At 42.2% G+C, this 115,343-nt stretch carries 95 protein-coding genes, 1 pseudogene and 4 CRISPR repeat arrays (1 of these 100 cut by a window edge); of the genes and pseudogenes, 31 read left to right on the top strand and 65 right to left on the bottom strand.

Annotated elements, in window-relative coordinates; translation table 11 throughout:
• The 34 genes and pseudogenes from BQ8014_RS02335 to BQ8014_RS02175 all read right to left on the bottom strand — a co-directional run.
• On the bottom strand, positions 1-2 hold a 2-nt sliver of the coding sequence (locus tag BQ8014_RS02335) for a hypothetical protein (RefSeq protein ID WP_139785053.1). The gene continues 625 nt to the left of window position 1, outside the view; a 2-nt sliver of its 627-nt coding sequence is all that appears in the window; the start codon is cut by the window's left edge — 2 of its three bases fall inside, at positions 1-2; its stop codon lies beyond the left edge, outside the window.
• Between the two features lie 37 nt (positions 3-39).
• Positions 40-321: a hypothetical protein gene (locus BQ8014_RS02330; protein WP_080902957.1), complete on the bottom strand. Its 282-nt coding sequence runs from the start codon at positions 319-321 to the stop codon at positions 40-42.
• Positions 293-592: a hypothetical protein gene (locus BQ8014_RS02325; protein WP_080902956.1), complete on the bottom strand. Its 300-nt coding sequence runs from the start codon at positions 590-592 to the stop codon at positions 293-295. Before BQ8014_RS02325 ends, BQ8014_RS02330 begins: the two co-directional genes overlap by 29 nt.
• A gap of 18 nt (positions 593-610) precedes the next feature.
• Positions 611-3,817 carry a hypothetical protein gene (locus BQ8014_RS02320; RefSeq protein ID WP_080902955.1) on the bottom strand — a complete coding sequence of 1,069 codons (3,207 nt, stop codon included), beginning with the start codon at positions 3,815-3,817 and terminating at the stop codon, positions 611-613.
• Positions 3,817-5,736 carry a hypothetical protein gene (locus BQ8014_RS02315; RefSeq protein ID WP_080902954.1) on the bottom strand — a complete coding sequence of 640 codons (1,920 nt, stop codon included), beginning with the start codon at positions 5,734-5,736 and terminating at the stop codon, positions 3,817-3,819. The genes BQ8014_RS02320 and BQ8014_RS02315 overlap by 1 nt, the downstream gene beginning before the upstream one ends.
• A gap of 125 nt (positions 5,737-5,861) precedes the next feature.
• Positions 5,862-8,246 carry a phage tail tape measure protein gene (locus BQ8014_RS02310; protein ID WP_080902953.1) on the bottom strand — a complete coding sequence of 795 codons (2,385 nt, stop codon included), beginning with the start codon at positions 8,244-8,246 and terminating at the stop codon, positions 5,862-5,864.
• The gene (locus BQ8014_RS02305; RefSeq protein ID WP_080902952.1) at positions 8,209-8,499 is read right to left on the bottom strand and encodes a hypothetical protein; all 291 of its coding nucleotides are present in this window, start codon (positions 8,497-8,499) and stop codon (positions 8,209-8,211) included. Before BQ8014_RS02305 ends, BQ8014_RS02310 begins: the two co-directional genes overlap by 38 nt.
• A gap of 41 nt (positions 8,500-8,540) precedes the next feature.
• Positions 8,541-8,846, bottom strand: a complete 306-nt coding sequence (locus tag BQ8014_RS02300; protein WP_080902951.1) for a hypothetical protein — start codon at positions 8,844-8,846, stop codon at positions 8,541-8,543.
• Entirely contained in the window at positions 8,846-9,286 is a 441-nt protein-coding gene (locus tag BQ8014_RS02295) for a phage major tail protein, TP901-1 family (protein ID WP_080902950.1), read from the bottom strand. Before BQ8014_RS02295 ends, BQ8014_RS02300 begins: the two co-directional genes overlap by 1 nt.
• 11 nt (positions 9,287-9,297) lie before the next feature.
• Positions 9,298-9,699: a tail completion protein gp17 gene (locus BQ8014_RS02290; protein WP_080902949.1), complete on the bottom strand. Its 402-nt coding sequence runs from the start codon at positions 9,697-9,699 to the stop codon at positions 9,298-9,300.
• A gap of 528 nt (positions 9,700-10,227) precedes the next feature.
• Entirely contained in the window at positions 10,228-10,551 is a 324-nt protein-coding gene (locus BQ8014_RS02280; RefSeq protein ID WP_080902947.1) for a phage head closure protein, read from the bottom strand.
• Positions 10,548-10,880, bottom strand: a complete 333-nt coding sequence (locus tag BQ8014_RS02275; protein ID WP_080902946.1) for a head-tail connector protein — start codon at positions 10,878-10,880, stop codon at positions 10,548-10,550. The genes BQ8014_RS02280 and BQ8014_RS02275 overlap by 4 nt, the downstream gene beginning before the upstream one ends.
• A gap of 5 nt (positions 10,881-10,885) precedes the next feature.
• The gene (locus BQ8014_RS02270; protein ID WP_080902945.1) at positions 10,886-12,115 is read right to left on the bottom strand and encodes a phage major capsid protein; all 1,230 of its coding nucleotides are present in this window, start codon (positions 12,113-12,115) and stop codon (positions 10,886-10,888) included.
• Between the two features lies 1 nt (position 12,116).
• Positions 12,117-12,704 carry an HK97 family phage prohead protease gene (locus BQ8014_RS02265; RefSeq protein ID WP_080905765.1) on the bottom strand — a complete coding sequence of 196 codons (588 nt, stop codon included), beginning with the start codon at positions 12,702-12,704 and terminating at the stop codon, positions 12,117-12,119.
• Positions 12,705-12,752: 48 nt separating this feature from the next.
• Complete coding sequence (locus tag BQ8014_RS02260; RefSeq protein WP_080902944.1) at positions 12,753-13,982, bottom strand: phage portal protein; 1,230 nt, start codon at positions 13,980-13,982, stop codon at positions 12,753-12,755.
• An 11-nt stretch (positions 13,983-13,993) separates the two neighbouring features.
• On the bottom strand, positions 13,994-15,610 hold the full coding sequence (locus BQ8014_RS02255; RefSeq protein WP_080902943.1) for a terminase large subunit: 1,617 nt from the start codon (positions 15,608-15,610) through the stop codon (positions 13,994-13,996).
• Positions 15,607-15,984: a phage terminase small subunit P27 family gene (locus tag BQ8014_RS02250; RefSeq protein ID WP_080902942.1), complete on the bottom strand. Its 378-nt coding sequence runs from the start codon at positions 15,982-15,984 to the stop codon at positions 15,607-15,609. Before BQ8014_RS02250 ends, BQ8014_RS02255 begins: the two co-directional genes overlap by 4 nt.
• A 474-nt stretch (positions 15,985-16,458) precedes the next feature.
• Positions 16,459-16,875: pseudogene (locus BQ8014_RS02245) on the bottom strand (hypothetical protein); the annotation flags it as partial.
• A 1-nt stretch (position 16,876) separates the two neighbouring features.
• Positions 16,877-17,104, bottom strand: a complete 228-nt coding sequence (locus tag BQ8014_RS02240; protein WP_080902941.1) for a hypothetical protein — start codon at positions 17,102-17,104, stop codon at positions 16,877-16,879.
• A 1-nt stretch (position 17,105) separates the two neighbouring features.
• Positions 17,106-17,282 carry a hypothetical protein gene (locus BQ8014_RS19485; RefSeq protein ID WP_200814334.1) on the bottom strand — a complete coding sequence of 59 codons (177 nt, stop codon included), beginning with the start codon at positions 17,280-17,282 and terminating at the stop codon, positions 17,106-17,108.
• 222 nt (positions 17,283-17,504) lie between these two features.
• On the bottom strand, positions 17,505-18,461 hold the full coding sequence (locus BQ8014_RS02230; protein ID WP_080902939.1) for a hypothetical protein: 957 nt from the start codon (positions 18,459-18,461) through the stop codon (positions 17,505-17,507).
• Between the two features lie 4 nt (positions 18,462-18,465).
• Complete coding sequence (locus BQ8014_RS02225) at positions 18,466-18,666, bottom strand: hypothetical protein (RefSeq protein WP_080902938.1); 201 nt, start codon at positions 18,664-18,666, stop codon at positions 18,466-18,468.
• A 111-nt stretch (positions 18,667-18,777) separates the two neighbouring features.
• Complete coding sequence (locus BQ8014_RS02220) at positions 18,778-19,062, bottom strand: helix-turn-helix domain-containing protein (protein WP_080902937.1); 285 nt, start codon at positions 19,060-19,062, stop codon at positions 18,778-18,780.
• Positions 19,063-19,068: 6 nt separating this feature from the next.
• Complete coding sequence (locus BQ8014_RS02215; protein ID WP_080902936.1) at positions 19,069-19,647, bottom strand: hypothetical protein; 579 nt, start codon at positions 19,645-19,647, stop codon at positions 19,069-19,071.
• A gap of 2 nt (positions 19,648-19,649) precedes the next feature.
• On the bottom strand, positions 19,650-22,175 hold the full coding sequence (locus BQ8014_RS02210) for a DNA methyltransferase (protein ID WP_234997959.1): 2,526 nt from the start codon (positions 22,173-22,175) through the stop codon (positions 19,650-19,652).
• Between the two features lie 226 nt (positions 22,176-22,401).
• Entirely contained in the window at positions 22,402-22,926 is a 525-nt protein-coding gene (locus tag BQ8014_RS02205; protein ID WP_080902934.1) for a DUF4494 domain-containing protein, read from the bottom strand.
• A gap of 7 nt (positions 22,927-22,933) precedes the next feature.
• Positions 22,934-23,137, bottom strand: coding sequence for a hypothetical protein (locus BQ8014_RS02200; RefSeq protein ID WP_080902933.1), 204 nt, complete (start codon positions 23,135-23,137; stop codon positions 22,934-22,936).
• Positions 23,138-23,400: 263 nt separating this feature from the next.
• Positions 23,401-23,571: a hypothetical protein gene (locus BQ8014_RS19295; protein ID WP_160150009.1), complete on the bottom strand. Its 171-nt coding sequence runs from the start codon at positions 23,569-23,571 to the stop codon at positions 23,401-23,403.
• Between the two features lie 10 nt (positions 23,572-23,581).
• Positions 23,582-23,752 carry a hypothetical protein gene (locus BQ8014_RS19290; RefSeq protein ID WP_160150008.1) on the bottom strand — a complete coding sequence of 57 codons (171 nt, stop codon included), beginning with the start codon at positions 23,750-23,752 and terminating at the stop codon, positions 23,582-23,584.
• A 10-nt stretch (positions 23,753-23,762) separates the two neighbouring features.
• Positions 23,763-24,227, bottom strand: coding sequence for a VRR-NUC domain-containing protein (locus BQ8014_RS02195; RefSeq protein WP_080902932.1), 465 nt, complete (start codon positions 24,225-24,227; stop codon positions 23,763-23,765).
• Positions 24,224-24,388: an HNH endonuclease gene (locus tag BQ8014_RS19610; RefSeq protein WP_234998104.1), complete on the bottom strand. Its 165-nt coding sequence runs from the start codon at positions 24,386-24,388 to the stop codon at positions 24,224-24,226. The genes BQ8014_RS02195 and BQ8014_RS19610 overlap by 4 nt, the downstream gene beginning before the upstream one ends.
• Positions 24,389-24,723: 335 nt before the next feature.
• On the bottom strand, positions 24,724-24,939 hold the full coding sequence (locus tag BQ8014_RS02185) for a hypothetical protein (protein WP_139785050.1): 216 nt from the start codon (positions 24,937-24,939) through the stop codon (positions 24,724-24,726).
• 44 nt (positions 24,940-24,983) lie between these two features.
• On the bottom strand, positions 24,984-25,232 hold the full coding sequence (locus BQ8014_RS02180) for a helix-turn-helix domain-containing protein (RefSeq protein ID WP_080902929.1): 249 nt from the start codon (positions 25,230-25,232) through the stop codon (positions 24,984-24,986).
• On the bottom strand, positions 25,229-25,534 hold the full coding sequence (locus BQ8014_RS02175; protein ID WP_080902928.1) for a hypothetical protein: 306 nt from the start codon (positions 25,532-25,534) through the stop codon (positions 25,229-25,231). The genes BQ8014_RS02180 and BQ8014_RS02175 overlap by 4 nt, the downstream gene beginning before the upstream one ends.
• A gap of 108 nt (positions 25,535-25,642) precedes the next feature.
• Here BQ8014_RS02175 and BQ8014_RS19605 point away from each other — a divergent pair, with 108 nt between their 5' ends.
• From BQ8014_RS19605 to BQ8014_RS02160, 3 genes are all read left to right on the top strand, one after another.
• Positions 25,643-25,924 (top strand): hypothetical protein, encoded by a 282-nt coding sequence (locus BQ8014_RS19605; RefSeq protein ID WP_080902927.1) that lies wholly within the window; start codon positions 25,643-25,645, stop codon positions 25,922-25,924.
• A gap of 143 nt (positions 25,925-26,067) precedes the next feature.
• Entirely contained in the window at positions 26,068-26,436 is a 369-nt protein-coding gene (locus tag BQ8014_RS02165) for a helix-turn-helix transcriptional regulator (protein ID WP_080902926.1), read from the top strand.
• 74 nt (positions 26,437-26,510) lie between these two features.
• Positions 26,511-26,894 (top strand): hypothetical protein, encoded by a 384-nt coding sequence (locus BQ8014_RS02160; protein ID WP_080902925.1) that lies wholly within the window; start codon positions 26,511-26,513, stop codon positions 26,892-26,894.
• Between the two features lie 87 nt (positions 26,895-26,981).
• Here the strand turns inward: BQ8014_RS02160 and BQ8014_RS02155 are convergent, their stop codons facing one another.
• Positions 26,982-28,199, bottom strand: a complete 1,218-nt coding sequence (locus tag BQ8014_RS02155; RefSeq protein WP_080902924.1) for a site-specific integrase — start codon at positions 28,197-28,199, stop codon at positions 26,982-26,984.
• 181 nt (positions 28,200-28,380) lie between these two features.
• Between BQ8014_RS02155 and BQ8014_RS19480 the strand changes: the two genes are divergently transcribed.
• From BQ8014_RS19480 to BQ8014_RS02145, 3 genes are read left to right on the top strand one after another with little or no spacing between them, the layout of a single operon-like run.
• A complete protein-coding gene (locus tag BQ8014_RS19480; RefSeq protein ID WP_200814332.1) occupies positions 28,381-28,542 on the top strand; it encodes a hypothetical protein in 162 nt (53 codons plus the stop codon).
• Positions 28,543-28,548: 6 nt separating this feature from the next.
• Positions 28,549-28,986 (top strand): D-Ala-D-Ala carboxypeptidase family metallohydrolase, encoded by a 438-nt coding sequence (locus BQ8014_RS02150; protein WP_080902923.1) that lies wholly within the window; start codon positions 28,549-28,551, stop codon positions 28,984-28,986.
• Complete coding sequence (locus BQ8014_RS02145) at positions 28,983-29,438, top strand: hypothetical protein (RefSeq protein ID WP_080902922.1); 456 nt, start codon at positions 28,983-28,985, stop codon at positions 29,436-29,438. The genes BQ8014_RS02150 and BQ8014_RS02145 overlap by 4 nt, the downstream gene beginning before the upstream one ends.
• Here the strand turns inward: BQ8014_RS02145 and BQ8014_RS19845 are convergent.
• The gene (locus tag BQ8014_RS19845; RefSeq protein WP_255376290.1) at positions 29,428-29,553 is read right to left on the bottom strand and encodes a hypothetical protein; all 126 of its coding nucleotides are present in this window, start codon (positions 29,551-29,553) and stop codon (positions 29,428-29,430) included. The two genes, BQ8014_RS02145 and BQ8014_RS19845, sit on opposite strands and share 11 nt — an antisense overlap.
• Before the next feature lie 141 nt (positions 29,554-29,694).
• On the opposite strand from BQ8014_RS19845, the gene BQ8014_RS02140 reads away from it, so the two are divergent.
• The 5 genes from BQ8014_RS02140 (at position 29,695) to BQ8014_RS02115 (ending at position 35,502) form a co-directional block, all read left to right on the top strand.
• Positions 29,695-29,928 (top strand): hypothetical protein, encoded by a 234-nt coding sequence (locus tag BQ8014_RS02140; protein ID WP_139785049.1) that lies wholly within the window; start codon positions 29,695-29,697, stop codon positions 29,926-29,928.
• 496 nt (positions 29,929-30,424) lie between these two features.
• Positions 30,425-32,104, top strand: a complete 1,680-nt coding sequence (locus tag BQ8014_RS02130; RefSeq protein WP_080902919.1) for a tetratricopeptide repeat protein — start codon at positions 30,425-30,427, stop codon at positions 32,102-32,104.
• 505 nt (positions 32,105-32,609) lie between these two features.
• Positions 32,610-33,434, top strand: coding sequence for a metallophosphoesterase family protein (locus BQ8014_RS02125; protein ID WP_087880534.1), 825 nt, complete (start codon positions 32,610-32,612; stop codon positions 33,432-33,434).
• Positions 33,415-34,041, top strand: coding sequence for a hypothetical protein (locus BQ8014_RS02120; protein ID WP_080902917.1), 627 nt, complete (start codon positions 33,415-33,417; stop codon positions 34,039-34,041). The genes BQ8014_RS02125 and BQ8014_RS02120 overlap by 20 nt, the downstream gene beginning before the upstream one ends.
• A 378-nt stretch (positions 34,042-34,419) precedes the next feature.
• Positions 34,420-35,502, top strand: a complete 1,083-nt coding sequence (locus tag BQ8014_RS02115) for a glycosyltransferase family protein (protein WP_080902916.1) — start codon at positions 34,420-34,422, stop codon at positions 35,500-35,502.
• A gap of 10 nt (positions 35,503-35,512) precedes the next feature.
• Here BQ8014_RS02115 and BQ8014_RS02110 read toward each other — a convergent pair whose 3' ends face one another.
• A complete protein-coding gene (locus tag BQ8014_RS02110; protein WP_080902915.1) occupies positions 35,513-36,748 on the bottom strand; it encodes a M16 family metallopeptidase in 1,236 nt (411 codons plus the stop codon).
• A gap of 135 nt (positions 36,749-36,883) precedes the next feature.
• On the opposite strand from BQ8014_RS02110, the gene BQ8014_RS02105 reads away from it, so the two are divergent.
• The 3 genes from BQ8014_RS02105 to BQ8014_RS02095 all read left to right on the top strand — a co-directional run bounded on the left by BQ8014_RS02105 (position 36,884) and on the right by BQ8014_RS02095 (position 40,427).
• A complete protein-coding gene (locus BQ8014_RS02105; protein ID WP_080905764.1) occupies positions 36,884-37,498 on the top strand; it encodes an SIS domain-containing protein in 615 nt (204 codons plus the stop codon).
• A 25-nt stretch (positions 37,499-37,523) separates the two neighbouring features.
• On the top strand, positions 37,524-38,447 hold the full coding sequence (locus BQ8014_RS02100; RefSeq protein ID WP_080902914.1) for a carbohydrate kinase family protein: 924 nt from the start codon (positions 37,524-37,526) through the stop codon (positions 38,445-38,447).
• Positions 38,448-38,654: 207 nt separating this feature from the next.
• Positions 38,655-40,427 carry a DEAD/DEAH box helicase gene (locus BQ8014_RS02095; protein WP_080905763.1) on the top strand — a complete coding sequence of 591 codons (1,773 nt, stop codon included), beginning with the start codon at positions 38,655-38,657 and terminating at the stop codon, positions 40,425-40,427.
• A gap of 96 nt (positions 40,428-40,523) precedes the next feature.
• Here BQ8014_RS02095 and BQ8014_RS02090 read toward each other — a convergent pair whose 3' ends face one another.
• Both BQ8014_RS02090 and BQ8014_RS02085 read right to left on the bottom strand, forming a co-directional pair.
• Positions 40,524-41,375, bottom strand: coding sequence for a glycoside hydrolase family 16 protein (locus BQ8014_RS02090; protein ID WP_080902913.1), 852 nt, complete (start codon positions 41,373-41,375; stop codon positions 40,524-40,526).
• A 157-nt stretch (positions 41,376-41,532) separates the two neighbouring features.
• Positions 41,533-42,705, bottom strand: coding sequence for an anaerobic sulfatase-maturation protein (locus tag BQ8014_RS02085; protein ID WP_080902912.1), 1,173 nt, complete (start codon positions 42,703-42,705; stop codon positions 41,533-41,535).
• Positions 42,706-42,975: 270 nt separating this feature from the next.
• Here BQ8014_RS02085 and BQ8014_RS02080 point away from each other — a divergent pair, with 270 nt between their 5' ends.
• From BQ8014_RS02080 to BQ8014_RS02065, 4 genes are all read left to right on the top strand, one after another.
• A complete protein-coding gene (locus BQ8014_RS02080) occupies positions 42,976-43,863 on the top strand; it encodes a Ppx/GppA phosphatase family protein (protein ID WP_080902911.1) in 888 nt (295 codons plus the stop codon).
• A gap of 110 nt (positions 43,864-43,973) precedes the next feature.
• A complete protein-coding gene (locus BQ8014_RS02075; protein ID WP_080902910.1) occupies positions 43,974-44,777 on the top strand; it encodes a UDP-2,3-diacylglucosamine diphosphatase in 804 nt (267 codons plus the stop codon).
• A gap of 75 nt (positions 44,778-44,852) precedes the next feature.
• Entirely contained in the window at positions 44,853-46,919 is a 2,067-nt protein-coding gene (ppk1, locus tag BQ8014_RS02070; protein ID WP_080902909.1) for a polyphosphate kinase 1, read from the top strand.
• Positions 46,891-47,775 carry a Ppx/GppA phosphatase family protein gene (locus BQ8014_RS02065; protein WP_080902908.1) on the top strand — a complete coding sequence of 295 codons (885 nt, stop codon included), beginning with the start codon at positions 46,891-46,893 and terminating at the stop codon, positions 47,773-47,775. The genes ppk1 and BQ8014_RS02065 overlap by 29 nt, the downstream gene beginning before the upstream one ends.
• Before the next feature lie 348 nt (positions 47,776-48,123).
• Here BQ8014_RS02065 and BQ8014_RS02060 read toward each other — a convergent pair whose 3' ends face one another.
• Positions 48,124-50,136 carry a glycoside hydrolase family 97 protein gene (locus BQ8014_RS02060; protein WP_080905762.1) on the bottom strand — a complete coding sequence of 671 codons (2,013 nt, stop codon included), beginning with the start codon at positions 50,134-50,136 and terminating at the stop codon, positions 48,124-48,126.
• 206 nt (positions 50,137-50,342) lie between these two features.
• Between BQ8014_RS02060 and BQ8014_RS02055 the strand changes: the two genes are divergently transcribed.
• The gene (locus BQ8014_RS02055) at positions 50,343-54,365 is read left to right on the top strand and encodes a hybrid sensor histidine kinase/response regulator transcription factor (protein WP_234997958.1); all 4,023 of its coding nucleotides are present in this window, start codon (positions 50,343-50,345) and stop codon (positions 54,363-54,365) included.
• Positions 54,366-54,450: 85 nt separating this feature from the next.
• On the opposite strand, the gene BQ8014_RS02050 is transcribed toward BQ8014_RS02055, so the two are convergent.
• The 8 genes from BQ8014_RS02050 to BQ8014_RS02015 all read right to left on the bottom strand — a co-directional run bounded on the left by BQ8014_RS02050 (position 54,451) and on the right by BQ8014_RS02015 (position 69,273).
• Complete coding sequence (locus BQ8014_RS02050; protein ID WP_080902906.1) at positions 54,451-55,551, bottom strand: PepSY-associated TM helix domain-containing protein; 1,101 nt, start codon at positions 55,549-55,551, stop codon at positions 54,451-54,453.
• A gap of 119 nt (positions 55,552-55,670) precedes the next feature.
• Positions 55,671-58,058 carry a TonB-dependent receptor gene (locus BQ8014_RS02045; RefSeq protein WP_080902905.1) on the bottom strand — a complete coding sequence of 796 codons (2,388 nt, stop codon included), beginning with the start codon at positions 58,056-58,058 and terminating at the stop codon, positions 55,671-55,673.
• 266 nt (positions 58,059-58,324) lie between these two features.
• Positions 58,325-59,521 (bottom strand): glycoside hydrolase family 88 protein, encoded by a 1,197-nt coding sequence (locus tag BQ8014_RS02040; RefSeq protein WP_234998103.1) that lies wholly within the window; start codon positions 59,519-59,521, stop codon positions 58,325-58,327.
• Positions 59,522-59,559: 38 nt separating this feature from the next.
• Positions 59,560-61,485 carry a heparinase II/III domain-containing protein gene (locus BQ8014_RS02035; protein ID WP_080902903.1) on the bottom strand — a complete coding sequence of 642 codons (1,926 nt, stop codon included), beginning with the start codon at positions 61,483-61,485 and terminating at the stop codon, positions 59,560-59,562.
• Complete coding sequence (locus BQ8014_RS02030) at positions 61,482-62,000, bottom strand: glycoside hydrolase family 20 zincin-like fold domain-containing protein (RefSeq protein ID WP_080902902.1); 519 nt, start codon at positions 61,998-62,000, stop codon at positions 61,482-61,484. Before BQ8014_RS02030 ends, BQ8014_RS02035 begins: the two co-directional genes overlap by 4 nt.
• Positions 62,001-62,161: 161 nt before the next feature.
• On the bottom strand, positions 62,162-63,883 hold the full coding sequence (locus BQ8014_RS02025; protein ID WP_080902901.1) for a RagB/SusD family nutrient uptake outer membrane protein: 1,722 nt from the start codon (positions 63,881-63,883) through the stop codon (positions 62,162-62,164).
• A 15-nt stretch (positions 63,884-63,898) separates the two neighbouring features.
• Positions 63,899-67,096: a SusC/RagA family TonB-linked outer membrane protein gene (locus BQ8014_RS02020; protein WP_080902900.1), complete on the bottom strand. Its 3,198-nt coding sequence runs from the start codon at positions 67,094-67,096 to the stop codon at positions 63,899-63,901.
• Positions 67,097-67,233: 137 nt separating this feature from the next.
• The gene (locus BQ8014_RS02015; protein ID WP_080902899.1) at positions 67,234-69,273 is read right to left on the bottom strand and encodes a beta-glucuronidase LacZ4; all 2,040 of its coding nucleotides are present in this window, start codon (positions 69,271-69,273) and stop codon (positions 67,234-67,236) included.
• A gap of 438 nt (positions 69,274-69,711) precedes the next feature.
• On the opposite strand from BQ8014_RS02015, the gene BQ8014_RS02010 reads away from it, so the two are divergent.
• Entirely contained in the window at positions 69,712-71,211 is a 1,500-nt protein-coding gene (locus BQ8014_RS02010) for a cobyric acid synthase (RefSeq protein ID WP_080902898.1), read from the top strand.
• A 6-nt stretch (positions 71,212-71,217) separates the two neighbouring features.
• Here BQ8014_RS02010 and BQ8014_RS02005 read toward each other — a convergent pair whose 3' ends face one another.
• From BQ8014_RS02005 to BQ8014_RS01985, 5 genes are all read right to left on the bottom strand, one after another.
• On the bottom strand, positions 71,218-72,561 hold the full coding sequence (locus BQ8014_RS02005) for a TolC family protein (RefSeq protein ID WP_080905761.1): 1,344 nt from the start codon (positions 72,559-72,561) through the stop codon (positions 71,218-71,220).
• Positions 72,558-75,605, bottom strand: coding sequence for an efflux RND transporter permease subunit (locus BQ8014_RS02000; RefSeq protein WP_080902897.1), 3,048 nt, complete (start codon positions 75,603-75,605; stop codon positions 72,558-72,560). The genes BQ8014_RS02005 and BQ8014_RS02000 overlap by 4 nt, the downstream gene beginning before the upstream one ends.
• 14 nt (positions 75,606-75,619) lie before the next feature.
• Entirely contained in the window at positions 75,620-76,717 is a 1,098-nt protein-coding gene (locus BQ8014_RS01995) for an efflux RND transporter periplasmic adaptor subunit (protein ID WP_080905760.1), read from the bottom strand.
• A gap of 256 nt (positions 76,718-76,973) precedes the next feature.
• Positions 76,974-77,870 carry a glutamate formimidoyltransferase gene (ftcD, locus tag BQ8014_RS01990; RefSeq protein WP_080902896.1) on the bottom strand — a complete coding sequence of 299 codons (897 nt, stop codon included), beginning with the start codon at positions 77,868-77,870 and terminating at the stop codon, positions 76,974-76,976.
• A gap of 37 nt (positions 77,871-77,907) precedes the next feature.
• Complete coding sequence (locus BQ8014_RS01985) at positions 77,908-79,434, bottom strand: DUF4301 family protein (RefSeq protein ID WP_080902895.1); 1,527 nt, start codon at positions 79,432-79,434, stop codon at positions 77,908-77,910.
• Between the two features lie 153 nt (positions 79,435-79,587).
• On the opposite strand from BQ8014_RS01985, the gene BQ8014_RS01980 reads away from it, so the two are divergent.
• A complete protein-coding gene (locus tag BQ8014_RS01980; RefSeq protein ID WP_080902894.1) occupies positions 79,588-81,813 on the top strand; it encodes a RelA/SpoT family protein in 2,226 nt (741 codons plus the stop codon).
• A 229-nt stretch (positions 81,814-82,042) separates the two neighbouring features.
• Here the strand turns inward: BQ8014_RS01980 and BQ8014_RS19475 are convergent, their stop codons facing one another.
• Both BQ8014_RS19475 and BQ8014_RS01975 read right to left on the bottom strand, forming a co-directional pair.
• On the bottom strand, positions 82,043-82,180 hold the full coding sequence (locus tag BQ8014_RS19475; protein ID WP_200814330.1) for a hypothetical protein: 138 nt from the start codon (positions 82,178-82,180) through the stop codon (positions 82,043-82,045).
• Positions 82,181-82,299: 119 nt separating this feature from the next.
• Entirely contained in the window at positions 82,300-84,933 is a 2,634-nt protein-coding gene (locus BQ8014_RS01975) for a BamA/TamA family outer membrane protein (RefSeq protein ID WP_234997957.1), read from the bottom strand.
• Between the two features lie 298 nt (positions 84,934-85,231).
• Between BQ8014_RS01975 and BQ8014_RS01970 the strand changes: the two genes are divergently transcribed.
• The 5 genes from BQ8014_RS01970 to BQ8014_RS01950 all read left to right on the top strand — a co-directional run bounded on the left by BQ8014_RS01970 (position 85,232) and on the right by BQ8014_RS01950 (position 87,519).
• Positions 85,232-85,492 carry a GlsB/YeaQ/YmgE family stress response membrane protein gene (locus tag BQ8014_RS01970; protein WP_080902893.1) on the top strand — a complete coding sequence of 87 codons (261 nt, stop codon included), beginning with the start codon at positions 85,232-85,234 and terminating at the stop codon, positions 85,490-85,492.
• Between the two features lie 42 nt (positions 85,493-85,534).
• On the top strand, positions 85,535-85,816 hold the full coding sequence (locus tag BQ8014_RS01965) for a hypothetical protein (protein WP_080902892.1): 282 nt from the start codon (positions 85,535-85,537) through the stop codon (positions 85,814-85,816).
• Between the two features lie 74 nt (positions 85,817-85,890).
• Positions 85,891-86,298, top strand: a complete 408-nt coding sequence (locus BQ8014_RS01960; RefSeq protein ID WP_080902891.1) for a hypothetical protein — start codon at positions 85,891-85,893, stop codon at positions 86,296-86,298.
• Positions 86,299-86,312: 14 nt separating this feature from the next.
• On the top strand, positions 86,313-87,293 hold the full coding sequence (locus BQ8014_RS01955; RefSeq protein WP_080902890.1) for an alpha/beta hydrolase: 981 nt from the start codon (positions 86,313-86,315) through the stop codon (positions 87,291-87,293).
• Between the two features lie 16 nt (positions 87,294-87,309).
• Positions 87,310-87,519, top strand: a complete 210-nt coding sequence (locus BQ8014_RS01950) for a hypothetical protein (protein ID WP_080902889.1) — start codon at positions 87,310-87,312, stop codon at positions 87,517-87,519.
• A 45-nt stretch (positions 87,520-87,564) separates the two neighbouring features.
• Here the strand turns inward: BQ8014_RS01950 and BQ8014_RS01945 are convergent, their stop codons facing one another.
• Positions 87,565-88,992, bottom strand: a complete 1,428-nt coding sequence (locus BQ8014_RS01945; RefSeq protein WP_080902888.1) for a CCA tRNA nucleotidyltransferase — start codon at positions 88,990-88,992, stop codon at positions 87,565-87,567.
• A gap of 177 nt (positions 88,993-89,169) precedes the next feature.
• On the opposite strand from BQ8014_RS01945, the gene BQ8014_RS01940 reads away from it, so the two are divergent.
• The gene (locus BQ8014_RS01940) at positions 89,170-90,021 is read left to right on the top strand and encodes a hypothetical protein (protein ID WP_080902887.1); all 852 of its coding nucleotides are present in this window, start codon (positions 89,170-89,172) and stop codon (positions 90,019-90,021) included.
• A gap of 64 nt (positions 90,022-90,085) precedes the next feature.
• On the opposite strand, the gene BQ8014_RS01935 is transcribed toward BQ8014_RS01940, so the two are convergent.
• Positions 90,086-92,242: an elongation factor G gene (locus BQ8014_RS01935; RefSeq protein WP_080905758.1), complete on the bottom strand. Its 2,157-nt coding sequence runs from the start codon at positions 92,240-92,242 to the stop codon at positions 90,086-90,088.
• A 156-nt stretch (positions 92,243-92,398) separates the two neighbouring features.
• On the opposite strand from BQ8014_RS01935, the gene hemW reads away from it, so the two are divergent.
• From hemW to BQ8014_RS19470, 3 genes are all read left to right on the top strand, one after another.
• On the top strand, positions 92,399-93,526 hold the full coding sequence (gene hemW / locus BQ8014_RS01930) for a radical SAM family heme chaperone HemW (RefSeq protein WP_080902886.1): 1,128 nt from the start codon (positions 92,399-92,401) through the stop codon (positions 93,524-93,526).
• Between the two features lie 134 nt (positions 93,527-93,660).
• A complete protein-coding gene (locus BQ8014_RS01925; protein WP_234998102.1) occupies positions 93,661-94,236 on the top strand; it encodes a zeta toxin family protein in 576 nt (191 codons plus the stop codon).
• Positions 94,229-94,399 carry a hypothetical protein gene (locus tag BQ8014_RS19470; protein WP_200814328.1) on the top strand — a complete coding sequence of 57 codons (171 nt, stop codon included), beginning with the start codon at positions 94,229-94,231 and terminating at the stop codon, positions 94,397-94,399. The genes BQ8014_RS01925 and BQ8014_RS19470 overlap by 8 nt, the downstream gene beginning before the upstream one ends.
• Positions 94,400-94,548: 149 nt before the next feature.
• Here the strand turns inward: BQ8014_RS19470 and BQ8014_RS01920 are convergent, their stop codons facing one another.
• The 3 genes from BQ8014_RS01920 to BQ8014_RS01910 are packed head-to-tail and all read right to left on the bottom strand — an operon-like array spanning position 94,549 to position 98,264.
• Positions 94,549-96,708, bottom strand: a complete 2,160-nt coding sequence (locus BQ8014_RS01920) for a S46 family peptidase (RefSeq protein WP_080902884.1) — start codon at positions 96,706-96,708, stop codon at positions 94,549-94,551.
• Between the two features lie 6 nt (positions 96,709-96,714).
• The gene (locus tag BQ8014_RS01915; protein ID WP_080902883.1) at positions 96,715-97,197 is read right to left on the bottom strand and encodes a CYTH domain-containing protein; all 483 of its coding nucleotides are present in this window, start codon (positions 97,195-97,197) and stop codon (positions 96,715-96,717) included.
• Between the two features lie 8 nt (positions 97,198-97,205).
• Positions 97,206-98,264 carry a DUF2027 domain-containing protein gene (locus BQ8014_RS01910; protein WP_080902882.1) on the bottom strand — a complete coding sequence of 353 codons (1,059 nt, stop codon included), beginning with the start codon at positions 98,262-98,264 and terminating at the stop codon, positions 97,206-97,208.
• 105 nt (positions 98,265-98,369) lie between these two features.
• Here BQ8014_RS01910 and BQ8014_RS01905 point away from each other — a divergent pair, with 105 nt between their 5' ends.
• A complete protein-coding gene (locus BQ8014_RS01905) occupies positions 98,370-99,593 on the top strand; it encodes an S-adenosylmethionine:tRNA ribosyltransferase-isomerase (RefSeq protein ID WP_080902881.1) in 1,224 nt (407 codons plus the stop codon).
• Positions 99,594-99,741: 148 nt separating this feature from the next.
• On the opposite strand, the gene BQ8014_RS01900 is transcribed toward BQ8014_RS01905, so the two are convergent.
• The 5 genes from BQ8014_RS01900 to BQ8014_RS01880 form a co-directional block, all read right to left on the bottom strand.
• Positions 99,742-100,626: a sugar phosphate isomerase/epimerase family protein gene (locus BQ8014_RS01900; protein ID WP_080902880.1), complete on the bottom strand. Its 885-nt coding sequence runs from the start codon at positions 100,624-100,626 to the stop codon at positions 99,742-99,744.
• Between the two features lie 95 nt (positions 100,627-100,721).
• Complete coding sequence (locus BQ8014_RS01895) at positions 100,722-102,485, bottom strand: RagB/SusD family nutrient uptake outer membrane protein (RefSeq protein ID WP_080905757.1); 1,764 nt, start codon at positions 102,483-102,485, stop codon at positions 100,722-100,724.
• 13 nt (positions 102,486-102,498) lie between these two features.
• Positions 102,499-105,996 (bottom strand): TonB-dependent receptor, encoded by a 3,498-nt coding sequence (locus tag BQ8014_RS01890; RefSeq protein WP_234997956.1) that lies wholly within the window; start codon positions 105,994-105,996, stop codon positions 102,499-102,501.
• A gap of 283 nt (positions 105,997-106,279) precedes the next feature.
• A complete protein-coding gene (locus BQ8014_RS01885; RefSeq protein ID WP_080902878.1) occupies positions 106,280-107,290 on the bottom strand; it encodes a FecR family protein in 1,011 nt (336 codons plus the stop codon).
• A 93-nt stretch (positions 107,291-107,383) separates the two neighbouring features.
• Complete coding sequence (locus BQ8014_RS01880; RefSeq protein ID WP_080902877.1) at positions 107,384-107,971, bottom strand: RNA polymerase sigma-70 factor; 588 nt, start codon at positions 107,969-107,971, stop codon at positions 107,384-107,386.
• 914 nt (positions 107,972-108,885) lie between these two features.
• Positions 108,886-109,240: a CRISPR direct-repeat array (repeat unit 47 nt; unit sequence GTTGTGATTTGCTTTCAAAAGTTTGTACCTTTGGCTTTAGTAACAGC).
• A gap of 183 nt (positions 109,241-109,423) precedes the next feature.
• A CRISPR array of direct repeats spans positions 109,424-110,775; the repeat unit is 47 nt; unit sequence GTTGTGATTTGCTTTCAAAAGTTTGTACCTTTGGCTTTAGTAACAGC.
• Between the two features lie 136 nt (positions 110,776-110,911).
• Positions 110,912-112,032: a CRISPR direct-repeat array (repeat unit 47 nt; unit sequence GTTGTGATTTGCTTTCAAAAGTTTGTACCTTTGGCTTTAGTAACAGC).
• A 2,109-nt stretch (positions 112,033-114,141) separates the two neighbouring features.
• A CRISPR array of direct repeats spans positions 114,142-115,343; the repeat unit is 47 nt; unit sequence GTTGTGATTTGCTTTCAAAAGTTTGTACCTTTGGCTTTAGTAACAGC.

Genomic DNA, 115,343 nt, shown 5'->3' with positions numbered 1-115,343 from the left:
ACCTCGGCGGCTAATTGTTGTAACTCTTCCTGTATCATCTTATTCGCTTAAAACTGTTTCCAGAATTTCAAAACCCTTGCTGAAAATAAGCCCTCGCTCTTCGGCCGTCAATTCCGATCCGACCGAGATGCTAATGCTGTGATTGAACTCTGATGTAGTACCAATAAAGCCGATTGGAGTCCGGGCATTGGCTTTCGTGATATTACCGGTAATGGACTTTTGTGCATTTTTCATATCCTTGCGGATATTGAGGGTAACCATTATCGCCTCATTAATGAGAGCCTGATATGAATCAGTCTGCGTTAGTTTCGTCAGTTCCATTTTCTTTTTTGTTTTCTGTTAGCAAATCAAGCAATGCTTTTTTCACCGGATAAATCCAGCTACTCTGTTGTATCAGTTCCCTCAAGGAGGAAAGCAGTTCCTTGGGTACTTCGACCGATCCTTTGTAATAAATCTTCTTTCCAAAATCACTCGTTGCCACATCTCCCGAGCGGGAATAGATTATATTCCCCGCTTCCTTTTGCAGGTCGACCACCTGAGGTTCCCCTTCGACGGTCATTTGTACTGCCACTTTTGAAAAATTCACTTTCATATTATTCTGTTTTAAAAATTAAACTCCTCTTAAGACCCCTCCACTATCGTTCGTTACACCAATAATAATTCCTTTCCGTATCCTAAACCGGATGTCGTCGAGATCGTAGTCCCCTGGATCAACATCAATGCCTGCATAATAACTATAGGCTCCCGTTTCAGCATTAAAGGATGTCACGACCCGATACTGTTGGGCGGCTACTATTCCGATCTGTGCCGTTCCGGTAGTTCGAATATTCCCACTGAAAAATCCGGCCCAAGCGGTAAATTGTCCCGGTACATTGGAGCCGTATCCGTCCGAAGAACCATAGATTCCTACTCCGAAAGCGCTGACAACTCCGGCAACGCACATTGAGCGTTCAGCCGTACTGCTTGCCGCGCCGATTATAGCCGAAACACCCGAAGTACTCATATTTAATAGATTTGTTCCGAGTGCCAAGGAAAAGGCGGTACCGCCGAAATAGTCGTAACCTTTCCATGTCAGGCCGTTGTAAGAGTTAATTTCGAAAGCCCCGATTTTTGCACCTTGTGTAACCGTTAACCGGCCGGTGGTTATATCTGTAGTTTGTATCCGATTAGCGACCAAAGCCCCTGTAACGATTGCATCTGCATTAATGAGGGTAGTAGCTATGAACCCTCCGATTATAATTGTCGAATCGAGCATAGCCTTTCCAACATAATCTCTATAAGCCATATCGCCTAAGTTCTGCTGCAAAGTATTGAGAGCCGTATTAATGCTTGTCACTGCAGAATTGTTCGCTTTATTATTTATTTCACTGACAACATCATTGCCAAGCATGTCGGAATAGACTTTGTCGTAATATGCGAGGTAACCGAGTGAAGAGCTGTTTGCCTTACCATTAACCGTGCTTTGTAAACTTGCATCGAATGCGCTGAATGTCACCGCTCCGGTCAGGTTTATATTCTTTGCTGCGATCTTAATCGAAGCAGGCTGAACATTAATATAACCTACGATTTTGTCCCCCGTTATCTCTCCTTTTTGTGCGAATATGTAAACGGCATCTGTTTCCGAGATCCATCCCGCATTCTCAATCGTCTGATTGACATTATCGACACGCGTGTTAACTGCGCTGATCTGTCCGGGTATGACGTTAATAATCGAATATTCCGTATCCGTAACCCTTCCCTCGACCTCCGTAACCCGGCTTGCCCAGATATTTATATCACCCGCCATCACGGAGATATTTCCTTCCGTTGTTGTCATCCGATTTCCGACTTCCTGTATCATCTCTGCATGAAGTAATATTTCCCTTTCAGTTTGAGATATCCGGGTTAGGAACTCCGCTTTGAAGTCTTCCAGCGGATTGGAAGCCATTGCGAGTGAATAAATTCGTATGTCACCGGTAAAAGAAAGGAAGAAGTCTCCCGTCCCATCCCAACGTCCGGAATATTCCTTGGTCTCATACGTCGTATTTTCCACGAGTTCCTCCGTATGATACAAACCCTGTCCGGAGAAACCGACCGTTAGCGTTCCTGATTTCAATACTTTATACCGGAATGAGATATAAAACGATGGCCATACCAGGCTTCCATCTTCCAACTCTATCTTTCCCGCCGGCTTATTCTTCAAGTTGGCATTAAGTTGCTTAATTGAATTACTCTTAAGCCTTAGCGCTCTCCGGCTGCCGTCAGCTACGATAACTCCCAACCGGTTTTTATCGGAATAAAAATTATTATTGAAATAAAGGAACTTATTGTTTACAGTAAAAAAAGAAACATCGTTCGATGTGTCCCATTTATCCAAATCGGAAGCGAAAGAAGCATTTGTCAAACAATTGTCTGTATCAGAAATCTCAGCCCGAAGAGCGGATATCTCACTATTCAATTTTCCTTCGACAATCTCGAAGCGTGTGGCAACGTCTTCACCCGTCTGCAGCATGAACTTCCCTTTCAGGTAAACATTGTCGGACATGATACCGTAATCTTGCAATCTCCCCCAGTAAGACGTAATCAATCCCTCCAGCTTTCCGACACGTGTCCGGGTTGCATTCTCCGGATCCGTTTTCATCCCGTATATAATATCCATGAAAGGACTGCCTATTTCTACTGAGGTTTGTTTGATGACGCCTTTCCGGTCGGGATTTGTAAGGTTATCTACCCGCACAAGCGTATCGCGCTCTATTATGCCATCTTCGTTACCGGAAAAATTCTTGTATTTGATCCAATCAACGCGGTTTCCCTCGCTATCCGTATCGCCTATATGGGTTTCTTCTACCGCCAGTTCATACTGCCGTGTAACGTAGTACCCGTTTTCAGTAGTCGGCATGCCGTTAAACCGTTGTACCATCAGGATGTCATCCGTCCAAAACGGATTATACAACGTCCCCTCTTCAGTATCAAGATAGATGATCTTATTTTCCTTGTCTACCGATTTGATTTTCATCATATCGGTAGTCAGGTGCGTACCGTTTTCACCAAGCAACTGCGATATGATCATTTCATACACACGTAGAATTCCACGTACGGTCAGGTCATCAATTTCAAGATGAGCCTTCTTAGCTGCTACTCCGGCTGCATTGACCACATCACGCCAGGTTAGCGCCCAACCGATTCCGGCCGGGAATCCGCTGACAAAAAACGGCGAAGAGAGATCACCCTGAACCATTACATCTTTCTTCACGAAGAGATCCTTCATCCAGGCGCCGCCATCGGCCCAGATTTTAAAACCGTTTTCATGCGCAAAACTATTTGCCCCTTCGTCCGAATAAATAGAGTCCCGGACGTGTAAATCTTTCATCCAACCGCGTCCCTGTTCGTTGATCTGCCATCCATTTACGCCAATCTCAAACCCAGTACTTTTAATTGATTTGTCGAAAGATATGATGCCAAATGCTTCATCATCGATATCCTTACGCAGGTATCGTTCGTCAAAGGCTTCACCCATATCGATACTTCCGATATCTGTCACGTGTCCGAACTGATCAAACGCTAAACTATTAATTACTTTCGTGCCGGCGGGGGCAACATTTTCTATATCAGAAGTATTTCCGTGTGAAATTATATAAGTAGACTTTGATGGAGTTACATTCTTTTCAATTAAAATACCCTCTCCCTGATTGATCGAAAGAGACGCATCGATAGATCCTCCGCCTGATCCTGTTCCGGTGGATGAAATCGATCCTGTTCCGGTTACGATTGTCGTACCGCTTTCTTTCCGATAGCGTGAGCGGGGCGTGGGTGATATTTTCTTCTTTAGAATGTCCATTATACCAACTCTATTAAACTAACTTTTGAACTTTCATACATATAATCTATTTCTTCGCCGATCATCAGGAACTCTTTACCGGGTTGAAACTGATCCGTTACAAGCTGGTATGGAATGATCCCCTGCTTTCTTGTAGTTGTCAGCTTTACTTTTGAATTGTAGTACTGATTAACTACCCGAACGATTATTAACTCCTCCGGCTTCAATTCCGAATCAGTGATCCGGTTATATAACTTATCCACCGAATTTGTCATACCTTTTATTACTTTCGAATATGACAGTCCGGAACCATTCGATGATGTTAGTTTTAATTCAATGTCGTCAAGGTCGTTTATATACTCTTCATTTACGATATTCGTATACAAAGTATCGTTTTTTGTTTTTTTGTTTTTTTCTGTCGATATCTTTACGCTTCTTAGACTTATGTCTTTAATTAAAATATACCTGTGCTCGTATACTGATTGCAGATTTTTAGGGCAATATAACGTCAACTCTAAATCTCCCATTATAGCTTGATTATTGAAATATATTATGTGCCCAGACTCATCGCCCAAATCGAGAATAAAATCATTATCGTTCTTCGTATTCAGCCAATCGTAGGTAAACCTTGTTTTACGGGTAATATCTGTATATAACTTGTAAGTTGTCGGAGTAGCATTCCATGTCGCCCCATTGTAATAATAATTACCGCAACGGAGCTGAATGGGGATATAAAACCATTTATCAAAGTTTTCCGTTCCTGAATCGTCATTTACCACGTCTCCTTTATTTTTTTGTATCCTGAATCCATCTTCCCTGTCTGAAAAGCAAAGAGACATACTCAAAAACAATACTTGCTCATTGTTAAATAGTAATGTTTTTGCCGGAATGGTAGTCTTAAGAATGGGAAAAGAACTATCGGCGAAACTATCAAGCAGTATGGATGTATCTGTGCCATCGTATAATTTCACCTGGACCCATGTTTCCCAGTTAAGAGAATTTGGCCGGTTGTCTTTTTCCCACTCAGTTGCTTTCACAAAGAAGGATCCGGCCCTCTTAGTCTGATAGTTTATATTAGCCCTTATAAATGTAGAGCCTGTTTTTTGATATTGAAATAATTCAAAGTCTGAATTTTGCCCATATTTCTTTTGATAGAATTTTCCATTTTCCTCTTTTATCTCTCCAAGTAGATTCTCCAAGTTAATATTTTCATCTATCGATGGGTATAAGCTCTCTTCGTCTACTTCATAGTCGGAGCAAACGACATTTACTTTGTTGAAGCCTGGTATGATGTCTAATGTGTGGTCAGATCCGGCGGAACCTAATACTTGTATATTCTGCTTTTCTGTCGAAAGAGTGACGATGCTCTCTGAAAAAGAAGGATCATAAAAGAAGTATTCCGTAAGTCCCTTTTTGATATAGTCCGGATCGATAAAATAGATATACCCGTCTTTCTCTGTCATTGTCCAACAAAAGAACTTGCATATCTCTTCAAGTATCTCTTTATAGGTCATGCTTTCACCGTCCTCATCGATAAAATTCCAGGATGAAACGGAAAGCTCTTTCAGAATATTGGATGTTGCCGAATATGTCGCCGGGATATACATACCTGAATAATCGCCTTTTGAAAGCAGCACCGCTTTTTTTATAAGGTCGAATAGGGTAACGACTTCGGCCTCTTTTACGAATTTGATATATTCAAGTGTCGATAGGGCGCAAACACATTCGATCTGAAAGATGAAATATACCTTATATTCCTGTGAATATACCTCCGGCGTGACAAATCCAGTCCAGACGATAACGCCCTCTTTTTTCAAATTAACCTTCACGCCTTGCTTTGTTGAAAAAAGGCTATTTAAACTATCATTCCCCTTAATTGAAATAGTCGATCCCGAAAACCGGAGAGGCGTATAGATAAAATCGTCATCCTTATATTTCACATTAAAAGGTGATCTCGATGGTTTTAATTCTTCTGACCCCCCAGAGTATCCATCTTGTAATACTTCAATAAGGTATTGAGTATTGTTCAAATCTTTAAAGGGAATTGTGTATATTAGTCCGTACATTAAATCCTCCCATTCTTTTTTTCGACATTCTTAATCATCAATACCAGATCCGTACCCTCAATACGGGAAACAAGTTCCTGGCGGCTTGGAGTGCGTAATACGCTTCCGCTCCCGTTCAGAATATTAAATAAGCGTGATTGCTGGCCCTTATTGAGAATCATCTCACCGCTATTTACACGAACCGCCAATTTGTCTCCAACGTAATACCCACCGCCTACCGTCCCGCCTTTCATTGCGTCCGGCATTCCTCCGGTAGCAAATTTCGGCATAGAAAGAAAAGCTGCAGATAAAGCCGCAACGGCCGCTATCGCATTTATCCATCCAACAAATGGAACTGCTGCCGCCGATTTAGCTGATTCAGCTACCGCAACTGCCGCTTGTGCTGCAAACAAAGACTTTAATGCCGGAATGGCAGCGGATACCGAAGACGCCAATGATGCCCCCCATGAGAGCCAACTAACGGCAGATGAATCCGTCACGTTCGATAGTGTCTGCATTGCGGACGTGATATTGCTTAATGATTCCTCATAATCATTATTCTTTGTTATTTCAGTTTTCGGGATAAACTTCGTTATATCCGATCCTCCCAGTTTATCCGAATCAATATCTTCTTTAACCCGTCCGCTTTTCTGTTTATCGATAAATTCTTTATATTGAGCCCAAAGGTTTACCATGTTTAATTGCGGAGTTATAATAAGCGGTACCCCCTCCTGCCTTGCACGAAACATCTTTAGTTCCGTCTCCATATCCTTAATCGTTTTCGATATTTGCGCCCGGCTTTGATCGCTCGTCGCTAAGCTTAATTTATTCCGCTGTATAGATATTTGTTTTTCTAATCTTTCCGTAGATCCTACAGGTAATAGATCTAATTCGAGAGTTAGTTTTTTATCATTTAGCTCCGTCTTTGCAGATAAGAACCCCGCTCGCAATCCTGCGTCCGCCGTGTTCTCAAATTTCTTTTGAAGCTTAGCGATCTCCTGATCATACCATTTCAATGAATTTTTAACCGCCCTCTCTTCACCTTCACCTTCTCCGCCTCCGGCAACAACTTTTTTTTCTGTTTTCACGCCCGGCGCCGGTGCGACATATGGTTGAGTTGAAAAAGGCAAGCTCATCCCTAAATTATTATAATCGAACCCCTTAAACAATGGTGAATTTTCAAGTCTTTGAGATTCTTTATTTATACCCTTCAAATACCTTTGTAGGTCATCATACTTATCTAATGCCGCATCTTTAATATCAAAGATAGATGAGTTAAAGGTCCAGTGAGCAATCTGCCCCAGTCCGGATGATATAAAATTCCAAGCCTTACTATCTGTTATTTCATCCAGTTTTGATATAAATTCCGTAGCTGAATCTATCGCGCCCCTGAATAGACTGTTATTCCCGCTTTTATGTAAGACGAAAGCATCCCATGTATTGCTCAGTTTTTTTAATGATGCATCAGCGTTATCATTAACGATAGCCTGTTGTTCAAGTGCCATGTTCGTACCTGTAACAGCCCCAATCATATCATGATACATGTTAATGTTTTGTAGCAAGGCGAGCGCACCTGTAACATTTTCCTTACCGAACATCTCTGTTAGCTTCGTAACATTCAGTTGTTTTGCCGCAAGGTTGTCAAGTGCTTTTGTGAATCCTACGACCGAAGGCCTTAGATTCTTATTGGTTGATCTTTCGAGCGTAAGAAATATATTTCTCAAATTAAGCCCGGCCGTGGATGCCTCTGTAATTTTAGGGGCCATTGTTTCGATCGCTGCAACCAACTCATTAAACTGTACGCCAGTTGCCGACGCCGTACCTCCCGCTTTAAATATCGCATCATTCAAGTAGGGTATTTCGGCGGCTCCATTACCAGCGCCCGCAGCAAGTATATTAACAAATTCGGCGGCCTTATCCGCACTCACCCCCATCTGATTTATAGACCCTATTAACGCTTGTGCGGCGGAAGGAACATCTATGCCGGCAGCTTCCGATAATATGATAGCCTGATTCGTTACATCTACCAATGCCTTCTTATTTTTCAACAGTTCATCGGAAGATCCTCCGATAAGCTGAAAGGCTTCGGCTATTTCGTTTGCCGACTTTGTGGATGTTTTTGACATTGAGATAGCAGAGTCTTTAAAGAATTCCATATCTTTCGCATTACTCTGCGTAAGCGCCTTTAAAGAGGATAGCGTCTTTTCGAATTTAATAGTCGTCTGAACGGCATCTCCCAGCGTCATCGATATACCGGCAAATGCCGCAAGTCCTCCGGTGAACTTCCCGACAGATGCTGCAATACCTGTAATATTCGACTTGAATTTGTCTATCTGGTAAGCGGTCTTTTTGATGTTTGAATCAAAATTACTGCTGTTTAATATCAGTCTTGTTACTAAATCCATTGATGTATTTTTTCATTTTATTAAATACCCTGTCTTTTTCTTTATCGGATACCACTTCGTCCGGATCTGGTTTATCCCAGGGAAATATCGCTATATCCGTCGGCTTTATTTTTTTCGTCGAGAATGACTGTACGATCGGCAAACTGGTAAATCTCGCACGCTCCCACATATCCTGCTTTTTTGAAAGTATTCTTTCTAATAAAGGACTTATTTCATAAGAAGACATTTCGTCAAGAACATAAGAGGGTGACATGCCACCCTCTATTACCAAAAGCGAATAAATATCTGATATTCTTACTTCGCTTTTTTTTTGCTGTCATCCGCAGGGAAGAGTTTATTAACCCGCTGAATTTCTGACGTAATCCATTTTGCGAATGTCGCATATAATGTCGGATCCTCATCGCAAACATCAATGAACGCATCGAAATCATCAAGCGGAAAGTTCTTATTGCTTGCCAGCAGATAGCTATAAAACAGCAGGAAATCATTTACAGAAGCATCACCTTCCTCATACCTCTTACCGGTTATCTGTTCATAGATGAATAAAGCCCGGAGGGAATACCGTAATTCGTATTCAACTCCCCTTATCTTTATTTTCATTACGCACCTCCAACTTTACTTAATTCCCCGGTTCCGGTAAAGGTCGCTGAATAGCTCGCTTTATCTCCATTCGGAGCATTAGCGTCTACCGCTGTAATATATGCCTTGCCAGTCCAGCCGCCTCCCTTTGGCGTCCATCCGCCCACAGGAACCTCACCGTCCGCCTCGGCTTTTAGATCAAATACAAGATCCAGCAATTCTCCCGAAATAAGAGCTTCCGTTAATTCGGCAAAATTATCCTCGGTAAAGAGGCATTCTGTTGTTATTGACCATTCTATGTCCCCAGGTTCGCCGCCCGGCCATTTCCCGCTGTCCTTACTCTTCGTGTCAAGGAGTGCCCGGGAAACACTTAAACTGTGACTCGTTGCTCCGGCGAACGCTTTTTTTGTCGCTCCTTCTGTGCGGAACACCATTAAATCTTTTCCTTTTATTGTTGCCATTTTTAAAAATATTAGTTGTCGATTTTAAATCCGTAATTTAGAATTTGTACATAAGAATTGTTAGAAGCATATTCTTCGGAAGCATTCTGCAAATGGGATTCTGAAACATTCTTCCCTTTAAAAACGCCCCTTTTCCCTTGCAATGATAGAAAAACGAGCTTCGCCAAATCAACGCTCTCTTCATAGGTTTTTGCATAGCAATCAAGTTGCACGGATGCTGTATATTCTCCCGTGTCTCCGTCTTTAGAATAGTCAGGCTCCAACGATCTCCTGCTATAAACAACGTAGGGTAGTGGAGTATTCTCCGGGGCGGCGATGGCGTAAATACGTTTATCTATCTTTGCCAAAACGCTCGCATTACCCGTGAGTATATTCTTTACGGCGATTCCTATGTCAAAAGCATCTGCGTTCATCTATATTTCCTCCAAACTCTCTGTATAGCCGAATTAATACGTTTATTCATATTATCGAAAATCTTTCTTTCCGTTAGTTGCTGCGCCGTCCTAAATGGATGCACCGGTCTAATGTACCCCCGATAACCACCCTTACCGGTTCGTTCTCTGTATTTTCTTCCTCCAGGCTTTAGCCTATAATACTTTCCCGTTAGTCTATGCCCCTTTGTGTATCTTTTATTGGTACCCATCTCGAAGAACTTCGCTCTAAAATCACCAAGGATATGAACCTTTGCGGAAGGCTCTCTCTTATCTACAACGACAGTTGCTATCTTTGCGCTTTTAGTGACAATTTCGCCCTTCCGGAGATCGAATAAATTACGCTTATATCCTTCTTTGAGATTCGCCTTTTCCGCAAATTGCCGAATAGTTTCGCGCCTCAAAATATTAGCGGATGAACGCAAGGCTGATATTTCTGCTTTTAACCGATCCTTTTTATTCAATTCGGATAAAGCGTGCTTTATCTGCCTGTCGTCTACTATTACAGTATTACTCATTGATAACCTCCGCCGTTATTGTAATTTGTTTTTGTGCTCTTTGCGGGTTAACGTCCATTATTTCGTACGTCTTACCATCATACACAATTTGCATATCGCTTTTTATACGATCCTTATACCAATATCCAATAACGAATACTACTTGATAGGAAGAGAATATTTCACCGGAGTCTATAACCTTATTTCCCGCTTTATGGAGAATATCGGCCCTGGCCTTAAAGGCTAATTCGTACGTTACCCGATCTCCCGAATAATCCGTATCAGTCTTAACCGGGCGGTTAACCTCTATAAACCCAAAAGCCCTTCTACCTATCATGCCTTATCCCCTCCGTAATAGTTTCTTTCCAAATCGATCAAGTATTTATAAGAAAGGGGAATCTCGGTTGCATTTGCAAATGCAACCGGTTCCCTATTCGTATAAAGATGTCCGATCATAAGCAGTATAGCCCGGCGAACGGGCCCTACTAACATTCCATTTCCATCCACAAAATCAGATAACGGGCGCCCCAAATCGGAAGAAACAATCAATTCCGCATCAATGATAATCCCCATAAGCAGACCATCATCCGCTGTATATTCGGGATCATTTGCAATCAAATGATCCTTTGCTTCTTCCAAAGTGGTATATACGGTATCCGCTGCCATGATTTTTATTTTACAGATGCAATTGCAAATGATTCGTTACGCACTCTCACAAAGTTGAAGTATGCATTTACAACGATACGGATAACTCCGTCGATGTCCTTTATATAAGGATTGATTGATAAATCCAAGGCTCCCCACTGGCATATAAAAAGATCAGCCCAATTACCGAATGCGATTCCATACTCATCTTCTCCTTCCTGCAACCCCGACGCTACGGCGTTCGATGCATACACATTGTATCCGTTTACCTTACCGTCCAATTCGGCAATAAAGCCCAATGCCCCAGCCGATTTTTTTACGGTAGTTTTCATTTTGCCGATAACCGCCGGATGTGTGATATATGCCAAATTGCCGTTCAAGGCATTCGATGTATCGACCGATGTTTCCAATCCTACTACGGAATCCCAAGAGACGGCGCCCAGCGAAGCCGGCAAGGTGGTAAATAATCCGTCCGGAACAGTCTCTGCATGCGCATGCTTGCCGAAAATCGTTTGTTCCAACTTAATGGCGACTGCATTCACAAGGCTATTTCGGATAAGGCTTTCAATGCCTACAGAATCCTGCGTAAGCAACAATTTACTTATTTCCACGAAAGCAGCAATGCGGAGCGGCTTCAAGGGGATTTGGCTTGTTGTACCCGCCCCGTCTTTCGCTGATATATTCTCTCCTTCCCAAAAAGCATTCGTTCCGCTATATTTCGGGACGGTGATATTATTAGTTAAGCCGGTAAGTACCGTTGCTCCCGCCTTGGCAGCGACAAGGCGATCCGTCAACGGAAGAAGGATGCCCAGTTGGTCTGTCTCTATTGTATTCCCTCCAGCAGCAGGAGTTCCGGCATTCAACAATGCCCGCTGTTCGGTAATAACAGGAATAGACAATTGTCCCTTCGGGCCATTTCCGATTGTGGCCAGAGATGCCTGTCCTCTTTTATTAGCTTTTTCTGTTACTTCATCAAAGCTTCTATTCTCTGCAACATCAAGGATAGCCTTTCTTACTGAAAACTTACTTATATTTTTCGGCTCTACTTTCGTGGGTTCCGTTACATTGAGTAAATTTCGCCTATTGATTTCAAGGATGATCTCGTTAGATCGCCGGACATTTTCGTCCAGTTCCTTTGTTTCTTCGTCGTTCAATTTTCTTGCTTCCTTTTGAACGTTAGTCTTAATCTCTTCTCGCCGTGTTTCGAGCTGTGCCAATTCACTACGCAATTCCTGCAAACTTGTTTCTTTTGCCATCTTAATACATTTTGTTTAACTGTGAAAAATAAATTCTTAACTCTTTTTCTGAATCTTCGCCCTCCTTTTTGATTTTATCAAGTGACCGGACGGCTACTGTCGTATCTTCGTATGCGGGCCGGTAAACCGGCGATACATCGTATAGCTCTTTTACCTTTTTGATATACCTGGTATAATTTTCACCTTCTCTTTTCCATTCCTCTACGTCCACAGAAAAACAGAAAGACGAACTGGATAAATCACCCCTTTTTATCATCTCAAGCACATCATTTCCTAATGTAGTATTTGGGGCCTCAAAGGAATATTTAAGACCTCTCTCGTCAATCGTAAGAGTAAGCGTACCCTTACCCTTTTTCGATCTTGCCAATACTCCATTATTCTCCCAATGATTAACCGTGCATAATACATCGGATCGTTCAATAACCCCATCCAGTGCAGCAGGCTCTATTATTTCTTTCCAGTCCCCGCTATATCCCAGCGGATTAGAAGGGGAATTGAAAAGGATAGCATATCCTTCTATCGTCCGGCTTTCGGGCCTCACCTCTACCGGACTGTCTATCGCCCTGACTTCTTTATTCGTTTCATTCATATCAATGCCTTTATATATATCCACCAAAAATGTATGACAAATTGAAAATTATTTTTGCGTGGCCTCTTTTTTCTTCCTGGTAGCCACTTCTTCCATCGTCGCCATATTGGATTGAATGAACGCATGATCACCAAAAGGAAGTGGTTCTTCATCCAATTCCCGTCTAACTTCGTTGGGTGTATACACTCCACTGCTTATTAAGAATCTATAATAATTCGCTTGCGCCGTTTTGTCGGCCCGAAGTATGGCAGCCGTATTGAACTTCAATTCTATCTGCGATTGCTCCGCATGCGTATAAAGTTTTATAGTAAATTCATTCTCTATCTTTTCAAGAATAGGGGCCAACGTGTCGGTAAGAAATGCTAACTGTGTAGCCTCGACGGTATTATAATTTGACTTCGATAGATCGAATGCTTTTACGGGCGATACGCCGAAGAACCGGCATATATCGATTACATTGTATTGCCTCGACTCCAGTAGCTGGCTTTCGACCGGGGAGACCTGCAATGGGTTATACTTTACTGATGATCCTAAAACGGGAATCTTTGACTGTACACCGTTCTCGCTATCTAATCCTTCCTTCCATGAATCCCGTATTTCATCCCTTTGTGTCGGTGACACTTTTGCAGCCTCTGTCGAAAGGTATCCCCTTATCGCCCCGCCATTTTTAAAAAATTGACTTGCATTCGATTCGGAATAATAAGCGAGTTCCATAGAATAAGCTGCGTGTTCCAACGTGCTGACTCCTCTTATTCCGTCATAAGTGAAATTTAAGACATGGATCATATCATGTGGCTCAACTAATTGCGATATCCCCGTCACACGGTATCTCTTCCTTTCTACACCTTGTTCGTCCTTTATCCAAGTTATATCTACACAATCCGGATTAAGTAGTATGATCTGATCCGCATCCCCGTCGGGACGACGTTCGATGAGTGCATATCCATTACCTTTTATCAATACACTTGTCATTAATGCTTTGAAAAAAGTAAAGCGGCTCATATCTTGACAAGGCTCCAGCCGTAAAAGATTATAGGTTGAATGTTGCCTGTATGGGGTTTTGTAACCCTTTGGATCAACTTTGTAAAGAATCAGAGGTAATTGTGCCACGCTATCACTAATTACATCAATACACCTATATACGGCACTAATTTTTAATGCCTTATTCATCGAGTAGGGAATGATCCTACTCCAATATGGAAGGGTTAACGACCATTGCACCATTTTGCGCCGAACAATACCCCTAACCCTATCTGCCATTCGTGATAAAATATTCATATCCTATATTTTTAAATTGATAAATCGTAATGTGGAGTAAGGAGATAAATACCCAAAGCCTGTAACATCGCTATAACCCCATCGATTTTATTGTCCCCACTCTCTTTAGATGGCTTGCAGTTACCGTTGTAATCATACTTCATTACCACATTTTTGAAACAAAAGCGGGTAATCTCATTATCATCAATGATCAGCTTGTTAGACAAGCATCGCCTTTCAAATTCTTTCGTCGGGCGATTGAATGATCCAAGGGCCTGCGAATACTCCTGCATCGGCATATAGGCATCCTGGGCGTTAACGACAAATTGCGTCGCATTCCAGCTATCATATCCTACACTTATGAGATTTAAATCTTTTGTTTTTGTGACTAAGTCTTTCAAAATATAATCGTAATCACAAACATTACCTGGAGTAATTGTGATGGATTTGTTATGGCGCCATCTGCCGTAAAGCGTCGCATATTTCTTTTCTTTCAGCGCTTCTTCCGGTAAATAATAGAATGTTTTGAAATATAAAAAACCACCTTTTATAAGCATTAGGGATAATGCCGTAAGGTCACTTGTTGAACTAAGATCGACTCCGCCATAGCAATCACAGCCTACGAACTCATCTAAGTTAACTTTCTTCGATGCATCCATAATGTAATGATCCGGTATCCATGTATCCGAACTGTCACACCACTGATTGATTGTTTTTGTTCTTACCGGAACTTCCTCAGAAGGGGCGTTTATCGCCTTCCTAACTTCGGACTTTATCTTTTCAATCCTTACGGTAATACCCAAGTTCGGATTGCTTTTTGCCCATGTCTTTTCATCTTTCCAGTCATCGTCTTCATCCAAACAATAGATAGCGGAGAATAACGTATCATCCTCCTTTAGCCCTTGCAATACTTCAATACACATCTGACGAAATTGATAACACGGGCCAAGCTTATCAAATCCGGCCGTAGTAATAATAATACCAAGCGGGTTTTCCCTCGATGTCTGTGAAGATTCTAATACGTTCTTAACCTCACTTGTTTTTGCCGCATGGTATTCATCAAGTAAATACAGATAGGCGTCCGGGCCATCGAGCTTAGTACTATCCGCCGCAAGTACCTTCAACCAACTGAATGTAGCGTCAAATTTTATCGTATCCCTGTAAATATCGAGGAATTTCCCTTTTGGATCTAACCCTTTTGCAAAATTCGAACAAAGGGGCCATGAACTCAATTTTACCTGATCCTTTGAATTGGCGGCCAAATATACTTCCGCTCCACTCTCCCCGTCCGCAATAAGAGCCTCCAAGCAGAGAGCAGCCGCCAAAGCAGACTTCCCATTCTTCCTGGCCATCTCAATATAGACCGTTTGAGTTAAGCGGTTACCGCTCTCTTTGTAATAGAATCCGTATATGTTTGCTATGATGAATTGTTGCCAAGGCTCCAGTACGAAAGATTTTCCACTGTGACGGCCCTTATAATGTTTCAATAAGGAAATAAAAGATATAACCCTATCGACCTTATCTCCCATGAACTCTAAATCATCCCGATCAAGAAAGTCAAAGAACCTATTAACGGACAACCTTATCAACTTACCGGTGACAATCTTTCCGTCCTGAACATCGTTTGCGTATTGTAAGTATGGTTTCATTTTACACTCTTAAAGAATTTGCCAAGGGGCGATTCGTCTTCCCCGTTACCTTCTTCCGGTTTTATGCCGTCCCTACTTTTTAATGTCAGTCCATATTCCTTAATGAAATTGAAACATTGTGAACTGGCATCCTTAGCTATTGATGTCGCCGGGTTACGAATAATGTCACCACGGTAATTTTTAAATGTTACCCCATTGTCCTCGATATCCTTAGTCGCAAGTACATACGAATTATACTGTGTCGCTAATATGTTAATGGCACCCAGGTCAATATCTTTCAGCTTATCTCTATTCCCTCGAATGATAATCTGTATCCATTCTTTCGTTTCCTGTTCGAACCATTCCGGTATATTGTATTTTAATCTTTTTGCCATACGTTAGACTTTTCTTATAATCCACCGATTTTGTATGACACTTTTCTGACTTATGCGAAATGTTAATATTTTAACTGTTCTGAAAGTTTGAAAAACCGCCGTGTGTGTGAAGTCGAGCGGTATGTGGTTTCAGAGCCTTCTATCCTAAAAAAATCCCCCCCCCTATCCCTAAATGTTAAACGGATTGTTAACTTTGTTTAATTACCGAATCTTTCCCCTTCTCTCTCCTATCCCTTAAGTTACAATTCATGCAAGTCCAGTTCATCGGAGATGACTCCACCATCCGGCATCTGCATACAGGACATCGGGGATCTCCTAAATATTTTGCAATCGCAGATCTTTTTCTATTCATTTCTTTAGCCTGCTCATTGATTCGTCGTCGAAATACTCACATGCTATTTCGTTTGCTTTTATGCCAGTTAAACCGCATTCGCAAAACGCATCACAATCTCCGCATCGCTTATCCCTCCCCTCTATCATCCCTTCTAATTCTTGAATGTCATCTGTTATTCCGTCGAATAACCTGTACATAAGTTCCGGCTCCTGTCGGATTGGAGAATAGACAAATACTTTCTTTCCTTTTCCTTTCATCCATCCGGCTTCCGCGTTCGCTGAGCGTCCGCAAGGCAGAACCATTACGCATATATCCGCATTATCCATCCCTTCAAAATCGGAACTGAATCCGGCTTTCGCTATCGGATGCTTAAGCGCCGCAACAAATTCTTTCGTACTCCAGCTTTGCCAATTATCATTTATGTCCGACCAGGCGAACCCTGATCTTTTCGGAGGGTTACGGAAGTCATACACTTCATGCCCATAAGATTTTAATGTCTGAACTACGGCCGGCTGGAATAAATTTCTCCAACTGCTCGCCACATAAATTTTAGCCATATTATTGTTGTTTAAGTGATTGTTTTATTCTTATTTCCTCATTGTGATCATATTCATAGCAATTAGGGCAGTAGCATTTCCCTATGTGTTTTATCCAGGAGTATTTTTCTGCCTCTTCCATCGGCGACTGATTATCTGCCCACAGTGAAAACCCAGTAATAGGATCCTCAAAAGTTTCTCCGCATCGGTCGCATTGTACGCCGTATGCTTTTTCTTCAAATATTGCCATATTAAAATTGTTCTGTTTCAAAATAATTTGTCTGTTTATTATCTCTTAATTCTTCATCCACATCTCTTTCGAGCCTTTTCGTAGTACTTAGAATATTCTTGTCTCTTGACTTAAAATATTCTTTCTGGTACTTCCTCATCTCACGTACTAAATTCCTAAATCCATAATCTTTTTCCATTGTATATTTTTATTGTTTAACATTTAAATGATTTCCTTTTTAAAAGCCTGTCGGCTTTCCCTCATCGGGAAATATACGACAAGCAACCTGGCTATGTATGGTAACTATATAGCTGCCCGGCAAAACGTTTTCTTTGTTCTTTTGTATTCATCCTTACGCATAATGTTTTGTAATTTGTTGATTATCAATCCTTCTTTATTCTCTGTCTACACGTTGTTTTCATCATATTTTCAATAGCTGGTAATACGACTGCAAGAGGCGTCTATATTCTTGTTCCTCACTGCTTTGTATAGCTGCAATCTGACTTTTCAAAACGGGCCAGTCACGCTGCACAAACTCTCTTGTGTTCCTATACTCCCAATCCTTCAGGGCACCGGCCCTATGACGCGCCCTTGCTTCCCTTAGTACATCTTCCACGGATGATGAAAGTATATGCAAGCAAATAGCCTGTTTTGCCCGTCCCGTCCCTGGCGGAGTTTGTATGTCTCTTATAAAATGTAACTGCCTCCAATCCCGGAAGAACGTCTCAACCAGCCGGGAAAGATTTGCTGCCGAGAAGAAAGATTCTATCGTTTGGTTCTCAACCCGTCGAAAGGCGGTTTCGATCCTTAGTATGGGATGATCCGGGACGTCCGTACGTCGCTTGTCTTCCGCCTCGAACACCTTATCGTAAACTTTAAAATATTTCCTTGTATGGCGGTGAAATACTGTTGTCTTTGCCCGCTCATCTTTATAATGAGGGTTGACATATATTTCCCTTTCGTCACCGGGAGGCCCTATGCTCCTTATTTTGTCGAGAAAGGTGCGGCAATTGGATGATATATTCAGGTTTAATCCTATTTCAAAGTTGTATACCCGCATATCACCAGGCAGCTTTTTGTCTTTCAAAAACAAACCTATGGCGGACATCGCGGCCGGCATAGTAAATAGGTCGTAGTTGTTTCGTAACCCAGAGCGTATTTCATTATAATACTTATGTAGGCTACATTCTACTTTTAGCTTCTGGCTTGTTTCGATCTGTATGAATACACCCTTCGATTGCTCGAGATTCTTTGTTTTTGCGTTGTCATAGCAAACCGCCCCATCTTTTGAGTTAAGCTGAAGTTTGTTATGAGACGCTATTCGATTAATCTCACTGGTCGATAGCCCCATTTTTTGAAAGGTGATCAGATCTATCATCACGTTATTGTATTTTCACAAACTTGCTGTTTATCGTATGCCCTATTTCGATCAAACCTTCCTTTTCCATTTCGTCGAGCTCTTTTGAAAGATCAGATTGCAGCTTTTCTTTTATTTCGTGCAGCATTGCGTGAGTAGGATGTAGCTTTCGCTCCTTCTTCTCATTCACAATGCATTTTATCAGTTCAATAATATAGTTTCTCATGACCTTTGCTTTAAAATGTTAATTATATCCTTCGTTTTAAAGGCCTACTGTATGAGCGCTTACGGATCCTGCTCCGCTCTTCCTTACATAGATCTATTAATTCTTCTTTCGTCATAACTCACCTTCCATTATAAGGTTTTCAATTTCAGATTTTAATATGTATGCCTTTCCGCCATTGCCAGCCGGATGATTCTCCTTTATTACCCCCTTTTGTACGTAGCGTTGGTAGGTTGACCTTCCGATGCGAAGCATGGCGCAGACTTCTTTAGGAGATAGCACCTCTTTCTTCTTTTCCTCAACTAATCCAGATACCATATCCCGCGTTTCTTTTGCGAGTGCTTTCAGTTCGTACCATTCCTCAATAGGTATAAGAATTTCTATATTTTTATTTTTCATATACGATCAGAATAATTCTAATTGAACACATGGATTTCTTAGCTTTTTAATCTCCCGGAGCGTATCGTTTATTAACTTACTGTTATAGTTTCCGCATGAATCCGTTTTGCCGGCTTCAATCCCATTAATCATAACAGACCTTAAGTACTCAAGCCCATATTCACAGGCCTCTTTTTCTGTATTATGTAGTTTGTCATATATGCTTGGATACCATCCGCCGCCGGCGTTCCCGGTACTGTGATCTACTCCGCAAACGAATTTGCCGGACGGCGTTTTTGCTATCCGTATACGCGACTTACATACTTCTATCTCTTTTACAATATCAAGACGATAACTCGCCCAATCGAATTCGTCATATATCGGCTCGGTGAATCCGCAAAGCTTCGCACGCTCAAATTCATATGTATTCTCAATTATTTGCCTAAAGTGCCCTCCCATATTTTCAAAGTACTCTAATGTCGTTATATCATTGTTCCTAAGTGCTATTAGATATCTCGCTTTTATGTTCCTATAGTGTCTCCATGCTCTGTAATTTAGAGCCTCGTCTATTTTTTCTTCCCTGGATAAGTCTTTAAACTTTTTCATCTTTACGCCTCTTCTAACAGGTCAAACAAAGTAGGAGACAAGACTCCCTCTTCCGCTTCAATCTGATATATCAAACCATCTTTCCAATAGTCGTAATTGAGCTCCATAGATAGCGCCTTTCTTCCCATTTTAATGGCACAATACGGAACCGTACCGATGCCACCGAACGGATCGAATATTACATCCCCCGTATGCGAGTACCGCTCGATCAACCTCTCAACAATATCGAGTTGAAGCGGGCAAATATGATTTTGACGGTTCTTTTGCGATTGCCTGGTATTGAGTGTGCGCATCCGGGTAACATCATCCCAAATCCAAGGCTTTTTTGAAACCGGATCGATGGCCATAAACTTTTTCGGTAGCTTGTCCTTACTTTCAAGAAACTCTGCGAATTCGACATGCCTTTCAAAATTGTATACATGCTCACGTTCAAAGTTTCTAAATAAATACCTTATTTGAGATATCTCCATAGCTGCAAAGTCGTATTTATCGAGTAATGTATCCCCAGATGATTTCCAATCCGCATGCGCATCGATCTGCCAGCGAGCAAGTGAATATTCTCCGTGTTTTTCGTGCGTTACGGGAATATCTGCATAAGCTTTCGACGTGCTCGACGGAAGCTTACGAAAGAGTAGAACGTATTCCGGGCAACCTACACCCATCTTTGAGCCGTCCTTACACATCTCAGTATATCCTAACCGGTAAGTCTGATTGTTCTCCCGGACGACATCCGTATCAACTGTGATCATTCCGAAAAATCGGAAATTATGTTTTATGCCGTGAAAGATGCAAAGTGCATGGAACGGATCGATCGTAGGCATCCCATCGCCGGTCGCATTCCCGAATAATACACGGTCTTTTACATGCACAGCCATCACACGGCCCGGTTGTAGCATCCGGTAGCATTCCCTTGTAAGGAAGTCCATTTGTTTGAAAAAATCGTCATTATCTAAGTTGTAGCCGAAATCGTTGAAAGTCGGAGTATATTCGTAGTGATTTGAAAATGGCCAGGATGTTACGATTAACCCTATTGAGTTATCCGGCCGATCAAGACATTCAAGCACATTGTCATTATTGACTGATTCGAAAAGTTTACCCTTCCGAACCTCGCGCCGCGCAAACATCCATCTCATCATCTTTTGCTCTGCATTAATAGATGTGAGTCCGTTTTCCCGGACGATCTTTGCTAAACTTTCTATCATTTCGTTATGTTGCGCCCATTTATTCATAAATCGCTGGAATATGACCGATTCGGATTCTGCATATACGAAATAGATTGTTACTTTATATTTCTGCATAAAGCGATAAATCCGGTGGATAGCTTGAAATTTATCATTGAACCGGTCATCGATAAACATTATCGCTTTATGGCAGTGATGCTGAAAATTGATTCCTTCTCCTAACATCACAGGCTTGGCAGCTAAGTACTTCAATTTTCCATGTCGGAATTCGTCTATAATAACATCCGCTTCGTTTTCATCCTGTGTACCATACACAGCCTTACATCCGGGTATCGCCCTGCAAAGTGCATGTCGTTCGGCTTCCTGGTCATGCCAGAAAATGAAGTGATCATCCTTATTTTCCGGACGATTGATAATCTCCAATATACGTTCTATCTTTTGAGAAAGACTATCCCGCCGCTCTTTTGCTGCATCGGATAATGATAAGGCCGATTCTCGATACATCTTAACCTGTCCGTCCCGGTCTATTCCTGCAGTCGAATTGTCTACATCTACGACCTCTTCCACGTATTCCAACTCCGGCAGACTAAAGCCTTCGTCTGAAAATCCGAGATCGGAAGGTTTTGTAATAACCAGCGCCCAGGTAGACATCCATATCCAGAACTGCGCTTCCTGGGATTTTTTCAGAGTCAAGTTATTAGCCTTTGTGCTATCCCTGTCAAAGAAACGCGTTAATGCCTGCCCGGTATCCATTACCCCCAGATAGCCGGCGTAGTGAATTAACTCCTTATACCTATTAGGTGCCGGCGTTGCGGTTGCGACAAACTTATACTCCACGTCTTTGAAGTAATCCAGAAACGTCTGATAGGTCTTTGTTCCATATCCACGCAAAACGGAAGCCTCATCCAATGAGGTTACTTTGAAATAAGAAGGATCTATTCGCACCCCGTCCGCACCATCCCGTACACGCTCGTAATTAGTGATCATAATATCCGTCGTGCAATTCATTACCTCTTGCATATTACGTACATAGGTGACATCAATTCCGATGTGTTTTTTTGCTTGTTGCTCAAATTCGGCTATCACCTTTTTGGGACAAACGATCAGGCCCTTGCCTCCTTTATTCTTCACGATAATCCTCTCTATTTCGAGCTGCGTATTTGTTTTATGCAATCCGAAAGACGAAAATACGGCCCGGCAACCTCCTTTTATAGCCCATTGCACAGACGCTTTTACATGCGGGTATAATCCCGGTGTCATTTCATCTATAGAGACGTCAAACCCAGTCTGCTGACTAATTGCCATTTTAGACTTAAGAAAATTAATATACTTCTCTTTTGTTGTCATTGAAATTGAGTTTTAACCGGCGCCGATTTGGTTAATACTAATTTGTGAGCGGGAGGGGATTCCAACCCCTATGCGCCTATGTGCGCTGGCTCTAATGTCTACCCGCCCATGTGCCGGTCTATTCCCGGCTGCCAATAATCTATCACTAATAAAATCGAACAGGGGCATTCTCCCTACAGGCGTCCTTTACGCCCGGCATTCTGGTTAATAAATAATTTATTTATAATTAGATCATTTCGCTCTCTTCCGCGTCACTCTCTTTGCTGTACGGAAATATGTCTATGATCTTTGTTTCATCGAGGTTTACGATCTCATAATCGGACATAGTTCCTTTCATGTATTCGACAAGTATATCATGCGCAGCATTTACCGAGCACGCCTGAATAAGATAATAGCTTGCTAATCTCTTCTCCCTTCCCGATTTCTCATCCAGGGTTATAAAATTTATTTTCGCCCTATAATATTTGTCCGGATCTCCGGATGCGTTACGGTTTATTCCAGATAGCTTTTGCGCTTCCGCATCTATTTGACTTATACCCATCTCATCATAAATTAGCTCGGATACATTGTATCGCCGGATTCCTTTCACCGTAAATTCTCCGGATATGTAAGGACGTATTGCCTCAATAATACGCGCCTCTGCTTCTGTGAAGGATAGAGCATCTACCAGGTAGGCTTCCGCCACTTTCTTTTGTGTCCCGTTTTCGATCATTTTTTCATACGAGATTCTGCATTCAAACCAATTCTGCATAACTTATTTAGTCTTTTTCGAGACCTTCCCAGTTTTCGCGTACCGGAATATCTAATTCCTCACAAGCATCCTCATAGCTTCGTACACGGTCAGTGATAGAAGAGGAGAATACATCCTCACCGCATAAGTTTCTTAACAATTTCCGCCCTTTTTCATCTGCTTCTTTAAAAGCCTTTCTTACGTTCTTTACAGTTAATTCGATTGTTTTCATACTGATGTAATTTATTTTGTTATTAGAAATGGTAATTTATTTTGTTGCCGGCGTCCAGGTTATTGTTATATGCGCAATGAGTTTACCGGTACCTTCACAATAGCCGCATGGGTTCCTTTTGTACTCCCCGGGGCCTATCTCATCCGGGAGGAATTCGCCACGGCCAAAGCATTTAGGACAGGTAGAAGGACCTGTTATGAAGCTCTCTTCTTTCGAATATGCAGACGGCTCTATGTTGATAATATTCCTTTGCCTGCTCATCGTTACCTCTTTGTTTCGTTCAACATCATCAGGCCCAACATAGATGCAGCTCCGCCGATAAACAATAGATGCATGAGCGATAAGTTGAATAGCCATGCGATAAGAATCACGATGCCAAATAAGTGCAGGAATCCTCCGAGTACCAACCATATTGTTTCTATGATATTTTTCATAATTTGGATTTTAGATTCTGAAACGAAATTCGTAGTCCGATGCCTGATCCTGCTTGACATTACCATCTGTCAACCGGTAGCCATTCGCTAATCTTTTTGTAAGAAGCAAATCTGCATCTCTTCTATTTGTGGCCTCGATCATCTTAATCCGGCCATCATTGATATTCTCAAATACGTACATAAGATTTAATTTATAGTTGTTTATTGTTTAAGTATCTTTCTAATACCTGAATGCCTTCGGCGGCGGAGCGGAAGAGGATGTATTTCCCGCCTACCCTTTCTATTTGCTCTTGGAATTCCCTTTGCGCATCCGATTGTGTGCCCGTCGGCGTTTTAGTTTCTAAACATAGACAGGTATATCCATCGCTCGGTAGTAGGCATATGATATCTGCTACGCCGGCTTTTACGCCAAGGCCGATCATCCGGGCCGCTTCAATCCGGTCCCTTTTTCCGCCATTCGGCACGGCGAACAACAGACGACCAAGACGTGGAAATAATGTACGCGCGGTGCGAAAGAACGCTTTCTGTATGTCGTCCTCTTCATGCCCGATGTGCCTTTTCCCTTTTCCCGACTTGGCGGCTGAAAGGAAGCATGTTAAACAAAGATCACGTCCATGCAGGGCCGGCTGGCCGCATATTTTACATTTATTGTTCATTTTGAATTGTGCATTTTTTGGTGACAGACTTTACATACAGACATTAAATTCTCATCATCAAAGGCAAGCTGTATTCTTACATCCTGGTTAGTCGTTTCCATGAATGATACTATATGATGCACCTCTTCCGCAGCCGTTGTCCGCCCTTCTTTCAAGCACATTTCGCAAAGAGGAGATATTCTAAGCTTGTAATCCCTTAACTTTCGCCAGTGAGCGGTATTATATATGGCCATGCGCTCTTTTCGTAGGCCGTCATTCGTCCTCTTCTTTGATTTTCTTAATATTGTCGGCATATTGTTCACTTTTAATTAATATGGAGTCTCTTATTTTACTCTTTCGATAGCTTCGATATTTCTTAATAAATTCATTAAGTAATTTCCTCTCGCCCATTTTTCTATATTTGCTATCTTGTATACAATGGAGTATTACATCATGAAATAGATCTTCATCGCTTTCTGATAGTATATTCCCGCAAGGCGTACATTCCAGTTTATTTTTAAGAAGGAGATAATTTCGAGATAAAATCTCCGCCACCTTTTTTGAGGCAGGTATTTTCTTGTTGGTGTTTAGCCTCTTCCGAGGCGTAGCGTTTTCCATCATTTGTCGTATATCCTTCTTTATCGGTTACCCTTTCGAGACCTAAACCGACCATCATCCTGATGACGGCCGATTTAGAGACTCCGGTTTCTTTTGATATTTCGTTTATTCTCATTGCAGAATAATCATCAATCCGAAACACTGCTCTATTACCCTTCTTCATGTCCTAAATCTCCCTTCATTAGCATCTATTGGTGAAGCCGCATAAAACCTGAAATTCTTTTCCATCAAAACATCAAGGTCTCTCTTTCGATATGTGATCGAACGTCCGTCTCTCTTTACTCCGAATGTAACCCGTCCGTTATACCTTAATCGCTGCAAGGCTTTAACGCTCATACCTGTGTATGTGGCGGCTTCTCTTTCGGAAAACCATTCTTTCACGGTAAGATTATTTATAGTTCGTTTCATGCCCTCTCCATTTTTACCTTATTGGCTGTGATTAATAACTGCTTCTTCTCGGGAAAATCCTTTGTAGTGAATTTGATTTTCCTTTTGTGGTACCGCCTTGCCACATACCGGCAAACAGCCCGGAACGTATACACTTCCCCGTCATCCTGATAAGTGAATAACTTCGATTCACCCGGCGACATTTTTTTTAATTCTTCTACCATATTATTTTTCGCTTTTTGTTTTGATATATAAAATGGCGTCACTATATTTGCCGTATGTAAAAAGGGTTTGATAATCACGGTTTTATACGCGACAGCCATTTTTATATCTTTATGTTTCGTTTATTACTGATGCAAATATTACAGAAATAATTCTGCAAAACAAATAAATGCAGAAATAATTCTGTGTTTTAACTATTATTAAACATTATGGGATATACTTCAAATGAGAGAGGGGATATTTTAGGCAGCGTTAAAAGCAGCCTCGATGCGTTCTATTCACACCAAGAGGAACTGCATAAAACAATGTGCAGTCCTGATTTAAGTAATATCCAGGAGCTAATCGAATCTAATAAAGATGAAAAGATAAGGGAACTTGAAATCTTATTACATAAATCAGAAAGGAGGGAGCTTACACGCACAATAATAGGAGCCATTGTCGGATCTGTGGCTACTATTATCGTACAATCTATAGTCAATTCTTTATTATGAAGCTATCATACAATACACTATTTGCCCAATTATAGAGATTCCTTTTTCTAACGTTTCTTTGAGTTCGTTATATTCTTTATCAGTCATAGCAATAATTTAAGTGATTAATCGAGTATAAATATACAGAATTAAATCTGTAAAATATGAGCGATAATATAAAATACAGGATTACAAGCTTTTTAAATTACCTAAAAATCGGCCAAGGCAAATTTGAAGAGATATGCGGTATAAGTAATGGGACCGTAAATAATATTAAAAGAGGCATTAGTTCTCCAAATCTCGCTAAAATATCTAATGCTTATCCCGATTTGAGTCTTGAATGGCTTATTACCGGTAAAGGGAACATGCTTAAGTCAGTAGATAAATATTCCGGCAAGGACGGAGACAAATCCTCAAATGAGGAAATTGAACAACTCAAAGCCGAAATCAACATGCTAAGGGGAGAAAATCGCATACTCAGGGAGCTTCACGGTCTCGGAGAAAGAAAAGGTAAGGACTCCGCAAGTGCGTAATCATTAATTTTAAAACGAAAATAAAATCATAGTTGTATCAAAAAAAATATTTTAACTCTTTAAAATATAAAAACATGGGACAGTTATCTGATAATAAAAAAACCGGCATAATCGCATTGGTTGGTCTTTCTCTTGTAATATTAGCTATCGTGTATAGTGGCGATGATAATAACGATCATAATAATGAGTTATCAAAATATACTGCTTATAATATTTCTCAAGATTTCGTGAAAAGATTCTTAAAAACTCCCGCTACAGCTAAATTTCCTTCATTTCAAGACATAACAGTACAAAACACATCCGAAAACACTTTTATCGTGAAGGCGTATGTTGATTCTCAAAATCTCTTCGGCGCATTGGTTAGAAATGATTACCTCGCTACAGTCTCACGGCAGTCACCTAATAGCGACACGTGGAATTTAGTATCCCTCGAAATTGATGATAATCGGGTTAAATGATACTGTTGAACAAAATCGTCGGTAAATTTCAATGTTTCCTCTTCCAACATCAGCGAATCCCCGATCTTTGTTTTTTGCCCTAATGGATTATTTATCTGATAACCCTAACGCATAGTCTATAACCCTCCGATTTGCCTCATCTACCTTCTTTCTATTAAAGTCGATATAAACGTCGGTAACGGTTGCATTTTGAGAGTGCCCAAGGGCGGCGGCGATGGTTTCTTTCGGTATATCCAATTCAGCCGCTAACGTAGCCCATGTGTGCCTAAATACGTAAGTGGTTAACATGGGAATTCCCATCTTTTTCCCGACCGAACGTAGGTATTTGTTGACCTTTTTAGAAAAAGATCCGTGCGCAAGGAAATCGTCTGAAAAACGAAACACTCTATTTTTCCCCTTATATTTTTCAATCATCCGGATCGCTTCCGGCTCTGTCTTAATATCATACATCCGGCCAGTTTTCGCCCGTTTGTAAAATATTCTTCCAGAATGATATTCTTCCAGGTAGTATAGATCTTTTATATTGATACCTATCAGAAAGAAAATGATCTTTGCCACATCAACAGCCCAATTTTCCTGAACGGATCCGGAGTAATCGAAAATGGACTGTATTTCTGGAAGTGATAATGCCCTCTTCCTGGTAAGTTCCCGGACTATTTTATACCTTCGGAAAGGGTACAATTCAAGCCCGATAAGTTCCTCATCGATCGCACTATTAAAGACGGACTGGATAACCTTTAAATGCACCGACCTGGCATTAGTACTTAATCCATCTCGAATTATATTACCATCCTTATCTCTTAGCTCTTCGTTTTTCATCTTTCTGTCAAACGAATCAAGCCACTTATAATTTATTTCATCGAAGAACACGCTTTTCCCAAAATAACGTTCAATTTTCTTCAGCGTCGATTGATACGATCTCTTTGTCCTTCCTGATTTCCTGGTTATAACTTCCCGACAATATGCGTTAAATGATCTGTTAGTCATTATGTCTCCGCCTTTATCCAACATCTTTTTGAACTTGACGGGTGATATATTATCCCGACCTTCAACTTGCAAGGATAATAGCAGGTTTTGCGCACGTGTCAAATCGTTTTTTATTCGTATGTTAGACCTCTGATTTTCCAATTTGGTGGCCTTATTAGATAGTAATAGCAGGTTGTTTGCCGGATCAAACTCATCCGGATCAACATAAATACCCAATGATGAAAGTGCCGTCTTCCCGTGATTAGAGAAACTCAATTTAACAGGATACAGACCATCTTTATTAGCTCTGCGAGCGTCTACAATTACTTTTATAGTCATAATTTTTGCAAGTTTTTTGCAAGTTCAATGACGCAAATATATCAGTTATGTACAGAATTTGCAAGTAATTGCAAGTATTTTAAAAGCATTCCATGGTGCTATATCGGGATATGATTAATCTTATATTTCTGTAAAACAGGTTAGTAAGTGCTTGTGGTTTTTATTTTTTAAGGGGTAAAACGTGCTACTCTGTGTAGCCGGCCTTACGTTGGTCTTTTTCGGATTCTGGGTTCCCCCGACGGGGGAGATCGACAGTAGCGTGCTGGTTGCATTCGGAGAGGTCTGCACCTTTTCCGGCGCATTGTTCGGCGTGGATTATTCTTACAAGATAAAAGTAAAATAAACGAAGATGGAGATTAAAAATAGAAAAGAAAGGATGAACCCGGAACAGCTCGGAAGCTATTTCATGTTAAGCGAGTTTACTTATAGCCGGGTAGCGATTGAGCATGGATTAGATAATACGCCGCCACCCCGTGCGGTCGAAGCGCTGAGACATCTGGTAAGCAAATTGCTCGACCCGTTGCGCCGGCTGTACGGCGGCCCGATCCAAGTCACCAGCGGCTACCGCTGCGAGGAGCTGAACCGGTTGGTCAAAGGTGTTGCCAACTCGCAGCACCGGCTCGGCGAGGCGGCCGATCTCTATGTGTTGCAGCCGAAAGCGTTGCTAGACTGTTTGCTGGATTCCTCCCTCCCATTCGACCAGGCGATCTATTACCGGAAGAGGCATTTCCTGCATCTTTCGCTGAAACAGGAAGGGAATAACCGCCGTCAAGTTTTATACCAATGAAACGGACGATGTTTTTTATCCTTTTAGGATTCCTGACTTACTTAGCTGTCTCTTGCTCGGGTAGCCGTAAAACGGTACGGCAGACGACCGCCTCCCGAACGGATTCCGTCAGGGTACAAAAGCGGGACAGCCTCCGGGAGACTACGCAGCGGCAAAAGGAGTATCGAACGGACCAGTGGACGGAGCAATTCGCCTTATCGCCTCCCGACAGCCTGGGCAAACAATACGTCCGGACCGTCACCCGGCGGATCACACGGGAACAAGGGAGTGAGCAGGCCGAGAGTCTCTTTACACGTATCGCCGATACGACCGGGGAAGCGGTCCGTCATTCGGAGGTACAGGAAAAGGTGAGCGAAAAGAAGCGGGAAGCCACTCCGTGGATTTGGTATGGAATCGGGCTGTGCCTCGTAGCGGCGGCAGCCACGGCCGTATGGTTCCGTTTCAGGCGGTAGCCCTCCGTCCGGAATAGTCCGGCAAGGCCCCCGGCCGGCAGCGATCCGAATCGTTGTCCGTCCGGGGGCCTTCTTTTTCCGGCGAGAGCCGAAGAAGGAATAAATGTTTCTTCATACTTGAAAATGTTTAATTAATAAATAAAATTGAAAATCGCTGTTTGTTTTTTATACATTATTCTATTCCGTTTGTTGTTCCCTTTTTAGTACCTTTGCTATTGGCACTTCTCGGAAGTGAAACTTTATAAAGATGATAAATATGGAACGCATTGTATTGGAAGTAGATAGTAGTACCGCCTCCGCCTGGCGAAAAGTGCCGGCTGAAATTAAACGGCAGTTTATCAAAGAAACAGAATTAAGGATGAAAGAGCATGTTCGGTTGGCAGAGCAAGATGAATTTAAACAAGCCTTGACAAATCTCCGCCGCCAAGCTGCCGAAAACGGTTTGACCAAAGAGATTCTCGAACAACTGCTTCATAATGAAGTGTATTGATTTGAAATAAGTCTTCAATACAATCAGCACTTTCAAGGGCTTCAATACGGAGTTTGTAGCTCTTTATTACCTCCGGTTGAAACCGGTGCTTTTTATCCGATGTTTTCCCTTTGTAATAAAGTCCAGACAAATATTCTTTCTCAAAAGTAATTTCCATATCATTTATTTATCCGATATAAAGATAGGGGTATTTCTCGATATACACAAAAAAAGTGTATTTTTTGCGGTATTGCAAACCAAAACGGATGCAACCCTTTGAATGTTAGTATTTATTAGCAACGGCGTAGCGGCAGCCGGTTGGTTCTGGCTCGGACGATAGAATAGTTGCGTGAGGAAACATGGAAAGAAAACTCGTTCGAATGACGATTCAAATTGTCCGGGCGAGTTTCTTTTTAATCAAAAACAAGCCAAAAACCTTCCATAAAACATTTTTACAGCAGAAAAGTTAACAACGGGATCTTTTTCTATCTTTGTGTATTCGCTCAAATACAATCTCATGCCACAATTAAAGTCTATACGGTTTTGCATTATCTGCATTTTATCAAGCGTATATCTGATTTCCTGTAACAAAGAAACCTCGCATACGGCCGGTTTATTGGATACGGCCGAAAGGCTGGTCGAACAAAATCCCGACAGCGCCCTGGCCTGCCTCGATTCCATCATGAATCCCTATGAATTAAGCAAACAACAATACAATAGATATTTGTTATTGCAAATTCAGGCAAAAGATAAAGCGAACAGGAATATCACTTCCGATACTCTCATCTTCCGGGTAAAGAATTATTATATAGCTAAAAAAGACAATAGAAATACAGCTTTGGCTTACTTTTATTGCGGGCGGGTATTGCAGGAGCAAAAGAAAGGGGAAGAAGCGATGTCTTGTTATTTAACGGCAGAAACGTATGCGAACCAAGCGGATGACACGAATCTAAAAGGACTGATACAAAGTGCGGTGGGGAGCATCTTATTCGACCAATTATTAAAGGACGAAGCTATCTACCGATTCAAAAGGGCCGTTGCATACTTTCAGAAAATCAAAAACCGGAAGAATGAGATTGGGATCTACACTCTCATTGGAAATTGCTATCTGTTAAAAGCAAAAATAGACAGTGCATCCCACTATTATACTAAAGGACTTGCATTGGCTGAAACCGTAAAAGACAGCATCCGGTCGGCAATGATTAATCAGAACATCGGAGTTCTTTACCGGGAAAAAGGCGATTATATCCAAGCGAAACAATCCTTCAAAAAAGCTATTCCTTATGCAATAAATGAAACGGAACAGGCGAGAATCTATCTCAATATAGCAAAGGTTTTTGAAAAAGAGAATCAAAAGGATTCGGCCCTGTTTTATGCACATAAAGTTCTTGCACTTCAAGGAAAAACAGAAGAAAACCATCTGCTGGCTAATACCTACTCTCTGTTGTCCAAGATAGAGGAAAGTCGGGCTAACTTTCAGAAAGCGTTGGAATATCATAAAAGCTATACCCGTTATCTGTCTTCCATCATAGACGAAAATAAGAATAAAGCGGTTCTGGATATCCAGAAGAAATATGATTTCGAACGGATACAGAATGAAAATAACCAATTGGCATTGCAAAAAGAGCGTACGCTTCTATTTGCTTCGGCCGCTTTTTCCATATGCATTTTAATTGTCTTCTTCTTTTACCTCAAAAGCATCCATGACAAAAAGAAGGTGGCAGAAACGGAACAAAAATTACATGCCCTGATGGATATGGCTGAAAATTATAGAGAACAAGAACGCTCTATCCATAACACTTTAGTCCGTCATTTCGAAATATTAAGAAAAGCGGCTCTTTTGGAGAGTAAGATCGCAGAGCAGGATAAAAAACAATCGCAGAAACTGATCAAGGAATTCAATGAGATCGTTTATGGGCAAGATTCTTTGGATTGGGATCTGCTGTATCAATCGATGAATGAGTTGGAACATGGATTTTTCGACCGCTTGCATGCAAAATATCCGCAATTGGACAAATCGGAATTTCGCATCTGCTGCTTGACGTATGCCCAATTCAGCCGAATGGAAATTGCAGTCGTCCTGAATCTGAGTACCAGTACTATCCAATCGAAAAGGGCTACTATACGGAAGAAATTAGGACTCGATTCTTTCGGAAACATTCAATTATATATAGACAACGAATTGCGTAAATCTTGATTTTATCGAATATCCGGAGTGTCCTTTTAAATAAAAGCGATATCCAACCGACATAAGCAATAGCGTAACCATGTTAATTTCAGAATATTATATTTTTCAAAAAACAAAAAAAGCGACACTCCACCAATAGCTTATTTCATAGTAAAATCAGATCATATAGATTTGAAGACCAAAATAATTATAAAACTGGTCTACAATGAAAAAAGCGGCTCCACTTTCTTGTTTCATGATTTGTGCAGCTATTTGCACACATGTTCTTGCGTATTCAACTCTCTTGACAATCGTTAATGGAATTGAAAGCGGTAGTGATATAGCTTATGCCATTAAGTTTTTTCAATAATACAATAAAAAGGAGGTGTGTCACTTTTATATATTTTCACGAATTATGCATTTACATTACTCCTTATTTCTCGGTTTTCTCTTATTATTGTATTTAGTGGTATTCTTGGGGAAAGAAAATGTTCCATCAAAGGCTAATATTCATATGTTAAAATATAAGACTTTTATGACATTATTCTTTTTTCCCTTTCTTTTAGCCTCATTCTTATACTCATGCGACAACTTTGAGTATCATCCATTGGATGGTAAAATAGATATTAAAAATGGGCCAAGAAATCCAATTGCAATATCAACTATTCAAAAAAAACATTCTAAGGATTCGCTTAAATTTGTTTTTATTGGTGATACCCATAGAGATGACGGTGACACCGAGGATTTTGTAAAACATATTAATAAAAGAAAAGATATAGATTTTGTAATTCATGTTGGAGATTTTACTGATTTTGGATTGAAAAAAGAGTACGAATTATCTGAAAAAATTCTATCCCGTCTAATTTATCCTTATATAGTGCTCATAGGAAATCATGACATAAGGAGTCGAGGGGACATTACCTATAAAAGCGTATATGGAGAAGAGGATTTCTCCTTCGTTGTTTCTAATGTAATGTTTATATTTTTAAATACCAATATGTTAGAATATGAAAAACCTGTTAATATACCGAATATTTCTTTTCTCAAAGAACAATTAGAATATATTAATGATCTGAGTTCCATAAACAAAGAAAAAATAAATAAGACAATAGTTATTATACATTCTCCACCTAAAGGTGAACAATTTTATGATAAAAAGCTATCAGAAGAGTTTCATGAAACGATAAAGAAATTTCCAAACTTACTTTGTTGCTTGCATGGGCATACTCATCGTTATTCAGATGTGGATCTGTTTGAAGATGGCATTAGATATTATGGTTGTGACAACATAGCAAAGCGAAGTTATTTGGTATTTACAATAACAAAAAAGGGTTATACACATGAATATGTTATATTTTAAACTGCCTCTGTTACTAATGCTATGTTCAACAAAGTTTAATGCCCAAGAGAAAAAAGAGTATAATATCCCTTCTCAATCAGCTTTCATAAAAGTGTTTGCACCTAAATACACTAAATTGCAATATGCAGGAGGTATGGGAATGTTTTATTTAGGGATGGGATGGGGTTATGGGAAAAATCACTGGGAAACAGAATTATTGTCTGGTTTTGCCCCAACCCCGGCAAATAGACCTACGCTATTTACAGTAACCCTAAAACAGAACTATCGCCCTTGGGAGATTATAATAAATAAACCATTTACATTTGATCCTTTAAATACAGGAATATACATTAATGCAATATTAAATGATAAAAAACTATTCTCTTTTAATCCAGATAGATTCCCTGATGGATATTACTGGCATTCCGAGAGATTCAGATTAAATATATTTATAGGAGAACGACTTAAGTATAAGTTGAAGAACCAAAACTGTATAATAAAATCGGTCGCATTTTTTTATGAAGTCAGTTCTTGTGACTTATATATAATGCAATCTTTCACCAATAGCAAGATGAGTTTAGAAGACAGACTGATTTTATCTGTTGGTTTAAATTTTAATTTTATCTAATGCCACTTCGTGTATTTTATAGGATATGTCATTGAAGAAATATTACAGAACAGGAAGCAGCTATAATACAATATATTCAATTTAAATATATGAGAATCAAAGGAAATTACTTTTCAGAAAGAATGAGTAAAACTGTATTTCTTTTAAGATGTTTTGGGTTCATGGGTGTATTTTTTATTATTCTTTTATTAACTGTTTCTTGTTCTGAAGATAATTCAAGTTCTAATTTAAAAATCATTGCGAAATCGGGAAGGTTTTGAATAAAGATCTTTCTGCAAAGAAAAAATTAGGTATACGGTATTTATGGAAGGCGGTTATTTCTTTTAACAAGAATGCCTATCTTAGCGGCAGCAAACAGGAAACCGAAAAAAATAGTCTATGAAATATCTATTTGTTGTACAGGGCGAGGGAAGAGGACATCTTACACAGGCAATCTCTTTGGCAGAAATGCTGCGCCGCCATGGGCATGAAGTGATCAATGTCTTAGTCGGCAAGAGCAGGGGAAGGGAATTACCCGCCTTCTTTGCAGAAAAGATAAAGGCTCCTATCACAACTTTCGAAACCCCTTCTTTTGTCTTCAAAAAAGACAAGAAGCATATCAATCTGCTCATGACCGTGCTTTATAATGTCAATCCTCCCAAACTAAGAAGATACAACCGGAGCATAGAACTGATTAACAAAGAAATTAAGAAGAATAAACCGGATGTCGTTATCAATTTCTATGAGATGCTGACCGGGATGTGTCATCTTCGCTTTCGCCAGGAGATCCCTTTTATCAGCATCGGACATCAATACTTGCTGAGGCATCCGGAATATAAATACGGCAAAGGAGATACTCAACAACTATTACTACTTCGCCTTCATGCTATTCTGAGCAGTATCAGCACGACCAAAACGCTTGCTCTTTCCTTTTATCCGCTCAAGGATTGCCTGTATGAACGTATTGCCGTAGTTCCTCCGCTATTGCGCCATGAAGTGCTTGAACTGAAACCGGAGGAAGGCGATTATATCCTGGGGTATATGCTGAATCAAGGCTATGAGGAAGAGGTGCGTAACTGGCATAAGAAACATCCGGAGACACCCCTCCATTTCTTCTGGGATAAGAAAGACGCTCCGAAAGAATTAAAAGTCGATGACACTTTTACACTCCACAAGATAGACGACGAACTTTTCCTGCATTATATGAAAAACTGCCGCGGATATATTACCACCTCCGGCTTCGAATCGGTTTGCGAAGCACTCTATTTAGGCAAACCGATCATGATGATTCCGGCCCATATCGAGCAAGAGGTTAATGCCGCCGATACGGTGTCTACCGGAGAGGGCATTATTGGTAAAAGTTTCGATATCTCGGCTTTACTTAGTTATATTGAATCCCGAAAACCGGCGGAGAACACATTCAAAGCATGGGTGGAATCAGCCGAAGAGATCTTTATCAAGCATTTGACGACCTTCGTCTAACCTGTCCGGGTTAATAATAGATCAATTGGGACAAAGCATCCGGGGCCAGGATTTCATTGGCGACTTCCAACAGGTCGGAAGCGGTAATCTGCTCTATCTGGGCGATAACTTCCGGCAGGCTGTCATAACGGTCGTAATGCAGGAAACTTTTTCCTAAAGCCAGAAATGTCCCCTCCTTATTATCACTGGATACACAAAACTGTCCGATCATTTGCTTCTTGACTGCCGCCAACTGCGTGGTTGTCAATTTTACCTCCCGCAATTTTTTCAGTTCTTTATGCACCAGCGATAAGGCTTTTTCCATCTGTCTCGGGTCCGTACCGAAGTAAATGGAAAAAACGCCGGTGTCGGTATAAGAGGTTACATTCGACTCGACCGTATAAACCAGCCCCTGCTTTTCCCGGAGCGATACGTTTAACCGGCTGTTCATCCCCGGCCCACCCAGGATGTTATTCAGCAAATAAAAGGGAACACGTTTAGCATCGTGTAAACCGTAGGATTGCCCCCCCAGCAAAATGTGTGTCTGGTGGGTCTCTTTTTTCTTCCGGAGGGAATGGGGAATAGAGGTCTGGGGCTTCTTCCGGTCAGGATGCCGGAAACCGTTCGAGGCCACACATAAATATTTTTCCGCTAAATTACTGATCCGCTGAAAAGGGGTTCGTCCCATAGAAAAGAAGACCAGATTTTCCGGACGGTAATAACGCTCCACAAAGGAACGTCCGGAAGAGGTGTCGAAGGTACGTAAGGATTCCTCGGTCCCCAGGATTGCATGTCCCAAAGAATGTCCGGCAAATAAAAGATTCTCAAATTCATCAAAAATCAACTCCGCCGGGTCGTCTTTATATGAATTCAACTCATCTAAAATAACCTCCCTCTCCTTATCGATCTCCGCCACCGGAAAATTAGAATGAAAAACCAGATCGCTCATTAACTCTAATGCCCGGTTAAAATGTTCTTCCATAAAAATGGAATAGACAAAGGTCTCTTCCTTCGTCGTATAAGCATTCAATTCACCGCCCACATTCTCCATCCGGTTTAAGATATGCCAGGATTTGCGCCGGGCTGTTCCTTTAAAAAGCATGTGTTCGACAAAATGAGCCAACCCGAATTCATGCTCACCTTCATCCCTAGTACCTGCCTGAACGACAAGCCCGGCATAAGATACCGGAGAATCAGTCTCCAAATGGACGATTCGAAGCCCGTTGGGGAGTATTGCCGAGTGAAATATCTCTTTTTCTTTTTTCATCGCACAAAAATACGACAAAAAGAGAGATTATCCTCTCTTTAGTTTTTAAGCCCGGATAGATTGTTTTCTCACCGAAAGATGTACTTTTGTAAATCTTATGATCTCATTAATATTAATACAAGGATCCGATCACACATGACAACTGAAGATATCACATCTATTCTGACCAAAGAGGCGGAAGCCGTACAAAACATCCCTATTACCGAAGGCTATGGACAAGCTGTCGAACTGATCGTCCGGCATGTACATGAATTAGGGGGAACCCTCATCGTCAGCGGCATGGGAAAAGCCGGACAAATAGCCATGAATGTCGCAACGACTTTTAGTTCGACCGGAACGCCGGCCTTCTTTCTACATCCCAGCGAAGCGCAGCACGGAGATTTGGGCATTGTCCGTCCGAATGACCTTATGTTGCTCATCTCCAATTCGGGGAAAACAAGGGAACTGGTGGAATTGACGGAATTGACACACGGGCTGGTGCCGGATATGAAGTTTGTCGTGATTACCGGCAATCCGGACAGTGAACTGGCCAAAGCGGCAACGGTTTGCCTCCCGACAGGAGCTCCGGAAGAGGTGTGCCCTTTAGGGCTGACTCCTACAACCTCCACAACGGTCATGACCGTGATCGGAGATATACTGGTGGTAGAGACGATGAAGAAGATCGGATATACGAGCAAGGACTACGCCAAGCGGCATCACGGCGGATATCTGGGCTCCAAAAGCCGGGAATTGAGCCGGAATGAAAAATGAAATACAAGTATAGCAATAAGGTAAAATGAGAAAAGTCATCGGAATCGGGGAAACCATCCTCGACATTATCTTCCAAGGAAGTAAACCAATTGAAGCCGTTCCAGGAGGATCCGTATTCAACGGGCTCGTTTCTTTGGGGCGGGCGGGCGTTCCGGTTACGTTTATCAGCGAGTTGGGAAATGACCGGGTCGGAGAGATCATCCGCCAATTTATGAAGGAGAACCAGATCTCCACCGATTTCGTCGATTGCTTCCCCGACGGGAAAAGCCCGGTCTCTTTAGCCTTTCTGGACAACGATCACAATGCCAGTTACCTTTTTTATAAAGACTACCCGAACCAGCGGTTGGAAGTTCCGCTTCCTCCCATCAATGAAGACGATATCTTTATCTTTGGTTCCTACTACGCCTTAAACCCGGTATTGAGGGATCCGGTAACGGAGTTCCTGCAATACGCAAAAGAACGGAAGGCTATTATTTATTACGATCCGAATTTTCGCAAATCACATGCCCATGAAGCTATCCGGCTGCGGCCGACAGTAATGGACAACCTCGAATTTGCCGATATCGTACGAGGTTCCAACGAGGATTTCTTCAATATTTACGGTGAGTCGGATATGGATTTCATTTACAAAGAACATATCCAGTTTTATTGCGACCGCTTTATCAGCACCCATGGAAACGAAGGGGTAGACCTTTACACCGGCCGGGGCAAGCATCATTATGATGTTCCTCCGATCGAAACGGTCAGTACGATTGGCGCCGGAGACAATTTCAATGCGGGCATTTTGCTGGGACTGCTGAAGTATGACATTCATCGCGAGGATCTTCCCAACCTTTCGGAAGAGCAGTGGGGAAAGATCATCCAATGCGGCATTGATTTCTCCGCGGAAGTTTGCCGAAGTTACAACAATTACGTATCACGGGATTTCGCGTCCTCCTATTTCCAATGAAAACCCTTTTTCCTGAAAAAACAAAATAGAAACGAAAGCATCCTCCATCCAAGCGGCTTTAAAAATATTTTTGCTCCAACTCATTAATATAAGGATTATTATACGTACCTTTGCAGGCGTATTTTTTATATACTTATCTTATAGTAAATTTTGAAAACATTTGAAGAATTAGGAATTGCTCCGGTTATACTTAAGGCAATTCAGGAAATGGGTTTTGAATCCCCAATGCCCGTGCAAGAGGAAGTGATTCCTTTGCTACTGGGCGAAGACAATGATGTAATTGCATTAGCACAAACAGGAACGGGCAAAACCGCCGCTTTCGGGCTTCCTATCTTACAGAAAATCGATATATCCCAGAGACAGCCGCAGGCTTTGATCCTGTGCCCGACACGCGAACTTTGTTTGCAGATTGCCGGAGATCTGAACGATTATTCCAAATATATGGAAAAGCTGAAGGTCCTTCCGGTTTACGGAGGTTCCAGCATCGAAAGCCAAATCAAAACGCTTCGCGGCGGGGTACATGTGGTCGTTGCTACGCCGGGGCGCCTTTTGGATTTAATGAACCGCAAGACAGTAGACTTGGGGACGGTTCGCAATGTGATTCTGGACGAAGCGGACGAGATGCTGAACATGGGCTTTACAGACAGTATCAATGCGATTCTGGCTGAAGTGCCGGAAAACCGCAACATGCTGCTTTTCTCCGCTACCATGCCGCAAGGCATCGCCGGCATCACCAAGAAATATATGCGCTCTCCGAAAGAGATCGTGATTGGAAAGAAAAACGAGGGCAACAAAAATATCCGCCACATCTATTATATGGTACATGCGCGCGATAAATACCTTGCCTTGAAACGGATTGTCGATTTCTATCCGAATATCTACGGCATCGTCTTTTGCCGGACGCGCAAAGAGACACAGGAAATTGCCGACAAACTGATACAGGACGGCTATAATGCTGATTCCCTACACGGGGAATTAAGCCAGGCCCAACGGGATTACGTAATGCAAAAGTTCCGCATCAAAAACCTGCAATTGCTGGTGGCGACCGACGTTGCCGCCCGCGGCTTGGATGTGGACGACCTGACACACGTCATCAACTACGGCCTGCCGGATGAAATCGAGTCCTATACCCATCGTAGCGGACGTACCGGACGCGCCGGCAAAACAGGAATTTCCATTTCCATCTGCCATATCAAGGAGAAAGGGAAAATCCGTGAAATCAGCCGGATTCTGAACAAGGAATTTGAAAAAGGAACAATACCCAGCGGGAAAGCGATCTGTGAAAAACAGCTGTTCAACCTGGCGGACCAAATAGAGAAAGTCAAGGTCAATGAAGATGAGATTGCATCAATTATCCCTTCTATCTTCCGCAAACTGGATTGGCTGGAAAAGGAAGACATTATCAAGCGTTTGATTTCATTGGAATTCAGCCGGATGCTTGAATATTACAAGGATGCCAACGAGATTGAAGCAGTGGACGAACGTTCCGGACGGAGTGACGAAGGGGATGGAAAAAAAGGACGCCGTTCCTTCGAATCGGAAAAAGGCTATGCCCGTTTCTTCCTGAATTTCGGAAAGGCGGACGGCTTATATCCGAACCAACTGATTGAATTGGTCAATAAATGTGTACCGGGCAAAGTACTGATCGGCAAGATCGATCTACGCGATAATTTCTCCTTCTTCGAAGTCGAGGAACGGGAAGCAAAGCGGGTCATGGACGGTATGAACGGATTCGAAGTCGACGGCCGCCGTATTTCGGTAGAGCCGGCGCAAGGTAAGAAAGAGGGAGGAGGCACCCGCTACGGAGGCAAAGACGGCGGCAGTGGCTTCCGGGGCCGTGGAGGCAACAGGGATAGCTATGAAAGCGACCGCTCTTCCAAATGGTCGGGCAAAGGCGGCAACAGTGATAAGCCCTGGCGTCGCGGAGCATCTTCCGACCGTTCTTTCCGTAAAGAAAGCCGTTCCAAGTCAAGAAGGTAATCCATAAACACTACCTAATAAAGAGCGCCGGTTCATCAAGAGCCGGCGCTTCTTCTTCATATCTATCTCTTTATTTTGATTTTATATACTCTCGCTCTATTTCTGATATACCCTTACGTAATCAATCTCATAACGAACGGGAAATATCCCCGGATCGATTCCCTGCAATCCTCCCCAATTTCCTCCTATCGCCAGATTGAGCTTGAGATAAAAAGGGACATTGAACGGCCAGGTTCTCTTATCCCCTTTCCTGTCATTCTCAAAAGTAAAATAAACAACACCGTCCACACTTCCTTCAATCTTATCTTCAGTCCATTCCACCGCATAGATATGAAACTCCGTTTCCGCATTTCCGATCGATTTCATAGCCGTCTTTTCTGTATGAGCGACATGATTGTAGGCATCGGTATGTACGGACGCCTGGACGATTTCCGGCCGGTAGCCAACATATTCCATGATATCAATCTCTCCATCCAATGGCCAGGAGCGAAAATCCTTCGGCAACATCCAAAAAGCAGGCCAGACACCCCGGCCGCCGGCCACTTTCGCACGCATTTCAAAATAGCCGTACTTCCATGACTTTGCCGTATTCATACGTGCGGAAATATAATCGGAACCCTGATAAGGAGTTACCAGTTTGAAAGCGGTAATGACCAGGGAGCCATTCTCTATCTTCGCTACTGTATCTTTCCCGAGTACTCTGTCGACATAATATTGAGGTTCATTGTTTCCCCAACCGTTGTTCCCGGTTTCGAACCACCACTCCTTACCAGGCAAAGGATAGGCCCCCGTACTGCCGGGCAACTCATCGAATTCATCGTTCCACACCAGGCGGTAGCCGGAAGGACCGCCATTCTCACTTTCGATCTCCGGGACAGGATCATCCGACCCGGCACAAACATTCATGGCAAGGAAGGAGAAAAGAAATACGATAACTATCTTATTCATATATTTTACATTAAAACAGGACCGCCCTGCGACAGTTCTATTATTTTATTATCTACTTTCATTCCGCAGAAGACACGCTCCCGGGGGATACATGCTCCGGGTTTGCGCCCCGCTGCCCAATTGGTCTTTGTTGAAATTTAATTTTTAAATGTTTGCCTTACTGATTCAGATATTCCATAATATTGGCAGGAGGGCGTTTATTTAATAACTCCTTTTTCATGTAATCCATATAGGGAGCTACATGGGTATAAAATTTATAATATCCTTCACAGAGATAGTTTAGTCCCGGCTCGCCGTCTTTCGTAGAGATGATGCGGTTTTTGGGACATTCCCCGTGGCAAGCGAACAGGACATCGCAGTTTTTGCACTGTTGCGGCAACTTTTCGTATTTATCCAGGCCGAATTGCTGTTGCTTTTCGGAATACATCATTTCCGTCAGGCTCTGCTGCCTGATGTTTCCCAGTTTATAGGCCGGATATACAAAATGGTCGCAACTGTACACGTCACCGTTGAATTCCATCACGCCGGCATGTCCGCAATATTTGGATAAGGTACAGACGCCCGGCTTTTCTCCGACCCAATTGGCCAGTGTCGAATCAAAATACTGGACATAATAGGTCCCGACATCATTCCGGACCCATTCGTCAAATATCGCAATCAGGAAATCTCCCCATTTGCCGGCAGGGACATTCCACGGGGCAGGTTTCCCGTCGATGCGCTCTACAATAGGGGAGAACTGGATAAACTGAGCGCCGATCGATTTGAAAAACCGGTAAAACTCCAACGGATAATCGACATTATAATCATTAACGACTCCCATCACGTTGAAATCGACCTCATGCTTTTTCAGTAACTCAACACCCTTCATTACCTTATAAAAAGTCGGCCCTTTATTTACATCCCTCCGATACTTGTCATGGCAATGTTGCGGCCCGTCGATGGAAATACCGACCAGGAAATTATTCTCTTTGAAAAAGCGGCACCAGCGATCGTCCAGCAACACGCCATTCGTCTGGATGCTATTTTCAACCTGCCGTCCCCGTCCGTAAATGCGCTGATAGTGTAAAGCCTTTTCATAGAAAGAGAGGTTCCGCATCAAGGTCTCCCCTCCGTGCCAGGTAAAATTGACGGCGGGAGAAGTCTGGGATTCAAAATATTCCTTTACAAATTGCTCCAACAATTCATCCGACATTGTAAAACGATTCACATCCGGATAAAGTCCCTTCTTTTCCAGGTAATAACAGTAGGCACACCTCAAATTACAAACAGCGCCGATAGGCTTCAGCATGACATAAAGAGGTCTTGCAAAAGGAGCATAGGTTGCATGCATTGATCTTTCTATTTTATTATATTATACCAAACCGCCATCCATTCCAAAGGCAAACCGGCAGGCGAATAAACAAAAGTACGGATTTGCATGAAGACATAAATACCCTTTTCATGGTATTTATGCTGCATTCTTTTATTATTCTCCCAAAGGAAGGAATTCTTTCACTCTCCGATTAATAAAAACGTCACCGAATATTCACAAAAATGTAATCCCCTCTTAATCATTTAGTAACATTTTGCCCTTAATTTCGTCTGAAAAATCAAACAAAGAATGGATACGAAACGTTTAGCCGCCATTGATATCGGTTCCAATTCTGTTAAGTTATTAATTACCGACGTCATAAGTTACGGCGGAAAGCTCTTTTTCAAAAAAGACCAATTGGTGCGGATTCCATTAAAGTTGGGGGAAGATACCTTCACAAACGGCTTCATCAGCGAAGAGAAGAAGGAAAAGTTGGCACTCCTGGTACAAGCACTTTGCTCGCTTATTAAAGTCTATGACATCGAAGACTGGAGAATTTGCGCCACCTCTGCCCTTAGGGAAGCAACCAACCGAATAGAAGTGATAGACTATATACGCAAACAGACAGGCGCCCCGGTTGAAGTCCTTGACCCAAAGGAAGAGTTCCGGTATATTCTCCTGAATAATGTAGAACACAACCTGGAACCGGATCGGGCCTATATTTTCACGGATGTAGGCGGAGGTTCGACAGACCAGATCATTTTTTTCCAGAACAAGGAGATCGCTTCCGAGTCTTTCAAGTTGGGTACCATCCGGACATTAAGCGAAGAAGACGAAGCGGCAGAATGGGATAAACTGAAAGGATGGTTGAATATGCATTGCAAAGAATTCCCCAAAGTTTCCCTTATCGGTTCGGGAGGAAATATCAACAAGCTGGATTCGCTTCTTCGCCGGTGCGGCCGTATCCGCCGGGAAGAACTGATCGCCTATGCGAGGAAATTGAGGGGGATGACGCCCGAAGAACGCGTGTTAAAACTTAATATGAACAGAAACAGGGCGGACGTAATTCTTCCGGCTATCAATATTTATCTGAGAATAATGAAAATGGTCCATGCGCTGGTTGTCGAAACCCCGATTATCGGGATCGCGGACGGAATCATAAAGGATCTGTATTTGAAAAAGAGCGCTATCCAGTAACCCGGAAAGAAAAAAAACAAGGAAGTTGCGAATTAACCGTAATTTAACAAGAAAGATATCATTCCTTCACAATCAAATAATTCCTTTGAATTGCAAAAGGGCGAAAAGTCATGAAAGAAACAAAACATCATAAGACGATTGTATTATCGGATATCCATTTGGGATCCAAGTGGTCGAAAGCAAAAGAGGTTACTCGCTTTTTAAAACATAATTCATGTGACACGCTTATTCTCTGTGGGGATATCATTGACGGATGGAACCTGATACGCGGCAGAAAAGCAAAATGGAAAAAGAAACACACCACTTTCATCAAGCTGCTCCTGGACCTCCAGCACGACACCCGGATTATCTATCTAAGAGGGAATCATGACGATTTCCTCGACAGGGTTCTTCCCATGCATTTCCAAAATATCCATATCGTTAAGGATTATATCCATACCAGTGGGGACAAACGTTTCTATGTCCTTCACGGAGATGTTTTCGACACGGTGACCAGCCGGTTCAGCTGGCTGTCCAAGATAGGAGACGTAGGCTACACGCTGCTTCTGCATATTAACAAGGCATACAATAACATGCGCATAAAGAAAGGGCTTCCCTACTATTCCCTGTCCCAAAAGATAAAAGACAAGGTGAAAGCATCTGTATCCTATATCAGCGATTTCGAGAACCATATCGTCAATATCGCCAAGGCGAAGAATTGCAACGGGGTAATCTGCGGCCATATCCATCATCCTGAAAAACGCTATTATGGCGACATCTTATATCTCAATTCGGGAGATTGGGTGGAGTCGCTATCGGCATTGACAGAGGACTATACCGGGAATTGGGAAGTCGTCTATTATGCCAAAGAAAATGAAAAAGAAACGGAGACCAGCGCCGAAAAGGAAAACAAATTGGTCCCTCTTGCCGTTTAAAGAATAAGAAGCATTTGTTTTCTCCCCTAAGAAAGCGGGATAAGGAATTTCAGAGAGACATCTAAGTATTTTAAAATGATAAATAACAGAGACTTAAGCTGGTTGAATTTTAATGAACGCGTACTGCAGGAGGCGCAGGATAGGAACGTGCCCCTCTTGCAAAGACTCCGTTTCTTAGGGATTTTCTCCAATAACCAGGATGAATTTATCAAAGTACGGGTCGCGAACGTGACCAGGATGGCCCAACTCAGAGGGAAGAAAACGCCTAAATTTTCAGGGAATTATACTGCTCAGGAATTATTGCCTCTTCTCAATGCCAGAGTACTGGAATGCCAGAATAAATTCGGCAAGGTCTATCAGGAGGTCGTCTCCGAGATGGAGGAAAAAGGAATTTACCTTGTTAGCGAGACACAATTGAACGAAGAGCAGAAGGCCTTTTGCCGGACTTATTTTTCCTCGGTCGTAAGCCCGAGGCTGGTTCCGCTAATCATCCGCAAGAGTACCAAGATGCCTTTCCTGATGGATAACTACATCTATCATGCCGTAAAACTAAGTTCCGACAAAAGGGCGACGGTACGTTACGCCGTCATTCAGATACCCGTAAGCCAGGCATGCCCCCGCTTTATCGAATTGCCATCTCTGCCGGGAAAGAGTGAAATCATCTTCTTGGACGACATCATCCGCCTTTGCCTGGACGACATCTTTTTCATGTTTAATCTGGAACATATCGCGGCTTACACATTTAAATTTACGAGAGACGCCTTACTTACCCTGGACGACGATATTTCGAAAAGTTTGTTGGAGAAAATGGAAGAAGGGTTGGAAAACCGGCTGCACGGGCAACCGGTGCGGCTAGTCTACGACCGGGAGATGCCGGAAGACCTATTGCAAATCATCACTTCGAAGCTGAACATAAAAGCGCATGACAGCATAGAGCCCGGAGGACGGTATCATCTGAAAAGGGATTTGATGAAATTTCCCTGGATCCGTCCGGATCTGGAATACCAAAACCCGCCTGCGTTGTTTCACCCGGACATCAAAGCCTTTTCCAGCGTCCTGAACGTCATCCGACGGAAAGATATTCTGTTGAATTATCCTTACCATACATTCAATCACTTCATCGACTTCCTCCGGGAAGCGGCTATCGATCCGAAAGTGGAAAGCATCTTCATCACGCTCTATCGTACGGCCGAACATTCAAAGGTAATTAACACCCTGATCAATGCCGCCAAAAACGGGAAGCAGGTAACGGTCTTACTCGAACTTTTCGCCCGTTTCGATGAAGAGCAGAACGTCGAAAACTCCGAACTTCTCCAGAAGGCCGGCGTCAAAATCATCCATGGCGTCGACGGGCTGAAGGTACATAGCAAATTAGTACTTGTAGAGCGGAAGGAACGAGCCTCTATCCGGGGCTATGTCTATGTCGGGACCGGAAATTTCAATGAATCGACGGCCAAAATCTATTCCGACTTCGGCCTGTTTACGGCCAATACCCAAGTCGTGGCAGACGCCCGGATCGTCTTTGACTTCCTGGTAAACCCACACAAACGGTTTACCTGTAAACGGCTGATGGTTTCTCCCTATTTCATGAGGAGCCAGTATAAGGACTTGATCGAAAATGAAATCAAGAACGCGCAGAAAGGGAAAAAGGCATTCATCTATGCAAAATTCAACAGCCTAACGGATGAAGAGATGATCAAGTTACGGTATAAGGCAAGCAATGCCGGCGTCAAAATCAGGCTCATTGTCCGGGGTTCCTGTTCCCTGCAACCCCAAAAAGAAGGGGAAAGCAAGAATATAGAGGCCATCAGCATTGTGGATAAATATCTGGAACATGCTCGGTTGGTTATTTTCTGCAACAATGGAAACAACCAGGCATTCATCTCGAGCGCAGACTGGATGACAAGAAATCTGGACCGGCGCGTAGAGGTAGGAATTCCTATCTTAGACGAATCGATAAAGAAGACACTCAAATCATTTTTCAGAATCCAATGGTCGGACAATATCAAGGCCCGCGATTTGAGCGAGTTCGGTAAAAACAATTACCGACAGAATGGAGAAACACCCTGTCGTTCGCAGGTTGTATTATACGATTTTTATAAAGACATAGCCCATGAAAACGGAAACGTATGCAGCGATTGATATCGGATCCAATGCGATCCGACTGTTGATTAACGATATAGACCAGAATGCGTCCACGACGGAGTTTAAGAAAACAGCCTTTCTCAGAGTCCCGATTCGTTTGGGGGAAGATGTGTTCGATGAAGGAAAGATCAGTGAAAAAAAACGGCAACGCCTGGAAGACGCCTTAACCGGCTTCATCCATATCATGCGAGCCTATGGTGTCAGCAAATACCGCGCTTGCGCCACCAGCGCCATGCGGGATGCCTCCAACGGGGCTGAAGTCGTCAGTAAGATCAAAGAGCTTTGCGGGATCGAGATCGAGATCATTAACGGCCGGGAAGAAGGAGACATCATCTATGAAGCCGGAAGACTAGACCAGATGATGGACCAGGAACGGAATTACCTTTATGTGGATGTAGGCGGGGGAAGCACGGAGATCATACTTTACAGCAACCATCAGAAAATTATGTCAGAGTCCTTCCAAATCGGAACGGTACGCATGCTGGCAGACAAGGTAGAGAAGATGGAAAAAAAACGTTTTAAGGAATGGCTGAAGGAAGTCTACAAAGGGTATTATCCGATGAGTATCATCGCTTCGGGAGGCAATATCAACAAAGTGCACAAGCTACTGGGCAAAAGGGAAAACGAACCGATCGGGTATACGGAGCTCAAGATCCTTTATCAGACATTGAAGGAAATGAGTTACGAAGAGCGGATCCTCAATTATCAACTGAAATACTACCGGGCGGATGTGATCGTTCCGGCGCTGAAAATCTTTTCCACGATCAGCAAGATTTGCAAAATAGACCGGATATATGTACCTAAAGTAGGCCTTGCCGACGGCATCATCCATCATTTATATTACGAAAAATAATAATTGGGATCTATTTAAAAAAACTCAAGATCAAGACAGTGACTTGTACGAAAAAAGCTTACACCCAGGGCAAACTCCTGTTATGTTCGGCGGAAGCGGGAGCTTTGCTTCCAACACGACGGAGTGAGGACACTCCACCGAACAAATAGGGAAATGCATTTCTCCTGAGGTTATACCTCTTTAATTTTAAGTTGTGTAAACTTTTTTCCTTACAAGTCAAACTCAATAAACCCAGGCAAAAAAATCAGTGCACTGAATCATTTTATTCAGTGCACTGATTGTAGAAAACGAGTATACTGATTAGAGAATTTCAGTTAACTCATTTTTTTCATCTATTTCAGACTCTTTTTACGAGTTTCCTTTTGTGATTTTAAGGACACAACCTCCGCCGGGAGCCAGTTTCACACTGAGCTTCCCGGACGCCGGAATGGAGATTTCCTCTTTCACGTAATCACGCGCTACACGGTCGGCATTGATGCCGTCACGGAAAATCTCCGCCCGGTAGGAACCTTCTCCCAGGAAGGAAAGATCCAGCTCCAACGTACGGGCATCCCAATTGGTCAAAGCGCCGACGTACCAGTCGTTGCCTTTCTTACGGGCAATGGCAATGTATTTGGACACTTCTCCGTCCAGCGAAACCGTTTGATCCCAAGTGGTCGGTACCGATGCGATGAACTCAAGGCATTCCTTCTCCGCCATATAATTGGAAGGGTTATCGCAAAGCATGTTCAATGGGGATTCGAAGACAATATATTCCGCCAGTTGGCGACAACGGGTTCCCTGACTCATCGGTTCCGAATTGCATGGATAGTAATTATTCTTCGTCGCATTCCGCATCGCGCCTTGCGTATAATCAAATGGGCCGGCAGCCATGCGGATGAAAGGAATTGTTACGTCATAGGTCACCTGATCCACGCTTCCAGGCGACCATTTCATAGTCTCCAGACCATGCACCCCTTCGTAATTGATTACATTGGGATAAGTACGGTGCAAGCCGGTCGGCTTATACGTTCCGTGGAAGTCGAGCATCAAATGATACTTGGCGGCTGTTTCGGCCGCCCGCCGGTGGAAATTCACCATCGCCTGGTCGTCGCGATCCATAAAGTCTACCTTAAAACCTTTGATCCCCATTTCGGAATAATGCTTGCAGACCTTTTCCAAGTCCCGGTCGAAAGCCAGGTACCCGGCCCAGAGGATTAGTCCGACTTTCTTACTGTCGGCATAACGAACCAGTTCCGGCAAGTTAATCTCAGGAACGACCTGCATCAGATCCGCCTGTAAGTTGACCGACCATCCTTCGTCCAGAATAACATACTCGATTCCATGTGCGGAGGCAAAGTCGATATAATATTTGTATGTCTCGTTATTGACTCCGGTGCGGAAATCAACGTGATACAGGTTCCAATCATTCCACCAGTCCCAGGCCACTTTCCCAGGTTTGATCCAGGCTATATCTGTAAATGTAGCGGGAGAAGCCAACTTATAAACCAGATCGTTATCCGCCAACTCCCGGTCTTTTTCAGAAACGACAATGACCCGCCAGGGGAAGGAGGTACCCTTGTCATATTTCGCAAGGTAAGCCTCCCGCGACTTTACCACGCCTTGCAAACGATTATGCCCGCCCTGCTCGATTTCCTTGGGATAAGGCGCGAAAACGCCCTGCAAACCGGGAGATCCATCCGGGTTATGCAGATACATACCCGGATAATTCAGCAGGTCGCTCTCGGTAATCAATACCTTTTTTCCATTAGGCCCTTCCACTAACAACGGAAGGAATGTCAGACGCTTGCTATCCCATTTTGACAGGGGAATATGCTCATACGTATTTTCGAACGAGTTAAAGAACTGGGCCTCAAACCCGGCATCCGTCCGTCCCTTCACATAAGGAACAAACGCCTGGGCGTCCGCCGGGAAACGGAAAGAAGCCTGTTCGCTTTGAACCTCGAAGCCCTTGGAGGAAGTCGACACAAAGCGGTAAGCCACCCCTTCGTTGTAGGCGCGGAAAATCAAAGTATAATCTCCCTTGAATTTCAAAGCCAACTCATTGAACTCGTCTTTGATCTCAGCCCGCTTATAGACAGGAGGTGCAATCGTCTGGTTCACGCTACGGGTCGATTTCTTCTGAAACTTCGGATCGATGCCGAAAGCCTGCCCGTTCGTCAGAGTCATCGAAATCGGCGATGGGCTTATTAGCAGATCGCTCCCTTGCGTAACGGAGTATTCGATCGTCTTATCGATCGTAATATCCACCTGCAACTGCCCGTCGGGAGCTTTTAAGGTAAACTTTTTCTCAGCGAAAGAAAAGGAGCAGACCATCATCGAGGCGGCCGCCAATAATAAAACACGGTATTCATTTCTCATAACCAATAAGTTTAACAGACTCATCATTTTGGACGATAAATATAGGCAAAAAGTTTGACTCGCACCCAACTCTATTCTCAAAAGCAATGAGAAAAGAGGAGCTCAGTAAATTAATTATTTTTTCGTATATTCGTAAGCTATTTTCGTACATCTTGACTACTATTAAGAGATATCGTTAAAACCGGCAACTCATATATCCGTCGATTATGAAACAGAGATACCTGATTCTTCTACTATATATCTGCGCATTTACTCCCAATATATATTCCATTTACTTCAAACATATCGGGATGAAAGAGGGATTGGCCCAATTAGCCGTCATGTCAATCTATCAGGATGAGTTTGGTCGCATGTGGTTCGGAACAGAAGAAGGATTAAGCATGTATGACGGGAACGTTACAATCTCATTCAAACCGACAAATAGCCCAAAGGTCCTGTCTCCTGGAAATGAAACATACCCTCTCACCGGAGATAAAAACGGTAATTTATACTTTATTTCCGATTATTCCGCTTTACTCCGATATGATTTCAGAACCGAACGCTTTGAGAAACTGATTCCCAATAATATAAAAGCCCTCCTTTTTCATGACAATCGACTTTGGTTTGGAATAAATGACTCTATCTGCATTTGGAATCCGAAGGAACAATCATATGATTTTATAGTAAAAGTCGAAAACTTCTCCATTCAGAAAATATTTATCGATTCCAATAAGCAACTGTGGATTGGTACCAAAAACGGTTTGCTCCTCAAGCAGGGGAAAGAAATTCAAACAGTCATTCCCAAAGAAGATATTTACGAACTGTTTGAAGATACCCAAAAAAATATATGGATTGCCACTCGTGAAAACGGAATGTATAAACGGGATAAAGAAGGAAGGATTAAGAAATTCATGCATGATTCCCACAATTCCAACAGCATTTCAAGCAACCATATCCGTTGTTTTGCCGAAGACAGCAATGGACAAATATGGATAGGAACCTTTCTCGGACTTAATGTTTTTAATCCGAAGACGGGAGTATTCAAGGTCTATTCAAAAGATGTAATCCCCGGTAGTCTGGTCCATTCTTCCATATTCTCTATCTATAAAGATAAACAGGGAAGCCTGTGGATCGGTACTTATTATGGAGGCGTAAACTATTTTAATCCGGTTGCGGATGTATTTACCTACTATTATGCCGATACTTCGCGTACCGATTGTATAAGCAATCCCTTTGTCGGACATATGGCGGAAGATAAGGATCATAATCTTTGGATTTGTACCGAAGGAGGAGGATTGAATTTTTTTGACAGAAAGAAGCGTAAATTTACTCATTTCATCGCTGGAGAATCGGGCAATTCAATATCACACAACAATTTAAAATCCATCTGTTACAGTCCCGAACGAAATAAATTATATATTGGTACCCATATCGGAGGATTATCTATTTATGATATTTCAAGAAAGAAGTTCCATAACATAAAAACAATTTACCCATCGGATACACCTGAACTAGCAGATGATGTTATAAATCAAGTGGGGATTTATAAAAACGAATTCCTGATTTTCTATACTCGGAAAGGGCTCTTTAAAATGTCTCTCGATGACGGGAAAATTTCCAAATTATTTAAGAAAAACTATACTCCGAATTCTTTTTTAATAGATTCTAAAAATAACATCTGGCTTGGGATAGGTTCCGGTATAATCCGCATTTATCTGGAAAATGAAAACGATCAGACACAATATAGCCTGCCGGGCAACGGCATAAAGAATTATTCGGTTATTAAGATATTCGAAGATAATCAAAACCGTATTTTCTTTGGAACAAGAGGATCCGGGTTGTTCGAAATAAGAAAGGAAACGAATTCATTTGTGAAATACAGTGCCGAACAGAATTTATTACAAAGTAATTATTGCTATGATATTGTACAAACGAAAAAAGGATCTTTACTTATATCGGGAGATAAAGGCATTAGTATTCTCTCACCTGACAAACAGAAACTTGAGGTGATAGAGTTGGGAATAGCGCTCCCTATCTCCGGCATTAATTACGGATGTGGAATGTTTGTCTGTCAAGATGGAGAAATCTTCATCGGAGGAGTAGACGGACTTACCTCTTTCCATGAAGAATCTCTTTTCTTGTCTAAAAAGAAATATAAATTATACTTCTCTTCTTTATCCGTCAACAACGAGTTGGTACATCCGGGACCTTCCTCAAAAGTATTGAAAGAAGCCTTACCCTATACAGAGAAAATAACTTTAAAGTATAATCAGAACAACTTGATTTTCACGTTCACGACCAACAACTATGTAAGCTCACTCGAAACACCTGTATATGAATACAAAATGGAAGGCTTTGATGAAAAATGGATATTAAATACAGATAAAAAGATATCATATACGAATTTAAGCCCCGGAAAATACAAGCTATCGGTTCGGCAAAAACAAAATTCAAACATGCCGCAAGTAGAACCTATCCAACTGGAGGTTATTGTTCAATCACCGTTTTATGCCACCCCTCTGTCTTATGCGTTGTATATTCTTGTATTTTTAGGAATAGTCTATACTTTTATCCGTTTTAAACATGCCGAAATCCTTTTAAGTACTTCTCTTGAGTTTGAAAGAAAGGAGAAAGAGAGAATAGAAGAACTTAATCAAGAGAAGTTACAATTCTTCTCCAACATTTCCCATGAATTCCGAACTCCATTGACTCTCATTATATCACAGATAGAACTACTTTTGCAAAACAACCGTTTGGCGCCTTCTCTATACAACAAGCTATTAAAAGTCTACAAGAATTCGTATCAGATGCGTAATCTGATTAGTGAATTATTAGACTTCCGAAAGCTGGAACAAGGCCATACAAAATTGAAAATAGCAGAAAGGAACATGGTTCCTTTTATCAAAGAGATCTATCTTTCTTTTCTTGAAATTGCTAAGAATAAAAATATCAGTTATCACTTCCAAACCTCACAAGAAAGCGTTTTATGCTGGATTGATTCGAAACAAATGCAAAAGGTAATCTTGAACTTACTATCGAATGCATTCAAATATACCGGATCCAACGGAATGATCGATATCATCCTTGAAGAAACGACGGACGAAGTAGTCATAAAGATTATCGATAATGGCATCGGTATAAAGAAAGAGGAATTGGATAAAATTTTCAATCATTTCTATCAAAGTGAAAATGAAATAAACAGCTCGACACAAACTATCGGAAGCGGTATCGGCCTCTCTCTTTCTAAAAATATCATAGAACTGCACAAAGGGGTTCTTCAGGTAGAAAGTAAACCCGGATACGGAAGCATTTTTTCCGTACGATTAAAAAAAGGAAAAACACATTTCGAGCGGGGGGAAGCTGTATTTGAAAAAGAAAATTCTTCTGTGATAGATATGGAACCCATCTTAACCGAATCATACGATAACGGAGAAACGGTAGAACCGGAGATGGAAAATTATATCCTGACAAATGAAAAAGATGCATCTTACAGTATCCTTATTATTGAAGATAATGAAGAACTCCTTCAAATATTAGTCTCTCTATTTCTTCCTGTATATAAGGTATGTATAGCTAAAAACGGGAAGGAAGGACTGACAAAGGCGGTAGAAATCATGCCGGATATTATCCTGAGTGACATCATGATGCCTGAAATGTCCGGCACGGAAATGTGTTTGCGAATAAAAAGCGATCTTAATCTTTCCCATATTCCGGTTGTACTCCTTACGGCGCTCACTTCACCGGAGCAAAACCTCGAAGGCTTCAAGCACGGGGCAGACGCCTATATCACCAAACCTTTTAATTCAAAAGTACTGCTTGCTTGTTGCAATAATATTGTGCGTAACCGCCTTATCATCAAACAGAAATTCAGTCAACAGGAAAACTTCGAGACAAGCCTGCTGGCTGATAATCCCATGGACCGGGACTTCCTTCGGTCGGTTGAGAAGATCATCCAAAAAAATTTAAATAATACGGTATTCGACATGAATCTAATGGCCCAACAACTTGGAGTCAGCCGAAGTTCATTCTATGCGAAATTCAAGTCTTTGACAGGTATGACGCCCAATGATTTCGTATTGAATTACAAACTTAAGTTGGCTGCCAGATGGCTAAAGGAGAAACCGCAAATGCAGATCATCGAAATAGCAGAGCAGGTGGGATTTGAATCCGCCCGCTATTTCAGTCGTTGCTTCAAAGAACAATTTCACATGCCTCCCAATGAGTACAGAAAAAAAGGCAATGAAAACTGAATGTAGCATTCCTTTTTCATAAAGAGGTATAGAAGCTATGGAAGCAAGATTATACATTCCGCCTGCAAACCGGGGTATTTTCCAATCACCCCTTTCCCTTTTTTCTCCTTCCCCACCAGATATAGAAACCTGTTAAGGAAAGGCTTGAGGCAATCAGGCCTCCTAAGAATGTGACAAATTTGCCAACAGGCCCCATCCAATTCCCCATATGCAAAACCCAAATCGTATTCTCAATCTTTTCGTGCTTCAAGGCAGGCTCCGGTATCTCGATTTCTTCTCCTGAAAAGCGGTTATATACTTTAAAGACGGGACGTTGTGCACTTTTTAAGCCGATCCGATCGGCTACTCTGAGAGAATAATATCCACTGGAATCTAATTTGTAGGTTGCCACCTGCACTTCACTCTTTTGAGGATACCGGTCAAATGTATTTTTGATTAACCGGTTTAAATCGTATGCTTGTTTATCCGGCTGAAATCCGGGCAATTGCTTTTCCCATTGATGAGAGGTATCCGCTCCGGCGGATTTCAGCACCAAAGCCGATAACGGATTAAAGGCTATAAGTAATCCTGTGATGGATAATAAGAGAATGACACCCAGGGCATAAAAGCCTAATACCTTATGGAGATCGTAGTTAAGACGTTTGGCGTTTGATTTCCATTTGATCTTAAACGAACTATTCCTCGAAGAGCGGTTCCATCTCTTCGGCCACCATAAAATAAGCCCGGTGATTAATTCCAGAATTAATATAATCGTTGCTATATCGATAATCCACTGCCCTGTTTTACCCAAAAGTAATGAATTATGTAAATGTGCCGTGATATAAAAAAAGTAAATGGTTCCGTCGTCTTTCAGGATTTTCCCGGTATAAGGATCCATATAGACCATCCGCAAGCCGTCTTCTTTTCCATACGTATTAAACCGGACACTACGTTTCGGATCTTTATATGCAACCATATAACTGACCGCTTTACGCTGTGGGTATTCCTTTTTTATAATATTTATCAATCGGTCAACTGGTAACCTTTCTTCTTTTATCTCCGAGACATAGCAAGCTTTGCCTGCTGAGAGATCCATGATTTCATCACTATACACTATGATTGTACCGGTAATGCAAACAAAAAACACAAGTAGGGAAGAAATAAGGCCCGGATATAAATGGAGCCATGAGATTAGTTTCTTATTCATTCTAAATCTTATTATTTATTCTTCTTTTGACATTCATACTGCCCGGATTAACCGGCCTTATAAAATAAAGTTGTTCCGGCGGAATATATCGCCGGAATAACTTCAGGAAAATTTCTTCATTAAAACTTATAAGAGATATTTGCCATAAACTGGCGCGGGTTTTGAGGTTGTCCATAAACGCTCCAATAAGTAACATCCGTCAAATTATTGACTTTTAAAGTTACTTTATATTTCGGTTGGTCATAAAACAAACTGGCACTCAATAAGGTATAGTCCGGGACATAAAAATCGTTTACCATATTCAGATTAGCTTTACCCACATAATTCACACCGGCGCCAAAACCTAATCCCTCGACTTTTCCATCCAGAATTTTATAACTTGTCCATAGACTAAAGATATTATCAGGAATAAAGTACATTTTTTTATTCTGGTAAGACTCGTTGTATCGGGTATATTTATTTTTATTCGTCCCGAATCCGGCAACAATATTCAGCCCCCTCACCGGATTAGCAATCACTTCAGCTTCAAAGCCTCTGCTATATTGGGTACCGTCTTGTTCCGATGTCCCGTCATCCAACGTTCTTACCAAATTCTTTACTTTGATATCGTAATAGCTGATCGTACTGGTTATTTTTCCATCTAATAATTCAAACTTAAATCCGCCTTCTGCCTGATAAGATTGTTGAGGATCCCATTTCCTTATCTCCCCATTCGAACCCATAGACGGCGCGACATTCGTAAATCCATTGGAATAATTACCGAAAAGAGAAATCTTATCTTTCCATAATTTGGCGACAATTCCAAATTTAGGAGAGACTTGTACCTGATGGTAATCGTCATCCCCCTTCACGCCGTTGGTCACGGTTTTCTGATTTTTATATCTGTCTACACGCACACTCGCCATGGCAACTAACCAATCCGTAAAATCGATAACATCGGAAGCATAAGCGCTTATCGAATAATCACTGTTTTTAATGCCTGTCGTTGAAATTCTTTCCAACTTATTCACTTCCGTACGCGTAATCGGTTGCCAAGGTGTAGTATCATCCAGCGTCACATCATCGTAAAAAACAAAGACCCTGGAATATGTATTATCCTTAAACGTTCCATATTGATAGAATGTGCTCCGAGCCAGTATATCAAAACCTCCTACAAACCGGTTGCGTATCTTACCCAGATTGAATTCGCCGATAAAATTCTGCTGGAAATTATCCGTCTTCATTTCGTATACATCAAAAGGCCTTATGTAACGGGAGACTTTGGTATTATCCGTGTTGTACATCAAGACGAGAAAAATCGATTCTTTTTCACCCGATTCACCATGTTGGTAAGATGTTCTTGAAGTCCAGTTGTTCGATATACGGTGCTCTACTTCGGCTAAGGCATAGTATGAAGTACGTTTGGTTCCGATATCATTACTCGTAAAGGCACGTCCGTGTGAAGACTTAAGATCCTTCATGGATTCGTAATTCAGCAATTGGGAATTCCGTACATAAGCGTTCAGCGTTTTATCCGGGGTGTAAATATCGGCATCAAAACGAACGGTCGTACGTTCGCTCGTCTTAAAAGCCAAACTTGCCGCAAAAGCCAAACTTTTCATATAACCCGCATCCTGGAAACTATTCTGCGTATGCGCTACCCCGTTGAAACGGGCCAATGCCGTACGGTCTTTATTCAACGGAGTGTTCAGGTCTACCGTAAACCGATTTAATCCCCAGCTTCCGGTCGTATAATTAACATCACCTCTAAAGCTTTCATAGGGACGCTTTGTTACGGTATTAACAACTCCTCCATAAGTCGACATCAGCCCTCCGAATAATGTCCCGGCAGGCCCTTTCAGTATTTCGATGCGCTCTACGTTTGCAATCTCGGTTTGGGTCCGTGGATTTACAATCAATCCGTTCCTAAAGGTTGCATTACCGGTGAAACCTCTCAAGGTAAAGTCATTACCGCTATCATTTACTCCGTTGTTAGCAATAACTCCAGGTACATTAGATACGGCCGAATTCAAATCCGTCGCCACTATTTCCTGCATAAAATCTTTTGAAACGACACTATAAGCGCTTGGGTTTTCCATATCCGCAAGCGGCATACGGGCGACTGTTGCGGTCATCTTTTTCGAAAACTTATTTTTTTGTATATCCGCCACCACGACTTCCCTGAGCCTTTTCGAATCTGCATTAATGATAAGGGTACCCACATCTAAACTTTGACCGGACACTACCACAACCTCCTTCTCTATCGTAATATATCCTGTATAAGTAACGATCAATGTATATTTTCCCGCAGGAGCTTGAAAAGAAAAACGACCGTCATCTGCTGCCATATCCCCGTATTTCGTATCCTGCAAAAGTACCGAAGCGTAGGAGAGAGGTTCATTATCACTTGTCTTAACATAACCCATAATGCGCCCATTCCTGCTTTGAGAAAATAACGACGAAGAGAAAAACATTAAAATGGAAAAGAAGAGAATAACTATTCTTAAATCTTTAAAACCTATTTTCATTTTGATTTGATTAAATTAATACACTTTTACGCCCACAAAAGTAGAATTAGCTTCTTCTTTCCACAATCACCATTCATTGCTATTTTTCATATGAATACAAGAGGAAAATACCTATTGCATGCGATTGCTGAAAAAATGATAGTTATGACTGCGCGCAGTCATAACTATGAAACGAAAAATTCATAACTGTGAACGCGTTCATTCACAGTTATGAATTTTTACAGGATTTCCGTCTCCTTTCGGCAATCGGTTCTAAGTTAGTAATTCTAATTTTTTACGGTCTCCTCCAAGTCACGTTTACGTTTAAGGGCTTCCAAAAAATAATAATCGGCATAGTTGAGAGGAACATCCACCTCTGCCTGGTGAGGAATGCTTCCGACCGAGTGCATCAATATGAAATTACCGTTTTCCCCTAATTTAGCCCGGTAATCCGGCGAAGATAAGGAGACAAGGATACGATCCGCATAATTTCTATAAGAAGAAGCATTTACCGTATCTAATGTACTCATCATATATAAAGCGGAAGCAATGCATGAAGCCGAGGAAACATCCCTCAAGGCATCCGGAATGTCCGGAGCATCCATATCCCAATAGGGAACAAGGTCTTCAGGCATCACAGGATGATTCTTCATAAATTGAAAAGTTTTGCCCGCCTGATCCAGGTATTTCTTTTCTCCTGTTTCCCGATAACAAAGGGCAAAGCCATAAATCGCCCATGCTTGCCCCCGGCTCCAGGCAGATTCATGCGAATAGCCTTGCGCCGTATGGCGATTTCGTACTTTACCGGTTTTCAAATCATAATCCACCACATGATAACAGCTCCCATCCGGACGGAATTGTTCAGCCAGGGTACGGTCGGCATGTGAAACGGCTATCTTATAAAAAGAAGAATCTCCGGTCAGCCTGGTCGCATTGAACAGCAATTCCAAATTCATCATATTATCAATGATTACCGGACATTCCCATCCGCGCTCCGACTGCCAGCCCTTGTCTACATTCCAGGATTGGATGATACCCGGTACCGGACGGAAACGGGTGGACAACGAGCGGGCGGCATCGACAATCACGTCTTTGTATTTCTCATTTTTTGTCAACCGTAGTCCGTTTCCGAAACTGCATTCAATAATAAAACCGACATCATGATGCCAATTCAGATCTTTTGCTCCTTTGATCGCTTCAGTATATTTATCGGCAAGAGGCAACAGGGCAGAATCTCCGGTCAGTTCATACAAATACCAAACGGAACCGGGGAAAAATCCGCTGCGCCAATCGGTCATATCGCAATAGAAAACCGATCCGTCCGGTTTAAGAGTCACCGGATTTAATATTTTCCCGCTGGCTTCAATCGTTTTTATCGCATTTCCCAGTTGCTCCTGCGCAAAACTGATATTTTCCTGAATAAAAGGATCCTGCTCCTCGACTTGCTTATGGGTATGGCAAGCTGTCAACAGAATGGCACACATGAAAGTGGTCAAATTCTTCATCTTTTTCTTTGATTTAATTATTTTATTTGCTGAACGGTATATTTATATTTTCCGATTGTACTTACTTTCTTAGCCGTTAATGATACCCTATAGACCTCATTGCCCCAAACATTGGACAATCGCGGGTCTTCTATGGAAATCGTCTCAATAGAAACATCGAACGCCTTTTCGTCATAGGAAAGCATCGCTTTCTGGTCTTTAACCGCAATTTTAATTTTTCCTTTCTCGGAGAGATCGACCTTTCCCCAAGTCAGGAAATTGATTCGGTTCGGTTGAGCGGCTTGCTCCAATGCGTAATTATCTTCAATCAATAAACTATTTTTAGAAAGCGTATACGAACGAATCCATTTTTTCACACGGGCCTCGGCCGGATATGCCTGAGCTATATTGGCTGAAAAACTCATTTGCTTTGCTTCGAATTCCACATCAGTCGCCTTATACTGAGATCCGAACGCTTGGGGAATTCCGTTAATCATCGGCAGATTATGATAATTACTCTGCATAGTCCAGATCGTATACCGCTCGCTACTGAATGTCTGCCGGGTATAAGTACCTACACCGGCATCGATAAAGACAGGTATTGTGTTCAGATAAAGAGAAAAAGTACCTACGTCATTATGGTTATGGCTCTCATTGTTATAGCCTCCTTTCGTTGCCAAAAAGAACCCGGATGAATTCGTCATATAACAAAATTCCGTCTCCGGGTACCAGGAATAAGGAGCCTGCTGAGGCTTTCCCTGCATCTTATTCAGTTCATCGGCATATAGTATATTCTGCAGGGAACGGAAGATATCGCGGCTCGTTGACAATTGCTCTTTCTTTTGGTTTAAATAAGCAGCCTGTTGCATCATCCTGTCGCTCTTAACGGCTTTCCCGTATCGATAGATCAAAGGAGCATCCCCTCCCCCTCTGGCGGAAGCGTCTGCAAAATTGACAACCCACCCGTTTCCCACGTACGAACGTACGATATACTCTCCCATATTTTTAATCATGGGTTGGTCGAAAACGGAGACTTTCCCTCCGGTTCCGTCGGAAAGGATTTGTAAATAATCATACATCTTACCGGCAGCATGTCCCCAATAAGAAGGACCTTCTTCACAACCGCCGTCTTCATGGGTATAATTGATAAATTTATCGACCGAGGCCATGGTCCGGTAAACAGCTTTAGCTAAAGTCTCCCGGTCATTCTCAAGTAACAAAAAGCACTGCAACACATTGAAATTACACCACGGATTCCAGTTGTTCACCATAACACCCGGTTTCCAATCGAAAGCCATCCACCAAAAACGATCCTCCTGCATATAAGGATCCAAAATGCGCTTTTGCAACTCGTATCGTAACCGTTCCGAAATAACCGGGTTTACTTTGTCAAACTCTTTGTGGAAGAAATAATAAGTCCATGCAAACAGGGATCCCATATCTCCTGACATAAGATCAATAACATTTTCTTTATAATCCGGTAAAGAACGTTTGGAGTGTTGAGCAGTTAAATGAGCTGAAAGTACCCAGGAAGTCATTTCACACGAAGTAAAAACACCATTAATCAATTGATCCATAAACCGGCCTTTTCCTTCGGCCAATTCAGCAAAGAAAAGGTCGGTTACTGCCGTTACATTGCTGCCCAACGGATCCTCCATAATCCGGCGGTCTCCGCTTCTCTCAAATTCAAGATAATCGGTAGCCTTCACGACTTTCCACTCGTAAGTAAGGGCTTTCTCTCCTCTTTGTATAAGAGTCTCCTTATTGGAAGCGCCTAATAATTGCTCCCAACCGTTCCGATCAGAATATACGGGATAAGGTACCCATTTCTGATCCATTATCAGAGCAGACTGAACCTGCTCTAAAGTCGCTGCCTTTTGTAATAGATTCTTTTCCGTATAAGCATGTGTCGAAAAAGAGCAAAGGAACAAAAACAGGAAGATTGTATAAAAAGATATTTTCATGTTTTAATGGTATTAGTTTCTATTTTCATTCTGTTACAGTATAAATAGCACTCTTTCTGCCTGAAGGTAAAACGAGGCTCGTCATTGATAACGACTTGTGGAAGTGATAACTTACCGGATTCATTCCTGGAAATTAATTGCAGAAGCGTTTGGACTCCGTAAAAGACTCCGGTTTCTCCTCCTTGAATACGAACTCCATCTTTATCTATTTGTAATTGATAGGACTCTGATTTCATGGAGTCGTCAACAATCAATCGAATTGAGTTTTTACTTGCCGATCCTTTTTTTAATTGTACCCCATAATTAGCAGACAAGAAATCTGTCAAAAGAGAAGCTGTCTTATCCAGTTTCGAGGGATAATGCAAACGAATAGCTGATGAAAGAACAAATTCGCCGGAAAGTACCTCTGCTTCCTTAGGATCAGGGATTAAAGATAGTCTATGTTGCTGTAACTGCGATAAACACACAAAATTAGATATTATCACGGTGAGTAAAAGGACAAGATATTTCTTCATTATTTAATTTGTATTTGAAATGTTCTTACTCGTATTATCCGTTTATATCATTTCCAAGAAGATAACGAGCAGATCTGTTGGGTTCTTTAATTGATTCTCGCCAACAACAAAAGGAAAAAGTCAGAAGAAGAGGTATGACAACCTCTTCTTCTGATAAAAGATTAATACCAACCAGGATTTTGAGTCAACAAATCATTTGTTTCAATTTCCTGTCCGGGTATCGGCCATAAATAATCACGGTCGTCAAATTTACGAGTATAAAGATTCGCTCCGATCAGAGACTTCTCAACCACATTGTTCAACATGGATTTTGCCAACCCCCATCTTTTTAGATCGCTAAAACGATGTCCTTCGCAAGCCAGTTCAACCGCTCTTTCATGCATGATACGTTCAAACATTTCTTCTTTTGTCGTTACCTTTAACCATTCGGAACCACTATTCAGGGCCGGCATGTTGGTAGAAGAACGTTGTCTAACTTTATTTAACTCGACCACCGCTTTGTCCAATTGCCCTAATTCATTATAGGCTTCCGATAACATAAGCAGTACATCAGCCAAACGAATAATCGGAAAATTAAAAGGAGTATGTTCCCGGTTGGTTAACTCTCCATTCAGATCTCCTTCCGGAACAAACTTCCTCCAAAGATAGGTATACCATCCCTTATTATTTCTGATTTGTCCGAAATTTTCATTTGTTCCCGGAGCAACGACAAACAACATTTGCCGTTCTTTATTTGCATTCCAACCTAAATAAGTAGAATAAGGAACGATTAAAGTTTGCAACATCCGTGGATCGCGTTTCGCATAAATAGAAGCCAATAGCGCCGTATCAGGAACAGAAGTCAATACCCCATTTGTATGAGTAGCAAGGAAAGCTTTACTCTTTACCGCATTATCTTCATTAAACCGTGGAATAAAGTCATTCCAATTGAATTTTTTCCCGTCTTTCAGTTCATACATATCCGCTAATGCGGCAGAAGGCATTCCATTATTCCAACAACTCCCGTATGTACTGCGAGTTCCAATATAAAAGGCAAACGGCATTCCATTATCAATTCCTACCCCTCCTTTATTTTGAATAGCAAATATCATTTCAGAACTGGCATGACCTTTTTGATTAAATAAATCTGCATAATTGTCATATAATTGATATCCGTAGGAATTCGTTTTATTATAAACTATTTCCTCAAAATCAGCAACCGCCTTTTGCCATTCTTTATGGTATAAGTAAACTTTGCCACGTAAGGCATAAGCCGCACCCTTTGTAGCACGTCCGTAATTATCAGTAGACCAGGAAACGGGTAGCCCTTGGATCGCTGCATCCAAATCCTTTAGAATAAAAGCACGTACATCGTCTTCCGAACTTCTCAGATTTAACAGGTTATTGAAATCAGCATTCAAATCAACCGACTCATCATATAAGGGGACTCCTCCAAAAAAATCAAGCAAATGGAAGTAATAGAGAGCCCGCATGAATTTAGCCTCTGCAATGACTTGTGTTTTTACTTCTTCGGAAATCGTCATGGTCGCAACATTCCGGATCACCGTATTTGCCCGTTGAACGCCGTCATAAGTCATTTTCCAATGATTAACCACAATTACTGAACGGTCATTGTAAGATCCGAGAAAAGCCTCCTGATAGGATTGAGCATCATAACCGATGCCGATATCTCCCATATTGTCAAACATAAAAGCTGTACCGAAGACATATTGTTGTTTTGCCTGTCTATAGACGCCCATAATCGCCTGTTTAGCATGCTCCTCAGTCTTCCAAAACGTTGAGGAACTGATTTGTTCGTAGGGAGCCGTGTCCAAATCATAACAACTGTTCAAAGAAAGGACTCCCGCAAACAGAAATAGATATTTTATTATAGTTCTTTTCATGATAATTTTTTTTTATTAGAATGATACACTCAATCCAAAAGTAGTCTGTTTCATAATAGGATAATTTATACCACTAATCTCCGGATCAAATCCTTTATATTTAGTAAAAGTGAAATAGTTCTCCAAATTAGCATATACCCGGATATTATCAATTCCGAAAGGCTGAATTAGCTTCTTCGGTAACATATAACTTAATTGGATGTTTTTCACACGTAAATACGATTTGTCTGTCACCCAGAAATCACTGTACTGCGTATTCAATGTTTTTGAAGATTGTAACAATCTCGGATAAGTCGCATCTGTTCGTCCTTCATACCAACGGCCTTCCGCAATCTCTTTATTAATATGGTTACCGTAAACAACGACAGGTCTGTAATAATTATCTAACCAAAAGACCTTATAACCACTTACCCCTTGCAACAATACGGATAAATCAAAACCATTCCACTCTGCGCCCAGTGACAAACCATAATTAACGCGTGGTGCCGTTCCATGACCGAATGTATATTTATCATCATTGTCTACTATTCCATCACCATTCAGATCTTTATATAATAGATCACCCTTGGAAGGTGTCCCGAATGTAGCAAATGGATTTTTCTTTATTCCTGTTGCCTCATCAATAGGAGCTTCATCTATCATTTTCTGGACCAGAGCTAAGTCTTCATCTGTTTGAATAATACGATCTACCGCCAATACATATTGCACATTGATTGGTAATCCCTCTTGTATTACATTTGCACCACTGATCGTTTTTTCCTTACCCTTAAATTTTGTGACCTTATTATCCACAAAGCTAAAGTTTCCGTTGATACGGTATTTAACATTTCCAATTTTGTCATTCCATCCCAAGGTCACTTCAATACCTCTATTCCTTACCTCTGCCGCATTTTGTTTGGGGATGGAAGCATTTCCGACAACCAAAGGAGCAGGTAGATTAATCAAAATGTTCTTCGTGTTTTTATTAAAGAAATCGATTGTTCCGGATAATCTAGTTGAAAGTGCATCAAAATCAAACCCTAGATTGGTAACATAGGTACTTTCCCAGGTTAATATAGCATTAGATAAAGCTGTCTGCGCAAAACCGACATTCAAGGTATTATTTAATATATAGTTGGATGCAGCATAAACGGCCTGGTAATCATAGTTTCCTACCGAATTATAGTTTTCCACGGAATATTCATTTCCACTCGAACTAAGAGTACCAACTGAATTATTACCTAAAGAACCATAGGAAGCGCGTACTTTCAAATTATCCAACCATTGAATATCTTTCATAAAACCTTCCTCCTTTATCCTCCATGCAGCAGAAAAAGAAGGGAATGCTCCCCAACGGTCACTTCCAGTACGGAAACGGGAAGAAGCGTCATATCTTAAATTTGCTTCAAATAAATATTTATCCTCCCAATTTAAATTTAGGCGTCCGAAGAAAGAGCGCATAGCCCAGTCTGTAGCCGTACCTGTAGCTGTAGCATCCAACGTGGCGGCATTTAATACCGTAAGACTCGGGTCTGTAAGATCATATTTCTGAGCTTGGAACCATGACTGTTTATAATATTCCTGACTAGCTCCTACCATTACATTGTATGAGAGTTTATCAAACAATTTATTTTCATAACGGGCCGTTCCATCCATAAAATAACGGTAATACTTCTCATTACGATTTAAGACATAAGTACGCCCGGTTCCACTTACAGCAATTGCGTTTGTTAGAAAATTCCAACGATCAATGAATACCGGCTGTTGTTCCCGTATCTTATCTCTAAAATCATAATTATAAGAACCTTCGATAGTAAGGCCTTTTAGCGGAGTCATTTTTCCGAAAAAACGTGCTTGTATCCGATTCTGTCGAACATCTCCTTTTACAGAATTTACTTGAGCAAGTACGTTATTAGATTGTGGATCATCTTCTGAATTATTAGGAGCCCCATATCTTCCATCCGGAGAACGAAGAACCATGCCTGGTGTACTGGCGGCCGCATATGTGAAAACATTAGAATCTAATAATTCCGTTCCTATATCAGAAGAAGACACAAATCCGCTCACATTCATGCCTAAAGTAAGCCAAGGTTTTACGGCAGCATCTGCATTGATTCTCGCCGTATATCTTTCAAAGCCTGAATTTTCGATAATTCCCGGATTATCCAAATATCCGAAAGAACCGAATAAATGCAATTTATCTGTTCCTCCGCTAATAGAAAGATTATGATTTTGCGATAAATTGGAAGAAAAAATTTCTTTCGTCCAATCTGTATTCGGATATAACAATTGATCTCCATTTTCATTGGCTCTCCATAGGTCAATCGAGGTCTGCGAAAATTGTAATTGTGCATTCGGATCCGTATTTCGGGTTGCTTCATTATATAATTCCATATAATCTGCGTAATTACTAATCGATTCTATCAGATGAGCCGCTTTCTGAGTGCTCAATTGTCCATTATAATTAACCTTGATAGAGCCTTCTTTACCTTTCTTGGTTGTAATAAGAATAACGCCATTTGCTGCCCGTGAACCATAGATAGCGGAGGAGGCTGCATCTTTCAAAATAGAAATACTTTCCACATCCTGGGCATTGATATCGTTCATGCTTCCTTCTACTCCATCGATAATAACCAATGGATTCGAATTATTCAACGTGCCCTGTCCACGAATTCGTAAGGTGGCTCCATCTGCTCCGGGACGGGCATTACCCTGATTAACGGAAAGTCCGGCTGCTAATCCATGTAAGCTAGAAGACAAAGAAGTAATAGGTCGAGTCTCTGAGAGTTCACTCATATTAACTGCTGCCACAGAACCCGTCAGGTTTACCTTCTTCTGTGTACCGTAACCAACGACGATCACTTCTTCCAGGGTTTGCAAATTCTCTTTTAATTGAATACTAAACGTCCGTTGACTACCCACTGTGATCTGTTGCTCCACATATCCGATATAAGAAACGACAATGACGGCATCAGGAGAGACTTCCAAAGAAAACCGTCCGTCTATATCCGTAAGGGTCCCTCTCGTAGTCCCTTTTTGCACCACATTGGCTCCAATAATAGGTTCTCCCGATGCATCGGTAATCGTTCCGCCAATTTTAATATTAGATTGTTGCCCCACTGATAATATACCGGAATCTTCCGGATTTGGTCTTTCGGGACTTGCCCCTGCCATTCCCAGCGGATAAAGAAGAGCAATGACACAAACCAGTAACATTTTAATGCATTCTTTCATAAATGAATAATTTAATGGTTAATAGTTATAAAAAAACAAAAACAAATGTAGCCCGGAGGACAAGTAAGCATAGACATTATTTGTCCTATTAACAGGCGTTATTTGTCCAAAAACGACTTTTTAACTACTTTGTAGAATCATCTACACCACCATACGACCTTATCCTGTAATTTTATTTTAGAAATGGAACTACGTATTTCGATCTCATTCTTCCCTTTAGACAAATCAACATTCTTCCATTGGAAAGTGGCATAAGCATCCGGAAATTGACGTTCAATAAAAATACCATTCACATAGAGATCCAGAGAGAGCAAATTGGAAAAAACCATAATGTCCGTCTTTCCTTGGGGACGTTCGCGGTGACGGCGGCCGGAGATGTATATGAATTTATCTTCGTTGTTCCAATTGGCTTTATAAAAGTAATAAGCGTCCTTTTTTACTTTGCGGTCAGCCGTAACCAAGCCTTTATCATTGACTCCCGGCCGGTCTCCTTCCGTCCGGTGGGCTGCTCCGAAATCAAACATCACCCAGATAAAAGAGCCCCAAATATAAGGCCGTTCGGATATAACCTTCCAATTTTCCCTATGATAATAGGTCTGCCAGTTTTCGGGATGCCACCAGCCGGAAGCCTGTCCCTGTTTAACCGAATCCTGTTGATGATAAATACTGGCTCCTGCTCCGTATTCACTGATCGCTATCCGGAACTCAGGGTAAGCGGCATGCACTTTATCCGCCCACTGTCCCAAAAGCTCCGGTGAGCCTCCGTACCATCCATAATATTTGTTCCAGGCAATTAAATCACTAATCCGATTAATAGGATTTTCATCTTCCAGAAAAGAAGCAGAGGTGGTCAAACGGCTCGGATCTTCCTCATGCGCCAAAGCATTCAACTCTTTTATATATTCAACCGGGTTATCTCCCACCGTTTTCAACTCGTTAAATAAACCCCAGAAACAAATGGAAGGATGGTTGAAATGTTGCCGTATAAGCTCTTTGAGTTGCTCTTTCCCGTTCGAGCGGAAAGAAGCTTGATTCACATATCCTTGGTCAGCATATCCGCCGGGACCGACAAGAGGTATTTCCGACCAGACGACAATGCCGTATCGATCCATCAATTCATAAAAATAGGATGCTTGTGGATAATGGGACAAGCGTACGGCATTGACACCCATTTCTGCCATAATCGCCGCATCTTCTTCATGATGTTCTTTCCAAAGGGCGTTGCCCCGTTCCGCCCGGTCTTGATGACGGCATACGCCCCGAAGTTTTAAAGGTTCGCCGTTTAAAAAGAAGCCTTTGTTTTCATCGACATGGTAAAAACGAAGTCCCAAGGGCTGAACGATTCGGTCAACTTCCTTTCCTCCCGATAAAAGAGAGACTTCCACCTTATATAGAAACGGATCTTTACGCCCATTCCACAAATGGGGATTTTTTAGGGTAAAAGGTATTTCGACCGACTGATTATCTCCCCTGCTTATATCCTTCCGAATAGATTGTTCCTGGATTACTTTCTGATTATCACTTACCTTTACTCTTATTTCTACCGGTTGAGAGGATTCGATTGCACTCGACAGTACAACTTTCGCTTGTATCTCCGCCAATTCTTTCGTTATCTTCTTCTGGGTCAAATAGACTCCCGGCGAAGCATAATCGGTAAGCGAAATAGAAATCGGATCAGTGACAATCAGATGCAGGTCCCGGTAAATTCCGCCGTACATATTGAAGTCTCCAACCAATGGTATGACATCCAAAGTCAAAGCATTACTTACTTTTACCAAAAGATTGTTGTTTTCACCATATTTCAGAAAACGGGTAATTTCAAAGACGAAAGCGCCGTATCCCCCGCGATGCTCTCCCACATGGGCCCCATTCACAAAAAGATCGGTAACGGTATTGGCTCCTTCGAAACGGAGATAAATACGTTTATCCTTCCATTCCGGCCGGGCGAACAATTGCTTTTCATAATTTCCCATACCCCGATAGTAATCCTGTTTGCCGGAAAGCGCATCCATCGCATTCCACGTATGAGGCAAGTCTACCCGTTGCCCGCTATTCGGCTGTACCTGATAAGAAAAACGGAACGTCCAGTTCTCATTGATTAAAATATCCTCTCTTGAAGCCTTCGTCATAAAGGCAATATTCAGAACTAACAGTAGTATCAAACAGGTTCTCTTCATAACAAACGATTTTCAACAAAAATAGAAATCCTTCTCCGCTGTCAATAGATCAATTGTCCAAACTAAGGTATATGATTGTCTGATCCCGCCTTTTTAACATAGATGCAAGGATAAGCAACGATTATTTCTACCCGGGATATTTATAAATCACCTTTTTTATGTAGGTTTGTACAAGCGATCAAAATTACCGGACAGAGCCGGATATAAAGGAAGAACGGGCAGGAAAGGAACAAATGATGTATTCGTATAATGAAATGAGTATACCCGATGGGAAGATCCGCCGTACTGAATGATTGCAATCAGCATACTCAATCGTTTTTTTGACAAATGTCAAAAAATAATTTAGCAGGTGTCAAAAATATAAATGGGTCTGCTGAAACAAGAACTTGGCACAAGTGATTTAGGAAAAGGAACGTACTCATCCGAAATAGAGATTAGATGGGAAAAAAGAAATTAAGGCCGTTAATGCTGGTAGGCACCGGGAGCGATGTGGGAAAGAGCGTCATAGCGACCGCCTTTTGCCGGATTTTCCTGCAGGATGGCTACCAACCGGCACCCTTTAAGGCGCAAAATATGGCGCTTAATTCGTATGCCACGCCTGAGGGGTTGGAAATCGGACGCGCCCAGGCGACACAAGCCGAAGCCGCCGGCATCCCCTGCCATACGGATATGAATCCGTTGTTGCTGAAACCAACTTCCGACAAGGTATGCCAGGTTGTACTCAACGGTAAACCGGTGGGAAACCAGAGCGCCCAAAGCTATTTCCGGAAAGAAGGACGTGAGATCTTCCGGCAAGCGGTTCATGACGCTTTCGACCGATTAGTCAGCCGCTATAATCCGATTGTGATGGAAGGCGCCGGAAGCATCTCTGAAATCAATCTTCGCGACGTAGACTTGGTTAATCTTCCGATGGCACGCCATGCAGGAGCCGCCGTGATCCTGGTGGCGGATATCGACCGGGGCGGCGTTTTCGCTTCGGTTTACGGTTCCATCCAATTATTGACGCCGGAGGAACGTCCGCTGATCCGGGGAATTCTGATCAATAAATTCCGGGGAGATATCCGCCTCTTTGAATCCGGTGTCCGGATGCTGGAAGAGTTATGCGGCATCCCGGTAGTAGGTATAGTCCCTTATTATAAAGATATTTATATCGAGGAAGAAGACTCCGTTTCTTTAGAGACCAAACAGGTACAGGCCGCACACGGAAAAGTGAATATTGCGGTCGTCTTATTGCGCCATCTCTCCAATTTCACCGATTTTCAGGCGTTGGAACAAGACCCGCGTGTTCACCTCTATTATACAAATAACACGAAAGAGATAGAAAAAGCCGATATTGTTCTTCTTCCGGGAAGTAAAAATACGATCGGCGACCTCTATGAGCTGCGGCACAATGGCGTAGCGCAAAGCATTGTCCGCGCGCATAAGGCCGGGGCTACCGTTGTTGGTATTTGTGGAGGATACCAGATGATGGGACGGGAAGTCTGCGATCCGAAACAAGTGGAAGGAAATATCGAACGTCTGCCGGGACTTGGATTGCTGCCGGTTACAACCGAAATGGAAGGTGAGAAAGTCACGAGACAAGTCCGTTTCCGGTTTTTACCCGCTCTTGAGGAACAGTTCTGCTCCGGTTATGAGATTCACATGGGAAATACGGTTCCTCTCCCCGATGTTTCCGTCTCACCCCTCAACCAAAGGAGCGACGGAGAAGCGGATGGATATTTTGCCTCCCCGAAATGTTTCGGCACGTATATCCACGGCATCCTGGATAACGCCGCTGTTATCAATTACCTGCTTCGCCCCTATGTGGATAAGCTGACGGATGTTCCTTTCGACTTTCAATCTTTCAAGGAGGAGCAGTACGACAAGTTGGCCGATCACGTCCGCTCCCATGTCGACATGCCCCTTATTTACGGGATGATGCAACCGGCAGTGAAATGAAAAAAATTATTCCGGAGAAGGATCTGCTGGATTTAAGAAATCAAGGATTTGCCCGCTAAGTTGAAGAAGAGAGATTTCACAGATCTTAGTCGAATATTCTGCAATGGACTGCCGCTCTTCGGCCTCAAGCAAGCTGTTCTGTGCTTCCCGAAGCTCGATTCCGGACAGGTCTCCCAATTTATAACGGTCGATGGCAATTGAGAAATTCTCCTGCGCCGCGACTAAATTCTCTTTCTCCAGACTCCAGAGATTCAGGTTGTTCTGATAGGCCATCCAGAGGTTACTCATATCGGCGCGGATTCCAAGTTCCATTTCCTGTCGACGAAGCTCCTGGTTTTTAATTTGAATCCGGGCGTTACGCTGCTCCCTTCGCCGATTGAAACCATCGAAGAGATTGAAGCCAATCGTTACTCCGTAATTCAGCCCCAATCGTTGTTGCCAATCATAGTTTCCTATTTCATACCAGTTATTGGTGAAACCATAGCCTCCGCTGAGTTTAACAGTCGGATAGTTACGGCTCTTCGCTTTTTTATAATCCAGTTCGGAGAGTTGTTCCTCTTTCCGAGACAGCAGCAGTGAGACATTGTTCTCTTGTGTCTTTTTCCAGAGATCCACTTCGTCCAGAAAAGGATTGGGACTAATTAAAGTATCGCTGAATTGAATATTTTCTTCCACATTATCAAGTGCCATCAACTGATTCATTCGAATACGGGAAGTATGTACAACCGCCAATTGATTGATCACATCCGAACTGTCGGCATTAAAGTCTACCTGTGCCTGCTGCAATTCCAAACGGGAGCCAGCCCCGATATTATAGCGTTCTTCTACGATACGAAGACGCTCTCTCGAGAGTCGCAAGGTAGAACGAAGATTATGCAATCGTATTTTTTGCCGGATCAAGTTATAATATTCACTGGAAAGGTCGGCGACAAAATCCTCTATCGTCAGACGGGTATTCAGCTCGCCTTTCCGTTGAAGTTCTTTCAACTTATCATAAGTCGCCTGAATGCCGAAACCGTCAAAAACAGTCCAGTTAAGATTCAAACCGACATCCGCCGTCTCCGAATTTACACCGGAAGCCTTTTCGGTTGTTCCGTTGGTCAGCCGATCCCGGTTTTGGGTGGAACTACCGGAAAAACCACTACTGAGGTCAATCATAGGTAATGCACCGGCATTGCCCAGCGTGGCATCATTTGCACTGATCTGTTGTTCATTACGGATAATGCGGATCGAGTAATTAGATTCCAACCCCTTTTCGATACAGTCTTTAAGTGTATACACTTTCTGTGCACCAACAGAAGTCGCAATCAAAAGAAATTCTATAAAAAATAATATCCGGAAGCCTTTCATAACATCATTTCTTTCTTCTTTTTCTGTTGTAAATTCGTAGAAATAAAGCAATACATTGCAGGAACAATATAAAGCGTCATAAAAGTAGAGATAATCATCCCGCCGACAACGGCAATTCCCATGGCGATTCGTCCCTGTGCACCTTCACCCGAGGCATAGACCAAGGGTAATAAACCTAAGATCGTACAAAAGCTGGTCATCAGGATCGGTCGTAAACGTTGCGCGGAAGCTTCCCGGATCGCATTGTCGAAAGGATGTCCTTCATGTTGTCGCTGATTGGCAAATTCAACGATCAGAATTCCGTTCTTAGCCACTAATCCAATCAACATAATGATTCCTATCTGACTGAAAATGTTCATTGTTACTCCTGAAAAACTCATAAAGGCCAACGCCCCGGCAATAGCCAGCGGAACTGTAAACATGACGACCAACGGATCTTTGAAACTCTCGAACTGGGCCGCCAATACGAGGAAGATCATAATCAAGGCCAATACCATGGCAAACATCAAGCTGGAGGAACTCTCCCGGAATTCTTTCGATTCCCCGGAAAGAGCCGTCCGAAAACTGGAGTCCAGCGTCTTGGCTGCAATCCGATCCATCTCATCCAAGCCATCCCCAATCGTGTAACCCTTATTGAGCCCGCTGGAAACGGTTGCGGAAACAAACCGGTTGTAACGGTACAACTGTGGAGGCGCTACATCTTCTTTCAGTGTGACCAGATTATCAAGTTGGATCATGTCATCAGTATTACTCCGTACATAAATTGACTTTAAATCCAGAGGTTGATTACGTTGCTGACGGTTGATATCCCCCAATATCTGATATTGTTTTCCATTGAGATAAAAGTATCCCATACGTTGTCCGCTCAATGCATATTGCAAAGTCTCGGCAATCTGCTGTGTACTGACTCCCAGCAGGGAGGCCTTGTCCCTATCAATCTCCACCCGTATTTCCGGTTTCGTAAACTTCAAGTCTACATCTGCCATCTGAAAAACAGGACTTGCATTCACCTCTTGCATAAAAGCGGGTAAAAATTCCTGCAACTTTGCCAATGAGGGTGCCTGCAAAACATATTGCACCGGCATACCACCCCTCCGGTCACCAAAGGTCGATTGTTGTTGCACAAAAGCGCGGGCCTCGGTCTCCTTTCGTACTGCCTGCGAAAGCGTTTCGGCAATTTCCATCTGCGTACGTTCCCGCTCCTTGATGCCGGTTAAGGCTAAAGTTACATTTCCGCTTCCTTCCCGGGAACGAGTCGTAATAGATTCCCGTTCAGGCACCAAAGAATCAGCCAACGCTTCAATTTTATCGGTATAATCGCGTATAAATTCATAGGTAACTCCTTCGGGTCCCCGTGTATTGATAATAACCTGCGAACGATCCTCCAAAGGAGATAATTCAGAAGGAATTTTCTTCCAAAAATATACGATGGCAAACAATAGTATCAAAACAATCGGCAACGCCCAAATCTTCTTTTTCAGAAAAGCATCCAATGTGAGTGAATAATAATGATTCATTCCGTCAAAGAACGGGGATGTTTTCTCATAAAACCAATTTTTCTTCTTTTTCTGCTTTAACAATTTCGTGGCCAACATAGGAGTAAAGGTCAAAGCGACAAAAGCGGAGATAGCGACCGAACCGGCAATAACAATACTAAATTCCTTAAATAGGCGTCCGGTCATTCCTTCCATAAAAACAATCGGAAGAAAAACGGAAATCAACGTAATCGTTGTAGAAACGACGGCAAAAAAGATTTCGGTCGATCCCTTTACTCCGGCTGCTTTCGGACTCATCCCTTCCTCTATACGTACGAAAATATTCTCGGTCACGACAATCGCATCATCAACCACCAACCCAACAGCCAATACGACCGCAAGCATGGTCAAGACATTAATGGAAAATCCGGCGACATACATGACAAAGAAAGCTCCGACCAAAGAAACCGGAATCACAATGATCGGCACAAGCGTCACACGCCATTCCCGAAGGAAAAGAAAAATGATTAATACAACCAATGCAAAAGCGATATAGATTGTTTCTTCTACCTCTGCAATAGAAGCGCGTATAAAACGGGTATTATCGATAACCATCTCGATGGTCACATCTTCGGGAAGGTCTTTCTTCAGTTGTTCGATACGTTTGTAAGCTTCATTGGCTATTTCAATATGATTTGCTCCCGGCTGCGGGATGATGACGTCCATCACGACGGGCACTCCGTTCTTTTTCATTATACTCCGGAGATCTTCCGGAGCCAGTTCAGCACGCCCGACGTCACTAAACCGTACAATATTATTTCCGTTTTTCTTAATGATCAAATCGTTAAATTCCTTTGCCGTGTGCATTAATCCCAACGTCCGGATAGATAAAGACATCGTATTTCCCTCGATACTTCCCGAAGGAAGTTCTATATTTTCTTTATCAACGGCATTCTTTACATCCAACGGGGTCACGCCGTATCCGGCCATCCGAATCGGATCAAGCCAAAGACGCATGGAATAACGCTTCTGTCCCCAAATATCAACGGCGCTTACATTCGGGATCGTTTGCAACCGTTCTTTTACCGTCAATTCAGCGATTTCACTCAACTCCATTAGGGAACGTCTATCACTCTGTACGGCAACCCGGAGAATCGGATTGGCATCCGCATCCGCCTTGGAGACAACCGGCGGATCACAATCCCGAGGCAAATATCGTTGCGCCCGTGATACTTTATCGCGGACATCGTTGGCAGCCGTTTCCATATCGACGGACAATTCAAATTCCACCGTGATCCGGCTACTTCCCTGACTGCTGACACTGCTTAACGAACGAATCCCCGGAATCCCGTTGATGTTTTGTTCCAAGGGTTCGGTAATCTGATTCATAATTACGTCCGCATTCGCTCCGGGATAGGTTACATTAACAGATATAATCGGTTGATCCACACTCGGATATTCCCGAACGCCCAGAAAACGGTAACCGATCATCCCAAATAACAAAATAATCAACACCAAAACGGTGGAGAGCACAGGACGGTTAATACTCGTTACAGATATATTGCTCATCGTTTTCTTTCCCTTTATTTCATATTCTCAATCGAGACAGGCATACCGGTACGCAATTGCATGACTCCCGACGTAATCAACGTATCACCCGGAGAAACTCCCTGAAGAACTTGTAGCCGGCTTTCGGTACGCAAACCGATGATAATTTCAACCGGCTGCGCCACTCCGTTTCGATAAAGATACACAATATCTTTTCCCATTTCCGGGATCAACGCTTCGCTCGGAATCGTAAGCGCATCCTTAATCTCGCGCTTCATAATTTCGATGGAGGCATAGCGACCGGGCAATATATGTTCTCCGGGATTCGGATAACGGGCGCGAACTTTCAGGCTGCGGGTACTTTCTTCGATAATACTTTCTACCGCATAGATTGTTGCCTTATATTCATTCATCAGTCCGCCGGAAGTCAACATCCGGAAAATAATGGACGTTCCTTCTTTCACTTCGGAAGCATAACTTTCGGGAACGGAAAACTCTATTTTCAGCGGGGATATTTTGGTCAGCTTGGCAATCACAGTCGTGGGGGAGGTATAAGCTCCTTCACTAACAAAACGCAATCCGATGACGCCATCGAAAGGAGCACGTAATTCGGTCTGGGCTATATTGGCTTTCACCAAATCAATATCGGCCATCAGTTTCTCATATTCGGTACTGACCTGTTCGAAGGCCTCCTGGCTGACCGCATCCCTCTCCAAAAGAGTGCGCTGGCGGAACATCCGGTCTTTTGCCAACGGAAGTTGAGCTTCCAACTTCTTTAATTGGGCTTGCAGCGGAGCATCATTGATCTTTGCCAGCAATTCGCCTTTATGTACATGAGTGCCTTCCTTAAAATGAATTGCAACAATCTTGCCGGAAGCTTCGAATGAAAGATCAACCTCTTCGTCCGGAATCGTGCTGCCGGTGCTGATAATCTTGTCTGTTAATGTCTGATGCCTTAGTACTTCCGCATTGATATTCAAAGTTCTTTGATTCGTAGCCGCTTTGGAAGAAGGAGCGATGGTCAAGCCTTCTTGCTTCGCCTTCATCATTCTCCTCACATACGGATAAGCTATCATTCCGACAATCAGTAATAGAATCGCCCCTATTATAACCCATTTTGTTCGATGTGCCATCTTTTTTCTTGTATAAGATAAAACTAAGGTATTTTGGGCTGTTCGCAAACAGCATTCACGTTTAGATCAAAAATTTCCTAAAAGGTTTAACCGCCCTCTTCCTTAAAAAACGTAAAGACGCTCTATCCTTAAGGGAGGCAACAAAAACCTCATCCCGATAATCCTCCGTGCAAAAGCCTTCTTGAATGCAAGTTTTATGGTTAAAAACGAATGGGCGGCTATCCATGAAAATCGGACAGAGAATCGTATTGTTCGATTACTCCATCAGATGGGATTCGAGAACCTGGCGGACGGAAAAGTTTTCCAGCCCCAGATAGTAGGCAGCGGTATCCACCAAGGCTGCCAGTGGAAGCAGCCCGATGAGCTCTCCACCGATTACGCTAACTCCATAGCGTTTGGCCTCCAGGCGGACCAGTTCGTGAGCTTGGTAGAGGGAAGTCCGGGTGTAGTCAGTTAAGTTCATAGAGACCTGCACGATATGCCTTTCCTTCAATTCAACGCCCATCGCTTTGCAAAAGCGCAAGCCGCCTCCGATATAACGGACTTTCTTTGCGATCTGCTTCGCAATCTCCAGGCAGTCGGTATTCAGGTTTATATTGTAGGCGATCAGAGGCATCCTTGCGCCGATCACCGTAGCACCAGCCGTAGGATGCGGTATGTCCGGCCCGAAATCCGGCTTCCATTCCGGTTGTTTCATCTTTTCGGCCAGCCCTTCGAATTCGTTCCGGCGGACTTCGGCCAGGTTCTCGCGATGCGGAGCAGAAGCCGACTTTTCATAAAGGAACATCGGAATGCCGTAGCGTTCCGCCGCCTCTTGGGCAACGGTTTTCGATAAAGCGACAACTTCCTCCATTGTTGCATTTTTAATCGGGATGAAGGGGACGACGTCGGTCGCTCCCAAGCGAGGATGTTCCCCCCGGTGGCGAGTCAGGTCAATCAATCGGGCGGCCGTTCCGATCGCTTCAATGACGGCTTGCTTCAAGGGTTCCGGTTCGCCGACCACGGTTACTACCATGCGGTTATGGTCTCGGTCTGCACTATAGTCCAATAGTTTTACGCCTTCTTTCGCGCGAAAGGCCTGCACGATCCGGTCGATCTTTTCCGGATCGCATCCTTCGCTGAAGTTCGGTACGCATTCAATAATCTTATTCATCTTTCTTTTATTAATCCGTCCGACGGACAGCGGAAGGCTAAGATACTTGGTGTTCCGGGCGAAGCAGATCGTTCACCGCCTTTACCGGATTGAACGTCCCGATGGGGACTTCTACGAAAATCGTATTCCAATCGCTCATCGCCCCGTTCCAAAGCCCCGGAAGCTCCAGCGCTTTCAGTTCCCGGCCGTCTTTGCTTTTATGGGAAATAAAACCGGTATTCTTATCCACGAAGTCCGGCAAATGGTAGGAGTTACCCTCCGGGTCTTTCAAAGCGCAGACTAGATCCACCGGATTGAAGTGGGTACCTTGTTCAAACAAGGCTTTCTTTTCCGGATCGCGCATGTCAATCTGATTGCTTTCCAGTATTTGCAAGGAGACGGTTCCGTCCGGATTAACGGCAAAGAAAGGGCCGCCTCCCGGTTCACCTATATTCTTCACCATCCCGCAGACGCGGATCGGTCGGAGGAGTTTGCGCCGGATATAAAGGATCAATTCGGCATCCTCCAGCAATTTCGTCTCCGGATTCCGGATATTCAGTTCGTCCTGAAGGAAATGAATCATTTCTTCCACCTGCTTATGCGAATACTTTCCACTTTTTATCAGGCGCAGGTAGTCGAATATCTTTCGCTGTATGGCTATCAGGACACCGGCCAACACTTTTTTGTAAATCACGGTCGATCCCTTCAGATTGTCGGGAACCACATTATCTATGTTCTTTATGAATACCACATCGGCATCCAGTTCATTCAGGTTGCTGATCAAGGCGCCATGGCCTCCCGGGCGGAAGAACAGGTTTCCTTTGGCATCCCGGAAGGGATGGTTCTGCAGATCTACGGCAATCGTATCAGTACTGTTTTTTTGTGTACTGAAGGAAATGGAATAGACCACCGAAAACTTCTCTTCATAAAATTTCTGCTTTTTTTTCACCAATGCCTCGAAAAACTTGAGATGTTCCGGTGAAACGGTAAAATGAATGTAAACTTGTCCGGTTTCGTTCTTAGCGTACATGGCTCCCTCCGCCAGATGCTCTTCCATGGCTGTCCGCGGCCCCGTTTGGTAAGAGTGGAAAAGGAGCAGGCCTTTGGGTAACTGGCCGTAACCCAGTCCGTCTTCTTCCAATAAATTCCGTACGATATCCTTATAGCGTCCCTGCTCCATCAGGCTAAGAACATCGCTTTCTTCATTCTTGAGGCAAACTTCATTCAACGCCTTATAAAAGGCAAAACGGCTGATTCCTTCAAAAAAAGTTTTCTCAAACTCTGTTTCAGGAGCCTCTTTCTTTGAAGAAAGGAATTCAAACAGCCCCTTAAACATCCGGCTGGCGGCTCCGGAAGCCGGAACGAACTTTTCTATTTTCCGGCGCTGCGTCAGGTATTCATCCCATACTTGCAGATAAGCGGACTTGTCTTCATTGGATAAAACCCGTATTCCTTTTCCAGAAGAGGCGGACGATATAATTTCAAGAAAAGGGAATCCTTTCTCAAAACAGGACAACTGCTCTTTGATTTGTTCTTCTGAGATATTCTTCTCTTTCAAGAGATTCAGATCGCTTTCGGTTAGCATGATAATTTGTATTTAATTTACCTATAGATTCCAACGAATTTATTGAATGATAACTTTTTGTACAAATGTATAAAATACTGCAATAAATACGGCTTTATTCAGGGAAAAAAGATACTTTTACATTAGAATAATCTCAGTTATTATCCTATATCTATGAATACCGAAAGCGTAAAAGATTTTTTTACCCCGGAAGAGAAAAAGGTCTTTTTCTCCAAATACCGGCTTTTGCTCAGGCATCTATATTCCTGCTTGGAGCCTGAAGATATTCGTAAAATGCGGAAGTTGACGCAGCATATGGTTTCGCTGGATTTTTACGGACGGGACCGAAACGGCATCAACGGACTCCTGCGCAATATCGAAACGGCGTTGATCGCGACGGTCGATATCGGCCTGAAGAGGACTTCCGTCCTGGCTGTCCTCCTTTACCGCCCGGTCCTGAAAAAAGCGATTACCCTGGAAGATGTCGAAAAGACTTTCAATGAAGATGTGGCTTTAATTATCAGCCGGCTGTTGAAGACTTCCAGCTTGTATGCCCGCAATACGGCGATCGACTCGGAGAACTTTCCCCATCTGCTTTTCTCATTCGCAGAAGATGTCCGCGTGATATTGATCATGATTGCCGACCGCCTCTGTATGATGCGCCTGGGGAAACAGATAAAGGATGAAAAAGACCGGATACGCATGGCAACGGAGGTATCTTTTCTGTATGCTCCGCTGGCTCACCGCCTGGGGCTGTATCAAATCAAGAGCGAACTCGAAGACCTGACGCTGAAGTATACCGACCCGAAGCAATATAATTATATAAAGAAAAAACTGAACCAGACGAAACGCTCGCGGGATGCATATATCGCTCTCTTCATCGATCCGATTCGGAAGAAGCTGCAGGAGAGTGGCTTGACATTTGACATCAAGGGGCGTACAAAGTCTATCTATTCGATCAACAATAAGCTGAAAAAACAGAATATCGATTTCGAAAACATCTACGATCTCTTTGCGATCCGCATTGTGCTGGACGCTCCTCCGGAAAAGGAACGTTCGGAATGCTGGCAGGTCTATTCCATCGTTACGGATATGTACCAGCCGAATCCAAAACGAATGAAAGACTGGATATCGATCCCGAAAAGCAACGGGTACGAAAGCCTGCATATCACCGTCATGGGGCCTGAAAACCGTTGGGTGGAGGTGCAAATCCGGACGCAACGGATGGACGAGATTGCCGAACGGGGCCTGGCCGCCCATTGGAAATACAAGGGCATCCGGGAGGAACGCGGATTGGATGAATTCCTTAATGATGTCCGGGGTATGCTGGAAACACAAAGCTCCAATCCGATGGAGGTGATGAAGGAGTTTAAAATGGATCTCTATCAGGATGAAATCTATGTCTTCACACCGACCGGCGAACTGATCAAGTTGGCAAAAGGAGCGACCGTATTGGACTTCGCCTTTTGCATCCATTCGAAATTAGGCAGCAAATGTGTATCCGGAAAAGTAAACGGGAAGAATGTCCCCATTAAATATGTGCTGACGAACGGGGATACCGTGGAAGTCGTCACCTCTCCTACCCAGTCGCCAAAACAGGACTGGCTTTCGTTCGTCGTCACCTCCAAGGCCCGCTCCAAGATAAAGCAAGCGCTGCGGGAAGAGCTCGCAAAAACGGCCGAGTTTGCCAAAGAGACGCTCCAAAGGCGTTTCAAAAATCGGAAAATCGATTTTGAAGAACCCATCCTGATGCGCCTGATCAAAAAGAAGGGTTACCGTACCGTTACCGACTTCTATATGGAAATCGCAGAAGAAAGGCTGGATGTGAACCATGTGATCGATGAGTTTCTGGAACTGGAACGCAAGGAGAAAGAGATCAATGAACGCATCGAAATACGTAGCGCCGAACAGTTCATCGCCAAAACGGAAGCGGAAGAGATCACGTCGCAGCAGGATGTACTGGTGATTGACAAGAACCTGACCGGCATAGAATATAAGCTGGCCAAATGCTGTAATCCGATTTACGGGGACGAAGTATTCGGCTTTGTGTCTACCCAGGGCATCAAGATTCACCGGATGGACTGCCCCAATGCACAAAGCATGTTCAACCGCTTCAGCTACCGTATCATTCAGGCAAAATGGAGCGGCAAAGGCGAAAACGGATACAGTATCACGCTCCGCGTCGTCGGGCATGACGATATCGGTATCGTTACCAATATCACTTCGGTCATCAGCAAGGAGAACGGCGCTTCCCTCCGTTCCCTGAAGATTGATTCGACGGACGGGCTTTTCCAGGGAAATTTTACTGTTACCGTGAAAGACACCTCTGCATTGAACGTCCTGACCAAAAAGATCCGGACAGTGAGAGGCGTAAAGACCGTCGAGCGTCTGAATACCTGATATAGTCATGGAACAAGTAGAATTACAGAGATATTACGTGTTTATCTAATCAGTTTAAGAAGATAACAAGTATTACTCTATCATCTTTATAATACATGACAATACATGGACAGAAAAGAACAGTCAATATTGAAAATCTGTAAATTGTGCGATATTCAATTGTAAAAATGTAACACTCGAACACTCTGTAGAAATGTGGATTGAATAAAGAAGATCGAAAAAATCCTCCTTATTTGATCTTCAAATCATCTAATCCCTTTTTGTTTTTATCTGCCCGTTTACTGGCTTTCTCCGCCCGCTTTTCTTTCAAGTTCTTTTGAGGAGCTTTTTTATCCGCTCGGTCTTTTCCTCTATCTTCTTTTGACATAATTATTAAAAGTATGAATTAAACTCAAAGATGAGAATTAATGAATTAGATTGTATTACACAAAAAGCAAAATAAGTTACATCTTTTACTGATGTATTATAGTACGTACCCTAATTCCGTTAAAATCCCATTCCCAATTGCAACATAAAACGCTGATCGTCGTTGGATGCGAAGAATGATAGTTTACCGGTATATTCCCGGAACAATGTCAACCAGAATCCACCTCCATAGGAAGAATGCCATTTATTTGAATCTTCACCAGGATACCACACACGCCCATAATCAACCCCTGAGAACAAACCGTATTCGACCGGTGTGAAATTATTATTCAATTCACCCATATCCCATCTGAATTCGGAAAACTGATAAAACGATTGTTTGCCGATGAAACGATTATTACGGAAACCTCTTAATTCAGTAGTTGCGGATTGAAAGAAATCGTATTTATCAGAAAATAGCGCCTTGGCATTCACTTCTGTAGCAAAGGACAAATGACTTATTAAGTGAACGTTTACACTTAAATTAGCTTTTGCGTACGGAACAAAACGACTCATATCTCCTAAATTTAATGTTCCTCCGGTAGATAGGTCTACTTTGTATTTTGAGATGACATATCTTGTTTTCTTATCCAACACATACCGTGCGTTCAGGTCAACGAAGAATTTGGTATCAAAAATATCATCGTCGTCATTATATATTTGATTAATATAACGGTCTCTGCTTTTGGGATTATCTACTTTATCAATCTCGAACGAACCTGCGATATTAAATAATTGGTCTTGATCGATTTGATAATAAAATGCCGGTGTAACTGCATATTTTTCCAGATGCACCCTGTTAAATTTATTTTTCTCGTCTTTATTCCTTGTCGTTAAATTTCCATAACCAAAAAAGTTTGAGAAATAAGCGGGACTGCCTATAAATGCCGACAGATGGAAACTTCTTTTCCCATCGTAATCCGGAAAAATCCCCTGATAAGTAAAACCGTTGATATAATCAAAACCAAGTTGATGCCATTGGGTATAGGGAGCTCTTTTAAAGCCGTATATAGCATAAGCAATCGATGTTCCGAGATTAATACCCAAATCAGAGTCATAAAGTCCGATCGGAGTAACAGACAGTTTTTTATAGCTCAGTTTTTTATAATCATACTTCAATGCATTTTCTTCATTACTGGGATATACCATTTTTATAGACAATGAATCGGCCAATCTTTCTTTTTGAGATCGGGATTCATAAACCGTGATTTTCTCCTTATGGGCAAAATCATATTCATTTATCCCTTTTCCTCCAATCACCAATAGTTTTATCCGGTTGGTAGGACGGTTTCCCTCAAACAGATCATTCCCGTCTAAACCGTAAAGCCATATTTCCTTTGTATATTTAGAAGAATAGTGCCGATCAAAATACGGCCGGTCTGAATTTGAATTATAAATTTGCAGATGCAAATTGCCCGTCTCATCTTCACCGAATACAAATCTGTCATCATTATTCGTTCCTGTAATCACAGGTGTTTCCTGCAATGAGAGATAATACCGATGTGCGATATCTTCTATCTGGTTGCGGCGGTTGATTAATTTTCTTTTTATTTCTTGAATGCCTCCATCCTGAATCTCTTTAGGTAATGCCGAAAAGGCGCTGTTTATCAACTGATCTGTCAAATGAATCTTCAGATATCTGGCTTGCTCCAACCAGACATCCTCTCCACTCTTTTGAGTAAGAGCCACATCCAATGCATAGCCAAGCGTATTGAATTTCTTTACATTATCCAGTGTTTCATCATAATTCGTGATAAAGCCCAACCCTAACATACCCAACAATGGCTTAAATAAAAGTCCTTCTATTTTCGGATAAGCATGGTTCCGGTCAAGCACCATCGGTCTAAATATAACGGAGTCATTTTTCAATGAAGTAATCCAACCCCATGATTCGGGGATTTTATTCCAGTCGCCAATCAACATATCAAATAATCGTGTGCGGATGTAAAGTTGCTGATCGACATCATAAGTGTCTCCTTTATGTAATTCTTCAAGAAGTTTTTCCACATTAGCAAACACCTTTTCCTGTTCCGTGAAAGGTAAACGTGTAATTGTTACCAAATTTCCTCTAATATTGCTGCCGTCCGCAATCGTATCTGTCGCTTCACCTGTTGAAATATATGCAATATCATATCGGTTGGAAATCAAGTTAATATCTTTAGCCATACGATTGGAGGCAATGAACCCATACGGATGGACAATCGTAAATGCTTCCGTAATGAAATCGCCAATGTAAGTATCCTCTAAATCGTCGATATCATAAATACTTTTAAAGAAACTTGAGTTCAAGAAACTGGTAGACCCTCCAAGTGGACGCAGTAAATACAAACGTTCATTCTTATCCTTCAATACTAAGGTATGTAAATCCTTAAATTCTCTGAGAATCGATAATCCTCCATATAAAGAATTCAAACTAATTGCTTTTACACTTACCGGTTTATAATATAATGGTTCGTAATGCGTACCCCATAACCGATGATAGAGAGAACCATGTTCCTTTCTTTCTTGTCCGTATATCGGTTTCTTTACAATGTCACCTAACCGAATAGGAATGGAATCTTCTTCATTCTGCGCATTTAATGTCGTTACAGAGAAAATAGATATAATGACTAAAGCGCAAACTCTAATTTTTTTACATAAAATAATTCTATGATGAACTATTAAATAGTAAAAGGTAATTAATGATATATTTTTAGATATATTTAAAGGCTTCATCTTATCGTTTTTTATAAATTCTATTTGGGAGAAGTAATTAATAAATTATTAAAGACCCGATTTCCTTCCGCGATCGATGCAGTCTCCTTTTTTGATCCGGTAATCTAATTCTTATTCTTTTACTCATGCCGATATCTATTAACCAAACTACCAAAGGAAATAATTTATTTGTAATTTTTGTTATATATTTCTGATTATTATTTGCATAATTCACAGATAAATAAGTCATATATGATTATAGATTGTTTTTACTATAAGAGTTATAGATTTTTACTATTAGAATTTAAAAATAAAAAAAATGGGATTAAGTATTATTGGTTCAATCATTATTGGAATTCTCGCCGGTTTTATAGCCGGTCAGATTACAAAGGGACGGGGTTTCGGTTTAATCGTAAACCTGATAGTCGGTCTAATCGGAGCCGTATTGGGTAGATTTATCTTCAGTTTGCTGGATGTAGATTTCGGTGGAATTATAGGAGTTTTGATTGTGTCGGTTGTCGGTGCGGTTGTCTTCTTATGGATACTCTCTTTATTTAGCAGAAGAGGTAACCGAGTTTAACTAAACAAGTAAGCTATATAGCTTAAATATAAAAAATAAATCATGAAAAAGATTTTAAGTATACTGTTTATCTCCGGATTTGTACTGCTGTTACCTTCATGCAATACAAAGTCTGGTGCTGATAAAGATTTTAAAAATGCGAAAGAATCGGTAAATAAATCTGTTGATAAAGCCGCTGATAAAACAAAAGATGGTGTGGAAGATATGAAAGATTCATGGAATGACACAAAAGAAGCTGTTGACAAAAAAGCAGATACTATCAGAACCGACATCAAAAAAGATATCAAGGATATAAAGAAGGATGTTAAGAAGAAATTAGATTAATATCCGGACTATGTGAAAATGCCAACCAATCACGATAAACAAAATGGTTGGCTCATTTTATTAAAAAACATGATATGAACAAGTTACTATTTTGCAGCATAATGCTATTAACTACCATCGGTCTTACGTCTTGCGGAGACGATGATGACGACGCTCCGGCATTAGGAGCTAATGTACAGGTTACAGTAAAGAATATAATCGGCACTGTTCAACCTAATACGACAGTTTACCTATATAAAGATAAGGAAATAGACGAATCTACAAAAAGTTCCGATGCCGACAAACATGCTGTAACCGATGAGAATGGTGTTGCTACATTTAGCTTAAACTTTACCGAATTAAACATCTTTGAGTCTAAAACAACATTGTCTTTTGCCGTCTTTTATGAATTCGGAGGTGTTGAAATTATTGCACCGGGAAGTGAAAGCATGACGGTAAAAAGGAATGACGAGAAGACATTAGATCTTACAATTCCAATTTGAAAAATAAGAAGTATATGGAAAAGCAAGCAGGAACAGCACCGGATTATCTGGAAGACAAGCATTTGAGCGTCGGAATAAAAAAGTATTTAAAAGTATTGAATGCCGGCGGAGCTGTTGAAACATTGTCGAAAGAGGATGCACGTGATGTTCTTATAACGGTTCAGGCAGGAGTAAAAGTTGATTTATCAGGGATTGAAGAATCTGAAAAAATAATTACAGATAAAGATTACCCGGTGAAGTTAACCATTGTTCGTCCGATAGGAATAATAGAAAAACTGCCCGCTTTCATTTTCATACACGGAGGAGGATGGATACTGGGAGACTATATCACCCATAAACGGATGGTGCGCGATTTGGTAGTAGAATCGGGATATGCTGCAGTTTTTGTAAATTACAGTCCTTCGCCTGAAGCCAAATATCCACAGGCTATCAATGAAGTTTATGCCGCCACAAAATGGATTGCAAAACATGGAGACGAAATAAATATAGACGGCAAACGTTTAGCTTTGGTCGGTAATAGCGCTGGAGGCAATATGGCCATTGCTACCAGTTTATTAGCAAAGAAAAATAATGAATCACTTATTAAAGTCCAAATTTTATTATGGCCTGTGACAGATACCTATTTTGATACGGACTCGTATAAAATGTATGCCGAACAAAGATTCTTAACTACATCGATGATGCAATGGATGTTCGATCAGTATGCAAACGATCCGAAACAACGCAAAGAAATTTACTTTTCACCTCTTCTGGCTTCCATCGATGAATTGAAAGGATTGCCTCCAACGATTATATTAGTGGCCGAAAACGATATACTGAGAGATGAAGGGGAAGAGCTTGGGCGTAAGTTAGACGAAGCTGAAGTCGATGTTACGACTATCCGTTACAACGGCGTAATTCATGACTTTGGATTACTAAATGGATTAGCGGCTTTACCTCAAACACGTTCGATGTTCATATATTCAGCAGGAGCGTTAAAATATTATCTCAAATAAATTAATAAGAATAAACATGAAAAAAGCAATATTGATCTTAATGGTTGGCTCTCTAACAGGGTATTTAATTCGTAAAATGCAAGATGATGGACAGTTTGACTGTATTTGCGATAATGTCAACAATTTTTTCAGGAAATCAAAGAGAGATTTAAAGGATATAGCAGATACTACTAAGAATGAAGCAGGATATTTGAAAGATCGTGTGGAAGATAAAATTAGAGAATAAAATTCCAATAACTCCTTCCTTCCGAAAGGAAGGAGTACAGATAGGTTAAACCGGTTTTAATCCCAACCTGGCCGCCCGTTCAAACATAAATTGACGGGCGGCTTCGTATTCATTCGGAATGACGCCGTCGAGTATGGCTTCTTTGATGGCTTCTTTGATGACTCCGACCGGGCGGGAAGGTTGTAAGCCGAATGTCTTCATGATTTCCTCCCCGCTGACCGGAGGTTGGAAGTTGCGTATCCGGTCTTTTTCTTCGATCACGGCCAGTTTTTCGCGTACCAGACGGAAATTATTCAGGAAACGGCGCACTTTCTCCGGGTTCTTACTGGTAATATCGGCCTCGCAAAGCGTCATCAAGTCGTCTATATCATCTCCCGCGTCAAACAGCAGGCGGCGGACAGCCGAATCGGCCACTTCGTCATCGGCAAGGGCTATCGGACGCATGTGAAGCCGTACCATCTTCTGCACGTATTTCATTTTCTCGTTCATTGGCAGCTTCATCTTCCGGAAGATGCCCGGGATCATCCGCTCGCCTATAAAGTCATGGTTATGGAATGTCCAACCGAGCCGTTTTTCGAAACGCTTGACTGCAGGCTTACCGATATCATGGAGCAAGGCGCTCCAGCGCAGCCAAAGATTGTCGGAATTCTTGCTCAAACGATCCAGCACCATCAGCGTATGGGCAAAGTTGTCTTTGTGCCCGATTCCCTCTTTGGTCTCCGCTCCTCTGAGGGCGCAGAGTTCGGGAAAAATCAGCGGCAGTAACCCGCATTGATCCAGAAGTTCGAATCCTACGGAAGGTTTGGGGGAAAGTATGATCTTATCCAATTCGTCGATGACCCTCTCTTTCGAAACAATCTCTATACGGGAAACATTTCGTTCAATCGCTTCAAAGGTCTCCGGATCGATCGAAAAACCCAATTGGGAGGCAAACCGTACGGCCCGCATCATACGTAAAGGATCATCGCTGAAGGTAATATCGGGGTCGCAAGGCGTACGGATAATCAGGCGCTCCATATCCTCCAACCCGCCGAAAGGGTCGACTAATTCGCCATACCGCTCCCCGTTCAGGCAGAGGGCAAGCGCGTTGATCGTAAAATCCCTCCGGTTCTGGTCGTCTTCCAACGTCCCGTCTTCGACTACCGGCTTCCGGCTGTCATGGCTATAGGATTCCTTCCGGGCGCCGACAAACTCGATTTCAAAATCGCCGGACTTTACCTGTGCGGTTCCGAATGTCTTAAATACGGAAAGTCGGGCGCCGCGTCCCAGGCGGGAGGCGACTGCTTTTGCAAACTCGATTCCGCTACCTATGACAACGATATCGATATCTTTCGACGGGCGCCGTAGGAAAAGATCCCGTACATATCCTCCGATGACGTACGTCTCCGTCCCCAAATGCTCCGCTACTTCGGAAATCAGCCGAAACGGCCTCTTTTCCAGATGCTCCTTTATCTTATCCTCATCAATGTACATCCATGCTCTCTTTAATCCAGTGCAAAGATAGGTAAAATATTTACTTCAACCTGTTAGAACTCCTCTACGGGACGGATCCGGGAGGCGGAACGATTTGGTAAACAGAATAGAATATATTTGCGGCTTTTTTCCTAAGTTTGTCTCGTCAATCGTGCCAAAAAGAAAGAAAAAGATATTATGAAGCAATTATTGTATTATATCCTCCCCCTTGCCTTGCTATTGGCGGGCTGCGGGAATGGCGGAAAAGAAGCGAGGGCCAGACTGGAAAGAGCAAAAGCCATGTATGAAAACAACGAGTTGTATGCGGCTAAAAGCGAAATTGACTCGATCCGCACGCTCTATCCGAAGGAGATCGGTGTCCTGAAAGAGAGCCTCGCTCTGATGCGGCAGGTAGACCTCAAAGAGTGCCAGCGCAACATTGCCTTTTGCGATAGTATGCTTCCGATCAAGACGGAAGAGGCCGAGAAATTGAAAAATGGTTTTACCTTCGAAAAAGAAGAGCAATACGAAGAAATCGGCAATTATATCTGGAAGCAGCAGACCATTGAGCGGAATGTACAGCGCAGTTATGTCCGTTGCGGCGTGAACGAAAAGGGAGAAATGTATCTGGCCAGCGCATTCTACGGGAATAGCCCCCTGAACCATACGGGATTGCGGGTCAGCACTCCGGACGGTCTTTTCGCCGAAACAGCCGCCGTCCCTTATGACGGAGGACGGAATTATCGCTTCAAGGATATGGGAATGACCTCCGAAATCGTCACCTATAAAGGACCGGAATGTGAGGAAGCCGTCAAATTTATTTATGCCAATCAGAAGCAACGCATCAAAGCGGAATATATCGGCGGGAAAAAATTCTTTCTTTATATTGCCGAAGGCGATAAAAAAGCTATCGTCGCGACATTCGAGTTAGCTGCCGTCCTCAGCGACATCGAGTCGATGCACCAGGAGAAGGAGAAGGCGGCCAAAAAGATCGCTTACCTTACCCGGAAACTAGAGGGGAAAAGCACAGAGGACAAGCCGGAAAAGTAAAAAGGCGGAGGCTGCGACCGTACAACGGTGGCAGCCTCCTCATCTTTAATAAAAGTGTGTCTTATCAATCATCCTCCTGTGAGGCTTCATATTCTTTTAAGAGCTTCTCCTGAACATCCGCCGGAACCAATTCGTAGGAGGCGAACTTCATCGTGAAGGATGCGCGGCCGCCGGTCAGCGAACTGAGGGTAGTGGAATAGTTGCCCATTTCTTTCAACGGAACTTTCGCCTGCAGCTTCTCATAGCCCTTCTCACTGCTCATCCCCATGATCAGCGCACGGCGGCCTTGCAGATCACTCATCACGTCCCCCAGATAGTCGGCCGGAACAGATACCGTCACGTCATAGACCGGCTCCAGTATCTTCGGCCCGGCTTCCTTAAACGCATGGCTGAAGGCATTCCGCCCCGCCAGCATGAACGAGATTTCATTGCTGTCCACCGGGTGCATCTTTCCGTCATAAACGATGATGCGTACGTCCCGGGCATACGAGCCGGTCAACGGCCCCTGCTCCATACGCGCCATAATCCCCTTCAGGATAGCCGGAAGAAAGCGGGCGTCGATCGCACCGCCGACAATACTATTCACAAATACAAGTTTGCCGCCCCAATCCAGGTCATACGTCTGCGTATCCCGGGCGTTCACTTTGAATTCCTGTCCGCCGAAGCGGTAGGTATCCGGCATCGGCATGCCTTCGTAATAAGGTTCTATGATTAGATGCACTTCACCGAACTGCCCGGCGCCGCCAGATTGCTTCTTGTGCCGGTAATCCGCACGCGCAGCCTTGGTAATCGTCTCCCGGTAAGGAATCTTCGGCTCACTGTATGTGATTTCTATCTTATCATTGTTTTCAATACGCCATTTAAGAGTACGCAAATGAAACTCCCCCTGCCCCGAAACGATCGTTTGCTTCAGCTCTTTGGATTGTTCCACCAGCCAAGTCGGGTCTTCCTCATGCATCCGGGTCAGCACTTCGCTCAGCTTCTCCGCTTCGGATTCATTCACCGGCTTGATGGCACGGCGATATTTCGGTTCCGGATACTTAATGAAATCAAAACGGAAATCGCATCCCTTTTCATTCAGCGTATTTCCACGGCGTACGTCTTTCAGTTTGACCGTAGCGCCGATATCACCGGCTACCATTTCCGGCACCTGATGACGGATCTGCCCGTCAACGGAAAAGAGCTGCGAGATGCGCTCCTTCGAACTGCGGTCGGCGTTAATCAAATCGTCTCCCTCTTTCACTTTTCCAGAGAGAACTTTAAAATAAGAAACCTGTCCGATATGAGGTTCCAACGTCGTCTTAAAAAAGAACAGGCTGGTCGGGCCTTCCGGATCCGGATCGACTTCCACGCCGTCAACCGTCACCAGCCGGGGCATCTTGTCGGTACATGGCACTACATTGCCGAGGAATTCCAGCGTCCGCCGGACACACATATCCTTGCCTGAGCTGACACAGAAGACCGGGAACATTCCGCGCGTAACCAATCCTGCCCGGATCCCGGCGCGCATTTCGTCTTCCGTCAGAGATCCCTCCTCAAAGAATTTCTCCAACAAGACATCGTCATGCTCCGCAGCGGCTTCGACCAAGGCTTTATGCAACTCCATCGCCTTACCCATCTCTTCAGCCGGAATATCCAATACATCCGGGACGCCTCCCTCCGGCTTCCACTGATAAAGTTTCATCTTCAGCACATCGACTACGGCGTTAAAGGAAGGTCCGCAGACAAGTGGATATTGGATCTGCACGATCTTGCTTCCATACGTATCCTTCAACTGCGCCACCGTATTATCATAATCCGCCTTTTCATGATCCAACTGATTCACTACAAAGATCACAGGTTTATGGAAATCTTCCGTATAACGGAATTGGTTGATCGTACCGACCTCCACCCCATATTGGGCATTCAGCACCATCAATGCCGTATCGGTCACATTCAGCGCTGAGACAGCGCCCCCGATAAAGTCATCCGAGCCGGGACAATCGATAAAATTCAACTTTAGATCATTCCATTCCACACTAAAAACGGTTGAGAAAACAGAGTATCCGTACTCTTTCTCAACCGGGAAAAAGTCGCAAACCGTATTTCCTGCGTCCACACTGCCGCGACGTTTTATAACCCCACCCTCGTAAAGCATTGCTTCAGCGAGAGTGGTTTTCCCCGAGCCGGAACTTCCCAAGATGGAAATGTTCTTGATTTCATTTGTTTGATATACTTTCATGATACTGCGAATAAGTTTAACAATAAGTTTGATCTCTAAAATTTCCACATCCCGCAAAATATGAATTGTTAACGGAATAATCAATCCATAGCCCAGTGTTTGACAACTATGTTATGCAGCAAGAAATAAAGAAAATAGATTTTGTACTTTTGCAATATGGCAGGATTATATATACATATTCCTTTTTGTGAGAAGCGTTGCCTGTATTGCGACTTCTTCTCCCAAACGGACTCGTCCTCTAAGGAGGCGTTCCTGCAGGCATTGCTCAGGGAAATGGAGCTGAGGAGCGACTATCTAAAGGGAGAAGAGCTGGAAACCGTATATCTTGGCGGGGGAACGCCATCGCAACTCCTTCCCGGCGAATTGGAAAGGATCTTTCGGCAGATCGACCGGTTATATAAAGTATCCGCCACAGCCGAAATTACACTGGAGGCGAATCCCGACGATCTGACACCCGCCTATATCCAGTCGCTCCGCAAGCTGCCGGTCAACCGGATCAGCATGGGAATACAGAGTTTTAATGACACCGACCTGACGTTCCTGAACCGTCGGCACACTGCCCGGCAGGCCGTCGAGGCCGTAGAACAATGCCGATCCGCCGGCTTCGACAACCTTAGCATCGACCTGATCTACGGCCTTCCCGGACAAACGCCCGAGGCTTGGGAGAGCAATCTGGCACAGGCGCTCCGGCTGGACATCCCGCATTTATCGGCTTACCATCTGATCTATGAGGAAGGCACGCCGCTCTACCGGCAATGGCAGGCTGGGAAAGTCCGGGCCGTCGGGGAAGAAACCAGCCTCCGGCTCTTTACCCTGCTGATCGATCGTATGAAAGAAAACGGATACCTACATTATGAGATCTCCAACTTCTGCCGCCCGGATGCCTATTCCCGTCACAATAGTTCATATTGGACGGGCAAGCCTTACCTCGGGCTGGGCCCTTCGGCACATTCCTATAACGGCGAATCACGCCAATGGAACGTCTCCTCCCTGCCGGACTATATCCGGAGCGTTGGTGCCGGGGAGCCGAAGATAGAGGTCGAAAGGTTGGATGACCGAATGAAATACAACGATTACATCATCACCGGGCTGCGCACCCAATGGGGTATCGATCTAAAAGTGATCGGCGAACGTTTCGGAGCCGGGCAATCCACCTATTGCATCGAGCAGGCGCGCCCTTACTTAAGTAACGGAACCCTGAAAAAAACGGGAGAAATACTGCAGCTTTCCCCCCAGGGAATCTTTATTTCTGATGGGATTATGAGCGATTTGTTGTGGGTCTGATTCGTTTTTGTACAAAACACCCCGTTTGAATGACGTAACCCCGCGCAAAACAAACATTTTATATTTTATTACATCATAAAATGTTGCGTATATTAAACAAATATGCATATATTTGCCGTGATAAAATAAGAGTAGTGCCGTACTTATACATTATATCGGGATGTAATGGGGCAGGAAAGACAACAGCCTCATACACTATCTTGCCAGAAATGCTGAAGTGTAAAGAGTTTGTCAATTCCGATGAGATCGCTAAGGGATTGTCCCCATTCAACTCAGACAGCATAGCGGTTGCAGTGGAAGCGAGCCGTATCATGTATAAGCGGATAAGAGAGTTGATCTCGGGAGGTAAAACCTTTGCATTGGAAACGACGCTGGCCACTCGGTCGGTAGCGAATCTTGCCAAGGAAGCACAAAAAAAGGGATATTACGTCACACTGCTGTATTTCTGGTTGAATACGCCGGAATTAGCAGTTGAACGCGTAAAAATGCGAGTAGCCGAGGGAGGGCACAATATCGGGGAAGCCACCATTCGTCGGCGCTATAAAGCAGGAATCCGTAACTTATTCGAGCTTTATTTACCCGTATGCGACTATTGGATGATTACGGACAACTCTTTATCACCGATGGAAGTGATAGCAAAAGGATTTAAAAATGAAAAAAAAGAAATCTATAACCCTGTAATTTATAATAAACTCGAGCATTATGAATGATCAAGAGCTAAGAGAATTTGAAGAGAGTATAGTGAAGGGAGCTAGCATTGCTTTTCAACGTCTGGTAAAAGAAAAGAAAAAAGACAACGGAGAACTCGTATTTTCACGTAACGGACAGATCTTTAAGGTAAAGGCTAAAGACTTAGACAAGGGCTCCTATTGAAAACGACTCAATGACACCACTGTAGGGGCGAATAGGCATTCGCCCGCACAGGTATAACCAAGCCATTTCTCTCCTTTTCATTCCATCTCTCTATATGCGGACGGAACTCCCGCTTTGCAGAAGAACAATCTTTTATTCCCAGTAATTTATTAATCGATGATGTCCAGTTCCTTCAAGAGATAGTCCGCCCCGGCATATTTATCAATAACAAAAAGGACATAGCGGATGTCGACAATGATGCTTCGCTGGTAGTCGGGAAGATATTGGATGTCTCCGCCGACCCCTTCCCAGTTACGGTCGAAATTGATGCCGATCAGTTCCCCCTTTGCATTCAGTACCGGACTGCCGGAGTTGCCACCTGTCGTATGGGTGGTCGCACAGAATGCCACCGGCATACGTCCGTCCGATATCGCATAATGTCCGAAATCCCTGTCCGCATAAAGCTCCTTCAAGCGGGGAGGAACCACAAACTCCCAATTGGTCGAGTCTTCTTTCTCCATCACGCCATCCAATGTCGTCTGGCAGGTATAATAGACCGCATCACTTGGAGAATATCCTTTCACTTGCCCGTAAGTCAGACGTAACGAAAAATTGGCATCCGGAAAATTAGCCCGGTCGCCATACATCGCCAACAGCCCTTCTACATATTGCCGATGTGCCAATGCATAACCCGTTTCAAACTCATCCAACGCAGCCGCAAGCCTTGCTTTTTCTTCCTTTACGGAATGGGCGAAAAGAATCATAGGATCCTTCTCCAAAGCCTTGGCGGAAGGATTAGCGTAAAATCGATTAAAGTTCTCTTCACTACCGAAGATAGATTCTTTGAAAAGAAAATCTACAAAACGGTCGACATCTCCTTTGAACTTCTTATGAATGACCGTAAAATAACCGGGTTGACTGACTTCGGGAATCAAATGGAGATATTCTTTCAAAAGCACTTTTGCAATCTTCTTATCTACACCAGGATTATAATTCTGGTTGGCGAACCGGTGATAAGCCTGCTCCAGAAGACGCATCTGCTGCTGTTGATTTGCCTTGTCCTTTCCTCCCAACGCTTTGATGACCCGGTCACAGTCGGTCGGCACATTCATAAACTCGATGCCTCTCACTAACGCCTCGTCCAGCATCCAGGAACGGTACCTAAGGTCGGTCCGGTCGGAAACCACCTGCCGGATATAATCCAGCGCCATAGCGTATTCCGGTCGGTTCTCTTTTCTCGCCCAGGCCAACAGAGCGTCTTGTTCCGCCTGCTTTACCTGTTCGAAATTCCGTTTCCGGATGGCCCAGTTTGTTCCGATGGCATTTTTATATGCATTCGTGGAACCGGCGTATTTACTGGCATATTGTATACGGACGGACGGATCTTTCAACATCTCTTCCAACATCGCCTCCTGCCGCAATTCGCGCACCCGGATACGGACGGCATTATCGATATCCCGCCGTTCGGCGACTTCCCAGGAAGTATAGTACTTGTTGGTACGACCGGGAAACCCCATCATCATGGCAAAATCATTTTCCTGAACTCCCTTCAGGGAGATCCTGAACCAACGCTTCGGACGCAGCGGCACATTCTTTTCCGAATACTCCGCAGGATTGCCGTTGGCGTCGGCATAAACCCGGAAGACGGAGAAATCGCCCGTATGCCGCGGCCACATCCAGTTATCGGTATCCGCGCCGAACTTCCCGATGGAAGAAGGCGGCGCACCGACCAGCCGGACGTCCGTATAAATCTTCTTCGTAAACATGAAATACTGGTTGCCTCCGTAAAAAGCTTTGATCTCTACCTCCGTTCCCGGATGGTCGCTCAGGAAAGCGTTCCCCACTTTGGCTTTAGCCAGGGCATTCAGGTAGTGAGGGGAAAGGAAATTCATGCTGTTTTCGACCGTATCCTTTTTCAGTTCGGCCTTTACATAGTCGGTCACATCTTCTATATTATCGATGAAAGTAACCGTCAGCCCCGGATTCGGCAACTCCTTTTCCCGGGAGCCGGCCCAAAAACCGTCGCTCAGATAGTCGTGCTCCAGAGAACTGTGACGCTGGATCTGGCTGTATCCGCAATGATGGTTCGTCAGCAATAGGCCGTCGGGCGAAACAATCTCGCCGGTACATCCTCCGCCGAAGATTACGACGGCGTCTTTCAGCGAAGAAGAATCCGGGTTGTAAATATCATAATCCTGCAATTTCAAACCCAAGGCCTGCATATCCGCAAACTTCTGCTGCTTTAGAAGAGGGAGCAGCCACATGCCTTCCTCACTCTTCGCCGGAAGGACAAACAGGATCGTACATAGGAATAAAATCAGTCTTTTCATCGGATTTCATTTTAGTTCATGACTCCATAGCCGGTAAGGCTCTTTGCTTAACATAGCATTATAATAGCGCCGGTCTCCGGTCACTTCCTTCCCGAGCCAAGCCGGGCGCTCAAAATCCTCGTTGCGGGAAGCAAGTTCAATCTCCGCCATCACCAACCCCTCGTTCTCCCCGTGGAAGATATCGACCTCCCACAGATGTCCGCCGTAGTTTACCAAATGCCGTACCTTATCGATCACTCCCGGCTCACAAAGCCGGAGCATCTCTTCGGCATCGGAAAGGGGAATCTCCTGTTCGAATTCATAGCGGCTCCATCCGTAGGCGTCCGAAGGTCCTTTGACTGTCAGGTACCCTTTCTCGCCACGGATGCGTACCCGTACGGTACGATCCGGATACGAACAGAGATAGCCTTGTACGATCCGGTCGCTTTGATACACATCCGGAAGGAAATCGCCTTCCACCCGGAACTTTCGCTCTATCTCCAACGCCATTATCCGTTTTATTTAATTGTCACCATCGTCGCCCCGAATCCGTATTCGCGGAAGGAAGCGTCCTGATAGGTATATTGTTTATACTTCGTTTTCAACTCCTTCTCTACCGCCGCACGCAAGACGCCGTTGCCTTTGCCGTGGATAAAAACGATCTTCTGGCCCTTGTTCCCGGCTTGTTGCCGCAGGACTTCATGAAATCTGTCCAGTTGGAAATTCAGGATATCCCCGTTACTCATGCCGGCGGTCGAATCGAGCAGGGAAGTAATATGCAGATCCACCTCCAGTACAGGTTCCGCCTCTTTTTTCTTCCGGACGATCACCTGCGGCGCCCGTCGGTCCTCCCGCGCCTTTTGCGTCATGGCCTCCTGCAATTCGGCAGCCGAAACGAGCAGTTCCCGTTCGGGCACGTCGTTACGCACCACCGGATAAACCAGGGCGCCCTCCTCAAAGAAATCATTGTCAAGGAAGCAATGCAATTTGTAGAACTTAACGGTATCCGGATGCAGCTCCACCGACACGGCATTCTTCAATGTAAAAGGCTTATCTTTCTTATAGGCGATAAATTGCAGGCAAACCCGTTCCAGATCATTCAGATCCTCTTTCGGAAACTCTTCGAGGAAGATTTTCGTATTCGGCTCGATCTCTCCGTGATACCGGCTGGACCAACTGCCGTTCTGGCGATTCATATAAGTAAAGGAGAGGTAATAGTTGCTTTCGTTGATCAGGTAAGCCTCGTACCCGCTTTCCGCCAGACGCTTCGCGTCGACCGGCAGGTAAGCCAGAAAAACATTCAGCCGTTCCCCTTCGGGTGTCTCTTCAATCTTCACCTCTTCCGGCTTCGGACGCGATGCCGGAGCAGGCGTCTGAGCCGCCGGAGCGGGCGCCTTCGGTTTGTTGGAGGAATGCACTTGCATATCGCTATCCCCTACAACCACACATTCGGATAGAAACACAGGAAACTCGAACCCGCTTTCATCCTCCACCATCACCATGTTTTTGTCCTTGAAGCCACGTACGACTCCGCCTCCGACACTATTCAGAAACCGGACTTTATCTCCAATTTTCATCTTTTCTTTCTTTTTTGTCTTCTACTGCTCCTCCCCCCGATAAAACCGGAAGCGGGAAGCGGCTATGTGGACAAAGTTCATTAATTTTGCGCAGAAATTAAAATAATGACTACAAAAACTCAAGAGATACGCATCGAGGAATTCAATTATCCGCTGCCGGAGGAACGAATCGCCAAATTTCCTCTCTCCAAACGGGACGAATCCAAATTGCTTCTATATAAGAATGGGGAAATCCGGGAAGATGTCTTCAAACACATCAGCCGCTACCTGCCGGAAAAATCGCTGATCGTCTTCAATAATACGAAAGTGATCCAAGCGCGTCTCCGCTTCCGTAAAGAGACCGGCGCCCTGATCGAAATCTTCTGTCTCGAGCCGGCCGTACCACACGACTACGCCCTGATTTTCCAGCAAACCGCCCAATGCAGTTGGACCTGCCTGGTCGGGAACCTAAAGAAATGGAAGGAAGGAAAACTCTCCCAGACGATCCGGTTCGGCACCGACGAAGTCGTCCTGCAGGCCAAAAAGATCAAAAGCGTAGGTGACAGCCATCTCATCACCTTCTCATGGAACGATTCGCGGTATACCTTTGCAGACCTTCTGGAAAGGGGAGGCATCCTTCCCATTCCCCCTTATCTGCACCGGGAGACGGAGCCGAGCGATTTGCAGACCTACCAGACCGTCTATTCCAAGATCAAAGGCTCAGTAGCCGCCCCCACTGCCGGGCTCCATTTCACCGAAGAGGTGCTGGACGACCTCGACACCCGGGGATTCGAACGGGAGGAACTCACGCTACACGTCGGTGCCGGCACCTTCAAGCCCGTCAAATCCGAAACGATCGCCGGCCATGAGATGCATGAAGAATATATTTCCGTCCGCCGGGAAAGCATTGAACATCTTCTCCGCAAAATAGACTCCGTCATCGCTGTCGGCACGACTTCCGTCCGCACACTCGAAAGCCTCTATTACATCGGCTGTATTTTATCACGCAATCCGGAAGCCACTGCCGAAGAATTGGTCGTTCCCCAATGGCTACCCTACCAGAAAGATAGCGATTTTCTCACCACACAGGAATCCCTCCGGGAGATTCTCGCCTACCTGGACCGCCACCAGACCGACCGCCTCGTTACCGCTACCCGGATCATTATTGCCCCGGGCTACCGTTACAAACTCGTCCGGGGCATCATCACCAACTTCCATCAGCCGCAAAGTACGCTTCTGCTACTGGTTTCCGCCTTTGTCGACGGCAACTGGAGAGCGATCTACGATTATGCCCTCTCCCACAATTTCCGTTTCCTCAGCTACGGCGACAGTTCCCTACTGTTGAAATAGGAAAAGGAGGCTTTCCTATCTCTACTTTCGGCCTCCTCTCCATATTACAACCATATATCGATTATCTGGTTTCTGAAAACGAAAAGCGTAATGTGCTATTTCCAATGATATAATATTCTTCCGTCTTTATCAAGTCCGACCAACGTGATTATTTATCTAATAGATCTTGTAAATACTTTCTGGTTTCTATAAGATAGTTCCGGTGACTCCCGGTTAATTCGCATTCTATCGTTAATGCTCCCTGAAAATTCTGCTTTTTTAACTCCGCAATTACTGCGGGGAAGTTTACTTCCCCTTCAGGTATATTAACTTCCTTTCCTAACTCATAAGGATTGTCTGGATCCGGGTAATGTCCATCTTTTGCATGAAATTCTTTGATTAAGCCACCAAATAATCTTACCGCATCCAGGGAATTGGCCTTTCCATACATCAATAAATTCGCCAAATCACAATTTATGAAAACATTGCCTGTCCCTATATCTTTTATGGCTCGTATCAATGTGATTGGAGTCTCTTGCCCCGTTTCAAAATAAATTAGAATATTACGCTCTTTCGCATATTCCGCCAATCCTTTCATCACCTCAATAAAGTCTTTGTATTGAGAAGAAGATAGGTCTTCAGGGATAAAACCAAAATGAGAATGCATAGCTGGAACTCCGGCCATTACACAAAAGTCTATCATTTGATGATATGTTTCTATTTTTTCTTCTCTACCATCCACCGGTACTAAACCAATCGTCGCCGGTCCTTCTCTGAAGTTCCAAACGCTATGGCCCGGAACGCCTACCACTGTTGTTACCTTTATTTTATATTTCAAAGAAGCTGCTTTCAACTTTTCCGCAAAGGCTCTATCCATCTTTTTATTATAGTTTAACTGACAAGATCCAAATCCTAAGTCATGAAGCTCCTTAAAACTCTTATCAATATCAGTCCAATCATACTGAATTACACCTACGGTTATTTTATTTTGCGCTTCAATCACAGAAGACATCAAAATCCCGACGAAGACCAACAATGCAAATTTTGTTTTCATATATAACGATTTTAAATACAGTACTAACTTGATATAAGAGGCAGAATTGGAATATCCAATGCCTCCCTCTTATAGCAATAGACAAAAATAATATTTTATTCTAAGGCAGGATTAAAGTTACCACCCCAGTCAACGTTTTGTTCCAGTTTATTATTCCTATCAATCGAATTCTTACTAATAGGAAAGAAATAATAAGTATTGGGAACAGAGGATACTTTCACTCCGCTAAAAGGAACCTGATGAATTACATAACGGAAATTCTCTTCTTTCAATTCGTTTTTATCCGCTCTACTTTTTGCTTCTGAAATAGGCATATCCGTTCCGTCCGAATTAATTGCAATAGATTCGATGCCGTGTTTTGTAGTACCATCCAATCGATCCAACATTCTCAATCGGCGTAAATCCCAGAAACGATGTCCCTCAAAACAAAATTCAATATTACGCTCTGCTAAAATGGCTTCACGTATTTCTTCACGTGTTTTTGCTTCGATGCCGTAATTCTCATCATCACCAGCTTCAATACCTGCCCGTTTTCTAATTTGTTTCAAAATATCCAAAGCAATAGATGATTTGCCGGTTTCGTTTGCCGCTTCGGCATAATTTATCATCACTTCAGTAAAACGCATTACGATATAATCTATATCATACTGTTGAACCTGGGATTGAAGTAAAGACAAATTACTTGCTTTCCGAATAAAGAAACCAGTATAAGAATTCAGGTTCGTACTATTAACATTTGCTTTGGGATTCGTTCCAAAATCGTCCAATTCATGGGCAATTCCCAAAGCTGTATATTGACGATGTCCCTTTTTACCGGAAACTTCATAAATACTCCCATTCCAAACGACTGATTCGTCAAAACGAGGATCACGATTTTTCCAGTAATTATTCAAAAATTCCTCTTCTGTCATTTTATATTTACAAGTAGGATCGGTATACGATTTACCGTCTTTCATAGGGAACTCCTTAACAAACTCCCACGTTGGGCACGCCCAGGCATTACCGCGGCTTTCAGAACCCGGACGTACTCCATAATCCCAGTTCGCCATTTTATTTGGATACTGATTAATTACAGCAAAAACCACCTCAGGCCCCTTTTCCACTAAAAAGATATTTTCATATTTATCGGTTAAAGCATACCCATACTCCGATAATGTTTCATAAGCATCTTCATTCGCTGTAAAAGCCTCTTGCCAATAAGAATTATTCCACGGATTCTTAGGATTAAACTGAGGCGAAGCTTTATAAAGTAAAATCTTCGCTTTTAGCGCTTTTACAAAACAACCGTCTACACGTCCATAATCTGACGATGTTTTAGCAATCGATTCCGGAAGCAGTTTTGAAGCATCATCTAAATCCTTTATTATTAATTCGAAACATTCTTTTGTAGAGTTACGCGTGACGTACAAATCATCAATATCCTTATCTTGCGCTTTCGTCAGGTAAGGAACTCCTCCGTGATATTTAACCATTCCAAAATAGAGATAGGCTCGCAGAACTAAGGCTTGACCGATAAGCTTATCTTTGACATCTTGGGATAGACTTCCTGAGTTCGTATATTCGATGGCTTCATTAATTTGACGAATGGTTGTGTAATCCCAATTCTTATAATTGTCATTCGTCGTCGTAATCATATCCGGATAAAAAGGAATATAATTTAGTTGCTGCGAGGTGATATCGGCAGATGGATTCCAATTGCCGAACACATTCGCATACAGGTTCGTTAAATAAGCATCCGCCAACTTTTCATCATTCCATACTTTATCGGCATCGTAACTGTAAATATTTTCTATATCCAGCGTATTACAACTTTGCAAAAAGCAAACTGCCCAGAATATTGTATAAACTATCTTTTTCATCTTTTTCATCTTATCAGAATTTAACATTCAAGCCAAAAGTAAACGATTTCATCAGAGGATAAGAGTCATAACAATCCTGTTCAGGATCATGAAACTCGGTCATGGGAGAAATTACAAATAAGTTTGACCCGTTAAAGAAAAGTTGTGCCGATATTAATCCGAACATCGAAACAATATTTTTGGGTAAATCATAGCCAATATTCAAATTCTTTAAACGTAAATAAGCCCCACTCCTTATCCAGAAGGATTGAACGCCGGTGCCCGATTCATACCAGTTTTGACCTACGGGGCGAGGGTATTTAGCGTTAGGATTTTCTGGAGTCCATACATCGTCCGCCCATATCGGATAATAAGGACGAATAGCACCTCCATGCTGGCGAAAACCGCCTCCTTCCAAATTGCTAACGATACGATCATAATCCCCTACACCCTGAAAGTGAACGTCTACAGATATACCTTTCCAACTAACATTCCCTCCGAAACCATAATTGATACGGGGAGAAGCTTTATCTGATAATAATTGGATATCATTCCCATCAATTTTTCCGTCAGCTCCTTTGGAATATCCTTCACTACGTATATCTTCAAAAATCAACCCGCCTAAATAAGGAGAACGTCCGTATTGCGTAAAACCTTTAGCCAACAACTCATCCAATTGTTCCTGCGTACGCACCATTCCGACCGTTTTTAACCCGATGATCCGATTCAAAGGATGTCCAATGGCATCTAAATCTTCCAAATTACCTCCTTCTTTATATAAAGCGGTTTGATCCAAGACATCCCATTGATCATGAGAATAACCTAAATTTCCATAAACACTGTATTGTATGCGCCCGTCAAGCATACGATCTCTCCATTGAGCGTTTATTTCAAAACCTCGCCAAGACCGTTCGGCATAATTTTCCGGAGCTAAAGACTGTCCATAGGTATCAGGGAGGGTAACAATACGTGTTCCTAAGATATCCGATTCTTTTTTATAGAAAACATCTAACGAACCATTCAAGCGGTTTTTGAATACGGAGAAATCCAAACCGCCATTCAGCGTTTTAGAAGTAGCCCATGTTATATAAGGATTGGGAGTATCTCCGGGTTTAATGCCGAGATTCAAGCTGCTGCCAAATATATAGGGACTTCCGGAGACGTAAGTGGGAATATAGGAAAAGGGAGTTATCTTTACATTTTGTTTTTGAGCCAATGTCTTCTCCAAATCCAAGTCATTACCTGCAGTACCATAAGACGCGCGAAGCTTTAAATCATTCAACCAATCAGAAGTTCCTTCCATAAATGATTCCGAACTAATACGCCATGCTGCAGAAATCGAAGGGAAAAAGCCCCATCTCTTTTCTTCAGGGAAAAGACTGTTTCCATCATAGCGGAATGAAAATTCGGTAATATATTTTTTATCATATGTATAATTAAAACGTCCGATCCAAGAAAGGCGGCCTCCATTCACTTCATTTCCGTCTCCATACCTCCTTTCCGAATCAGTAGAATAAACAAAGAGTTGATCGAAATAGGTTAAAGGAGACTCTGCCGTCACATAAATCTTCTCACCTCTGTTCGAAGCTTGTTCCCAGATCAGAGATCCTGACACATCATGCTTACCAAAACTTTGATTATAATTTAAAAACCAGTTCAGTTGTTCACTCCATAATGAATGAAGACCGTATTGTAAGTTTTCCTGATTTTGGGAGAACGTGAATATATTAATCTTATCTGGATTAGGAGGAGCCGGTATAAAGCGATTCTCATCTGCATTTTTTGGTGTCCACACATAATTTTTTTGATATGTCATATATTTCTTACGTGAATAATCATTGCCTATATAGTTTGCACTAAATTTTGTGCTTAGTCCTTTCAATATAAAGTCCAAATTCACATCAAAAGAAAGGATTGTATTCATTTCACGTTGACGGGTTTTAATATAACGCTCATCACTTATTACCTGATCTATTACACTCCATGCCTGCCAACTACCCATTGGCGTTTGTACGGGGTATTCCGTTATTTCATTGGCCGGAGTACCATCCGCATATAGATAAAAAGGATACGTTTTAGGCCAGTTAAAAGTACAACGGTATAAATCTCCAACGGTTTGTTCATCATCTCCGGAAAAGGGCCAATAAAAACGGCGTTGGTTTTGTTGATTTGCGGCTATATTTAAATTCATTTTTATATAGTCTGTGATCTTAGCAGTAACATTTGAGCGTAAGTTGAATTTTTCATTTTCAAGATGCTTGTAAGAACCCTCTTCCCCGATATAACTTGCTAAAGCATAGTAGGAAATTTTATCACTTGCCCCGCTCACATTTAGTGAATGTTTGGTATTCCACGGGGTTTGCCAGATATAATCATTAACGTTATAATTTTTATCTGCAAAATAAGCAAATTCGACATCTCCGTTAGGAGCTTTATTCCCCTGAAATTCCGCAACCCGATTCTGATAAATTAACTCATCAATTGCAGTTGTTTTATCTGAAAGCAGTTCCATCGTAGGTGCTGAGAAAGTATAGGAACCTTGGTAATTAAAAATAGGCTTTTGAACGGTCGTTCCTCCCGATTTTGTCGTAACCAAAACAACCCCGTTTCCAGCTTGCGAACCATAGATAGAAGCTGTCGCGGCGTCTTTCAGGAAACTCATTTGATCTACCTCGTTGGCTTCCAACGCATCAAAAGCCGCTTTGTCGCGTATGATTCCGTCAATAACAAAAAGAGGGTCTCCAAATCCGCCACGAAAACGAATCTCTGATGAAGAACCCATCAATCCGGAATTTCCCGTAATGTTTATGCCTGGCGCCCTTCCGGCCAAGGTATTAGAGAGATTGGGCGTCGCAATCGTGCTCAAATCATCTGCCTTAATCGCAGTAATAGAACCGGTCATATTTACTTTTTTCTGCGTTCCGTAACCAACAACGATCACTTCATCCAACGTTTTTGTATTTTCTCGTAAAACAATATCAAAGGTCGTCTTCCCTCCTATACTTATATCTTGTTCTAAATAACCTATATAAGAAACACGGATCTTAGCATTCATTGCAACATTCAGAGAAAAATTACCGTCAACGTCCGTTACAGTGCCATTTGAATTATTACCTACTTCCAAGATATTAGCGCCAATAATCGGTTCCCCGCCTTCATCCGTAACTTTACCCTTTATAACTCTACGTTGCTCTTGCATTACCCCAAATTCTGGAGTTGTATTCCCCATATTTTTCGGAGAAAGGATAATCTGAGATTCTTTTACTTCATATTTCACATTCTCCCCATTAAATAACTTATCTAACACGGATGCAATCGTCTCATTTTTAACATGAATATTGACTTTGCGGTCTACATTTATTAGTTTACTGTTATACAGAAAATAGTAGTCTGATTTCTCTTCTATGGTCTGCAGTACTTTTTCAAGAGATGAATTTTGTATATCCAATGAAACTTTTGTCTGCTGGGAATACATATGCTCTGCCTTCATTTGAAAAACAAAAGCGCATAATAACACAATTATTATCCTCATAGTGATTGGGATTTTATTTAGCAAGGAATAAAAAAATAGTCTTTTTTGGACAATTGATAATTTATTCATAAATTTCACATCGTTATTAGATTAATACTGATTTAATAGCCCTGTTTGCTTATTGGTCAGGTGAGATTTTCCAAAAAGCGAACAATTTTCGGGAGGGTGTTCCGCATTCTCCCGTTTTATATAAATTATATATACACTTTATTTTATCTTCATTGATCTCCTCCTTTCCTTTGAATGATACTATTGCTACACGGTTTCTGAATACAAAGTTTTTCTATTTATGCTTAATTTTCACGATTGGCTGACTGAAAGTATTATTACTTAGCTGTTCTCGTTTCGTTATTGAGTAGGTGATCGGAGCTGAGCGCATCAACAAATCCAGTATCTCTTCCAATGTTTCATTCGCGAATGTTGCCGTATATTCATAATCATTTACGGTTTCCCCACTAAGTTGGATGGATGCCCCATATTTACGAGATAGTTTTTTAACTATCGTGCTGAGTTTTTCGCGACGAAAAACCAATTTTCCATCTTTCCATGCTGTTTCCACATAAACATCAGCCGGTATTATTTTCATTTTATCTGTTTGAGAGGATAAAATAATTTTTTGTCCTTCCTGAAGCATCTCTTTTTGTCCTGAATTAGACGCAACCACTTCAATTTTTCCGCGAGCTAAAGTTATCTGGGAATCCTCCTCTTCCGGATAAGCATTTACATTAAACTCCGTTCCAAAAGCGCTTATCATCGTGTTATAAGGCGTAAGTACATTAAAACGATTTTTTCGATCAGAGACTACCTTGAAATAAGCTTCACCGGAAAGTTTTACCGTACGCTCTTTCCCAATAAATTCGCGTGGATATGATAATTCACTTTGTGCATTCAACCATACTTCACTACCGTCCGGAAGCATCGTCTTTGTTATCACTCCCGGGGCTGAAAAAAGGGTTATAAGTTCATCATTTTTCGGTTCTGATACGGGCCTTAAAACATATTGATAAAGTAGAAACAGAGGCAAAACAATCGCTGCAACGGTCTGTATCCCACTCTTTGTTCTCTGTATAAAAGAAAAAAACATCATTTTCCGATGCAATTTTTCCCATGCAGACAAAGTATCAATATTCCTTTGTTTATCCAGGTCTTCGGACAAAGAATAAAAAGATCGGATTTCCTCTACTTTCATACGAAATTCAGGTGATGTTTGTAGAAGTTCATCATATTCTTTTTGAGCATCTTCGGAAAGTTCTCCTTTTATATAAGCTAAAATATGCGCCTCGTTGAATTCCATACAAAAAAGTTTATACAATTACCGCATCTCGTATTTTTTCATTTTTTATATTAACTTGACGTAGATTAAAAAGAACCCCCGAGTTAATATTTGTTAATTATTAAAGAATCCAGGATAAAGAAGAAGGAGAAGAAGGAAATAGTCTTTCAATTCTACTCTTAATATAGTTAAGGCCTTGCTGATATAAGATTCAACTGTTCTTGGAGATACGGCCATCTCCTGGGCAATCTGGGTATAACTCATATTTTTCAGTCTACTCATTTCGAATGCGACTCGCACATTTTCCGGCATCTTTTCCAAAGCAATACGAAGTAATTCTTCCAATTCTCTAACAGTATAAATTTCTTCCGGCGTATCATCATTTAACGAAGAGGCTGCTTGCTTCCTAACATAATTCTGTTGTACCGACTCTCTACGAAGATAATCCGTACAATTATTCTTCACTGTAGTTATCAAGAAATTACGAAAAGAAGAGGTTATTTCAATGGTTTTCCGGTTTTTCCAGAGTTTGAAAAACGTATCCTGAACAATATCTTCACATGTTTCAGGGGAGAATATATATCTGCCCGCAAAGACACAAAGAGAAGGATAAAAGCTGAAAAACAGCTCTTTAAACGCCAGATCATCATCTCTAAAGGCTATTCTTCTAAAAAGATCGTCTATCGAATTATTCTTTTCCATCTATCTGTGAAGATAAGATTGTTCTCAATATTTATTTTCATGAGAATTAGCGCAAAGATGTAAAAAAATCTTTAATAACAAAATAAATATATGAAATATATTCCGCCTAACTACTTTCTTTATGCAACCAATTTACCAAAATATAAATCAAAAAGATTATCACAATGCCATGCTTTGCCATCAAGATTATTTATCTAAGGCAGTTAACATTCATTTTTACGATGAGATATATTCTTTCCTTGTTCCCCATACTGATATGTCTGGATTTCGCGCTTCTCGGCTTAATTTTTTCCAGTGGGTAAAAGATCTTTTCCTAGCGGGTCGAAGATCTTCGACTCACCATGAAAAGATCTTCGACTGGCCGGAGAAAATTAACTTGTCACTGTCGAAAAACCAATTTGAGTATTTCCGGATGCAAAAAGGATTTATGTGAAATAAATAAACGAAAGCGTTCAAAAAAGCATCCTTATTCGGAATCTGATAAATTCAAAACAAGTAGAATGATAGCAACAGAAGCTTCACACCTATTTCTATAGGCATAAGGGCTATTGTATATATACTTGCTGGGCTTACCAGAGCTTCAAAATATACTGGAGCAGAAACAGATAACACCTCATTTTTCCGTTGCTTTGTACCTTTGGCTTTAGTAACAGCATACAAGTATATTCATAATCGTGTTTATTAGTTGTGATTTGCTTTCAAAAGTTCGTACCTTTGGCTTTAGTAACAGCTCGCACCAAATAATATCGAACATATCTTTGGTTGTGATTTGCTTTCAAAAGTTGTACCTTTGGCTTTAGCAACAGCATAGCTGGATAGTGGTTGCTGCCAATAAGGGTTGTGATTTGCTTTCAAAAGTTTGTACCTTTGGCTTTAGTAACAGCTCTATTGGTTTAGTTCTTGCTACAATCGGTGTTGTGATTTGCTTTCAAAAGTTTGTACCTTTGGCTTTAGTAACAGCCTTATTATGCCCTAAGAGGCTACTGGCATAGTTGTGATTTGCTTTCAAAAGTTTGTACCTTTGGCTTTAGTAACAGCAAGCTGCAACATAGCTCCGATTGATTCTGTGTTGTGATTTGCTTTCAAAAGTTTGTACCTTTGGCTTTAGTAACAGCCTCCCAACACTTTTGCGCCACGACCTTTGCGTTGTGATTTGCTTTCAAAAGTTTGTACCTTTGGCTTTAGTAACAGCAACCACCTCCAAGCGTCTTTGGGAATATGTGTTGTGATTTGCTTTCAAAAGTTTGTACCTTTGGCTTTAGTAACAGCAACCACCTCCAAGCGTCTTTGGGAATATGTGTTGTGATTTGCTTTCAAAAGTTTGTACCTTTGGCTTTAGTAACAGCATATAATTGTAAGGATATCGGTAAACATACGTTGTGATTTGCTTTCAAAAGTTTGTACCTTTGGCTTTAGTAACAGCATCAGAAGAAACCGAGATTGGCGATAATGGTTGTGATTTGCTTTCAAAAGTTTGTACCTTTGGCTTTAGTAACAGCATAAAATTGTAAGGATATCGGTAAACATACGTTGTGATTTGCTTTCAAAAGTTTGTACCTTTGGCTTTAGTAACAGCTTAAGGGTATTACTTTCAAGTCTCCATCTGGTTGTGATTTGCTTTCAAAAGTTTGTACCTTTGGCTTTAGTAACAGCATATACTTCAATTCATCCTACTAGGAGACGGTTGTGATTTGCTTTCAAAAGTTTGTACCTTTGGCTTTAGTAACAGCATCAGAAGAAACCGAGATTGGCGATAATGGTTGTGATTTGCTTTCAAAAGTTTGTACCTTTGGCTTTAGTAACAGCATAAAATTGTAAGGATATCGGTAAACATACGTTGTGATTTGCTTTCAAAAGTTTGTACCTTTGGCTTTAGTAACAGCTTAAGGGTATTACTTTCAAGTCTCCATCTGGTTGTGATTTGCTTTCAAAAGTTTGTACCTTTGGCTTTAGTAACAGCATATACTTCAATTCATCCTACTAGGAGACGGTTGTGATTTGCTTTCAAAAGTTTGTACCTTTGGCTTTAGTAACAGCATCAGAAGAAACCGAGATTGGCGATAATGGTTGTGATTTGCTTTCAAAAGTTTGTACCTTTGGCTTTAGTAACAGCATAAAATTGTAAGGATATCGGTAAACATACGTTGTGATTTGCTTTCAAAAGTTTGTACCTTTGGCTTTAGTAACAGCTTAAGGGTATTACTTTCAAGTCTCCATCTGGTTGTGATTTGCTTTCAAAAGTTTGTACCTTTGGCTTTAGTAACAGCATATACTTCAATTCATCCTACTAGGAGACGGTTGTGATTTGCTTTCAAAAGTTTGTACCTTTGGCTTTAGTAACAGCATCAGAAGAAACCGAGATTGGCGATAATGGTTGTGATTTGCTTTCAAAAGTTTGTACCTTTGGCTTTAGTAACAGCATAAAATTGTAAGGATATCGGTAAACATCTGTTGTGATTTGCTTTCAAAAGTTTGTACCTTTGGCTTTAGTAACAGCAATTAGTATCTTAATAAATGCTCTTAATCTGTTGTGATTTGCTTTCAAAAGTTTGTACCTTTGGCTTTAGTAACAGCAATCAGGTGCTTATTGATGCAAAGGCATGGGTTGTGATTTGCTTTCAAAAGTTTGTACCTTTGGCTTTAGTAACAGCATTTATCAGATTCGTTCTTGTGAACTCCAGTTGTGATTTGCTTTCAAAAGTTTGTACCTTTGGCTTTAGTAACAGCATTCCGTTGCTATATCATTTGTAACTAATGGTTGTGATTTGCTTTCAAAAGTTTGTACCTTTGGCTTTAGTAACAGCTCAAACGGAATTTTAAGTGTAGAAGAGAATNCGCATATGCATTAAAGTTACAAGAAGTTGTTGTGATTTGCTTTCAAAAGTTTGTACCTTTGGCTTTAGTAACAGCCGAATATGATCGCAAGCTCTTGACCGGACGGTTGTGATTTGCTTTCAAAAGTTTGTACCTTTGGCTTTAGTAACAGCCGCCAATTCGTCCGGGAAAAGGGAGACCCCGTTGTGATTTGCTTTCAAAAGTTTGTACCTTTGGCTTTAGTAACAGCGTTTTGTCGAGAATCTTCAACCGGCAATCGGTTGTGATTTGCTTTCAAAAGTTTGTACCTTTGGCTTTAGTAACAGCACCTGCAGTACGTGGGGCCTTGAAGTTATCGTTGTGATTTGCTTTCAAAAGTTTGTACCTTTGGCTTTAGTAACAGCATCGACGGGAAAATGGTTGAAAAGATTTTTGTTGTGATTTGCTTTCAAAAGTTTGTACCTTTGGCTTTAGTAACAGCTGTAGGGTATTACTTTCAAGTCTCCATCTGGTTGTGATTTGCTTTCAAAAGTTTGTACCTTTGGCTTTAGTAACAGCATATGAAAAGGAATATGTGCAAACAGGACGTTGTGATTTGCTTTCAAAAGTTTGTACCTTTGGCTTTAGTAACAGCGTCACTGACATATATATCGATTTTGATATGGTTGTGATTTGCTTTCAAAAGTTTGTACCTTTGGCTTTAGTAACAGCAGGTTCAAATCCTGTCATCCCGACTTGCTGTTGTGATTTGCTTTCAAAAGTTTGTACCTTTGGCTTTAGTAACAGCACAAATGTGGTCTTCTTATTTTCAGTTACGTTGTGATTTGCTTTCAAAAGTTTGTACCTTTGGCTTTAGTAACAGCGGCAGACCTACTCGGTCAAGATGTCACTGAGTTGTGATTTGCTTTCAAAAGTTTGTACCTTTGGCTTTAGTAACAGCATGAAGTATTCGAAAAGCTGAAAGCTGTTAGTTGTGATTTGCTTTCAAAAGTTTGTACCTTTGGCTTTAGTAACAGCATATCCCTCAATTCATCCTACCAGGAGACGGTTGTGATTTGCTTTCAAAAGTTTGTACCTTTGGCTTTAGTAACAGCATCTGTTATAAATACCTTGTTTCATTTTACGTTGTGATTTGCTTTCAAAAGTTTGTACCTTTGGCTTTAGTAACAGCATTTTCTAATGTATATGTGCAAACAGGTCGTTGTGATTTGCTTTCAAAAGTTTGTACCTTTGGCTTTAGTAACAGCATTTAATTGTAAGGATATCGGTAAACATACGTTGTGATTTGCTTTCAAAAGTTTGTACCTTTGGCTTTAGTAACAGCATTTAATTGTAAGGATATCGGTAAACATACGTTGTGATTTGCTTTCAAAAGTTTGTACCTTTGGCTTTAGTAACAGCATATAATTGTAAGGATATCGGTAAACATACGTTGTGATTTGCTTTCAAAAGTTTGTACCTTTGGCTTTAGTAACAGCATATAATTGTAAGGATATCGGTAAACATACGTTGTGATTTGCTTTCAAAAGTTTGTACCTTTGGCTTTAGTAACAGCATATAATTGTAAGGATATCGGTAAACATACGTTGTGATTTGCTTTCAAAAGTTTGTACCTTTGGCTTTAGTAACAGCATATAATTGTAAGGATATCGGTAAACATACGTTGTGATTTGCTTTCAAAAGTTTGTACCTTTGGCTTTAGTAACAGCATATAATTGTAAGGATATCGGTAAACATACGTTGTGATTTGCTTTCAAAAGTTTGTACCTTTGGCTTTAGTAACAGCATATAATTGTAAGGATATCGGTAAACATACGTTGTGATTTGCTTTCAAAAGTTTGTACCTTTGGCTTTAGTAACAGCATATAATTGTAAGGATATCGGTAAACATACGTTGTGATTTGCTTTCAAAAGTTTGTACCTTTGGCTTTAGTAACAGCATATAATTGTAAGGATATCGGTAAACATACGTTGTGATTTGCTTTCAAAAGTTTGTACCTTTGGCTTTAGTAACAGCATATAATTGTAAGGATATCGGTAAACATACGTTGTGATTTGCTTTCAAAAGTTTGTACCTTTGGCTTTAGTAACAGCATATAATTGTAAGGATATCGGTAAACATACGTTGTGATTTGCTTTCAAAAGTTTGTACCTTTGGCTTTAGTAACAGCATATAATTGTAAGGATATCGGTAAACATACGTTGTGATTTGCTTTCAAAAGTTTGTACCTTTGGCTTTAGTAACAGCATATAATTGTAAGGATATCGGTAAACATACGTTGTGATTTGCTTTCAAAAGTTTGTACCTTTGGCTTTAGTAACAGCATATAATTGTAAGGATATCGGTAAACATACGTTGTGATTTGCTTTCAAAAGTTTGTACCTTTGGCTTTAGTAACAGCATATAATTGTAAGGATATCGGTAAACATACGTTGTGATTTGCTTTCAAAAGTTTGTACCTTTGGCTTTAGTAACAGCATATAATTGTAAGGATATCGGTAAACATACGTTGTGATTTGCTTTCAAAAGTTTGTACCTTTGGCTTTAGTAACAGCATATAATTGTAAGGATATCGGTAAACATACGTTGTGATTTGCTTTCAAAAGTTTGTACCTTTGGCTTTAGTAACAGCATATAATTGTAAGGATATCGGTAAACATACGTTGTGATTTGCTTTCAAAAGTTTGTACCTTTGGCTTTAGTAACAGCATATAATTGTAAGGATATCGGTAAACATACGTTGTGATTTGCTTTCAAAAGTTTGTACCTTTGGCTTTAGTAACAGCATATAATTGTAAGGATATCGGTAAACATACGTTGTGATTTGCTTTCAAAAGTTTGTACCTTTGGCTTTAGTAACAGCATATAATTGTAAGGATATCGGTAAACATACGTTGTGATTTGCTTTCAAAAGTTTGTACCTTTGGCTTTAGTAACAGCATATAATTGTAAGGATATCGGTAAACATACGTTGTGATTTGCTTTCAAAAGTTTGTACCTTTGGCTTTAGTAACAGCATATAATTGTAAGGATATCGGTAAACATACGTTGTGATTTGCTTTCAAAAGTTTGTACCTTTGGCTTTAGTAACAGCATATAATTGTAAGGATATCGGTAAACATACGTTGTGATTTGCTTTCAAAAGTTTGTACCTTTGGCTTTAGTAACAGCATATAATTGTAAGGATATCGGTAAACATACGTTGTGATTTGCTTTCAAAAGTTTGTACCTTTGGCTTTAGTAACAGCATATAATTGTAAGGATATCGGTAAACATACGTTGTGATTTGCTTTCAAAAGTTTGTACCTTTGGCTTTAGTAACAGCATATAATTGTAAGGATATCGGTAAACATACGTTGTGATTTGCTTTCAAAAGTTTGTACCTTTGGCTTTAGTAACAGCATATAATTGTAAGGATATCGGTAAACATACGTTGTGATTTGCTTTCAAAAGTTTGTACCTTTGGCTTTAGTAACAGCATATAATTGTAAGGATATCGGTAAACATACGTTGTGATTTGCTTTCAAAAGTTTGTACCTTTGGCTTTAGTAACAGCATATAATTGTAAGGATATCGGTAAACATACGTTGTGATTTGCTTTCAAAAGTTTGTACCTTTGGCTTTAGTAACAGCATATAATTGTAAGGATATCGGTAAACATACGTTGTGATTTGCTTTCAAAAGTTTGTACCTTTGGCTTTAGTAACAGCATATAATTGTAAGGATATCGGTAAACATACGTTGTGATTTGCTTTCAAAAGTTTGTACCTTTGGCTTTAGTAACAGCTGGAACGCTCCACTGTGTTTTTGCGCACCTGTTGTGATTTGCTTTCAAAAGTTTGTACCTTTGGCTTTAGTAACAGCCTTTGTTATAAATACCTTGTTTCATTTTACGTTGTGATTTGCTTTCAAAAGTTTGTACCTTTGGCTTTAGTAACAGCGCCGAGGTAAAAACGTACACAACGATTTGTGTTGTGATTTGCTTTCAAAAGTTTGTACCTTTGGCTTTAGTAACAGCTATGCCCATCTTTATGTATTTTTTTAAATAGTTGTGATTTGCTTTCAAAAGTTTGTACCTTTGGCTTTAGTAACAGCTAATACTGGATGAGAATGATAACATCATATGTTGTGATTTGCTTTCAAAAGTTTGTACCTTTGGCTTTAGTAACAGCTTAACTCTTTCTTAATGTAATCCGGATCTAGGTTGTGATTTGCTTTCAAAAGTTTGTACCTTTGGCTTTAGTAACAGCATATCCCTCAATTCATCCTACCAGGAGACGGTTGTGATTTGCTTTCAAAAGTTTGTACCTTTGGCTTTAGTAACAGCATCAGAAGAAACCGAGATTGGCGATAATGGTTGTGATTTGCTTTCAAAAGTTTGTACCTTTGGCTTTAGTAACAGCATAAAATTGTAAGGATATCGGTAAACATACGTTGTGATTTGCTTTCAAAAGTTTGTACCTTTGGCTTTAGTAACAGCTGGAACGCTCCACTGTGTTTTTGCGCACCTGTTGTGATTTGCTTTCAAAAGTTTGTACCTTTGGCTTTAGTAACAGC

Origin of the sequence: Parabacteroides sp. Marseille-P3160 (assembly GCF_900162725.1) — a bacterium.
Taxonomy (GTDB): Bacteria; Bacteroidota; Bacteroidia; order Bacteroidales; family Tannerellaceae; genus Marseille-P3160.
This window is presented reverse-complemented; position numbering and strand designations above follow the sequence as displayed.

Excerpts from the sequence above, each read along its gene's own strand:
- BQ8014_RS01885 (WP_080902878.1), bottom strand. The coding sequence starts at position 107,290 with ATGGAATTCAACGAGGCGCATATTTTAGCTTATATAAAAGGAGAACTT.
- BQ8014_RS02255 (WP_080902943.1), bottom strand. The coding sequence starts at position 15,610 with ATGAAACCATACTTACAATACGCAAACGATGTTCAGGACGGAAAGATT.
- BQ8014_RS02200 (WP_080902933.1), bottom strand. The coding sequence starts at position 23,137 with ATGAAAACAATCGAATTAACTGTAAAGAACGTAAGAAAGGCTTTTAAA.
- BQ8014_RS02045 (WP_080902905.1), bottom strand. The coding sequence starts at position 58,058 with ATGAAAATAGGTTTTAAAGATTTAAGAATAGTTATTCTCTTCTTTTCC.
- BQ8014_RS01880 (WP_080902877.1), bottom strand. The coding sequence starts at position 107,971 with ATGGAAAAGAATAATTCGATAGACGATCTTTTTAGAAGAATAGCCTTT.
- BQ8014_RS02225 (WP_080902938.1), bottom strand. The coding sequence starts at position 18,666 with ATGAGAAACTATATTATTGAACTGATAAAATGCATTGTGAATGAGAAG.
- BQ8014_RS02175 (WP_080902928.1), bottom strand. The coding sequence starts at position 25,534 with ATGGCTGTCGCGTATAAAACCGTGATTATCAAACCCTTTTTACATACG.
- BQ8014_RS02000 (WP_080902897.1), bottom strand. The coding sequence starts at position 75,605 with ATGAGCAATATATCTGTAACGAGTATTAACCGTCCTGTGCTCTCCACC.
- BQ8014_RS02060 (WP_080905762.1), bottom strand. The coding sequence starts at position 50,136 with ATGAGAAATGAATACCGTGTTTTATTATTGGCGGCCGCCTCGATGATG.
- BQ8014_RS19470 (WP_200814328.1), top strand. The coding sequence starts at position 94,229 with ATGAATGATCAAGAGCTAAGAGAATTTGAAGAGAGTATAGTGAAGGGA.
- BQ8014_RS02065 (WP_080902908.1), top strand. The coding sequence starts at position 46,891 with ATGAAAACGGAAACGTATGCAGCGATTGATATCGGATCCAATGCGATC.
- BQ8014_RS02145 (WP_080902922.1), top strand. The coding sequence starts at position 28,983 with ATGAAACGGACGATGTTTTTTATCCTTTTAGGATTCCTGACTTACTTA.
- BQ8014_RS01975 (WP_234997957.1), bottom strand. The coding sequence starts at position 84,933 with ATGAAGCCTTTAAATATATCTAAAAATATATCATTAATTACCTTTTAC.
- BQ8014_RS02110 (WP_080902915.1), bottom strand. The coding sequence starts at position 36,748 with ATGAAAAAAGAAAAAGAGATATTTCACTCGGCAATACTCCCCAACGGG.
- BQ8014_RS02020 (WP_080902900.1), bottom strand. The coding sequence starts at position 67,096 with ATGAAAGAATGCATTAAAATGTTACTGGTTTGTGTCATTGCTCTTCTT.
- BQ8014_RS02125 (WP_087880534.1), top strand. The coding sequence starts at position 32,610 with ATGACATTATTCTTTTTTCCCTTTCTTTTAGCCTCATTCTTATACTCA.
- BQ8014_RS01940 (WP_080902887.1), top strand. The coding sequence starts at position 89,170 with ATGAAGCAATTATTGTATTATATCCTCCCCCTTGCCTTGCTATTGGCG.
- BQ8014_RS02230 (WP_080902939.1), bottom strand. The coding sequence starts at position 18,461 with ATGATAGATCTGATCACCTTTCAAAAAATGGGGCTATCGACCAGTGAG.
- BQ8014_RS02040 (WP_234998103.1), bottom strand. The coding sequence starts at position 59,521 with ATGTGTGCCATTCTGTTGACAGCTTGCCATACCCATAAGCAAGTCGAG.
- BQ8014_RS02140 (WP_139785049.1), top strand. The coding sequence starts at position 29,695 with ATGGAACGCATTGTATTGGAAGTAGATAGTAGTACCGCCTCCGCCTGG.
- BQ8014_RS02250 (WP_080902942.1), bottom strand. The coding sequence starts at position 15,984 with ATGGCAAAAAGATTAAAATACAATATACCGGAATGGTTCGAACAGGAA.
- BQ8014_RS01910 (WP_080902882.1), bottom strand. The coding sequence starts at position 98,264 with ATGAAAATTGGAGATAAAGTCCGGTTTCTGAATAGTGTCGGAGGCGGA.
- BQ8014_RS02220 (WP_080902937.1), bottom strand. The coding sequence starts at position 19,062 with ATGAAAAATAAAAATATAGAAATTCTTATACCTATTGAGGAATGGTAC.
- BQ8014_RS01915 (WP_080902883.1), bottom strand. The coding sequence starts at position 97,197 with ATGGCGTTGGAGATAGAGCGAAAGTTCCGGGTGGAAGGCGATTTCCTT.
- BQ8014_RS01920 (WP_080902884.1), bottom strand. The coding sequence starts at position 96,708 with ATGAAAAGACTGATTTTATTCCTATGTACGATCCTGTTTGTCCTTCCG.
- BQ8014_RS01895 (WP_080905757.1), bottom strand. The coding sequence starts at position 102,485 with ATGAAAAAGATAGTTTATACAATATTCTGGGCAGTTTGCTTTTTGCAA.
- BQ8014_RS01900 (WP_080902880.1), bottom strand. The coding sequence starts at position 100,626 with ATGAAAACAAAATTTGCATTGTTGGTCTTCGTCGGGATTTTGATGTCT.
- BQ8014_RS02095 (WP_080905763.1), top strand. The coding sequence starts at position 38,655 with ATGGGTTTTGAATCCCCAATGCCCGTGCAAGAGGAAGTGATTCCTTTG.
- BQ8014_RS02085 (WP_080902912.1), bottom strand. The coding sequence starts at position 42,705 with ATGCATGCAACCTATGCTCCTTTTGCAAGACCTCTTTATGTCATGCTG.
- BQ8014_RS19485 (WP_200814334.1), bottom strand. The coding sequence starts at position 17,282 with ATGGAAAAAGATTATGGATTTAGGAATTTAGTACGTGAGATGAGGAAG.
- BQ8014_RS02165 (WP_080902926.1), top strand. The coding sequence starts at position 26,068 with ATGAGCGATAATATAAAATACAGGATTACAAGCTTTTTAAATTACCTA.
- BQ8014_RS19475 (WP_200814330.1), bottom strand. The coding sequence starts at position 82,180 with ATGTCAAAAGAAGATAGAGGAAAAGACCGAGCGGATAAAAAAGCTCCT.
- BQ8014_RS02195 (WP_080902932.1), bottom strand. The coding sequence starts at position 24,227 with ATGAACAATAAATGTAAAATATGCGGCCAGCCGGCCCTGCATGGACGT.
- BQ8014_RS02100 (WP_080902914.1), top strand. The coding sequence starts at position 37,524 with ATGAGAAAAGTCATCGGAATCGGGGAAACCATCCTCGACATTATCTTC.
- BQ8014_RS02310 (WP_080902953.1), bottom strand. The coding sequence starts at position 8,246 with ATGGATTTAGTAACAAGACTGATATTAAACAGCAGTAATTTTGATTCA.
- ppk1 (WP_080902909.1), top strand. The coding sequence starts at position 44,853 with ATGATAAATAACAGAGACTTAAGCTGGTTGAATTTTAATGAACGCGTA.
- BQ8014_RS02025 (WP_080902901.1), bottom strand. The coding sequence starts at position 63,883 with ATGAAAAGAACTATAATAAAATATCTATTTCTGTTTGCGGGAGTCCTT.
- BQ8014_RS02015 (WP_080902899.1), bottom strand. The coding sequence starts at position 69,273 with ATGAAGAGAACCTGTTTGATACTACTGTTAGTTCTGAATATTGCCTTT.
- BQ8014_RS01935 (WP_080905758.1), bottom strand. The coding sequence starts at position 92,242 with ATGAAAGTATATCAAACAAATGAAATCAAGAACATTTCCATCTTGGGA.
- BQ8014_RS02075 (WP_080902910.1), top strand. The coding sequence starts at position 43,974 with ATGAAAGAAACAAAACATCATAAGACGATTGTATTATCGGATATCCAT.
- BQ8014_RS02325 (WP_080902956.1), bottom strand. The coding sequence starts at position 592 with ATGAAAGTGAATTTTTCAAAAGTGGCAGTACAAATGACCGTCGAAGGG.
- BQ8014_RS02105 (WP_080905764.1), top strand. The coding sequence starts at position 36,884 with ATGACAACTGAAGATATCACATCTATTCTGACCAAAGAGGCGGAAGCC.
- BQ8014_RS19295 (WP_160150009.1), bottom strand. The coding sequence starts at position 23,571 with ATGAAAAATATCATAGAAACAATATGGTTGGTACTCGGAGGATTCCTG.
- BQ8014_RS01980 (WP_080902894.1), top strand. The coding sequence starts at position 79,588 with ATGAATACCGAAAGCGTAAAAGATTTTTTTACCCCGGAAGAGAAAAAG.
- BQ8014_RS02275 (WP_080902946.1), bottom strand. The coding sequence starts at position 10,880 with ATGGCAGCGGATACCGTATATACCACTTTGGAAGAAGCAAAGGATCAT.
- BQ8014_RS02300 (WP_080902951.1), bottom strand. The coding sequence starts at position 8,846 with ATGAAAATAAAGATAAGGGGAGTTGAATACGAATTACGGTATTCCCTC.
- ftcD (WP_080902896.1), bottom strand. The coding sequence starts at position 77,870 with ATGAATAAGATTATTGAATGCGTACCGAACTTCAGCGAAGGATGCGAT.
- BQ8014_RS01970 (WP_080902893.1), top strand. The coding sequence starts at position 85,232 with ATGGGATTAAGTATTATTGGTTCAATCATTATTGGAATTCTCGCCGGT.
- BQ8014_RS02290 (WP_080902949.1), bottom strand. The coding sequence starts at position 9,699 with ATGAACGCAGATGCTTTTGACATAGGAATCGCCGTAAAGAATATACTC.
- BQ8014_RS02320 (WP_080902955.1), bottom strand. The coding sequence starts at position 3,817 with ATGGACATTCTAAAGAAGAAAATATCACCCACGCCCCGCTCACGCTAT.
- BQ8014_RS01905 (WP_080902881.1), top strand. The coding sequence starts at position 98,370 with ATGACTACAAAAACTCAAGAGATACGCATCGAGGAATTCAATTATCCG.
- BQ8014_RS02280 (WP_080902947.1), bottom strand. The coding sequence starts at position 10,551 with ATGATAGGTAGAAGGGCTTTTGGGTTTATAGAGGTTAACCGCCCGGTT.
- BQ8014_RS01995 (WP_080905760.1), bottom strand. The coding sequence starts at position 76,717 with ATGGCACATCGAACAAAATGGGTTATAATAGGGGCGATTCTATTACTG.
- BQ8014_RS01890 (WP_234997956.1), bottom strand. The coding sequence starts at position 105,996 with ATGAGGATAATAATTGTGTTATTATGCGCTTTTGTTTTTCAAATGAAG.
- BQ8014_RS02130 (WP_080902919.1), top strand. The coding sequence starts at position 30,425 with ATGCCACAATTAAAGTCTATACGGTTTTGCATTATCTGCATTTTATCA.
- BQ8014_RS01955 (WP_080902890.1), top strand. The coding sequence starts at position 86,313 with ATGGAAAAGCAAGCAGGAACAGCACCGGATTATCTGGAAGACAAGCAT.
- BQ8014_RS02295 (WP_080902950.1), bottom strand. The coding sequence starts at position 9,286 with ATGGCAACAATAAAAGGAAAAGATTTAATGGTGTTCCGCACAGAAGGA.
- BQ8014_RS01960 (WP_080902891.1), top strand. The coding sequence starts at position 85,891 with ATGAACAAGTTACTATTTTGCAGCATAATGCTATTAACTACCATCGGT.
- BQ8014_RS01985 (WP_080902895.1), bottom strand. The coding sequence starts at position 79,434 with ATGCTAACCGAAAGCGATCTGAATCTCTTGAAAGAGAAGAATATCTCA.
- BQ8014_RS02160 (WP_080902925.1), top strand. The coding sequence starts at position 26,511 with ATGGGACAGTTATCTGATAATAAAAAAACCGGCATAATCGCATTGGTT.
- BQ8014_RS01965 (WP_080902892.1), top strand. The coding sequence starts at position 85,535 with ATGAAAAAGATTTTAAGTATACTGTTTATCTCCGGATTTGTACTGCTG.
- BQ8014_RS02215 (WP_080902936.1), bottom strand. The coding sequence starts at position 19,647 with ATGAAAAAGTTTAAAGACTTATCCAGGGAAGAAAAAATAGACGAGGCT.
- BQ8014_RS02090 (WP_080902913.1), bottom strand. The coding sequence starts at position 41,375 with ATGAATAAGATAGTTATCGTATTTCTTTTCTCCTTCCTTGCCATGAAT.
- BQ8014_RS02240 (WP_080902941.1), bottom strand. The coding sequence starts at position 17,104 with ATGGCAATATTTGAAGAAAAAGCATACGGCGTACAATGCGACCGATGC.
- BQ8014_RS02010 (WP_080902898.1), top strand. The coding sequence starts at position 69,712 with ATGGGAAAAAAGAAATTAAGGCCGTTAATGCTGGTAGGCACCGGGAGC.
- BQ8014_RS01950 (WP_080902889.1), top strand. The coding sequence starts at position 87,310 with ATGAAAAAAGCAATATTGATCTTAATGGTTGGCTCTCTAACAGGGTAT.
- BQ8014_RS02005 (WP_080905761.1), bottom strand. The coding sequence starts at position 72,561 with ATGAAAGGCTTCCGGATATTATTTTTTATAGAATTTCTTTTGATTGCG.
- BQ8014_RS19290 (WP_160150008.1), bottom strand. The coding sequence starts at position 23,752 with ATGTACGTATTTGAGAATATCAATGATGGCCGGATTAAGATGATCGAG.
- BQ8014_RS02205 (WP_080902934.1), bottom strand. The coding sequence starts at position 22,926 with ATGCAGAATTGGTTTGAATGCAGAATCTCGTATGAAAAAATGATCGAA.
- BQ8014_RS19605 (WP_080902927.1), top strand. The coding sequence starts at position 25,643 with ATGGGATATACTTCAAATGAGAGAGGGGATATTTTAGGCAGCGTTAAA.
- BQ8014_RS02260 (WP_080902944.1), bottom strand. The coding sequence starts at position 13,982 with ATGAATATTTTATCACGAATGGCAGATAGGGTTAGGGGTATTGTTCGG.
- BQ8014_RS02185 (WP_139785050.1), bottom strand. The coding sequence starts at position 24,939 with ATGAGAATAAACGAAATATCAAAAGAAACCGGAGTCTCTAAATCGGCC.
- BQ8014_RS02155 (WP_080902924.1), bottom strand. The coding sequence starts at position 28,199 with ATGACTATAAAAGTAATTGTAGACGCTCGCAGAGCTAATAAAGATGGT.
- BQ8014_RS01945 (WP_080902888.1), bottom strand. The coding sequence starts at position 88,992 with ATGTACATTGATGAGGATAAGATAAAGGAGCATCTGGAAAAGAGGCCG.
- BQ8014_RS02035 (WP_080902903.1), bottom strand. The coding sequence starts at position 61,485 with ATGAAAATATCTTTTTATACAATCTTCCTGTTTTTGTTCCTTTGCTCT.
- BQ8014_RS02080 (WP_080902911.1), top strand. The coding sequence starts at position 42,976 with ATGGATACGAAACGTTTAGCCGCCATTGATATCGGTTCCAATTCTGTT.
- BQ8014_RS19610 (WP_234998104.1), bottom strand. The coding sequence starts at position 24,388 with ATGTGCTTGAAAGAAGGGCGGACAACGGCTGCGGAAGAGGTGCATCAT.
- BQ8014_RS02270 (WP_080902945.1), bottom strand. The coding sequence starts at position 12,115 with ATGGCAAAAGAAACAAGTTTGCAGGAATTGCGTAGTGAATTGGCACAG.
- BQ8014_RS02150 (WP_080902923.1), top strand. The coding sequence starts at position 28,549 with ATGGAGATTAAAAATAGAAAAGAAAGGATGAACCCGGAACAGCTCGGA.
- BQ8014_RS02210 (WP_234997959.1), bottom strand. The coding sequence starts at position 22,175 with ATGACAACAAAAGAGAAGTATATTAATTTTCTTAAGTCTAAAATGGCA.
- BQ8014_RS02180 (WP_080902929.1), bottom strand. The coding sequence starts at position 25,232 with ATGAAACGAACTATAAATAATCTTACCGTGAAAGAATGGTTTTCCGAA.
- BQ8014_RS19845 (WP_255376290.1), bottom strand. The coding sequence starts at position 29,553 with ATGAAGAAACATTTATTCCTTCTTCGGCTCTCGCCGGAAAAAGAAGGC.
- BQ8014_RS02305 (WP_080902952.1), bottom strand. The coding sequence starts at position 8,499 with ATGTCACCCTCTTATGTTCTTGACGAAATGTCTTCTTATGAAATAAGT.
- BQ8014_RS02265 (WP_080905765.1), bottom strand. The coding sequence starts at position 12,704 with ATGAATGAAACGAATAAAGAAGTCAGGGCGATAGACAGTCCGGTAGAG.
- BQ8014_RS02050 (WP_080902906.1), bottom strand. The coding sequence starts at position 55,551 with ATGAATAAGAAACTAATCTCATGGCTCCATTTATATCCGGGCCTTATT.
- BQ8014_RS02055 (WP_234997958.1), top strand. The coding sequence starts at position 50,343 with ATGAAACAGAGATACCTGATTCTTCTACTATATATCTGCGCATTTACT.
- BQ8014_RS02330 (WP_080902957.1), bottom strand. The coding sequence starts at position 321 with ATGGAACTGACGAAACTAACGCAGACTGATTCATATCAGGCTCTCATT.
- BQ8014_RS02115 (WP_080902916.1), top strand. The coding sequence starts at position 34,420 with ATGAAATATCTATTTGTTGTACAGGGCGAGGGAAGAGGACATCTTACA.
- hemW (WP_080902886.1), top strand. The coding sequence starts at position 92,399 with ATGGCAGGATTATATATACATATTCCTTTTTGTGAGAAGCGTTGCCTG.
- BQ8014_RS02030 (WP_080902902.1), bottom strand. The coding sequence starts at position 62,000 with ATGAAGAAATATCTTGTCCTTTTACTCACCGTGATAATATCTAATTTT.
- BQ8014_RS02120 (WP_080902917.1), top strand. The coding sequence starts at position 33,415 with ATGAATATGTTATATTTTAAACTGCCTCTGTTACTAATGCTATGTTCA.